This is a genomic window from Burkholderia sp. IO2 (genome assembly GCF_029522185.1).
In the GTDB taxonomy this organism is placed as follows: Bacteria; Pseudomonadota; Gammaproteobacteria; order Burkholderiales; family Burkholderiaceae; genus Burkholderia; species Burkholderia cenocepacia.
On sequence record NZ_JAKWFH010000010.1, the window covers coordinates 56,377 to 160,145 of the forward strand.

A 103,769-nucleotide genomic window follows, 5' to 3' on the forward strand; every position below is an offset into this window, starting at 1 on the left:
CGCGCTCGCGCGAACGGCCGGCGACGACCGGGCGGAACGGGCGACGCCGCTCGCTGCCGTTTATGCGCATAAACTTAAATTTCTTATATTTTTAATCGGTGCGTCACGGGACCGCGCGCGTTAACGACATTTTTATGCGGCCGGCCGATCTCTTTAGATCGCTTCGTGCGGCCGCACGCTACGCTGGAAGCACTTCGTTTCCGGGTTCATCGTCCATGCTCAAGCTGCTGGTTCCGGTCGGTCATTCACCGCGCTCGCTTCAGGCCGTCCGGCACGCGACGTTTCTGTATCGCGAGCGCTGCGCATCGGAGGTCGTGCTGATCAACGTGCAGGCGCCGCTGGAATCGACGCGGCTCGAGGCCTATCACCCGCTGTCGCGGTTGCGCGCGATCGAGACGCAATTCGCGACCGACGATCTCGCGATGGCCGAGCGGATCCTGCGCGATGCGGACGTGAAGTTCAGCGTCGTGATGAAGGTCGGGCCGGTGGCCGACACGATCGCGGCCACGGCGGCCGAGACCGGGTGCGACGAGATCGTCGTGGCCGGGCCGCGACGCGATCCGCTGCACGCGTTGATGTCGGTGTTTCGGCGCAGCGTGATGGCGCGGCTGGTGCGGATTTCGAATGTGCCGGTGACGGCGGTGCAATGACGGAAACGGCGCGTCATGCGTGCGCATCGTGCGCACGCTGTCGCGCGGCGCTCAATCGATGACCTTGCGCCAGAACACGAAATAGGCGGCCGCCGAAGACGCCAGCAGCAGGATGGCCCACATCGGGGCAAGACTGATCAGGACGGAAGAGACGTTCAACATTTTGGTTTCCTCACTATTTAGACAGCGATATTCGACACCTGCGTGCTTGCCGGACCCGATGCGTCGACCCCGCATCGCATGCCGTCAAATCATGCATTCATGCTATCGCTTCGAACGGCCGTGCGACCGCCGCCGCCCGCCCGCACCCTGACATTCGTCAAACTCCCGCGCATTGGCCGCTCGTCGGACGGCGACCGAAAAACGGGACAGGATCGTCCGCTCCGCCAGCGCTTTCAGCAGACGTTTACCGGGGGAAGCCCCAAGTGCTTCGTCGAACGTGTCCGCGTTACGCTTGAGCGACGAGGAGACGAACCATGAGACGAGCCGTACATATCGCCGTTTTTGCACTGCTGGCCTATCTCATCGGCGATCGCGCGATCCTGCACGCGCAGGGCCGCGACGCCAGCCCGCTCGCGTGCGAGCAAGGCGCCGCGCAGGTCAAGGCCGACGCGCTCGGTCGCGGCTTCGGCGAAGCCGCCGCCGGTAGCCAGAGTGAGGCGTTCATGTCGGGCTGCCTGGTGACGGGACGCAGCGATCAGGACGTCGCGATGGCGGCCCGCTGACGCGCCGCATCCGGCGACGAGCCGGCCGCGCCCGAAGTCGCGGGCGCCGGTTCGCGCTGCCTGCCCCACTGTCCCGATACGGACGTTGCCGTCCGCCATCCCTGCCCCGTTACGCCCCGACATGACCGATCCGAACACCGCGTTGATCCAGCGCTTCTACACGGCCTTCCAGCAGCGCGACATCGACACGATGCTCGCGTGCTATGCCGACGACATCGTGTTCAGCGATCCCGCGTTCGGCGAGCTGCGTGGCGAGCTCGCACGCGACATGTGGCGGATGCTGGTCGCGCGGGCGCAGGAATTCTCGCTGACGTTCGGCGAAGTCGCCGCGGACGACCAGGCCGGGCGCGCGAAATGGCGCGCGGACTACCGGTTCGCCGCGACCGGACGGAGGGTGGTCAACCGGATCGACGCGCGTTTCCGGTTTCGCGACGGACGCATCGTCGAGCATCGCGACCATTTCGACCTGTGGCGCTGGGCGCGTCAGGCGCTCGGGATGAAGGGCGCGCTGCTCGGCTGGACGCCTTTCATGCAGCGCGCGATCCGCGCGCAGGCACGGAAAAATCTCGACGCGTATCGCGCCAAGCGGAAATAGGCCACGCCCCGCGGCCGCTTCGCTACGGCTTCATCGTCGCGTTGATCAGGTCGTAGGCCATGTCCGGCACCACGCCGTCCGGGTTCGACAGGCCGTTCTGGCGATACCAGCTTTCATCGGCCTCCGGATGCGGGCCGGCAAGGCCGACGCGTCCTTTGCCGTAGCGGTACGTGGCGGCGGCGATGTCCTTGTTCGGGTAGATCGCCAGCACGATCCCGCCGGAGCCGATCGGCGCGACCGGGAGCCTCGCGCCGTCCTGATAATAGATCCAGCGCTTTTTCCCGCGCCAGACGACCGGCGTCACCGTGTCCGCGATGCCGTGAAGCGTCGAGCCCGGCCGGTCGACCTCGGAGTCGATATCGCCGGCAACCAGCCCGAACCCCTGCGCGCCGGCCAGGTAGGCGCCCATGCAGAGCCCCAGGTATCGGCCGCCGTTCGCCACGTAATGCCGCACGGCCCTGATCGCAGGCCGACCGATGCTGGCGGCCGCGCCGGGAATGTCCTGCCCGCCGCCGGGCTGCACATAGAGCGCCGCACCGGCCAGCGCCGCGGGCGTGATCTTGAGCCGTTCCGCCGGCCCCACGTAGATCACCCGGAACCGGTAGTCCGATTCCCGCAGGCGTCTGGCGATGGTTTCGGGGCACCCGTCGCAGGCGGCAGGCCCGCGATAGACCAGCGCGACCGGCCGGCTCGCCGCGTCGCGCGCTTCGTCGCCGGGCGCGGCCGCGTGAACGGCCGGCGACGCGACGAGCGTCGCCATCAGGAAAATCGCGTCTCTGGAGCGCATGTCGTGGATCGCCGGAGTCAAGGAAATCGCCGCCGCCCGGGTCGAATCGACAGGGGCGCGACGACTTCCGCCTCCAGTTCCGAAACCCGATTGCAAGCTGCGTGACGGCAAGCGTAGCGGCCCGAACGCGCCCGGTGTGTACCGTTTCCTGCGGGCTTGTGCAGATATGTGCGGCACCGGCGGCCTGAGCCGACACCCTGCACTCGCCCGCCCGACCGCGCCCGACAAGGCCGCCTCCCGCCATGCAACCCCGCCTTCCGTGTTTCGCATTGCCAACTCTTATATAAGACATAAGACATTTGACGTTGCACACCATTGAGATTAGAATCCCGCTCAAAGCAGTGCCTGGAATAGCCCCGGAGTGCCGGCAAGGCCTTCCCCTCAAACGCAATATCAGCAGGTCTCCCCATGCTTGAAAACTTTCGTGCTCACGTGGCCGCCCGCGCCGCGCTCGGTATTCCTCCCCTGCCGCTGACGGCTCAGCAGACCGCCGAACTGGTCGAATTGCTGACGAACCCGCCCGCCGGCGAAGAGCAGACGCTGCTCGAGCTGATCACCCATCGCGTGCCCGCCGGCGTCGACGAAGCCGCCCGCGTGAAGGCCGGCTTCCTGGCCGCCGTGGCCAAGGGCGAGACCGCCTGCCCGCTGATCTCGCGTGCGCACGCGACCGAGCTGCTCGGCACGATGCTCGGCGGCTACAACATCCAGCCGCTGATCGAGCTGCTGTCCGACGAGGCCGTCGCCGCGGTCGCCGCCGACGCGCTGAAGAAAACCCTGCTGATGTTCGACCAGTTCCACGACGTGAAGGAACTCGCCGACAAGGGCAACGCGCACGCGAAAGCGGTGCTGCAGAGCTGGGCCGATGCCGAATGGTTCACGAGCCGTCCGGAAGTGCCGGAAAGCCTGACCATCACCGTATTCAAGGTCACGGGCGAAACCAACACCGACGACCTGTCGCCGGCGCCGGACGCCACCACCCGCCCGGACATCCCGATGCACGCGCTCGCGATGCTGAAGAACGCGCGCCCGGGCATCACGCCGGAAGAAGACGGCAAGCGCGGCCCGGTCAAGTTCATCGAATCGCTGAAGGAAAAGGGCCACCTGGTCGCCTACGTCGGCGACGTGGTCGGCACCGGCTCCTCGCGCAAGTCGGCCACCAACTCGGTGCTGTGGTTCACCGGCGAAGACATTCCGTTCGTCCCGAACAAGCGCTTCGGCGGCGTGTGCCTCGGCGGCAAGATCGCCCCGATCTTCTACAACACGATGGAAGACGCCGGCGCGCTGCCGATCGAGCTCGACGTGTCGCAGATGGAAATGGGCGACGTGGTCGAACTGCGCCCGTACGAAGGCAAGGCGCTGAAGGACGGCAAGGTCATCGCCGAATTCCAGGTCAAGTCCGACGTGCTGTTCGACGAAGTGCGCGCCGGCGGCCGCATTCCGCTGATCATCGGCCGCGGCCTGACCGCGAAGGCGCGCGAAGCGCTCGGTCTCGCGCCGTCGACGCTGTTCCGCCTGCCGCACCAGCCGGCCGACAGCGGCAAGGGCTTCTCGCTCGCGCAGAAGATGGTCGGCCGCGCGTGCGGTCTGCCGGAAGGCCAGGGCGTGCGCCCGGGCACGTACTGCGAACCGAAGATGACCTCGGTCGGCTCGCAGGACACCACGGGCCCGATGACCCGCGACGAACTGAAGGACCTCGCGTGCCTCGGCTTCTCGGCCGATCTCGTGATGCAGTCGTTCTGCCACACCGCCGCGTATCCGAAGCCGGTCGACGTGAAGACGCACCAGACGCTGCCGAACTTCATCAGCACGCGCGGCGGCATCGCGCTGCGCCCGGGCGACGGCGTGATCCACTCGTGGCTGAACCGCATGCTGCTGCCCGACACCGTCGGCACCGGCGGCGATTCGCACACGCGCTTCCCGATCGGCATCAGCTTCCCCGCAGGTTCGGGCCTGGTCGCGTTCGCGGCCGCTACCGGCACGATGCCGCTGGACATGCCGGAATCGGTGCTGGTCCGCTTCAAGGGCAAGATGCAGCCGGGCGTCACGCTGCGCGACCTCGTCAACGCGATTCCGCTGTACGCGATCAAGCAAGGCATGCTGACGGTCGCCAAGCAGGGCAAGAAGAACATCTTCTCGGGCCGCATTCTCGAAATCGAAGGCCTGCCCGACCTGAAGGTCGAGCAAGCGTTCGAGCTGTCGGATGCGTCCGCCGAGCGTTCGGCTGCCGGTTGCACGGTGCGCCTGAACAAGGAACCGATCATCGAGTACCTGAACAGCAACATCACGCTGCTCAAGTGGATGATCGCGCAGGGCTACCAGGATCCGCGCAGCCTGCAGCGCCGCATCGCGGCGATGGAACAGTGGCTGGCCGATCCGCAACTGCTGTCGCCGGATGCCGACGCCGAATACGCGGCCGTCATCGAGATCGACCTCGCCGACATCCATGAGCCGATCGTCGCCTGCCCGAACGACCCGGACGACGTGAAGACGCTGTCCGACGTCGCCGGTGCGAAGATCGACGAAGTGTTCATCGGCTCGTGCATGACCAACATCGGTCACTTCCGCGCCGCGTCGAAGCTGCTCGAAGGCAAGCGCGACATTCCGGTCAAGCTGTGGGTCGCGCCGCCGACCAAGATGGACCAGAAGCAACTGACCGAAGAAGGCCACTACGGTGTGTTCGGCACGGCCGGCGCCCGCACCGAAATGCCGGGCTGCTCGCTGTGCATGGGCAACCAGGCACAGGTGCGCGAAGGCGCGACGGTCATGTCGACGTCGACCCGCAACTTCCCGAACCGCCTCGGCAAGAACACGAACGTGTACCTCGGCTCGGCGGAACTGGCGGCGATCTGCTCGCGTCTGGGCAAGATCCCGACCAAGGAAGAGTACATGGCCGACATGGGCGTGCTCACCGCCAACGGCGACAAGATCTACCAGTACATGAACTTCGACCAGATCGAAGACTTCAAGGAAGTGGCCGACACCGTGCAGATGTAAGCACGCAGTCGGGCTGCGACGGGAAGTCGACGTCGCAGCGCACCGAAAGGCGCCGCGGGCCGAATGGCCGCGGCGCTTTTTTTATGCGTCGGCGAACGGACGCGCCCGCGCGGTCAGTCGAGCAGCGCGTGCAGCCGCTCGACCACGTCGAACGGCAGGCCTTCGTCATAGCCGTCCGCTTCGTCGAGATCGACGTACTCGCGGCCGTCGGTCGGCTGCAGCATCAGTGCCGGCACGGGCCGCACGACCGGTACGTCCGGATAATCGTTCGGCCCCGCGCCATCGAAGTCGTGCGGATCGAACCAGATTCCGTGATCGGCGTAATAGCCTTCCGCGTAACGTTGCTCGATCTCGCGCAGCAACCGGAACGTATCCCGTTGATACGACGCGGCGTTTTCGTCCGCATACTGCACGAACCACGCGGCGCCGAGATTCCAGTAGATCAGCAACGCGGTCGCGCGATCGACGTTGCGGTTGTCCAGCAGCCAGCGCAACGCGCGGCCGTTGCCGTCGTAATTGGAGCGTGCGGCGAACCGGTGCCACTGCTCGGGCGTCGCGCCTTCGAGCCAGGTCCGGACGATGTCCCACATTTTCTGTTCGATTTCGGTGTCGTCCATGGAGTGCGTCTTGCGGAATGAGCGGTAACGGGAAGTGCTTCGATGACCGGCGATTCTAGCGCCGCTTCGCGATACTCATGCGGCGTCGCCGCCCGGCTCGCGACGGATCACCAGTTCGTTGAAGCCGGTGCCCGCATCGGGCTCGCCCGAGAAGCGATGCGCGGGCAGCAGCGCGAGCAGGATCTCGGCCGTCGTGCGCACCACGCAACCACTCGCGACATGGCCGCCGGTCACGCGGCCGTCCGCATCCGAGACCGACATGTGCAGATGCGCGCCGTCCGGCGACACCGAGCCGGCCAGCGTCAGGATTTCGAGGTCGCCGCGCAGCGCGGTCGGCTGGTCGACGCCGGCGAAGCGCAACTGCGCGACGCTCAGGCTGCCGATGCCCTGGATCACGAAGGCCGCGTGCGAGTCGTGGCGATGCAACGCGGCTTCGATGGCGCCGCGCAGATCGTCGCCGGGGGAAAGACGCAATGGACGGGCTTGCATGGTCGAGAACCTGTGGGTCGATCGTGGTATCGATCAAGCGTACGTTCGCCGCGTGAATCCGGCAAGTCATCCGCTCGCGATACTCCCCGCGCGTCGGCGTCTTCCCGGCGTCGTTTCATCCGCTATCGTTCGGCTCTGCGCCTCCTGCGCATACGGACCCCTGCCGCCTGGTTTCGCACCAGCCGCAGCGCATCGGTTCGTTTCCGTACGAACGCACATGCGTCCGTATGAAAACCGACCCTAACGTATGCAAGAATCGGTTCCTCGAGGCAATCCCTGCTTTATCGCCCTCTTTCACCGAACGCCCCGTCGAATGCCCAAATGCCAGAATACGTATGAGCGGTTCCACACCCCAAGCGACGACATCGCCGCGCGGGAAGTCGCGGCGATGAGCGATGAGGAGCGTGCGCGCGCCAAGTCGGTGGGGAGCGTGCATGTCCGAAGCTGGCTCGCCATTCTGATGATGCCGGTCGCAGTCGGGCCTGCGATCCCGATGCTCGCGTATTTGCTGGGTATGCTTGCATACCGCGGAACGGTCGATCCGGCCTTCGATATGGATCGTGCGGTTGGCGAAACAGCCGTCACCGTCATATGGGTCACGGCGCTCTTCATCGCAGCGTGGATCGGCGTGAACTGGTGCGTCGCGACGTACGGCACCCGACAGCGGTACTGGCGTGAAATGCCGTCCAACGGGCATGTCGAATTGGAGCGCCAGACGCTATGCTCGGCAATCGTCGTGTGGTCGGACGACTACGATCCGGAACCCCTCTACGTCGAGGAATGGATCGACGGCAAGCTCAAATCCAGCATGACCCGAGTCAGGCAGTGGATCCTGGCCCGAACGTCCGCCGGTCATTGGCTGGTGCTGGATCATCGAATTGCGGCAGACGGTCGGGGCGCGCCGCCAACGTTCCCCTCGGAGACGAAACGATTGATCCCGCGGCGAGAATTGGCAATAGCATTTGCGCCACGCACCCATATCCGCATCGGATTGAGATGGAGTGGACCAGCGGCGCCATTGACCGTGACGTCCTACCTGCTGTCTCACGCCGAATGTGAGCGCCTGGCTGCGGCGGCTCATCACTATGCTTTTTTTCCGCCGGATCAATATGGCGTCGTCGGTCCCGCCGATGCAGACTGGGTCGGGGAACTCGCCGCCAAGGCACTGGAGCGCGAAGTGCCTGTCGACGTGGCGGCCGGGCGAGCGTTGACGTGATCGTCGCGGGTCGTTTCTACGACGACTGCGGCCGCCACCACGCGAAGGCGGCCGGCGAACAGTCTGGAAAGTACGCCAATTGGCGGCGACTGCATAATGACGGGGTTCAGCTCAAGGTCTTGTGCATGGTTTTCCGCCGCCCCAACCCGAATTCCTTTCGATGACACCGATTCCGAACCGACGATCCCGCCTGCGCGGCGGCCTGCTTGGCCTGCTGATCGGCGACGCGCTCGGCGTGCCGTACGAATTCCACGACGCCGCGTCGATTCCGCCTCCCGCCGCGATCGACATGACACCGCCGCCGGGCTTCGCGCGCGCGCACGACGGCGTGCCGCCCGGCACCTGGAGCGACGACGGTGCGCAGGCGCTCGCGCTGCTCGACGCGCTGCTGCGCGAGCACGCCCTGAATCTCGACACGTTCGCCGGCAACCTGCTGGACTGGTTTCATCGCGGCGCGTTCACGCCGGACGGCCGCGTATTCGACGTCGGCCTGCAGACGCAGCGTGCGTTCCACGCGCTGGCGGCCGGCGCCGCGCCCGCGGCAGCCGGGCCCGGCGACGAGCGCGACAACGGCAACGGCTCGCTGATGCGCTGCTTTCCCGTCGTGATGGTCGCGGCGTCGCGCGACGACGCGATCCGGCTCGCGCGCAAGCAGAGCGTCGTCACGCACGGCCACGTGCGTTCGCAGCTTTGCTGCGCGCTCTATTGCCTGACGGCGCTGGGCATCGTCGACGGCCAGTCGGCTCCCGACGCGGTGCGCACGGCCGAGGACGAACTGCTCGCGCGCCACGAAGGCACGGCCGATGAAATCGAACTGAAGATCGTGCTCGACGGCCGCTTCGACGCACCGCAAGGATCGGGCTATGTGGTCGACAGCTTCTGGTCGGCGATCCATTGCCTGCTGTCGACGGACAGCTACGAGGATTGCGTGAAGCGCGCGATCGCGCTCGGCAACGACACGGATACGACCGCGGCAATCGCCGGCAGCCTCGCCGGCGTGGTGTACGGCGAACGGGCGTTGCCCGCTCGATGGGTTGCGACGCTGCGCGGAAAAGACAAGGTCGAGGGCTGGCTCGCGAAGCCTGTGAATACCGCTGCCGATCGCCCCTGAATCGAAGATGGCGGGCCGATCCGGGCCGCCCCGAACAACCGCATCAACCTGAGAGGATGCTCCGATGCTACGTGCCATCAATCCCCCCGGCGCCACGATTCCCGGCATTTCGCAAGCGATACTCGTCGAAGGTGGTCAACCGCTGTATTTGTCCGGCCATGTTCCGTTCGATGCCGAGGGCGCGGTTGTCGGCGCCGATCATGCAACGCAGCTCGATCAGGTGTTCAGGAACATCGCCGATACGCTTCGCACCGCGGGTGTCGGCTTCGAATCCGTCGCGCGTCTGACGATCTATGTCCGCGATTTCGATTCGAGCCTGTTGCCGCAGATTCGCGAGGTGCGCGACCGCTGGGTCAACACCGCGTGCCCGCCCGCAAGCGCGCTCGTCGGCGTGGCATCGTTGTTCCGCCCGGAGGTACTGGTCGAAGTGGACGCGTTCGCGATCGTTCCTGCCGCGAAATAACCGGCCGCCGCATCAGCCTCGGCCGCGATCGCTCGCCAGCAACCCGTACAGCGCACTGTCCGACACTTCGTCGCCGACGATCCAGCGTTCGCGCAGCAGCCCTTCCCGCACGAAACCGAGCCGTTCAAGCAACCCGGCCGACGCGACGTTGCGCGGATCGATATCGGCCTCGATCCGGTTCAGCCGCAGCGCGCCGAAGGCATGATCGATCATCGCCGACGCCGCTTCGCACATGTATCCGCCGCGCCAGAACGCGCGCCGCAGGCTGAAGCCGATCTCGGCTCGCCGGCACTGCTCGTTCACATGGAACAGCACGCATTCGCCGAGCGCTTCGCCGGTTTCCCGCAGTTCGAGCACGCAGACCAGGCTCTCCCCGCTCGCGGACGTCTGCACGTTGCGCGCGACGCGCGCCTCGGCCTGCTCGATCTGCGTCATCGGCGAGAACGAGAAGTAGCGCATCGCTTCCGGATCGGACCAGATCTCGAAGAAAGTCGGCGCGTCGGCGTCGCGAAGCGGGCGCAGCACGAGTCGAGCGGTATGCAGCGTGACGGGTTCGAACAGGGGCATGGCAATCGTCTGACGAAATCGGGACCGTGAATTAGAACACGCGCGCCACGCGCCAACAATCGCGCGTACGCTCGGCACCCTGCACGCCCCCGCGAGGCGCCCCCGAAACAAAGAGGCCCGGGAGCATCGCCCCGGCCTCTCGGTTCACCTCATCCACCGCTGCGCAATGCGCTTACGCCTCGAGCGCCTCCAGCACCTTCCCCTTCGTCTCGATCCCGACGAAGTGCACGGTCAGCGCCGCGATCAGCGGCACGACGCCGATCAGGTAGAACGCCGGTGCGAGATTCCCGCCGATGATCGCGTGCGGCACGACCATCGGCGCGACGAACGACGCGATCTTCAGCCACGCGCTGCCGAGCCCGCAGCCCGACGCGCGGATGCTCGTCGGATACTGCTCCGGCGTGTAGACGTACGCGGTAATGAAGCCCGACGCCATCAGCCCGAGCGACAGCGAGCAGAAGATCGCGACCACGTACACCGACGACGCGTGATAGATGCCGGCGAGCGCCAGCGACAGCGCGCACAGCACGAACGACCACACGATCACCGGCTTGCGGCCGAGCTTGTCGACCAGCAGCGCGGACGCGAGCGACCCGAGCACGCCCATCACCGAGCCGATCACCGCCAGATTCAGCGCGAGCTGCAGCGGTGCGTGATAGAAGTTCTTGTAGATCGTCGGCAGCCACGTCGACAGCCCGTACTGGATGAATCCGCAGGTCGCCCACAACGTCGCCACCGCGAGCGTGCGCTTGCGATACGCGGCGCTGAACAGGTCGCTCATCCTGCGTTTCGGATGCTGGCGCACCAGCTCGTCGAACGCGGCCACCTGCGTGACCGGCGGCAGCTCGCCGCGCACCGATCCTTCGAACACGCCGACCGCACGCCCGGCTTCCGCGAGCCGCCCGCGCGACGCGAGCCAGCGCGGCGATTCCGGCACGAGGTGCGTGAGCACGAGCGACAGGATCAGCGGCAGCCCGCCGACGAAGTACATGATCTCCCAGCCGAAGCGCGGCACGAGCCACGCGCCGAGCGCCATCGACACGAGCAGGCCGATCGGGAACACGATCTCGTACAGCAGCACGAAGCGGCCGCGGCCATGTGCGCGCGTGATCTCGTTGATGTACGTCGCGGCGACCGGCAACTCGCCGCCGAGCCCGAGCCCCTGCAGGATCCGCAGCAGCACGAACACCTCGAAGGTCGGCGCGAAGCCGCACGCGATACTCGTGATGCCGATCACGGCCGAGCTCCACGCGATCGCCTTCACGCGGCCGTGCTTTTCCGCGAGCGCGGGAAACAGGAACGCGCCGATCAGCTGGCCGATCGCGCCGGACGCGATCAGCATGCCGATCTGCGTCGGCGACAGCCCCCATTTGTGAATCAGCAACGGCAGCGTCGCCGCGATCGTGATCACGTCGAAGCCGTCGAAGAACGTCGCGGTGCCGATCAGCACGCGTGCGCGGATCTGCATCGAGTTGGCCGGAAGCCGCTCGAGCCGCGCGATGATCGCGCCGGGCGTGGAGGCGGCAGCTTCCATCGTGGCCCTGCCGGCCACGACGTTGTCGAAAGTGCTCATGCGGGGTGTCTCCTGGATCTCTTTCCGGTGGGCCGGTCAGGCAAGCGCTTGGGTCGTGTCTGCCAGGGCTTCCGTATCCACTGCCCGGCCCTGGTTCATCCACTTGCGCGCGAGTTTCAGCTCACGCGCGTTGTTCACGGCGATGACACCTCTCACATGTCCGTCGCCGACAAAAAACAGCGTCGCACGACGCGCGGCGAGATCGCCGCGCACGACGAGCTGCGCATCGGCCGGCAGATCGCCCAGGATCTGCAGGTTCACGTCGTACTGATCGGACCAGAACCACGGAATCTCCGCGTACGGTGCGCGCACGCCGAGCACGGCCTTCGCCGCCGCGATCGCCTGGTTCTGCGCGTTGGCCCACGATTCGAGCCGCACGCGCCGCTTCAGCCAGCCGTTGTGATGGTTCGCGACGTCGCCGCACGCGAAGATCGCCGGGTCGCTCGTCGCGCCGTATTCGTCGACGACGATGCCGTCGTCGACCGCGAGCCCCGCGTCGCTCGCGAGCGATGCGTTGAGCGCGAGGCCGATGCCGGCCACCGCGAAATCGGCGTCGATCGTCGTGCCGTCGGCGAGCGTCGCGCGCACCTTCGACGCGTCGTCCGGCCGCGGGTCGAGCGACGCGAGCGCGGCACCCGTCCGCACGTCGACGCCGTTCGAACGATGCAGGTCGAGCAGGAAGTCGGACACGATCTGCGGCACCGAGCGGCCACACAGGCGCGGCGCGCCTTCGACGACCACGGCTTCGACGCCGAGCTTGCGCGCGGTCGCCGCGACTTCGAGGCCGATCCAGCCACCGCCGATCACGAGCACGCGCCGGCTCGCGCGCAGCTTTTCGCCGAGTGCGGCGGCTTCGTCGAGCGTGCGCAGGTAATGCAGGTTCGGCGTGTTGACAAGCGCATCGGGCAAGCGACGCGACGTACCGCCGGTCGCGATCACGAGCCGGTCGTATTCGATCTCGCGGCCGCTTTCGGTTTTCACCACGCGGCGTGCACGGTCGATGGAGGCCGCACGTTCCGGCTGCCATGCTTCGACGTTCAGCGCGTCGAATTCGTCGGGACGCACGACGCGCACGGTTTCGATATCCGCGTCGCCGGCCAGCACGGCCTTCGACAGCGGCGGGCGCTCGTACGGCAGATGCGGCTCGTCGGCGATCATCACGAGACGGCCTGCGTATCCTTCGGCGCGCAACGTCTTCAACACCCAGCCGGCGGCCTGGCCGCCGCCGATCACGACGACCGTGGCCGGCGCGGCCGCTTCCCGCGCGTTCGTTTCGCTCATGATTTGCGCTCCGTCATGAACTTGCCTTCCGGCGCCTTCGCGTTCTTCTGCCGGCGCGTATTGCCGTCGAGGCCGCCGTCGACGGCCCATTCGGCGAACACGGTCGGGCCCGGCTCGAATTCGCGCGGCTGCCATTCGGGCGTGAGCACGTCTTCGTCCGCGCAATACTCGATCAGGCCGCCGGCCGGGTTCTGGAAGTACCAGAAGTACGCGGACGACACCGGATGACGCCCCGGGCCGAGCTGCGTTTCCCAGCCGCAGCGGTCGATGTGCATGCCGCCGCCGAACACTTCGTGGATGTCGCGCACGGTGAACGCGACGTGGTTCAGGCCGCGTTTTCCGTTCGGCAGCGCGAGCAGGAACAGGTCGTGATGGCCGCCGTGCGGCGCGCAGCGCATGAATGCGCCGCGGCCCGGATAACGATCCGACGTCTCGAAGCCGAGCAGTTCGTGATAGAACTTTTCCTGCGCGTCGAGGCAGTTCGTGAAGAACACGACGTGCCCGACCTCGACCGGCTCCGCGCGCGCATAGACCGGGCTCGGCTGGTCGACGCGCAGCGTCTGGCCCCACACGTTCGACGGCGAGCCCGCGATGTCGAGTGCGCGCTTGCGCGTGACTTCGACGCGAATCGCCATCCCGTTCGGATCGATGCAGCCGACCGCATCGTCCTGTGCGTAATAGCCGGGTTGGCCGGCGAGCTTCGTGCGCAGCGCGTCGAGTTCGGCCTGCGTCGCGACGCCCCACGTGACTTCGCGCAGCGTCGGACCGGCCTCGAACGCCGGCGGCAGCGCCGGATCGTCGGCCTTGACGGCCAGCACGGTGCAGCCGTTCAGCGTTTCGAAGCGGGCGCGCGTGTCGTCGTGCGCGACTTCCTTCATCCCCCAGTCGGCGAAAAAGCGCCGGCAGGTGGCGAGATCGTCGACACCGTACGTGATCTGCTCGATTCCCAAGATGCTCATTGCGTCATTCCCCTTCGCTCAGTTCGCCCACGGCAGCGGCGCGTCGTTCAAGCCCCAGTAGAGGCTCTTCTGCTGCATGTATTCGCGGATGCCGAGACGCCCCTTCTCGCGCCCCATCCCGCTCTCCTTCCAGCCCGAGAACGGCGTGGAGATCGAGAACAGCTTGTACGTGTTGATCCAGACGGTGCCCGTCTCGAGTGCCCGCGCGATGCGCCATGCGCGCTTGTAGTCGCGCGTCCAGATGCCGGCCGCGAGGCCGAACACGCTGTCGTTCGCCTGCGCGATCAGCGATGCTTCGTCGTCGAACGGCATCGCGACCAGCACCGGCCCGAAGATTTCCTCCTGGCAGATGCGCGCGCTGTTCGGCAAGCCTTCGAGAATCGTCGGCTGATAGAAGAAGCCGTTCTCGCGCCCGTCGCCCGCCGGCCGCTCGCCGCCGCACAGCAGGCGGCCGCCTTCTTCCAGCCCGAGCGCGACGTAGCGTTCGACCGACTCGCGATGCTTCGCGGTGATCAGCGGGCCCATCTGCGTGTCGGGCCGCGTCGGGTCGCCCACGCGCAGCTTGCGGGCGCCCGCCACCAGGCGCTGCATGAATGCGTCGTACACCGCGCGCTGCACGAACAGCCGCGAACCGGCGATGCAGGCTTCGCCCGACGAGCTGAAGATGCCGTACAGCACGCCGTTGACCGCGTGATCGAGATCGGCGTCGTCGCACACGATCGTCGGCGACTTGCCGCCGAGTTCGAGCGACACCGGCATCAGCTTCTCGGCCGCGATGCGCGCGATACCGCGGCCAACCTCGGTGCCGCCGGTAAACGACACCTTCTTCACCAGCGGATGACGCACGAGCACGTCGCCGATCACCGAGCCCTTGCCCGGCAGCACGCTCAGCACGCCCTTCGGCACGCCGGCTTCCTCGCAGATGCGCGCCAGCGCAAGCGATACGAGCGGCGTGACCTCGGCCGGCTTGAGCACCACCGCGTTGCCGCCGGCCAGTGCGGGGGCGAGTTTCTGCGCGTCGGACGCGATCGGCGAATTCCACGGCGTGATCGCGGCGATCACGCCGATCGGCTCGTACACGCTCATCGTCAGGTAGTCGCCGCGCGACGGCGTCAGTTCTTCGTCGAGCGTCTCGAGGCAGGCCGCGAAATAGCGGAACGTGTTCGCGGCGCTGGCCACCAGCACGCGCGTCTCGCCGATCGGCTTGCCGTTGTCGCGGCGCTGCAGGTTCGCGAGCGCTTCGTGGCGCTGCATGATCAGGTCGGCGATGCGGTACAGCACCTGCGCGCGCAGGTGCGGCTTCAGCCCGGCCCAGTCGGCGCGGCGCCATGCGGCGTCGGCCGCCACGACGGCGTCGGCCGCGTCTTCCGCGTTCGCCGTCGACACTTCCATGTTCACCGACTGGTCGGCCGGATAGATGCTCGTGTAAGGCGCGCCACGGCCGCGCCGCCACTCGCCGCCGATCAGGATGTTGCCGTCGGGTACGAGGCGCGTATCGAAAGGAGTCATGTCACAAGTCCCACAAATCTGTCTCTGCACGTCCGCCCTCGCCGTGGCGCGGGCGGACGCTCGATGGTCCGGTCAGATCACGCAGCGGGCCGCGCGGTTGCGCAGCGCGCGAATCGCGCTGTACGCGGTCAGCGCGGACGTCTTCGGGTTGTCGGGCAGCGGCTTGCCGCTCATTTCCAGCGACATCTCGCCGAACGCGCCGCGTGCGGTGATGCGATGCACGTTGCGCGCCACCGCCGGATCGGCGATCAGGCGCACGTGCGTCGCGTCGAGACCGAGGCCCGCGAGCGCGACCGTCGCCGCGACGTTCGCGTTCTTCGGATACAGCCGGGCGGCGTCGCGCGCGGTGCCTTCGAAGATCACCTTTTCCCCGGTCATCGCGCGCAGGTCGCACAATTCCTCGGCCGGCGTGCCGAGCCAGCCGAGCGGCGGCTTGCGGCCGACGTACAGCACTTCGTCGAGGCCGCCCTGCTTCGCGGACGCCAGCGCGTCGATGCCGCCGATCGCACCCGACAGCAGCGTCACCGTCGTGCCGCCTTCGTCGGCGGCCTGCGACAGCACGTCGAGCAGCGCGAGATCGGACAGCGCGCCGATCGATGCGACCGCGCAGTCGGTGCCGGCCTTCAGCAACGGCACGACGTGATCGACGAGCGCGCTGTGGCCCGCGCATTCGAGCGCGAACTCGGGGCGGCGGGCCAGCGCGTCGACCGACGACACGACCTCCACCGCGTCGCCGAGCTCGCCCTGCACAGCCGCGCGCTGGTGTGCCGGCACGATCACGTGCGCGACGCGCAGCGACGCATCGTGCTCGACCGCGTGGTACACGGCCGCGCCGATCGCGCCGAAGCCGATCATCGCGACGTCGACGGGCGCGTGCGCGCGCTTCTGGCCGTTATGCATACTGGCGCTCCGTCGGCGCTTCCTTCTTCACCGGCGGCCCCGCGAAGTTCGACGCGAACGAACCGACCGACAGCATGTCGACCTCGACCATCACCGGCCCTTCCTTCGCCATCCCTTCGCGCACGATCGCTTCGGCCTGGTCGAGCGACGTGATCCGGTAGTGCGTGAGGCCGAAGCTCGCGCAGAACTGCGCGAAATCCGGCTGGTGCAGCTGCACGAAGCAACGGCGGCCGCCGTAGTGCGCGTCCTGGATGTTGCGGATCACGCCGTAGCACTGGTCGTTCATCAGCACGATCATCACGTTCGCGTTTTCCTGCACGGCCGTCACGAGCTCGCCGACGTTGACCATCAGGCCGCCGTCGCCGACGAGGCAGACCGTCTTCGCCGCCGTGCCCGCGAGCGCCGCGCCGATGCCCATCTGGATACCCTGGCCGATGCCGCCGCCGAGCGCATGCACGCCCGAGCGCGGCTCGAAGATCTTCAGCAGGCGGTTGCCCCACGTGCTGTTCGAGATCGTCACGTCGCGCACCCAGTTGTAGTCGCGGCCCACCACGCCCTGCAGCGTGTCGACGAGCTTCTTGTACGGCCCGAGGCCCTTCGACACGTCGGCCACCGCTTCCTCGCGGGCCGCCGCGAGATCGGACGCGAACCGCGGATCGACCGACAGGCGGCCTTCGAGGCGGTCGGCCAGTTCGGCCAGCACGCGCTTCGAATCGCCGTGCACGAACAGCGCGTTGCGATAGCCGCGGTTGTCGGCGAGCGCATCGGCATCGACGCGGAACAGCGGCTGCGGCAGCGCGAGCTTGTACTTCAGCGTTTCGTTGCCGCGCAGGCGCGAGCCGACCACGACGAGCGCGTCGCAGGTCTTGTAGAACGCCTCGACGGACGCATGCACGTTGAACGCGCCGAGCGTCGCCAGATGATCTTCCGGCAGCACGCCGCGGCCCTGCACGCTCGTCACGACGCCGAAGCCGAGCTTCACGAGGCGTTCGACTTCCTCGCGTGCATGGCGTGCCCCGCCGCCGAGCCACAGCAGCGGGCGGCGCTTGGCCGCGAGCGCGTCGGCGAGCTTCGCGACGCGGGCGGTGTCGTGCTCGCGCACCGCGACGTGGGCGGGCGCGAGGTCTTCCGGCCATTCGATTTCGGCCGCCTGGATGTCGATCGGAATCTCGACCGACACTGGGCCCGTCGGCGCGGTCTGCGCGATGCGCACGGCTTCGCGGATCGTCGGCAGCACGGTTTCGACGGTGCGCACGCGGAACGCGGCCTTCGAGATCGAGTCGAGCATCGACAACTGGTCGGGCGCTTCGTGGATGTACGCGAGATCCTGGTCGAGATACGGTGTCTCGATCTGCCCGGTCACGTGCAGCAGCGCGGTGCCGGCCGTCAGCGCCTCGACCATCGCGCCGGCCGCGTTGCCGGCCGCCGTGCCCGTGCTCGTGAATGCGACGCCGAGGCCGCCCGACACGCGGGCCAGCCCGTCGGCCATGTTCAGCGCACCCGCTTCGCCGCGCGCACCGACATACCGGATGTTGCCGCGCGAATTGATCGCGTCGAGGATCGGCATGTTGTGGATCGAGATGACACCGAATGCGGTTTTCACGCCGCACTGCTCGAGAAAGGCGGCAATCAGCTCGCCAACCGTGGTTTTTTTAGACATGGCGTGCAAAGCCTCCAGAAACGTCGATATGGCTGCCCGTCGTGTAGGACGACAGATGCGTTGCGAGATAAAAAAGTGCCCAGGCCGCCTCGTCAGGCTTGCCGAAGCGATTCAGCGGAATGTTCTTCTTGCGGGCGAGCGCGCCCGTCCAGTCCTCCCAGCTTTCGCCGGGCTGCGCCTGCGTGTCGTAGCGGCGGCGCCACTGCCCCGACTCGACGATGCCGATCAGGATCGAGTTCACGCGGATGCGCTGCGGCGCCAGTTCGGTCGCGAGCGACTTCACGAGACTCAGCACGCCGGCACGCGCCGACGACGTCGCGACCATGTGCGGCTCCGGCTGCAGCGCGAGCAGCGAGTTCACGCAGGTGATCGTCGGCGCAGCCGCATCGCGCAGCAGCGGCAGGAATGCGCGCGTCGGGCGGATGATGCTGAAGTACTTCAGTTCGAGTTCTTCGCGCCAGGCGTCGTCGGTCGTGTCGGCAAAGGTCGAGACGCGGCCCTGGCCGGCGTTGTTGACCAGCATGTCGGCGCGGCCGAAACGCGCGGATACCGCTTGCGCGAACGCGGTCACGTCGGCTTCGTCGAGCACGTTGCAGCGCGTGGCCAGCAGTCGTGCATCCGCATACTTGCCGCGCAGCATCGTCTCGGCGCGTGCAAGGCGTTCGTCGTCGCGGCCGCAGATCGCGACCGACGCGCCTGCCTGTAGAAACCGTTCGGCTGTCGCGAGTCCGATGCCTGACGAACCGCCCGTCACCACCGCCACTTGCCCGCTCAGATCGATCTGGATCATCGGAGTCCTAAAGCTTTGAGAAACGTGTGCTCGTCATCCGAGCGGTAATTCAGCCGCCGCGACAGTTCCGCCGCCGCGCGCTGCACCTTGTCGATCAGCCCGTCCGCGATCAGCGCAGCGTCGATCTCCGGACGCGGCACCGTCACCGTGATGCAAGCGACGATCTTCTGCGTCTCGTTGCGCACCGGCGCCGTGACGACCGAGATCCCGCGCTCGAACGACGAATTGCTGACGCCGTAGCCGCGCAGCGCATCCTCGCGGATCACTTCGTACAGCGCGTCGACCGTTTCCGGCGTCGCGCTCGTCATCCGGTTCAGCACGCCTTCCGGATACAGCGCATGCAGTTCCTTCAGCGACAGGTCACCCATCAGCACGTGGCCGTGTGTCGTTGCATGCGCGGGCAGCCGGGTGCCGACGTTCACGCGGATCGAACTGAACACCGGCGACTGGCTCTGCGCCTTCGCGACGAACACCACGTCGCGGCCGTCGCGGATCACGATGTGCGTCGTGAAGCCGGTCGCATCGCGCAGGCTTTCGATCACCGGCAGGCCGAGATCGGTCAGCTCCAGCGAGCTCAGGTATTCGAAGCCGAGCCGCAGCACCGCGATGCCGAGCTTGTAGTTGCGATCCTTGTCCGCGCGTTCGAGAAAGCCGAGCGATTCGAGCGTCTGCAGCAGACGGAACACCGTCGTGCGCGGAATGCCGAGCCGCTTCGACAGTTCAGGCGCGCCGAGCACGGGCTCGCGCGGCGAGAATTCGGCGAGAATCCGCAACCCGCGTTCGAGGCCCGGCACCACGTAGCTGGCTTCGGTCTTCGCGTTTTCGGATTCGTTTTGTTGCAGCGGTTCGCTCATTTATGCCTCCCGCGAACCAAGGTGAGCGTGGGGGGACTTCATGCCAGCCCCCACTGCGTATCGCACTGCCGGCAGAACGAGTCGATCAGCGCGGAATACGCGGCCGGCGCTTCCACATAGCCGGCGTGCCCTGCCTGCGGAATCACCTGCAGCCCGACGTGCGCGGCCGCGGCGATCCGCTCGCACGCGGCGGGCGGCGTGATCGCGTCGTTCGCGCCGACGGCCACGGCCGTGCGGCCCCGGAAGCCGGCGAGATCGGCCGCGAGATCGGCGTTCGCGAGCAGATGCGTGGCCTGCGCATAGCCGGCCGGCACGATGCGCGCCATGTTCCAGCGCACCCATGCCTTCGCCTCCTCGTTCGCGAAACCGGACAGCATGTTGCCGCTGCGCTGCTCGGCGAGCCCGGCCGGGCCGAGTTCCGCGAGCATCGCGAGCCGCGCGTCGCGGCGCGCTTCGCGGGTCTCGGCCGGTGCGCTGCCGTAGCCGCCCGCGGGCGACACCAGCAGCAGGCCGGCGATCCGCGCGGGCGTCACGCGGGCGAGGCCGCCCGCGATGATCGCGCCGAGCGAATGGCCGACCAGGACGCAGCGTTCGATGCCGAGTGCCTCGAGCCACGCGTTCAGCGCTGCCGCGTAATCGGCGGCGGCCGGCGACGCGCCGTGCACGGGCGTCGACACGCCGTATCCGGGCGCATCCCACGCGAGCACGCGCCGCGACGCGCCCAGCGTGTCGAGCTGACGGACCCACGACGCGGCGCCCGAGCCGATCCCGTGCAGCAGCACGACGGGCAGCGCGCGGCCCGCATGCTGCGCGCCGGCCTCGCGATAACCGATCGTGCCCGCCGCGCCGGCCGCGCAACGCTGCTCGGGAAACTGCCCGAGCAGCGCGGCGAACGCCGCGGTGCGGTCGCGTTCACGTTTGTCGATGACACTCATTGCTTCACCCGCTCCGTCTCAACGCTTGATCTTCGCGAGCGGCGAATCGGGCGGATACGTCGGCGTGATCGGCTTCGACGAACCGAGCATCACGCACATCAGCGCATCTTCCTCGCCGATGTTGATTTCCGTGCGATACACGCCCGGCGGCACCGAGATCAGGTCGCGCTCGCCGAGGATCGCTTCCCACGTCTCGCCGTCGCGCTCGCAGATCACCTTCATCTTGCCGCGCAGCACGAAGAAGATTTCCTCGACGTCGATATGGATGTGGCTCGGCCCGATGTTGCCGGCCGGGATGACCATCGTCGAGAACGTGAAGTTGCCGGCCGGCACCGTGTTGACGTCTTTCGCGACGCCCGTGCCGCCCGTGCCGACATAGCGCATCTGCGCACGGCGGTACTTCGGGTCGTAATCGGCCTGGAACTTCAGCGCGTCCCAGTCGTAGCGCCGCGTCGCATAGCGCGCGACGCGCCCTTCCATCCAGTCGTTGAAGCTTGCGCCTTCCGGCTGGTCCCACGACTTGCGTTCGAGATCGGCGTCCGCCATCGTCCTCTCCTTCATTCCGAGTGAAAACTGCAATTCAGTTCATTACGAAGCCGCCGTTGACCGGCAGCAGTTGGCCCGTCACGAAGCGCGCGCCGTCCGACAGCAGGAACAGCACCGGGCCCGTCACGTCGTCGGGCACCTGCGCGCGTGTCAGCGCACGGCCCTGCAGGTAGAACGCATGGCGTTCCGCCGGCACGTACGCGGTCGCCTCGACTTCGGTCAGCCCCGGCGCGATCGCGTTGACCGTCACGCCGTGCGCGCCGAACTCGCGCGCCTGCGCATGCGTCATCGCGATCACCGCGCCCTTGCTCGCGACGTACGCGAGCAGCTTCGGCGCGCCCCACAGCGCGGTGTCCGACGCAAGATTCACGATCGCGCCGCGCCCCGACCGCGCGAGGTGCGGCAGCGCCGCGTTGCTGACGAGCCATACGCCGCGCACGTTCACGTTCATCACGGCGTCCCACGTCGACACGTCGAGCTCCGTCGACAGCTTGCCGCCCGAGTTCGTGATCGCCGCGTTGTTGATCAGCGCGTCGAGGCCGCCGAGCGCCGCCGCGCCCTGCGCGACGAATGCGTCGATGCTGGCCGGATCGGCGAGGTCGAGTGCGAAGAAATGCGCGGTGTGGCCGGCTTGCGCGAGCTGCGCGGCCAGCGCGCGGCCCTCTTGCGCGAGCACGTCGCCGAACGCGACCTGCGCGCCCGCTTCGACCAGCGCCTTCACGAAGGCGGCGCCGAGACCGCGCGCGCCGCCCGTGACGAGCACGCGGCGACCGGGCAGCGCGACGATCGGAGCGAGCTCAGCCATTCGCGGGCTCCGCGGCGGCATGCGCCGCACGATGCGCGTCGAGCGCGGACAGGTGTTCCTGCGCACGCTGGCGCAGCATCCGGCGCACACGCGTGATGCCGACGTCGTGCTGGTACAGGTATTCGTGATCGCGCGCATGCGGCGCGAGGCTTTCGAGGACGTAGCGATCCTGCTCGAGCACGTCCCAGTGCAGACCCTCGAGGCGGTTGCGGTACATGAAGCGCCACACGTCGCGCTGCCAGCCGCTGACCTTGCGGGTACGCCAGAAATAGACCTGGCAGTGGTCGCCGTCGACCGGCGTCGCGAAGCCGATGATCCCGAAGTTGCCGCCGGGGCCGAACTTCTGCTTGTACGGAATCGCGAGACGCATCCACAGGCAGCCCGTTTCGCCGAGCTCGACCCAGTCGAAGTTCACGTCGCGCTGGCCGATCTTCTCGAACATCAGCCCCGTTTCGGTCTTGCGCACGCGCATGTCGGCCTGCTTGTCGCCTTCGGCCATCGAGTGCGACGTGGCGTGCAGATACGCGCCGTGCATCGGGTCCATCACGTTGTCGATCGCGTACTGGTAATTGCACTTCCAGTTCGATACGCACAGGAAGTGGCCATACTCTTCGGCGACCAGTTCTTCCGGCAGGTTCAGCGGCGCCGGCTCGCCGTGCGCTTCGTCGCCGAACCACAGGAAGATCGCGCCGGCCTTCTCTTCGACCGGATACGACTTCACGCACTTCGTGCCTTCGAGCGGACAGTTCGACACCGCCGGCACGCGATTGACCGTGCCGCCGCCGTCGACTTCGATGCCGTGATACCAGCACGCGATGTTGCCGCCGAGGTTCCAGCCGAGCGACAGGCGCGCGCCGCGGTGCGGGCAACGGTCTTCCAGTGCGTGGACCTTGCCGTCGTGATCGCGCCACAGCACGATCTGCTCGGACAGGCGCGTGAGGCCGACCGGTGCATTCGACACCTGCCAGCTCGGTGCGACGGGATACCAGTAGTTCTTGATGCCGCGGTCGAGATAGTCACGGACCGGGTCGTGTTGGGCTTCGTGTTGGTCGGGGGACGTCATCAGTGTGCTCCGGATTCGGTTGTCGTCGGGTCGGCGGTCACGCGGCGCGCGCGCTCATTCCGCCAGCGCGGCCATTTCGGCGCGAAAGCGCGCCGCGGTCCACGCGGTGCCGTCCGGCGCGCGGAAGCCGATGCGGTTCAGGCCCGCGACGACATCGTCCAGCTCGGTCGCGCCGCTCTCGAACACGCGTTCGAGCGCATCGCCGAGGTCGTTCTCGTACTGCGTGGGTGCGGCCTTGCGGTTCTGCCAGACCTGGTTCTCGACCTGGCCGGGGATTTCGATCTGCCCCTTGCCCGCGATGTTGTTCGGCTGCGGCGCCACCCACGGCTTCAGGAAGGGATTGAAGTTGACGGTCGCTTCTTTCATGTCATTCCACCTTGATCTGGATTTCCTCGCCGGCGAGGCGCACCGCGTACTGCTTCAGCGCGCGCCCGCCCGGACCCTTCAGGCATTCGCCCGTCTTGATGTCGAACACGGCCTCGTGCAGCGGGCATTCGACCGTGCCTTCGTCGACGAACCCCTGCGTCAGCAGCGCGTACGCATGCGGGCACACGTTCTCGAGCGCATACACGTCGTCGCCGACGCGGTAGATCCCGATTTCCACGCCGTCGGTCCGCTTGAACTCGATCGGCGTGTCTTCCGACAGCGCGCCGGCGTGACCGGCGCAAATCCATTGTTCAGACATCTCACACCCTTCCTTCTGATCGACTCTCGGTTTGTTCCGATTTGTTCCATATCCGGAACAGCAGTTTATGGATGGTGATTATAGGAGCGACTTTCCACGAGTAAAACAAAAAGCTGCATGTCCTAGGGAAAACACCGACCGTCAGGTCGACGCACCCTTTCGCCTACCTGATCGAATGTAATTTTTTGTTATTCGACGGGGATTTATCGGCTTTTTCGAGACATCGCGCCGGGTTGCCGGGCGTCGGCACCGCGCCCATCCGTCCCGAAAAATTTATTTTTGATCCGGCGCTCGGCGCCTCTATACTCCATTCCATCAGAGGCACATTGTTCCTTATATGGAACACGCGAATGCCCATGCGGCGATGAACATGCGCGACGGCCGGCCGTCCCCGCGCAGGCCGTCACGACACGTATTCATCAGGTTGGAGAGTCAGGAGACAAAATGGTCAAGCATGCGGTAGCAGCGGCAGTCATCGGAATGGGCGCCGCGTCGGGCGCGTGGGCGCAGAGCAGCGTGGTGCTGTACGGCAGCATGGACGCGGGGATCGCGTACGTGAACAACGTCGGCGGCCACGCGAAGTGGGCGATGATCCAGGGCAATACGCAGCCCGACCGGTGGGGCCTGAAGGGCAAGGAAGATCTCGGCGGCGGGCTGTCCGCGATCTTCCAGCTGGAAAACGGCTTCTATACGAACAACGGCCAGTTCGCGACCGCGAACACGATCTGGAACCGCGCGGCGTTCGTCGGCCTGAGTTCGGAGCGCTACGGCACGCTGACGCTCGGCCGCCAGACGCCGCTGACGTTCGACTATCTCGATCCGCTCAGCACGGCGTACCTCGCGATGAGCTGGTTTGCGTTCCACCCGGGCAACATCGACGGGCTCGCCGCGACCGGCAACGTGCCGTACAACAATTCGGTCAAGTACCGTTCACCGACCTTCGCGGGCTTCTCGGCCGCGGCGACGCTCGCGCTCGGCAACACGACGAACTTCTCGACCGGCAAATCGGTCGGCGTCGCGCTGAACTACGTGAACGGGCCGTTCAAGGCGTCGGCCGTCTACTCGAACGAGCACGACCGCGCGATCCTGATCAGCCAGACGGGCATCACATCGTTCCAGGGGCAGAACACCGCGAACGGTTACCTTGCGAACAAGGTCGAGAACATCGGCGCGGGCGCGTCGTACCAGATCGGCGACTTCCTCGTGCACGGCCTCTACACGCGCGTGAAGATGCAGTCGAACGGGTTTTCCGACACGTTCCAGAGCTACGACGCGGGTGTGAACTACCGCAGCAGCGCGTTCAACACGATCGCGGGCGGCGCAGCGACCACGACGCTGGCCGGCCGCCGCTGGACGCAGGTCGAACTCGGCGACATCTACGCGTTGTCGAAGCGCACGCAGCTGTATGCGAACGTGCTTTATGAACACGGTTCGGGCGGTGCGAAGGCCGCGTTCTTCACGGCCGGCGTGTCGAGCACCGCGAACCAGGTGATCGTGCTGACCGGCGTCCATCACTCGTTCTGAGCTGGTTTGCGCACCGCACGTGCGGTGCCGGAAAACGACGAGAGCGGCCCGCGGGCCGCTCTCGTCGTATGCGATGCCGCGCACCGCGGCCGGATCGATGCACGAGCGTCAGAACATCGCGACCTTGTGGCGCGCATGCGCGAACGTCGGGTCGCTTTCGAGCGGACGATAGTTCAGCCGTTGCGACAGGTCGACCGCCGCACCGCACACGGCTTCGACGAGCCGCTCCTTCTCGCCGGCCTCGCCGATCTCCGAGCGCGGCACCGTCGCGGTGATCGCCGCGACGATCGAGCCCGAATGATCGCGCACCGGCGCGGTCACGGCCGAAATGCCGCTCTCGAACGCTGCCTCGCTGACCGCATAGCCGAGCCGCGCGTAATGACGCACGCGTTCGTACAGCTCGTCGACGGTGCCCGGCGTGCGCTCGGTGAATTGTTCAAGCTTCTTTTCCGGATAGAGCTGCCGCAGCGCGTCGCGCGTCAGGTCGCCCATCAGCACGTGGCCGTGCACGGTCGCATGAGCGGGCAGGCGCGTGCCGACGTGCACCTTCACCGAACCGAACATCGACGCATTGCTCTGCGCCTTCGCGACGAACACCACGTCACGCTGGTCGCGGATCAGCAGGTGCGTCGACAGGCCGGTCGAATCGCGCAGCCGCTCGAGCACGGGCGTGCCGAGATCGGTCAGTTCGAGCGAATTCAGGTATTCGAAGCCGAGCCGCAGCACGCCGACGCCGAGCCGGAAATAGCGGTCGCCGTTCACGCGTTCGAGGAAACCGAGCGCTTCGAGCGTCTGCAGCAGGCGGAACGTGGTCGTACGCGGAATGCCGATGCGCTTCGACAGTTCGGGCGCACCGAGCACCGGCTCGCGCGCGGAGAATTCGGCGAGGATCCGCAGCCCGCGTTCGAGCCCCGGCACCAGATAGGACGAAGCGCCGCCCGACGACTCGTCGTCGCCAGGCACCGCCGGATCGGGTGCATCGCTCATCGTTGTCTTGACCATGTGGACATGGACGGAAGGAAGTCGGTCACGAAACGGGTCATCGATCGTCGTGGATATTCGGTCATGCTACCTCAGTGCGCGCCCGGGCTCGCACCGGCGCGCGGCGCCGCGCTGCAGCATGCGCGGCCACGCCGCCATGACGCGTCATTCAAGGTCGAGAGGATAGCAGCGTTGGACGGCGCGACGCCATGCGGAAATCGCCGAACGGCGGGAAGGCGGCCGCGCGGCGCGCCCGGGCCACGGTGGCCGGAGCGGGAGACGGGATGCCGCCCCGCCTACAGGCGCGACAGATGGACGCGAATGGTCGTGCGATCGTACGTAAAGCCGCCGGCCGGATCCGGCTGCAGCGCCCGTGCAAGGTCGACCGGATTCATCCATCCGGCGCCCAGCAGCCCGCCGTTGATCGCGCGAATCCGGGTGCCGCCGACCGCAATCGCCGCATGAAAGACATTGCCGCCGCGCGCGAAGCCGACCGCGGTGCCCGCCGGAATGCTCGCGCGCCCGTCCCACTGATCGCCGGTTTCGAAGTTGAACCGCGTCCTCCACGATTGACCGGCCGTATCGAGCAGCGCATCGGGCGCGATCAGCGCGTCGGCACGCAGCAGATAGCGGACATAGGCCGCGGCGTCGTAGCAGACGCCGCGGGATACGTATTCGTCGATGTTCGCCATCCCGAACATCAGCGCCTGCGCGTGTTTTTGCCGTTCGGCGATGCCGGATTGGGCGACATGCCCGCCTAACTGGGTCAGCTGCACGGATAGCTCCTTTCAGGGAAGCGGGACGTCGTCGTCCCGCCGGTGCGATAACTTCATATCTTATTACGATATGACTCGGCATTTTCCAGACGCGCTCGCACCATGCGTGGTTCGCGTTGACTCGGATGCCGCGAGTCCGCGTGCGGGCTTGCGCCACGCATGTCGCATCGTCGGCGCGATGCCCGAGCATCGAACGGCACGGATCATTTGGCGCGACGAACGCCGGCAGACGATCGCCTCGCGCAGCGAAAAACGAAAACGGAAAACGGTCGGGAAAGCACCGTCCGGAAACGGACGGCACAGAGGAAGACGATCCCCGCGCGGGATCGCCGCGACGGCGTCAGGCCGTCACGGCGTCGTCATATTCGGCGCGGGCAAGCTGGCCGGCGGCGTATGCCTCGGCTTCGCCGCGAAAGCCTTCGCGGCTGAACGCCACGACTTTCACGCCGACGCCGGTCGCCCGCTTCACCGTCAGCGCCCATTGCCATCCGCCGTCTTGCTCGAAGACGTGCAGCGAGGGTTCGAAGGAAGGGTCGAGTACGGTCACGCGTTTTGCTCCTGCCCCGTTGCGCGCTGCATCGGCAGCGCACGGAGACATGTCGAAAGGGGCGCGCCGGTCTGCCGACGCGTTTCTACCATTCCACAGTCTAGTCAATAATTGTTGCGACGCACCATCAGAGGTTTCACTCACCTATCGGAACCGGGCGGTCGATCGAATCCATCTGTAAGCCTTGCGGAACGGGCCTGAGCGCCACGTCGGGCCGCCACGCCTTGCGTTCGTGCGGCAACGTGCCGCACGCGCGGCCAATTGCTTGCATCGGCCTTTCGTGGATCACCGAAACGGGGCGCGATCTATTCGGCCGCCATCGACACGCGCCGGAACGTCAGGTTGATGCGTTCGCCCTGCACGCCCGGCGCCTTCGGCACGCGATGCTGCCATTCGGCCTGCGTGCGGCCGCGCATCACGAGCAGGCTGCCATGCACGAGGCGGTACGTGTGCGTGGCGCCAGTCGTGCGATGGCGAAGATCGAACATCCGCATCGCGCCGAGGCTCACGGACGCGATCACCGGCGCGTCGCCGAGTTCGGGTTCGTTGTCCGCGTGCCAGCCGAGGCTGTCCAGCCCGTTGCGATAGCGATTGAGCAGCACGCTGTTGAAACGCACGCCGCACGTCGCCTCGACTGCATGCTTGAGCGCAAGCACGCCCGGCATCCATGGCTGCGGCACGTTGCGGATGCCCGAATAGACGTACACGGCATCCGGTTCGCCCTGCCACGCGGTGAGCCGCGGCAACGGAATGCGTCCGCGCGGCGTGCGGATCGTGTCCTGCCACCACGCGACCTCGTCGATCAGCGTGGCCAACGCGCGGTCGGCTTCGGGCGGCGCAAGCCAGTCCGGGTACCAGTCCACGTCTGGCGCGGGCGTATCAGCGAAAAGATCGGGCGTCGACATGTCGGCAGGAACGGGCGAGGAACGAACGAGGCATGTCTGCATACTAGCCAACGGCGCCGCGCGCCGCCATGCGCCGTCATTCGACGTGGAAAGAAAAGAACGCGGCCGCGCCGCGCGGTGCACGCGTCTCGCCTCGCGGCCCTCCGCTAGTCGCGCGTCAGCCGGATCAGCGTGATCTCGGACGGCACGCCGAAGCGGTTCGGCGGCCCCCAGTAGCCCGTGCCGCGGCTCGTATACAGCCACATGTCGCCGAAGCGGTTCAGCCCGCCGATCACCGGCTGCTGCAACCGTACGAACGGCGGCCACGGCAGGAACTGGCCGCCATGCGTATGCCCCGACAACTGCACGGTAAAGCCCGCGCGGTTCGCCGCCTCCGCGCTGCGCGGCTGGTGCGCGAGCAGGATCTTCGTGCCGACGTCGCGCGGCGCACCCGCCAGCGCCTGCGCGGGGTCGCTGCGATGCGCGGGATCGAAGCCGCCCGCCGTGAAGTCGGTCACGCCCGCCAGCACCGCGCGCGCGCCGCCGCGCTCGATCAGCACGTGCTCGTTCAGCAGCACCGTCAGCCCGATACGGCGAAATTCGTCGATCCACGCATGCGCGCCTGCGTAGTACTCGTGGTTGCCCGTCACGAGGAAGGTGCCGTGCCGCGAGCGCATCTGGCCGAGCGGCGCCGTGTGTTCGCGCAGGCGCTTGACGGAGCCGTCCACCACATCGCCCGTCACGGCCACCAGGTCGGCGTCGAGCGCATTGACCGCGTGCACGATCCGTTCGATATAAGGCCGCTTGATCGTCGGCCCGACGTGAATGTCGGACAGTTGCACGATCGTCAGCCCGTCCAGCGCGGCCGGCAGCCCGGCAATCGGAATCGACACGCGCTTGACCGCCGCCGTGCGGCGCGCGCCGACGAACCCGATCGCGGTCACGAGCACCGCGGCCGCCAGCACGCCGAGCGCCGTGTCGGGCGCGGCGCCGCTCCATACGCCGTCATGTCCGAGATGGCGCCACGCGAGCACGCCGAGCAGCACGATGTCGCGCACGAACGTCAGCACCAGCAGCGACGAGAAGAAGCCCATCGCGAGCGCGCCGGCCCAGCCGACCAGCGTCGCGGCCCAGCCTTCGTCGAAGCGGCGCGAGAACATGCCGACCGGGATCAACACGACGAAACTCGCCAGCACGAGCGCCGCGATCGTCCGTGCGAGCGGCGACGCGAACGCATCGGGAATGATGCGCATCCCGACATACAGATGGAACAGCACGCCGATTGCAATGAACCGGACAAAGAAACTTCGCATGAAACGTTCACCTTCGTTGCACGACCGCTTCCACGACCTGCGTCGCACGGGCCGCGATGCCCGGTGCGGCGCGTCGCGCCCTACGCACGATGGTACACAGATCCCGGTCGCGACGACGGGTCGCGCCTCACGGTGCCGCGCCGTGCGGCTTCGCGCGATAATCGGCCATCCTCCCGCTGCCAGATCCATGCGCTTCGATCTCGTCGACCTCAAACTTTTCACGCACATCGCGGAAGCGAACAGCCTGACGCGCGGCGCCGAACGCGCGCACCTGTCGGTGCCGGCCGCCAGCACGCGCATCAAGCACCTCGAGGAACAGGTCGGCGTGAAGCTGCTGAGCCGCACGAGCCAGGGCGTCACGCTGACCGCGCCGGGCGAGACGCTGCTCGCGCATGCGCGCCGCGTGCTGCGCCAGCTCGAGCAACTGACCGGCGACCTGCAGGAATATGCATCGGGCGTGAAAGGCCACGTGCGCGTGTTCGCGAACACCACGGCGATGAGCGAGTTCCTGCCGGGCGTGCTGCGACACTATCTCGTCGACCATCCGGACGTGACGATCGACATGCAGGAGCGGCTGAGTCCCGACATCGTGCGCGCGGTGCAGGAAGGCATGATCGACATCGGCATCGTCGCCGGCGACGTGCGCACCGACGGGCTGCAGGCGATGCCGTACCGGCGCGACCGCCTCGTGCTCGCGACCGCGCTCGGGCATCCGCTCGCCGGCCTGGCATCGACGCCGTTCGTCGCGACGCTCGACCACGACTTCATCGGCCTGCCCGAAGCGAGCGCGATCCACGCGTTCCTGAAACGCGCGGCCGCCGACGTGCAGCGCACGCTGCGCTGGCGCATCCAGGTCAGCAACTTCGAGACCGCGTGCCGGATGATCGAGGCGAACGTCGGCGTCGGCGTGCTGCCCGAAGGCACCGCGCGCCGTCATGCGAAGACGATGGCGCTGCGCCTCGTCGCGCTCGAAGACGACTGGGCCGAGCGCCAGTTGCAGATCTGCGTCGCCGATCTCGATGCGCTGCCGCGCTTCGCGCGCGATCTCGTCGACCTGCTCGTCGAGGACGCGCGCGGTCAGCCCGACTGAGCGGATTCGCATGCGTTCGACGGGCAATCGGCGTGTTACGCGCCGATTCCGCTGCGTCGGCATCGCAAATTCCGCTGCGTGATGTCGTCTGACGATCCTTTACAGTCCGTTAGCAACCCTACGCGAGCTTGGGCTGGCAAAATCGCGGCGTTCCGGCCGTCGCTGCCGACACGCGCGGCCGGACCGTCCGGCATGACCGACGGCGCGGCCACCGCCGGCCTCGGCCGATGCCGCAAACGCGTGCCGGATCGCTGGCGGTCCGCATCGCGCTGATTTATGATCGGCTCCGTATCCTGGAATCGTCGTCGCGGCCCGGCCGGTCGCGACGATCCGCATTGCGCCGCGCCCGGCATCCACCCCCAACGTCGAGCTCGTCACCCCATGAGAAAAACAACGCCGCGCGCGCCCCTGCGCGTCGCCGCCGTCCTGGCGCCCACCCTGCCACTCGCGGGCTGCGCATCGCGCGGCGCACCGTCCTACGTGCTGTTCGGCGCGTACTTCCCGCTGTGGCTCGTCAGCGCGATCGTCGGCATCGTCGGCGCGATCGTCGCGCACCGCGTGTTCGTCACGACCGGCTGGGCCGCGACGGTGCCTTACCAGCTCGCCGTCTGCACCGCGATCGGGCTCGTGATCGCCGTGATCGTCTGGCTCACCGGCACGGGGCCGTTTGCATGAAGGCCGCCGGCATCGCCCGCCCCTCCGTCAAAGGCCGCGTGATCGCGCTCGCGATCGTCGCGCTCGGCATCGCGGCGCTCGCGTACGCGTACCACCGCACGACGGCCTACCCGTCCACCGACGACGCGTCGATCGACGCCGACGTCGTGCACGTCGCGTCGCCGGTCGGCGGCCGCATCGTGCAGCTCGCCGTGCATGAAAACCAGCGCGTCGCGAAAGGCGACCTGCTGTACGTGATCGATCCCGTGCCGTACCGGCTGACCGTCGCGCAGGCGCAGGCCGATCTCGAACTCGCGCGCGCGTCGCTCGACACGCGCCGCCGTTCGCTGATCGGCGAGCGCTCGAATGCGTCCGTCGCCGCCGAGCAGGTCAAGCGCGCGACGCAGAACCACGATCTCGCGACGCGCGACGTGAACCGGCTCGCGCCGCTCGCCGCGCAGGGCTACGTCAGCGCGCAGCAGTTCGATCAGGCGAAGGTGCGCCAGCGCGACGCGGCCGTGTCGCTCGCGCAGGCGCAGGAGCAGCAGCGCGCGTCCGCGCAGACGATCGGCGACGACGCCGACGCGATCGCGACGCTGCATGCGCGCGAAGCCGCGCTGGCCCGCGCGCAGCATGCGCTCGACGATACGGTCGTACGCGCGCCGCACGACGGGCTCGTGACGGGCCTGAGCGTGCTTCCCGGCGAAACCCTCGCGCCGAACCAGTCGATCTTCACGCTGATCGACGCGAGCGAATGGTTCGCGGTCGGCAATTTCCGCGAGACGTCGCTGAACCGCATCGCCGTCGGCGACTGCGCGACCGTCTATTCGATGATCGACCGCGACCGCCCGATGACCGGCAAGGTCGTCGGCATCGGCGCCGGCATCGCGGACAGCGACCGCATCAACCTGCCGCGCTCGCTGCCGATCGTGCAGCGCTCGGTGAACTGGGTGCACGTCGCGCAGCGCTTCCCGGTGCGCGTGAAGCTCGACGAACCCGACGGCAAGCTCGTGCGTGTCGGCGCGAGCGCGATCGTCGAGGTCCGGCATGGCTCGGCCTGCCGCTGACGTCCGCTCGCCGGGCCCGCGCGAAGTCCTGCGGCTGCTCGCGCCGTTTCCGGGACGCGCGGCCATGGCCGTGCGCGTCGCGCTGATCTGCGCGCTCGTCGTGCTCGTGACAAGCGGGTACGGCACGCCCGAAGCCGCGATTTCCGCGTACGTCGTGTTCTTCCTGAACCGCGCCGATCGCGTGACGAGCGCCTTGCTCGCGGTCGCGATGCTGTTGCTCGTCACGATCGTGATCGCGCTCGTGATCGGCGTCGCGATCTTCAGCATCGAGTATTCGGTGCTGCGCGTCGCGTGCATGGCCGTGCTGTCGGTCGGGCTGCTCTACCTGACGTCCGCCAGCAAGCTGCGCCCCGTCGGCGCGATCCTCGCGATGATCGTCGGTTTCGGGCTCGACCAGCTGGGCCTCGCGCCGGTCGGCGAAGCCGCGACGCGCGCGCTGCTCTATGCCTGGCTGATGGTCGCGATCCCGGTCGGCGTCGCGATCGTCGTCAACCTGCTGATCGCGCCGTCGCCGCGCAAGCTCGCGCACGCGCAGCTCGCGAAGCGGCTGCGGCTCGCCGCGCGGCGGCTGCGCGGCGACGACGACGCGCGCGCCGGGTTCGACGCCAGCCTGCGCGAAGGCGACAAGCCATTGCTCACGTGGCTCAAGCTGTCGAAGCTCGAAGGCTCGTCGTCGGGCGCGGATGTCGTCGCGTTGCGGCAGGCCGTCGCGTCGAGCACCGCACTGCTCGTGGCGGTGGCGCTCGCGGATCGCGAACCGCAGGCGCGGCTGCCCGACGCGTTCGCCACGCCGATCGCGACGACGCTCGACGAGATGGCCGCGATCCTCGAACGGGGCGGCTATCCGGTCGACGTGACGCTCGCGCTGCCAGCCGCCGATGCGCTGCCGCCGCTCGCACGCGTCGTCGCGACGGACCTGCACGCCGCGATCACGCGGTTCGCGGAACCGCCCGCGATCGACACGGCGGCCGCGCCGGCCGATACCGCCGACGCGCGCGCCGCCGGCCAACCGGCCGCACCCGCGGCACCGCCCGCGCCGCGCGGCGGCTTCTTCCTGCCGGATGCACGCACCAATCCCGACCATATCCGCTATGCGCTGAAGACGACGGTCGCGGCGATGTTCTGCTACCTGCTGTACTCGCAACTCGACTGGTCAGGCATCCATACCTGCTTCATCACCTGCTACATGGTGTCGCTCGGCTCGACGGCCGAAACGGTCGAGAAGCTCACGCTGCGCATCGCCGGCTGCATCGTCGGCGCGCTGATCGGCACCGCCGCGCTCGTGTTCGTCGTCCCGTCGCTGTCGTCGATCGGCGAACTGATGGCGCTCGTCTTCGTCGGCGCGTGGCTGTCCGCGTGGGTCGCGTTCGGATCGCCGCGCATCGCGTACGCGGGCTTCCAGGTCGCGTTCGCGTTCTTCCTGTGCGTGATCCAGGGCGCGGGCCCCGGCTTCGACCTGACGCTCGCGCGCGATCGCACGATCGGCATCCTGCTCGGCAACGTGGTCGTGTATCTCGTGTTCACGCGCATCTGGCCGGTCAGCATCGGCAAGCAGATCGACACGGCGCTCACGGCGCTGCTCGACCAGTGGCGGCGCGTGACGCAGATCGCGCAGCCGGCCGAACGGCGCGCGCTGGCCGCCGACGCGTTCGCCCGTCACGGCGCGATCTCGCAGGAGCTCGGCCTGATCCACTACGAACCGTCGTGGGTGCGGCCGGCCGCGACGTGGCTGGCCACGCGGCGACGCGCGCTCGCGGAACTCGGCGCGCTCGAAGACCCGCTGTTCCTGCTCGCCGAACGCAAGCCGGGCGACGCGGCGATCGGCGCGCAACTCTCGCGCGTCACTGCCCCGGGCGACGACGAAACGACGCCCCGCACGCCTGCCCCGGCGCCACCGTCGAGCGCCGCCACCCCCACCGACCCCGCGCGCGACGCGCTGCTGAACCTGATCGACACGCGGCTCGCGCGGATCGCCGACGCCGCCCGTCAAGCCACACCGAAGGAGCCTGCCCCTCATGCGCGTACCTGAACCACCGGCCGCCTCGATCGCCGCCGCCGCGCTCGCGACCGCCGTCGCGCTGGCCGGCTGCGCGACGTCGTCGATCGATCTGGCGCCGGCGGCGCCCGACCGCCCGTGGCAGCCGCAAACGTCGGCCGCGGGCGACATCGTGGCGGCGCCACCGCGCGCATCCACGCAAGGTGCGCACGACTACACGCTGCCTGCGTCGCCGGCGCTCGCGTCGGTGTCGGCGCCGGCCGCGCTCGATGCCGCGCACGCGTACACGCTGCCCGAGCTGATCGATCTCGCCGAATCGGCGAACCCGCTGACCCGCATCGCCTGGAACGACGCGCGCAACGCGGCGCTCGCGGTCGGCCTCGCCAAGTCCGCCTATCTGCCGCGCCTGTCCGCGACGGCAATGGGCGCGTACCAGGCGAACCACGGCTCGACGTCGACGATCCTCGGCGATTCGTCGAGCAACACCACCGTGCACGGCACGATTTCGGCGCTGTCGCTGCAATGGCTGCTGTTCGATTTCGGCGGCCGCGCGGCGCGCGTCGAAGCGGCCGAACAGGCATCGATCGCGTCGAACGTCGCGTTCACGGCCGTGCACCAGCAGGTGATCCACGACGTGACCGTCTCGTACTACCGCTACGAAGCCGCCCGCGCGCGCGCGCTGAGCGCGCAACAGGGCCTCGCGAACGCGGACGCGATCCTCGCGGCGTCCCGCGCGCGGCTCAAGCACGGCGTCGGCACGATCGTCGAGCTCGCGCAGGCGACGCAGAACCGCGCGCAGGCGAACCTCGCGCTCGTGCAAGCGAACGGCGCCGAAAGCGACGGCTACCTCGCGCTCGTCTCCGCGCTCGGCATCTCGCCGCTGTCGAAGCCGACGATCGCCGCGCTGCCGAAGCGGCCGCTGCCGCCCGCGCTCGGCTCGTCGGTCGACGCGATCGTGTCGGACGCGATCGCACGCCGGCCCGACCTGCAGGGCGCGTTCGCGGTCGAAAAGGCCAATCGCGCGAAGATCAAGGCAGCGGAAGCCGCGTTCATGCCGAAGATCTTCCTGTCCGCGTCGACGTCGTATGCGAGCGGCGGCACGGCCATCTCCGCGCTGCCCGCGATCGGCGACCAGGCGCCGACCGTCAACCTGAACGGCAGCCGCTACGGCGGCGGCGTGTTCCTCGGCGTGACGATTCCGCTGTACGACGGCGGCCTGCGCTCGGCCGTGCTGATGCAGGCGCGCAACGACGCGCAAAGCGCGTCCGCGCGCCTCACGCGGACCAAGGAGGAAGCGGTGCGCCAGGTCGTCGCCGCGCAGAACGCGGTGCAGACGAGCCTGGCGTCGCACGACGCCGCGAAGGCGCTCGTCGATGCCGCGCAAACCAGCTACGACGCGGCGCTGACCGCGTACCGGAACGGCGTCGGCTCGGTCACCGACGCGACGATCGCGCAAAGCCAGTTGCTCGCCGCGCGCAACGCGGAAGTCGACAGCTATGCCGGCGCATTGTCGGCCGCCGCCGCGCTCGCGCTCGCGACGGGCACGATCGGCGCGGCGCAGTAGCGCCGCCGCCAGGCGGTTGACGCAGGCGCGCGCCGCCCACTAGAATGCCGCCCATTCTTCCTTCAGGAACCATCGTGGACAGTTGCAGCACTCCGTTGCGTGCGCCGCTTGCCGCCTGAACGCCTGTCCGCCGCAGTTCTCCTGCCACGGCTCGCGTTCCGCGAGCCGCACGCTCACCCCGTTCACACTGAATGACGCATTCGCGCGGTACAGTACCGCGCGATGACGGCTATCGCCGCGTCGCGTTCGGCCTTGCGCCGCGGCGACGCGCGCCGGCATGCGCTTCTTGCACGGCAGGACAACCATGACTTTCGATTTCGCACTCCGTCTTTTCACCGCGTTCGCCTGCGGCGTCGCCATCGGCCTCGAGCGCCAGATGCGCCAGCGCACGGCCGGCCTGCGCACCATCACGCTCGTCGCGAGCGGCGCATGCCTGTTCGTCACGCTCGGCGTGCTGACCGGCAACGGCGTCGCGGGCGTCACGCAGATCGCCGCGTACGTCGTGTCGGGCGTCGGCTTTCTCGGCGGCGGCGTGATCATGCGCGACAAGGGTTCGATCCAGGGCATCAACACGGCCGCGACGCTGTGGTGCTCGGCCGCCGTCGGCGTGCTGGCCGGCTCCGGTCACTACGTGCCCGCGCTCGCCGGCACGGGTGTCGTGCTGCTCACCAATACCGTGCTGCGCGGCGTCAGCCAGGCCATCAACGCGACGCCCGTCTCGAACGCCGACCTCGTGCGCGAATACCAGATCACCGTGATTTGCCTCGCCGCCGACGAAGTGCACATCCGCACGCTGCTGTCGAACGCGATGTATGCGAAGCCGCTGTCGTTCCAGAGCCTCACGAGCGAGGACGTGCCCGACCAGCCGGACCGGCTGAAGGTGACCGCGACGCTGAAGCTGCATCCGAAGGATCAGCAGAAGCTCGAGCAGATCGCGAGCCGGATGAGCATGGAGAAAAGCATTTCCAGCGTGAGCTGGACCGCGAAGGAAGCGGAGCCGATGATGGAGTGAGCCGCGTGGCGGCCGCCGCATCCGGCGCCGCCGTCGCGTCGCGTCGCGTCGCGCTGCGTCAGGGTGCTTCGATGAGCCCGGCCGAGATCGCCTTGACGACCGCCTGGACCTTGTTGGTCGCGCCGAGCTTCTCGAGGATGTTGTTCACGTGGAAGTTGACCGTCCGCTCCGAGATGCTGAGGATCTGGCCGATTTCGCACGCGGTCTTGCCCTCGGCCGTCCAGCACAGCACCTCGCGCTCGCGCGCGGTCAGCGTGACGCCCGCCGCCGGCGACAGCTTCGGCACCATGAAGCGGCTCATCAGCGAATGCGACAGGTTTGCGAGCCAGTTGGTCTGCAGCGTCAGCATGTTGATCTCGGCCGGCGTCAGCCGGTCGGCATGGCGGGCGATGCTCAGCAGCCCGAACGCGCCGCGCGCCGCCCAGCTCGACTGCGCGACGCCCACCGACAATCCGAAATCGCGCGCGTCCTGCCACAGCGGGCACGGATCGATCCGGTCGACGTCCGGCCACACGATCATGTTGGTGCTGAGCGCGCCGTCACGAACCGTCGAATCGATCTCGATGTAGTTCTGCGCCTGGTAGTGCGCCATCCAGCCGTCCGGATAGGTATCGAAGATGGCGACGGCCGGCTTCGAAACGGGCAGCGGTACGCGAATGCCGTAACAGCAGTATTCGAATCCGAGCCGCTTGGAATAGGCGGCGATCCGCTGGAAGAGCTGCTGCTCGTCCTCCGCGGCGCTGAATTGTTGGTAGGCATCCTGCCAGCGCAGTTCCATTCTTTCTCCGACAACGTCACGCTGTCATACTTGTCAGGTTTCAGTACCCGTTCGAGGCTGATACATTCCGCGCATGACTTCACCCTTGCTGCACCCTGTCCCCGGCCCGTCCCCGGACGGCTACGTACGCCTGTCAGAAGGCGCACTGGCCGCACTCGTGCTCGACCATGTCGCGAGCGGCCTCGATCCGTCGCTGCTGGCCGAACTGCGCGACAACGCGATCGACGCCCGCCTCGCCGGCTATACCGAATGGCATCGCACGGCCGGTGCCGGCGTCGCCTACGTGACGGTCGGCTGGGACTGGTACCTCGAACGCGCGACGGGCACGTTCGTGATCGCGGGCGGCGACGTTCGCAGCAACGTGATGGCCATCGACGCCAAGGGCGCCGACATCGGCATGTTGCGCACGGCCGCCGCGCTCGCCGCACGACTCGCCGCCCTCGACTGGCCCGCCGCGGTCGCGTCGGCCCTGCTCGGGCACAACGACGCCTATCATGCCGGTCCGACGCTCCAGTGACAACCGGCCGCGCATTCCTCTGACGATTTTGCAAGACTGGCGCTCTTTATAAGCAAAAGCGGCGCGGTTTTCAATCCCGTTGATCAAGAAACCGTTACCACGTCCCGAATGGCGTCTTTACGCCGTCACCCTGTAAGAGTTACCAGTTACAGGCTCCTCGTGCCGCGCGCTGTAATGCACGCATACAAAAGCACAGATCCGAGGACATCCATGCAGACCTTCGTTCACGAGGAAGGGCGGTTGCCACACGAACTCGCGGCGGATCTCGGGCGCTATCGGCGCCGCGTGTTCGTCGAGCAGCTCGGTTGGGCGCTCCCGTCGGCGAACGAAAGTTTCGAGCGTGACCAGTTCGATCGCGACGATACCGTCTACGTGTTCGCGCGAAACGCCGACGGCGACATGTGCGGATGTGCGCGCCTGCTGCCGACGACGCGCCCGTATCTGCTGAAGTCGCTGTTCGCCGACCTGGTCGCCGAGGACATGCCGCTGCCGCAATCGGCCGCCGTCTGGGAATTGTCGCGATTCGCGGCGACCGACGACGAAGGCGGCCCGGGCAACGCCGAATGGGCCGTGCGGCCGATGCTCGCGGCCGTCGTCGAATGCGCGGCGCAGCTCGGGGCGCGGCAGTTGATCGGCGTGACGTTCGCGAGCATGGAGCGGCTGTTCCGCCGGATCGGCATACACGCGCACCGCGCAGGCCCGCCGAAGCAGGTAGATGGGCGTCTGGTGGTCGCGTGCTGGATCGACATCGATCCGCAAACGTTTGCTGCACTAGGAATCGAGCCGGGGCAGGCCGCCCGGCAAGCTATCGCCGCCTGAGCCGGAACGCGCGTTTCCGTCCGGGGCGGCATCGTAACGAAGGAGAACCAACGTGGACCAGTCTCAGGTCTTTCGCGCGATGATGCCCGGGTTGACGAGCGCCAGCGGCGCCCGCGTCACGGTCGCCTATCCGTCGTTTCCCAGGCCGTTGCCGCTCGTGCGGCTCGACCGCCGCGGGCTCGTGTTTCGTGCCGCCGGCGCCGCACCGCTCGTGTGCGGGCTGCCGCGCCCGGCAACCCTGCTGGTCGCGGACGAGCCGCTGTGCTCGCTGCGCCTCGTGATCCGCGACATCGCCGCGACCGGCGACGGCCGCCACGACTTGACGATGCAGCCGTCCGGCGCCGCCGGCGACGAATTGCTGTGGCACGCGTTGCGCGATCGCGAGCCGTACCGGCGAATTCGGCACCCGCTCGCGCCGGTCGATCTGCCCGTTCCCATCGACGGCGAACCGCATGCGGCGGCCGGCGAAACCGCGGCGCGCCCGTCGCGCAGCGCGGCTTTCCGCCTGCCCTGCCACAGCGACGCGCTGTTCTTCGCGGACTGGCTCGAATATCACTTCGATGAACTGCGCGCGTTGTCGCAACAGCACGGGCCGCAACTGCAGCTCAATCAGCTCGAACGACAGGTTGACGATGACGAGGTCGGCGTGCGTTTCGTCTACGACATCGACGGGCATGCGACGCGACACGCATTGACCGACTGCGCGCGCGAGGCATGTGCATGGATCGAGACGGAGATGCGCAGCAAATACGCGCTGCCCGTCGCGCAAGAGCGGTTCGGCGCGTTTGCCGCGCATGCGCGGGCCGGCGGCATGTGAATGCGGCCGTGCCGCGGGCCGCCACCAGGCGGGTTGCGCGGCGGCAAGTTGTGCAGATACAACGAGCGCTTGCAAACGTCCGGGTTTTCCCTTAAATTTACGTCTGTCTCCTCCATGTCTCCAAACATGGATTCAGCCCGCTCCAGCAGCGGGCTTTTTTATTGCCTAAATGGTTTACGGGGCCACATCACCCTCCCCGTCTGGCTAGCCTGCTGGACGCATACCCGTCGGTCGCAGCCAGTAGTGGTGTATCGCAAATATCAGCGCGACCGCGACGACAAGCGCCAGCAGCAGGTACAACCAGCCCTTTCTGGTCGTCGGCAGGTCCGTCAGGGCACCGACTTCGCCCGTCAGCGCCGCCAACGCGACCATCGCCAGGCCGGCCAGCACCAACGTCCCCTTTGCCACCCATCCGAACGCGGCCTCCAGCCCGGCTGCCCATCGCGACTGGCGGTAAGGTCCGGCAACCGGCCGGCGCAGATCGGGCTTACCCATTCGTCAGTTCCCTACCGGCATGCGCGTGCCCGCACGTCGTGCGGCAAGCGCCGCCGATCGCATGAATGCGAAGGTCTTGTTGATGGGTAGCCGCTGCGATGCGGAGTGCGCACACTCGATCGAAATGCGTCATGTTTTCTTTCGCGAGACGAGGCTCAGCACAATTCGATTCGTTTGGCCGGGCCGAATCGATATCGTTCGATACAGCCAGTATCGCCCGAAACACGATCCGCTCGCCTCGCCCAATCGCGATCGACCGGCTTATCATTGACCGGCCAGCCACTTCCCGTCGAGGTCATCTTGCACGCCCATCTGCGCATTGCCCGCCCGGTCAACAACCTCGCCCGCACCGAACGCATGTATCGCGACGGCCTCGATCTGTCGGTACTGGCGCGCTTCGACGATCACGACGGCTTTTCCGGCGTAATGCTCGGCCGCGAAGGCCTCGACTATCACTTCGAGTTCACACACTGCCCCGACCATCCGATCGCGCCGTCGCCGACGCCCGAGGATTTGATCGTGTTCTACCTGCCCGATCGGCCGAAATGGGAAGCCGCCTGCGAGCGCGCGACCGCACACGGCTTCATGCCCGTGACGTCGTTCAATCCGTACTGGGAAATTTCCGGCCAGACCTTCGAGGATGCAGACGGTTACCGGATCGTGTTGCAGAACGGTACGTGGCGCTGATGGGCTGACGTGCGTGAGCCGTTACACGGCGGGGTGGCTGCCGCCGGTGGTAGCACATCCGCACTCGCCGGTCGCCAACGATGCAGCGTCAGACGTTCGATATCGATTCGATGGCGTGATCGTTACGGGAGTACGGAAGGACGACTGTGGACTCAATGCAGATGACGCCACAAGCGCGGCACTGGAACGCATGAGGGGAAGGAAGTCGCGATCGTCGCTTGTACCAGCGACGATCGGAAGAATTGCTGACGAGAAACGAGCGCTAGCGCCGCCCGCTCAGGTTACTCGTTTTCCTCGAAGTAGTGCCCGAACTTCGTCTGCTTCGTGCGGATATATCGCTCGTTTTCCTCGCGCACGGGCACCGCAAGCGCCACGCGCTCGCAGACGGGAATGCCATGCTTCACGAGCGTGTCGAATTTCTTCGGATTGTTGCTCATCAGCCGCACCGACGTCACCCCAAGGATGCGCAGGATCGCAGCGGCCGAGTCGTACTCGCGGGCGTCGTCGGGCAGGCCGAGATCGAGGTTCGCCTCGACGGTGTCGCGCCCCTGCTCCTGCAACGCGTACGCGCGGATCTTGTTGCTCAGGCCGATGCCGCGGCCTTCATGGCCGCGCAGATACAGCAGCACGCCGCGGTCTTCGGCCGCGATGTAACGCAATGCGAGATCGAGTTGCTCGCCGCAGTCGCAGCGGTACGAGCCGAACACGTCACCGGTCAGGCATTCGGAATGCAGCCGGGTCAGCACGGACTGCTCGCCCGTCACGTCGCCCATCACGAGCGCGAGATGTTCGGCATCGCTGCCCGATACGCGAAACGCGTATGACGTGAACGTACCGTAGCGCGTAGGCAGCGACGCCGTGGCGACGAGCGTCACGCACTCGTCGGCCTGGCCATTGCCCGGCGTGGGCGATTGGGGACGCGAAGACATCATGAATTCAATCGAAACGTTCAGGAATGTAGGAGTTGTGTGGATGGTGCGTGACGGGAGTTTACCGCTAATCTGGAAACGTCACGCGACTGCCGCCGCCCGCCCGGCTATACTGGGCTCACCGGGTGACGCGCATCACGCCCCGCCTGCCCTGCATCGACCTGCACACGGAGAAAGCGAATGAGCACGACTGTCGCGCAAATTCTCAAGGCCAAGCCGGATTCGGGCCGCACCATCTACACCGTCACGAAGAGCGACTTCGTCTACGACGCCATCAAGCTGATGGCCGAAAAGGGCATTGGCGCGCTGCTGGTCGTCGACGGCGACGACATCGCGGGCATCGTCACCGAGCGCGACTACGCGCGCAAGGTCGTCCTGCAGGACCGCTCGTCGAAAGCCACCCGCGTCGAGGAAATCATGACGGCAAAGGTGCGCTACGTCGAACCGTCACAATCCACCGACGAGTGCATGGCGCTGATGACCGAGCACCGGATGCGCCACCTGCCCGTGCTCGACGGCGGCAAGCTGGTCGGTCTCATCTCGATCGGCGACCTCGTGAAGAGCGTGATCGCCGATCAGCAGTTCACGATCAGCCAGCTCGAACACTATATCCACGGCACGCCCACCGTCACGTCCGCCTGATCCGGCCCAGCAAAAAAGGCCCAAACGCGTCAGCGTCTGGGCGGAAAGCCGCCGGCATGCGGCGACGGAGGTTCTGCTCCTGCGGGCGAACGACGCGCGCAACGGGCGCGCGTCTCGTCAATTCAGCGGTGCGCTCGGGCAGGACCGGGGACGTTCAATCAGTTACCGAAGTAGACCGAGTTCACCGGATTCGGCGCTTCCCGCGTCACGCGACGGCCGGCTTGCGCGGCCCCCGTGGCCACGGCACCGTAACCGCTCGTGTCGGCTTGCGCGAGCATCGGCTGGTTCGGCTGGATACGCTGCTCGGCGGCCTGAATGTTGCTCGGATATTGCGAATCGCTCGCCAGCGGCTTGTAGCCGTTCTGCTCGAGTTGCACGAGTTCGGCCTTGACCTGAGCGCGGGTCAACCCCTGCTCGGACTGCGCGAACGATGCAATCGGAGCGGCAAGGACGGATGCGGCGATGGCTGCGTAGATGATCGACTTCATGATTTACCTCCGGAATATGTTCTCTTTTGACGTCGCCTCGGCAGGACTGTCTGAAGCGATTGAATTCAGTGTAGTGCGCGCCATTCCAAGGGGAAACCCTTAGTTTGAATATACAGCGTTGCATTTTTGGAAAAAATCGCACACTGTTTCCAGACACGGTCGTTGCAACTTGCTTCATCTACACAACAATCGCTGACGAAAGGCCAACAGCCGGATCACCTGTCCGGAAGGTTGTGTTGTAGAATCGTAAGGTTCTATTCGCCAGTCGATATTCCATCCACCATGTACGCGCTCACGCCCATTTCGGTTTCGCCGTCCGGCCCGGCCGGCGTGCGCGCGCGTGCCGGCCAGCCGGCACACCCCCTCGCTCGACGCACGGCCCAGGCGCCGCTCGCCCCTGCCCGGCGCCTGATCTGACCGCTCGGTCTCCACCCGGAGCCAGGTTAGACAGGCTCCGGGCGATCCTCATAGGCACGCCACGCCTGCCCCTGCCGATCATTTGGAGAACTGCCATGAAACAACGCCTTTACCAGCTGACCGAACTCGACGTCGCTCGCCTCGAAAAGCACGCCGAGCACAATCCGCGCTTCCAGACGATGCTCGACACGCTGCTCGAACGCGCCGACATCGTTCAGCCCGACGCCATCAAGGCAAACGTCGTCACGATGAACTCGCAGATCACGCTGCTCGACGAAGCGACCCAGGAACAGGCCACCTGGACGATCGTTTATCCGGACGCCGCCAACCTCGAACTCGGCCGCCTGAACGTCTTCTCGCCCGTCGGCATGGCGCTGCTGGGCACGCAACGCGGCCAGATGGTCAAGGTGATGCAGCCGAGCGGCGCCGAAAAGCTGATGAAGGTCGCCGCGATCGTGTTCCAGCCGGAAGCCAACGGCGAATACACGCGCTGAGCCGCCGGTCGACCAGCGCCGCGCGATACGGGCGCAAAACGGAAAAAGCGAGGCACCGGCCTCGCTTTTTTGCATCCGGACGATCCGGATTGCCGCCATCGCGTTCAACAGACGAAAAAAAGGCGCCCGAAGGCGCCTTTTTTGATGCTGCGAAGCGGGTTACCCCGCCCGTCACGCTTAGAAGCGGTGACGCAGACCAACCGTTGCTGCGGTTTGGTTGATCGACGAGCTCGGAGCCGTCGACAGGTCGCCGTTGTAGATCGACGCGCCGCCAGCGTTCTTCGAAGCACGTTGGTACACAGCTTGTGCGTAGACGTCCGTGCGCTTCGACAGTGCGTAGTCAGCTTGCAGACCGAACTGGTTCCAGTGTGCGCTCGAACCATCAACCTTCGCGTTCGTGTACGTGTAAGCAGCACCCAGGCCGAGAGCCGGCGTCAGGTTGTACTTTGCGTTGACTTCGTAGTTGTCAGCGCGCAGCGACGGAACGCCTGCAGCGCGGTTGTCGATACGCGATTGCGTCCATGCAGCACCGACTTGTGCCGGGCCGAATGCGTAGCCAGCAGCAGCACCGTACGTACGGACACGGCCTTGTGCAGCGATGTTCGTCGCGCCGTTGGCGTTGGTACCGTCACCCAGGTTTGCTTGCGAGTATGCTGCACCCAGCTTCAGGCCTTGGAACTGGTACGACAGGCCGCCGCTGTATGCACGGTTGTTGCCGAAGTTCTGGTTGTTCGAGAACGAGTACGTGCCGCCGAATTGCAGGCCAGCGTAGTTAGCGCTCGTGTACTTGATCGAGTTGTTCAGCGCGACATCACCGTTCGTGCTCAGGCGGTCGTTGTTCAGCGGGTGAGCGAAGTACGTGCCGCCCCACGAACCCGTTGCCGTCAGCGGCGCCAGGTAGTCTTGCGTTGCGTCGTATTGCTTACCCAGCGTGACCGTGCCGTACTGGCTCGACAGGCCGACGAATGCTTGACGGTTGAACATGCCACCGTTGTTGCCCAGACGGCCGTTACCGATGTTGAAGCCGCTTTCCAACGTGAAGATTGCCTTCAGGCCGCCACCGAGGTCTTCCGAACCACGCAGGCCGAAACGGCTCTGGTCGATACCCGAGCCCATCGACCACAGCGACTTGCTGGCGACGTTGCTTTGGTAGGTGATGCCTGCGTCCAGCACGCCGTACAGCGTGACGCTGCTTTGCGCGTGAGCGACGGTAGCGAACGATGCTGCAGCTGCTGCAACGATCAGAGTCTTGTTCATTCGTGGAGCTCCCTTCTAAAAAGAGGCAGGTCTCGCGACCTTGTTCATAAACGGTCTGCAACCGCCCGGGAGCGCCATCGGTCCTGCTGGCGGCGCCCGGATAGTTGCCCGTTTGGGAACCGTGAGTTTAGGGGTGTACCCTAGGGGAGCGATCCGCAAATAAAGAAATAAGCTTTTCCAGAACTAGAAATAATGAAAGTGGGGCCGCGTCATAAGTATTTGTTTTAACGTCTATTTTTGACTTCTTGACGACGGCTTTTTGGAGGCTTTCATCGCATCATTCTTTCATGTCATCGTCTTGACGGTTGCATAGAAACAACAAGCGGATTCGGTTCGGCACCCCGAAAACGGTAATTTTTACCCAATTCAATCTCAAATATTGGCCACCCCGCATCTAAAACGTCCGCGTCGCCCCCTAAACAGGGAGCGGCGCCTGCGCCACGGCGAGATCCGTCAGCCATCGGAAAGCAAAACAGGCGGCTCGCCCCCGCCGTGACACGCGGTAACAGCCTTAACCGCCCGCGTAACCCGGCGCGTGGGCCGGCAGGCTAATGTAAGGCGGCCTCGAATACCGAACAGGAACCGCCATGAATCGACGCTCGTTGCTGCGCGCCATCGGATTGACTGCCGCCTTCGTCGGCACCGGCTGGCTGCGCGCCGCCTCGGCCCAGCCCGCCCCGCCCGTGTATCGCCCCTCCGGTCCGAACCGCGTACCGGGCGGGCCGCCCTATGCGGATCGGCCGAGCTTCGCACCGCCGGCGGCACGCCACGATCGTCGCCCGCCGCCGCCGCGGCCGCACGGCTATATATGGACGGACGGCTACTGGCGCTGGCAGCGCGGTCGCTATATATGGGTGTCCGGTCGCTGGGTCGCACGGCGCCCCGGGCGCCGCTGGGTGCCCGGCTACTGGCGCCGCCAAGGGCCGGTCTGGGTCTACGTCGACGGTTCGTGGCGGTAAGCAGCGGCTCGATACCGGCCGATGAAGCGCCCGGGCCGGACGGCGCGCGAGAACCGCCGCCGTTCGCGCCACGGAATCAGTCGCCACGGCAAGGGTGCCAAATCAACCTATCGTCGGGCTATCCATTCCGACGCCATCCTTCGGACAACGAAGTCACGCGATGGCGATGCGAATGCATCCGCACATGCTTCAACCCGTCGAGCTCGTCCGCCGCGCACCGCCGGTCAACGAACCGATGCACGCAGCGCACTCAACGCCCGCCGCCTTCCTGCTCGCGCGCCCGACGGCGCGCCGCGCAGATCGCGCGATGATGTTCGTCGGCCCACCGGATCATCGCCTGCATCGGCGTCAGGAACGAACGCCCGAGGTCGGTCAACGCATATTCGACACGCGGCGGCACTTCGGCGAACAGCGTGCGGCTGACGAAACCGTCGTGTTCGAGCCGCTTCAGCGTGCGCGACAGCATCTGGTTCGACACATCGCCGATCGTACGGCCGAGTTCGTTGAAGCGCATCGTTCCGCCCGCCAGCGCCTCGAGTACGAGCAGGCTCCACTGGTCGCCGATGCGGTCGAGCACATCGCGGATCGGGCATGGCTGATCGAGTTCGACGGATTCGTCGGCGGACGGAAGCGGCATGACGGCATTCTCTTTCAAGGGCGATGCGCGGTCACCGCGGCGTGACCTGTTCACACCGCGGTGACTTCTTGTGACGGGTTCGCGGCAACTGTACCATTCGATCGGCCCGACAGCCGCCCGGATTCGCCAGTTCAACGAAGCATGACGATGCCCCGCGGCGTCGCAATACCGGCAGCGGCAACGTGGCCTCGTCGGCGCGCCGTTGATGCCGATACGGCGTGCATGTCGCGCCCCGCGTGCACCGACCGCCGATCGTCGCGCGCCGCGCAAAGCCGCCGTCTCGCTCGCGCATCCCTCCACGAACCGTCAGACAAGGAAAACGCTACATGTCATCGTTCCGCTCCCCCGCTCGCGCCGTTGCCGCATTCGTTCTGCTGGCCGCATCATCGGCGGCCGCGCTGGCTGCCGGCCCGGCCACGCGCGACCTGGCCGCGGAGGAAGCCAACCGCCAGTTGGTGCTGACGTTCTACGACCGCTTCTTCAACCGGCACGAAGCAGTCGAAGCCGCCGCCGTCGTCGCGGACGACTACAAACAGCACAACCCGCACGTGCCGGACGGCAAGCAGCCGTTCGTGTCGTACTTCGTCGGCGCGTTCCAGAAGAACCCGGCTTCGCGCGCGCGCATCGTCCGCAGCGCGGCCGACGGCGATCTCGTCTACCTGCACGTGCATGCGACCGAGCGGCCCGGCGATCGCGGCGAAGCGGTGGTCGACATCTTCCGCGTGAAGGACGGCAAGATCGTCGAACACTGGGACGTGATCCAGCCGGTACCCGAAACGTCCGCGAACCGGAACACGATGTTCTGATTGTCCTGATGCACGAGGCCGGCGCGCGGCACGCCGCGACCGGCACCGCATCGCGCTCACCGGAGCGTCGGCCGGCCGCCGGGCAAGCGCGGATGCCCCGCGGCGGCGAACTCCCCTACAATCGTGCTTCGCCGCCGCGCCGGCCTCCGTCTCGCATGATCGCAATGCCGGCCACCGCGCCGCCGCACGCGACGCACGGCCTGCACGCGCGGCCGTTCGCGAAGACGGTGTCAACGATGAGCCCCGCCCATATTTCCCTGAGCAACGCCGGCGACCTGGTCGCCAGCCTCGGCAGTCCGCAGTTTCCCGCCCGGCTCTGGGCGTGGCTGCGCGAAACCGTCGACCCGCAGTCCCATTACAGCGTCGCGACGCGTTACCGTCGCGACGCGCCGTCGCACTCGGTCGACAGCGTCGACGTGCTGTTCTTCGCCGGCGGCGACGATCCGGACGGCACGCGCCACGCGCTCGATCTGTATATACAGGGCGACTGGCGCTCCGACACGCTGCTTCCGCACATCGAGCGCGCGACCGATTCGCAGCTCGTGTTCTCGTGCAACGAGGAAATCGACACGGCGACCGAGTACGGCCGCCAGTTCGCGCTCGGCGAGCTCGGCGAAGACTGCACGCTGCTCGGCAGCGAACGCGACTACGTCTATGCGTTCTCGCTGTTCCGCCGACGCGGCCAGCCGTCCTATACGCTGGCCGAACTGGCACTGCTGCGTCAGCTCGGCGATTTCGTGCTGCCGCTGCTGATCCAGCATGCGCGGCTCGCCCGCCTGACACCGCGCTCGGACGACGGCGCGCTGCTGCAGCGCTTCGAACAGCGCCTGGCGCGCAGCGGCGCGACGCTGTCGCAGCGCGAACGGCTCGTGTGCCGCGCGGTGCTGCAGGGCCAGCCTGTTCCGCGGATCGCCGACACGCTCGCGCTCAAGCCGAGCAGCGTACGCACCTATCTCGGCCGTGCGCTCGCGAAACTCGGCGTCGCGAACCGGGCCGGGCTCTTCGCGTGGTGCGTCGAGGAAGAAGCAACGCCGGAAGACCGCGGCAACTAGCCGCCACCGCTACGTCGTGACTTCTACCGTCCGTCCTCCTTTGTCGCGCGTTGTCCTCAAAACGATGACAGACAGCCGCCGCTCCCGCTCCTAGTATCTGTCTCCACCGACGACAGGAACGCGTCGGATGCCACGGAGACACGCAATGCCGAATACCGGAGGGACGCCGGCCCGCGCGGCCGCGTGCACGTCGATCGCCGCTGTACCGATACGCGCTCGTCGACGAACCCGGCATGACGCTCCGGTAGCCGTGGTCGGCCTTCATCCCCGCGCAGCCCCACCTTTGCCGCGCGGCGCCGGGACATAACGCCCCGCATCCCATTCCAACCCGACCGGGTTCATGCGACCGGACGAGCCACACGGCCCGCCCGTCGGACGCGTGCGCCCGTCGACACGCCCCCATCCGGAGGAGACACATGCAACACGCCGATACCGTCTATCTGAACGGCCTGCTTTACACGGGCGACGCGCAGCGCCGCTTCGCGCAGGCCCTTGCGACGAAGGACGGCAAGATCGTCGCGGTCGGCCGCGACGACGACATCCGCCTGCTGGCCGGCCCCGCGACGCGCACGGCCGACCTCGCCGGCCGCCTGATGCTGCCCGGCTTCATCGACGGTCACGTCCATCCGCTCGAAGGCCATCAGATCCTCGGCGACTTCGACCTGTCCGGCATCAACGATCCGGACACGATCGTGCAACGCATCCGCGCATGCGCCGATGCGACGCCGAACGAGCCGTGGGTCTATCTCGGCGGCGCGAACCTCGCCGCGTTCGGCGCGTATCCGACCCGCGAACGGCTCGACCGGGTCGTGCCCGACCGGCCGCTGCTCGTGGTCGGCTTCGACGTGCACAGCGGCTGCCTCAACACGAAAGGGCTCGAAGCGGCCGGCATCCGCACCGATACGCCCGATCCGTCCGGCGGCGTGATCGAGCGCGATGCGTCGGGCGCGCCGACCGGCGTCGTGCATGAAGCGGCGTTCTACCGCGTCTGCCCGATCATTCCGCAACTGAGCCCGGCCGGCTACCCGAAGTCGCTCGCGAAAGCCCATGCGATGGCGCACGGCTACGGCATCACCGGCTGGTTCGACGCACGCGTCGAGGAGGCGGAACTCAAGGCTTACGCCGACGCGCAGCGCGCCGGCACGCTGAAGGCCTACATGAGCGCGGGCCTCTATGCGAACCCGCGCCGCGATCCGCGCGAGCAGGTCGAACGCTTCGTCGCGTGGCGCCGTGAGTACGAGCGCGACAACCTGCGCCTGCATACGGTGAAGATCTTCGTCGACGGCGTGCCCGAATCGAAAACCGCCGCGCTGCTCGAGCCGTACGCCGGCACCGACGACTGCGGCCTCGCGCTGTGGAGTCAGGACGCGCTGAACGAAATCTGCCTGCTCGCCGATACGGCCGGCTTCGACCTGCACTTCCACACGCTCGCCGACCGCGCGGTGCGCATGACGCTCGACGCGCTCGAAACCGTCCAGCGCCGCAACGGGATGCGCGACCGGCGCGCGCAGCTCGCGCACCTGCAACTCGTCGATCCGGCCGACATGAGCCGCTTCAACCGGCTCGGCGCGATCGCGAGCGTGCAGACGCTGTGGACCGCCGCCCGCGAGGAGCAGCAACAGCTCTACCGCGACCTGCTCGGCGCCGAGCGCACTGCGCGCAACTATCCGTTCCGCAGCCTGCGCAACGCGGGGGCGATGCTCGCGGCCGGTTCGGACTGGTCGGTCAGCACAATGGACCCGATGCAGATCATCCAGACGGGCGTCACGCACCGGCTGATCGACCAGCCAGACAGCCCGCCGTGGAATCCGCACGAACGGCTCGACCTGCTCACGATGCTCGAGGCCTACACGGTCAACACCGCGTATGCGCTGCGCTTCGACGACTGCACGGGCTCGCTCGAAGCGGGCAAGGACGCGAGCTTCGCGATCCTCGACCGCAATCCGTTCGCGCACCCGGTCGAGACGTTCGCGCAGACCCGCGTAATCGAAACGTGCTTCCGCGGCGAAGTCGTGTACGCCGCGCCGGGCTGGGCCGGCTGACGCGCGAACCGGCCGCCGTCACGCGACGCCGAGCCCCAGCACCTGGTCGGTCGTCAGCACGTCGCCGAACGTGTCCGACAGCGCGGCCAGCGTCGCACGATGGAGCTCGCGGTGCGGCACCGTGCCGCCGTCCGCGACGTCGAGGTCGCGCGTCGCACAGGCATCGTCGACGACGATCACCGCATAGCCCAGCGGCACCGCATCGCGTGCCGCGCCGGCCACGCACGCATGCGTCATCAGGCCGGTGACGATCAGCGTGTCGATGCCGGCCGCCTTGAGCCGCGCATCGAGATCGGTCGTCGGGAAGACGCTCACCGACGTTTTCTTCACGACGGCGTGATGCGGCGCCGGTTGCAGGTCCGCATGAAAACGGAAGCCGTCGCTGCCGTCGGCGAAGATCGGGCTGTCGGCCCTATCGACGTGCTGGACGTGGAACACCGGAATGCCCGCGCGATCGGCGAACGCGATCACGCGCTGCGTATTGCCCAGCGCGCGCGGCCCGTCCGGAATCGGCAGGCGGCCGCTGAAGTATTCGTTCTGGAAATCGATCACCAGCAGCGCGGTGCGGGCGGCGGCGATCGACGTCGGCGCGCTCGCGCCGGCCAGGGTACGGATGGTCGGATGTTGCATGACATGCTCTCTCGGTGGGTACATTGACGAAACGGCGCGCCGGCCCGGCCGGCGCCGCCGCACGCGGCCCGGAACCTCTCCGGCCGCGACGCGCCAGTGTCGGGCCGCGCGGCGCGATGCGACAGCGGCGCGCGGGACAACCTCCGACAGGATCGGGCCAACGTACGTGTGAGCAACTTACGAGAGCGCGGCCGTTCGCGCGCCCGGCCGCGTGCGGCCGTACGCGACCATCATCGCGAAGCTGAGCAGGAAACCCGCGCCGCCGATCAGCAGCAGTCCGATTTCGCCGAATACGGGCAGCAGGTTCGTCAGCGCACCCGTCACGACCCACGCGACCGCCATCACCGAGCCCGCGACGCCGAGCGCCCAGCCCTGCCGATCGTCGCTGACGGCATCGGAAAACGCCGTATACATCGTCGTGTACGCAACCATGTCGAAGCAGCCGAAGACCATCGCGAGCGCCCACAGCACCGGTTCGTGCGGAAACAGCGCGGACAGGATCTGGCCAAGGCCGGCCACGAGCAGGCCCGTCTTCGCGATATCGACCACGCGCCACACGCGCAACATCAACCGCACGACACACAGCAGCCCGAACACGAAACAGATGCCGATCACGCCGCTGAACAGCCCGAGCCGCGCGCTCGTATAGCCGAATTTCGCCTGCAACAGCAGCATGATGGTCTGCAGGTAGAGTCCGTAGCCGACCTGCATCAGGAAGAACACCACCGACAGGAACGCGACGTTGCGCTGTCGCGCGGCCTCCCAGATGATCCGCAGCGGCAGCAATGGATCGATGCGCGTATCGCCGCGCGGCGCGGCGGAATCGCGATACGACGCCCAGGTCCAGCCCGCGCAGATCAGCGACAGCGCGGCGACCAGCACGAACGGCGTGCCGTAGTCGAACAGCGGCGAGATCGTCCGGTCGGACGTGACGCCGCCGAGCACCGGGCCGACGATCACGCCCGCGCTGAACGCGAGCGACATGATGCTCATGTTGTACGCCTTCGTGTCGGGTGTGCTGAGATCGGTGATGGCCGCCTGCGCGATGCCCTGGCAGCCGGCCATCAGGCCCGTGAGCCCACGGCCGGCCAGCAGCAGCGCGATGCTGGCCCGCCACGCGCCGCCCGCCATCAGCGCGTAGCCGGCCGCGAGGCCGAGCACGCACAGCAGCAGGATCCGGCGGCGGCCGTAGCGATCGGACAGCTCGCCCATCAGCGACGAGCCGAAGAACATGCACAGCGGGTAGATCCCGTAGCCGAGGCCGAGATAGAAATTGCGCGCATGCGCGCCGGCGTCGGCCGGCAGGATGCCCGCGTGCGGATCGCTGAAGATCGCGGACATCATCGGATAGACGAGCCCGAACCCCATCGCGTCGAGCGCGATGGCGAGCAGGCAGGGGCCGAGCAGGGTGTAGTCGAGCCGGGACATGGCGACCTTCCGGACAGAGTGGACGATCGCCCAAGCGTAATGACGCGGCGGCCGCCGCGGTAGATGGCCGGCCGCGATGCTCATCATCGGCTCGCCCGATACCACGCCTGTGGCCCGCGCCGATGGATCGTGGCCCTATCTCGCGTCGCTGATGGCGCTGCCCGACCCGGACGCCGAGATCGAGTCGATCGCGCTGTTCGAGGACGAGATGTCCTTCGCCGCGTCGGTCGATTCGCCGTATGCGCAACGCGATGCGATCGATCTCCACGCATGCGGCGACGAACCGTTCGTGTCGCTCGGCGAAGGCTTCGCGACGCGCCACGGCTTCACGGAGGCGTTCCGCGCGGCCGGTGTCACGCCGAACGTCGTGATGCGCGTGGGCGACATCTTCTCGCTGATCAACCTCGTGTCGGGCGGCGTCGGCTGCTCGCTGCTGCCGGGCCGCGTGCGCGATCTGGTCGCGCACCGGATCGCGCTCGCGACCGCTCGCCGGACCGACGATCCGCCAGACGATCGGCCTGAGCTTCCTGCATCGTCGCGAGCGCGACCCGAACCTGCTCGCGCTCGCGACCGTGTGCCGGCTGACGGTCAACGGGCCGAACGCGCGGTAACGCGTCGAGCGCATTGCCCGCCTTTCAGTTCGCGCACGCGTTGCGTCGGGGCGCCGCATCGCACGACGCTGCGTGCGCCTACTCGTCCGTTTGGATGGCACGAAACACGCGCTTTGTTGCGATCATGGCCGTCATGCATCGCACGGCACGCACCGGTGCGTCCGCCACGGAGACGACATGCACGACCCCGCCCTCGGCCCCATCGACCAGATCGGCTACGTAGTCGCCGACCTCGACCGCAGCATCGCGCGCTGGCGCGCCCGCCATGAGGTCGGCCCGTGGACCGTGTTCCGCAACGTGCGGCTCGACGGCCGCCATCTCGGCGAACCGGTGACGGTCACGATGGACGTCGGGCTCGCGTATCGCGGCGATCTGCAGATCGAACTGATACACGTGACGAACGACACGCCGTCGCCGTATCGCGACGCGCACGGGCAGCCGCTCGTCGGCCTGCATCACGTCGCGTGGGTCGTCGACGATCTCGATGCGGCGGTCGCACGGCTCGCCGCCCGCGGCCTGCGCGTCGTGTTCGATGCGCACAACGCGGCCACACGCGTCGCGTATCTCGACGACGCCGACGATCCCGGCGTGCGCATCGAAGTGATCGAAGGCGCCGGCATGCGCGACCTGATCGCGCACGGCATCGCCGAAGCCCGCGCGTGGCGCGGTGGCGATCCGGTCCGCAGCGTGGACGCGGCGGCCGCGTCCACGCGAGCCGCGCACGCCCCCTTTCACTCACAGGAGCAAGCACGATGAAACGACTCGAAGGCAAGGTGGCGCTGATCACGGGCGGCGCCCGCGGCCAGGGCGAAGCGGAAGCGCGCCGGTTCGTCGCCGAAGGCGCACGCGTGGTGATCGCCGACGTGCTGGACGACGCCGGCCGGCGCGTCGCGGCCGAACTCGGCGATGCCGCACGCTTCCAGCATCTCGACGTGACGAACGAAGCCGACTGGCACGCCGCCGTTCAGGCCACGCTCGCGCAGTTCGGCCGGCTGGACATTCTCGTGAACAACGCGGCGATCCTGAAGCTCGTGCCGATCGAAGCGTGCTCGCTCGACGACTACCGCAAGGTGATCGACGTGAACCAGGTCGGCTGCTGGCTCGGGATGAAGTCGGCACTGGCCGCGCTGAAGGACGCGGGCGGCGGGTCGATCGTCAACGTGTCGTCGACGGCCGGGATGGAAGGCGTCGCGGGCGGCAGCGCTTACGTGTCGAGCAAGTTCGCGGTGCGCGGGATGACGAAGGCCGCCGCGCTCGAATTCGGCCGCCACGGCATTCGCGTGAACTCGGTGCATCCGGGCGGCATCGATACGGTGATGGCGCGCCCGCCCGAGTTCGCGGATTTCGATCCGTCGTCGATCTACAGCGGCCTGCCGATCGCGCGCATCGGCAAGCCCGACGAAGTGGCCAGCCTCGTGCTGTTCCTCGCGTCCGACGAATCCACGTATTGCACGGGCTCGGAATTCATCGTCGACGGCGGGCTGCTCGCGGGCAGCACGTTCCACTGACACAACGCGGCGCTTCGCCACAAACGTCAACCCAAACGACAACGCCGCCGGCGGCTGAGCCCGCACGGCGGCGTTGTCGTTTCCGGATCAGGTGCAATCCGTCGACCAGCAATCAGTATCCCTTCGGCTGGATCGCCGGTGCGCCGACCTCGCGCGCCTTCCGCTTGCCGCCCCGCACGAAACGGCGCCCGTGCGGGCCGTACACGCCGTCCGGTTCCGGATACAGCGTCAGCAGCGCGAAGTACAGCATCCCGCCGACCGCCAGCGACAGCGGCACGCTCAGGTCGAGCCCGCCCGCGAGGTTACCGAGCGGCCCGACGAACTGGCCCGGCAGGTTCACGAACGCGAGCCCGACGAACGCGGCCGGCAGCCACGCGCCCATCGCGCGCACGTTCCAGCCGTGCGTGAACCAGTAGTGGCCACCGCGCAGCCCGCGATTGAACACCTGCAGATCGTCGGCGAGATAGTAACCGCGGCGGGTCACGTAGCCGATCACCATGATCGCCATCCACGGGCAGCTGAACGTGTCGATCAGCGTCGAGAACGTCGCGACGCTTTCGACGAGGTTGAACCAGAAACGCCCGACGAAGATGAACGCGATCGCGATCGTGCCGATCAGCAGCGTCGCGCGCACACGGTTCAGGACCCGCGGGAACATGCTCGATACGTCGAGGCCCGTGCCGTACAGCGCGGTCGTGCCGGTCGACATCCCGCCGATGATCGCGATCAGGCACATCGGCAGCAGGAACCAGCGCGGCGAAATCGCGAGCAATCCGCCGACGTAGTCGTTCGACGCGATGAACGCGGGCGCCTTCGACGCGATGATCGTCGCGGTCGCGAGGCCGAAGAAGAACGGCACGAAGGTCGCGATCTGCGCGGCGAACACCGCCCCCATCACGCGACGCTTCGGCGTGTGCTGCGGAATGTAGCGCGCCCAGTCGCCCAGCGTCGACGCGAACGACACCGGGTTGCTCAGCGCGACCAGCACCGCGCCGACGAACGCGGCCCAGAAGCCCGCGCTGCCCTGTTGCAGCGTACCCGCGTAGCGCATGTCGAACAGGCCGGCGAACGCGAACAGGCCCGCGACGAACAGCACGCTCGCGGCCCACACGGCGATCTTGTTGACCCACAGCATGAAGCGGAAGCCGTAGATGCAGACGATCAGCACGAGCACCGCGAACACCAGGTACGCGGCGCCGAGCGTGAAGCCGTTGACCGGCACGCCGGCCAGGTTGTGCGCACCGCCGACGAGCGCGTCGCCCGAGCTCCACACCGCGAGCGAGAAGAACGCGATCGACGTGAGCAGCGCGAGGAACGAGCCGACGATCCGGCCGTGGATGCCGAAATGCGCGCCGGACGACACCGGGTCGCTGGTGCCGTTGCGCGGGCCGAACAGGCTCATCGGCGCGAGGATGCAGGTGCCGGCGAGCACGCCGAGCACGATCGCGCAGACGCCCGCCTTGAACGACAGCCCGACCAGCACGGGAAAGCTGCCGAGCACCGATGTGGAAAACGTATTGCAACCGCCGAACAGCAACCGGAACAGATCGATCGGCCGCGCATAGCGCGATGCATCGGGAATGCGCTCGAAACCGAACGACTCGACCTGCGTAATCCTGCCTTCACTCATTTTGTCTCCAGCTCCTCGTGCGTCGGTACGGCCCGGGGCTGCGGCCATACGACACATCGTCATCGATTCGCGGCCACTCTAAACCGGATCGGGCCGCGCAAATATCACGCATTCGAGACGTTTACGACGAAGGAGAACAATGTTTTCCCGGCGGCCAAGCGGCCGGCGCCCGCGCCGTCCATCCGGCGCGGGCGATGCGACGTCAGTGCGCCGCCTCGGCGGCCGGCGCGCGGCATGCGATCAGGCCCCGTTGCACGGCCGGCCGCGCGGCGATCTCGGCGAGCCAGCGCTCGACGTGCGGGAAGCCGGTCACGTCGAGATCGAGCTCGGCCGCCGTGCGCAGCCACGGGAACGCGGCGATATCGGCGATCGAATACCGCGACGACGCGAGATACGCCGATTCCGACAGGCGGCCGTTCACGACCCCGTAGAGCCGCAGCGCCTCCTTCCGGTAGCGGTCGATCGCTTCCGCATTGACCGTCTTCGATGCATGCAGGAACCACCACAGCTGGCCGAGCATCGGCCCGATCCCGCCGATCTGGAAATGCAGCCATTGCTGGACCGCCGTGCGCTCGGCCAGCGTGTCAGGCTGCAGGCAGCCGGTCTTGGCGGCGAGATAGCCGAGGATCGCGCCGGATTCGAATACGGCGAGCCCCGTGTCGTGGTCGACGATGGCCGGGATCTTGCCGTTCGGATTGATCGCGAGATACGCCGGGCTGCGCTGCTCGCCGGCGGACAGGTCCACCAGCACGCGATCGTGCGCGAGCCCGGCCTCTTCCAGGTAGATCGCGATCTTGTGCCCGTTCGGCGTGTCGGCCGTATAGAACGTGAGGGAGTGCGTCGAGGTCATGTCGGTCCTTGTCATCGGGTTATCGTTGCAACTACAATCGTTGCAATTGCAATCCTATGCCGGAATCGATGACGCCGGCGCCATGCCAGTACTCGAAGGAGGGACATGCAGACTGCGCGATCCGGTCCGCCCGTGCGGACGCCCGATACCCGTCGCGCCGCGGCGGCCTGCCTCGAACGGCTGACCACGCGGCGGCTCGTGCCGCCGGGCGCGGCGGTCTCGCCGCTCGGCGCGATGCGGGCAGCCGCCGAGTGTCTCGAACGCGATGCGGCGACGTCGAAGCGCGTGTGGATCGTCCGCGCCGATGCGCGCGAGCCGGTTTCCGGCACGCATGCGCATCGCCACATCAGTGCGTGGCCGCTGCGGCTTCTCGATCCGGGCAAGCGCTTCGAGCGGCCGCTGTTGTACCTGCTGCATGCGCGCGCGATCGACCGGTTGCGGCTCGCGTCGATCGAAACCGTTGATCGCGGGATCTTCGTGAACGACGCGGAAACGGCCGCATCGTCATGGCCGAAGGGCGTGACGCCCGACGTCCCGCACTGGCTCGCCGCGAACGCCGCGTGCACGCCGTACGATCCGGCGTCGGGACACGAAGCGATCGCGATCCTGCGCCACGCGCTGCGCACGCTGTACGTCGCCGGCCAGCCTGGCTTCGTCTATCTCGCGAGCCATGACGACTGCGAGCCCGATGCGAAGCCGCTGTCGGCGTCGGCCGCCCGCGACGCGTTCAACGGCATGGTGCGGGCCGGCCGGCGTGCCGCCGCCGGCGCCGCAGCGCATATCCGGCTGTGCGGCGCGGGCAGCACGCTCGCGCAGGTCAGGGAAGCGGCCGACCTGCTGCACGACGAATGGCGAATCGACTCGACGATCTGGAGCTGCCCGAGCTATACGCAGCTCGCGCGCGACGGTCGCGCGGCCGAACGCTGGAACCTGCTGCATCCGCATGACGCCCCGCGCGTTCCGCACGTGCGGGCCTGCCTCGGCGAAGGCGGCACGCCGGTGCTCGCGGTGACCGGCTATGCACGGCACATTGCCGCGCAGATCGGTGCATTCGTGCCGGCCCGCTTCACGGCGCTCGGCGCGGATTCGGCCGGGCCCGGCGCACGCGCGCCGACCGCGCGCTGGATCGTCGCGGTCGCGCTGCGCCTGCTGGCCGACGATGGCCGCGTGCCGGCCGACTGGGCCGCGCAGGCGATGCGCGGCCATACGCGCGGCTGATGCGCGCCGGACGCCGTTACTTCGCGTCGGCCGCCGCGTCGCGCGCGGCGGCGGTCGCGCGATCGAGCGCGGCGGCCATCGTCGCCTGCTCCTTGCCCGTGAACTGGTCGAGAAACAGCTCCGCGACCGTCGACTGGTACACCTTCCACATCTTCTTGCGCAGCGTCCGCCCCTTGTCGGTGATGCTCGCAAACGCCGCGCGGCCATCGTCGGCCGACCGCGCGCGCGTGACGAGCCCGTCCTGTTCCAGCCGATCGACGAGCCGCGTGAGGTTGTAGCGCTCGATCGCGAGCACGTCGGCGAGTTCGTGCATGCGGCGCGTGCCGTCGGGCCCGCTTTCGAGCCCCCACAGCGCGTCGTACCACGCGTACGCGGGCAGGCCGGCCGCCGCAAGGCGTCGCTCGATCTCGCGAATCATCGTCCGGTGCGCGCGGACGAACGAGAACCACAGATCGGGTTCGGGTGCGCTCATGTCAGGTCGTTCCTTTCGTTGAATTGCAGTTGCAATTAAATTTTACCTCGATAACAATGCCCGCCATACGATTGCAATTGCAACTACTTGCCCGCCAACCAGCGGGCGTTTCGTCGCGCGACGCGGCGCCACGACCGTCGCTGCGCGCTGCCTGATGCTTCTGGAGACATTGCATGACCGCACCTCTCGCGTTACCCGACATCGATCCGCAGGAAACCCGCGAATGGCTCGATGCGCTCGAATCCGTGATCGCGCTCGAAGGCCGTCCGCGCGCGCACTATCTGCTCGACCAGCTCGCCGATCTCGACGCGGCCCGGCATGGCGACCTGCACGGCCGCGTGACGACCGCGTACGTGAACACCGTGCCGCGCGAGCGGCAGCCGGCCTACCCGGGCGATCTCGCGCTCGAGCGGCGGCTGAACGCGATGATTCGCTGGAACGCGATGGTGATGGTGCTGCGCGCCGGCCGGCATTCGAACGTCGGCGGCCACATCGCGACCTACCAGTCGGCGGCCGTGCTGTACGACGTCGGCTTCGACCACTTCTTCCGCGGCCGCACCGATACGTTCGACGGAGACATGGTCTACATCCAGGGCCACTCGGCGCCCGGCATCTATGGCCGCGCGTACCTGGAAGGCCGCATCACCGACGCGCAGCTCGACCATTTCCGCCGCGAGACCGGCCGCGAAGCCGGCCGCGACGGACTGTCGTCGTATCCGCATCCGCGCCTGATGCCCGATTTCTGGCAGTTCCCGACCGTGTCGATGGGGCTCGGGCCGCTCACGGCCGCGTATCAGGCGCGTTTCATGCGCTACCTCGAATATCGCGGGCTGAAGGCGCATCAGGGCCGCAAGGTGTGGGCGTTTCTCGGCGACGGCGAAATGGACCAGCCCGAATCGCTCGCGGCGATCTCGCTGGCCGGGCGCGAGCGGCTCGACAACCTGATCTTCGTCGTCAACTGCAATCTGCAGCGCCTCGACGGCCCGGTGCGCGGCAACGGCAAGGTCATTCAGGAACTCGAGGGCACGTTCCGCGCGGCCGGCTGGAACGTCGTCAAGGTGATCTGGGGCGGCGGCTGGGATCGCCTGCTCGAACGCGACACGACGGGCCTGCTGCGCCAGCGCATGATGGAATGCGTGGACGGCGACTACCAGACCTTCAAGTCGCAAAGCGGCGCCTACGTGCGCGAGCATTTCTTCGGCAAGTACCCCGAACTGCTCGATCTGGTCGCCGACCTGTCCGACGACGACATCTGGAAACTGGCGCGCGGCGGCCACGATCCGGAGAAGGTGCATGCGGCCTATGCGCAGGCGATGCGCGCCGACGGCCGGCCGACCGTCGTGCTCGCGAAGACGGTCAAGGGCTTCGGGATGGGCGAAGCCGGCGAAGGCCAGAACGTGAACCATCAGTTGAAAAAGATGAGCGCGGATGCGGTACGTGCATTCCGCGACCGCTTCGCGCTGCCGATCAGCGACGCGCAGCTCGACGCGCTGCCTTACCTGAAGCCGGAACCGGGCAGTGCCGAGGCACGCTATTTCGCGGAACGCCGCGCCGCGCTCGGCGGCCACGTGCCGGCCCGCTTCCACGCGGTCGCGCCGCTGCCGACGCCGCCGCTCGCCGCATTCGACGCGCAACTGAAAGACACCGGCGAGCGCGGCTTGTCGACGACGATGGCGTTCGTGCGCATCCTCGGCACGCTGCTGAAGGACCCGCAGCTCGGCAAGCTGGTCGTGCCGATCGTGCCGGACGAGTCGCGCACGTTCGGGATGGAGGGCCTGTTCCGCCAGATCGGCATCCATTCGCATCTCGGCCAGCTCTATACGCCGCAGGACGCGGGCCAGCTCAGCTACTACAAGGAAGCGAAGGACGGGCAGATCCTGCAGGAAGGGATCAACGAATCGGGCGCGATCGCGTCGTGGATCGCGGCCGGCACCGCGTACAGCAACCACGGGTTGCCGGCGATCCCGTTCTACATCTTCTATTCGATGTTCGGGCTGCAGCGGGTCGGCGATCTCGCGTGGGCCGCTGGCGACGCGCGCACGCGCGGCTTCCTGCTCGGCGCGACGTCGGGCCGCACGACGCTGATGGGCGAAGGGCTGCAGCACAACGACGGGCACAGCCACGTGCTGTCGTCGGTGATTCCGAACTGCGTGTCGTACGACCCGACCTATGCGTACGAACTCGCGGTGATCGTGCGCGACGGGTTGCGGCGGATGTTCGCGGAGCAGGAGGACGTCTACTACTACATCACGCTGCTCAACGAGAACTATCCGCATCCGGCGCTGCCCGACGGTGCGGAAACCGGCATCCTGAAGGGGCTCTACCTGCTGCGCGACGGCCCGCCGCACGCGGCCGACGCGCCGCGCGTGCAGTTGATGGGCAGCGGCGCGATCCTGCGCGAAACGCTTGCCGCGAGCGACCTGCTCGCGCAGGACTTCGGCGTGTCGAGCGACGTCTGGAGCGCGACGAGCCTGACCGAGCTGCGCCGCGACGGGCTCGCCGCGGAACGCTGGAACCTGCTGCATCCGGACGCGGCGCCGCGCGTGCCGTACGTGCAGCAATGCCTCGACGGCCGCGCGGGGCCGGTGGTCGTCGCGACCGACTACATGAAGATCGTCGGCGACCAGATCCGGGCGTTCGTCGACGGTCGCCGCTTCGTGTCGCTCGGCACCGACGGCTTCGGCCGCTCGGATACGCGCGAGGCGCTGCGCACGTTCTTCGAGGTCGACCGGCACTTCATCGTGATCGCCGCACTGAAGGCGCTCGCCGACGACGGCATGATCGAACGGGCTCGCGTCGGCGAAGCGATCCGGCGTTACGGCATCGATATCGACAAGGTCGATCCGGCCACCGTGTAGTCATGCGGCGCGCGGCAGGCTGCATCGCATCGGCCTGCCGCGCCGCCGGCGCTACTGCCCCGACCGCGCGAGCGGACCGGGCGCGCCCTGCCCCGTGCCCGACGGCCAGCCGCCCGCGAGCGCCTTGTACAGCGCGACCGTCGATGCCGCGCTGCGCATCCGCCCGTCGGCCGCGGCGTCCTGCGCCTGCAGCAGCGTCCGCTGCGCGTCCAGCACTTCGTAGTAGTCGATCGCGCCGGCCGAGAACCGGGCCTGCGCGAGCTGCGCGGCGCGCGCGCTGTCGTCGGCCGCGCGCACGAGGTGCGCGGTCTCGTCGCGCGTGCGGGCGACACGCAGCAGCGCGTTCTCGGTTTCCTCCAGCGCGCCGAGCACGGTCTGCCGGTACTGCGCAAGCTGGCCGGCCGCTTCCGCGTCGCTCGCGGCGATCCGTGCGCGCACGCGGCCGACGTCGAGAAACGACCAGTCGATGCCGAGCGCGATCAGGTTCGTGTCGCTGCCCGCGCGAAAGAACCCGTAGCTGCTCGTCGCGCTGCCGAGCAGCCCCGACAGCGTGAAGCGCGGGAACAGGTCGGCGGTCGCGACGCCGACGCGCGCGGTCGCCGCATGCAGCCGCGCCTCGGCGGCCGCGACATCGGGCCGGCGGCGCAGCAGGTCGCCCGGCGTGCCGGGATCGATGTCGGCCGCGAGCGCCGGCAGCAGCACCGGCGTGCCGGTCGACGCGGCCGTCCCCGGCAGGTCGAACCGGCCGATCAGCGCGTCCGGCGTCTGCCCGGTCAGCACCGCGAGCCGATGCTCGTCGACGCCGATCGCGGCTTCGTACACGGCGATCCGCGAGGTCGTCGATTCGTACTGCGCACGCGCGCGCGCCGCATCCAGTTCGGAGCCGCGTCCCGCGCCGACGCGCGCATTGATCAGCGCGAGCGTCTGCTTCTGGTTGTCGGCATTCTCGCGGGCGATCCGCAAGCGCTCCTGCGAGCCGCGCAGATCGACGTACGTGCTCGCGACCTCACCCGCGATCGCGACGCGCACCGCGCGCACGTCGGCCGCGCTGGCCGCCGTTTCCGCGCGCTGCGACTCGACCGAGCGGCGCACCCGGCCGAACAGGTCGAGTTCCCATGCGGCATTGATGCCGACGCTCGACGTCGGCGCATCGCGCTGGCTGCGCGGCGCGCCGAACGCCTGGTCCTTGCTCATCAGCCGATGGCCGATCTGGCCGCTCGCGGTAATCGTCGGATAGCGGTCGAACGTGGCCTGCGACAGCAGCGCATTCGATGCGTCGTAGCGCGATACGGCGACCTGCAGGTCCTGGTTCGCGGCGAGCGCGGCATCGATCAACTGCGTCAGCGTCGGATCGCCGAACCCGCGCCAGAACGTGGCATCGGCGGCAGCCGACGCGTCGGGCGGCGTCTCGGGCGCCGTATCGGCCGGCGCCGCATCGTGCTGCGTCGCCGGGTGGGCGTCGCGCGCGAACCGCGCGGCGGTGGCGGTGTCGGGCCGTTTGAAATCGGGGCCCACCGCGCATGCGGCGAGCGTCACCGATATCGCGAGCGCGGAAAGACGGAAAGCGGCGCTCATCGGTTTTCTCCTTCGAGGGTGCCGTGCTGTTCGCTCCAGACGGCCGGCGTGCCGCCCGCGAGCTTGCGGATCGCCACATAGAACACGGGCGTCAGGAACAGCCCGAACAGCGTGACGCCCAGCATCCCGGCGAACACGGTGATGCCGGTGGCCGCCCGCACCTCGCTGCCCGCGCCGCTGCCGATCAGCAGCGGCACCGAGCCCGCGATGAACGCGACCGACGTCATCACGATCGGACGCAGCCGCAGCTTGCACGCCTCGAGCGCGGCTTCGACCACGCCCTTGCCCTGGATCTCGAGTTCGCGCGCGAATTCGACGATCAGGATCGCGTTCTTGCACGCAAGCCCCATCAGCACGACCAGGCCGACCTGCACGAACACGTTGTTGTCGCCGCCGGACAGCCACACGCCGAACAGCGCCGCGCACATGCACACGGGCACGATCAGGATCACCGCGAGCGGCAGCGTCCAGCTCTCGTACAACGACGCAAGCACCAGGAACACCAGCATCACCGCGAGCGGGAACACGACGATCGCCGCGTTGCTCTGCGTGACCTGCTGATAGCTGAGGTCGGTCCATTCGAGCGTGATGCCCGGCGGCAGCACCTCCTTCGCGATCTGCTGCAGCTTCGCGATCGCCTGCGACGACGACATCATCTTCGGATCGGCGTCGCCGATCAGGTCGGCGGCCGGATAGCCGTTGTAGCGGACCACCGGGTCGGGGCCGTACGCGGGCCCGACCGTCACCATCGAGCCGATCGGCACCATCTCGCCCTTCGCGTTGCGCGTGCGCAGGTTCGCGATGTCGGCGGCCGTCTGCCGGTGGCCGGCGTCCGCCTGCGCCATCACGCGATACACGCGGCCGAACACGTTGAAGTCGTTCACGTACATCGAGCCGAGATACACCTGCAACGTATTGAACAGATCGGTCAGCGCGACGCCCTGCGCCTTCGCCTTCAGCCGGTCGACCTTCACCTCGAGCTGCGGAATGTTCGCCTGGTACGAGCTGACGGGATAGCTCATCCCCGGCGTCTTCGCGACCGCGGCCTGGAACGCGCCGAGCGCCTTCTGCAATTCGCCGTAGCCGAGCCCGCCGCGATCCTCCAGGTACAGCGAGTAGCCGGAGCCGTTGCCGAGGCCCTGGATCGGCGGCGGCATCAGCGCATAGGTGATGCCGCCGTCGATCGCCGCGAAGCGCGCGTTCAGGTCCGCGTTGATCTGCGCGGCGCTGCGGTGACGCTGGTCGAACGGCTTGAGGATCACGTACGAGTTCGTGATGTTCGGCGTGTTCACGCCCTGCAGCGCGTTCAGCCCCGCGAACGCCGGCACCATCTCGACGCCGTCGGTGCCGAGCGCGATCTTCGTCATCTGCTCGGTCACCGCGCTGGTGCGCGCGAGCGATGCGCCTTCCGGCAGCTTCGCGCCCGCGAACAGGTAAAGCTTGTCCTGCACCGGGATGAAACCGCCCGGCACCGCGTTGAACAGCAGCGCGGTGGCCGCGAGCAGCGCTGCATAGACGGCGAACACCACGCCGCGCCGCTTCAGCGTGCGCCCGACGACGCCGTGGTAGCGGTCGGAACTGCGCTCGAAGAAGCGGTTGAACGGATGAAACAGCCAGCCGAATGCACGATCGAGCCCGCGCGTCAACGCATCCTTCGGCGCGCCGTGCGGACGCAGCAGCTTCGCCGCGAGCGCGGGCGACAGCGTCAGCGAGTTGATCGCGGAGATCACCGTCGAGATCGCGATCGTCACCGCGAACTGCTTGTAGAACTGGCCGGTGACGCCCGACATGAATGCCATCGGCACGAACACCGCGCACAGCACGAGCGCGATCGCGACGATCGGCCCCGACACCTCGCGCATCGCCTGGTGCGCGGCATCGCGCGGGCTCAACCCCTGCGCGATGTTGCGCTCGACGTTCTCGACGACCACGATCGCATCGTCGACGACGATGCCGATCGCGAGCACGAACCCGAACAGCGTGAGCGTATTGATCGAATAGCCGAGCAGGTAGAGCCACGCGAACGTGCCGACCACCGACACCGGCACCGCGACGAGCGGAATGATCGACGCGCGCCAGGTCTGCAGGAACAGGATCACGACGAGCACGACCAGCACCACGGCCTCGACCAGCGTGTGCTGCACCGCGCGGATCGATTCGCGCACGAACACCGTCGGGTCCCACACGGGGCGGTACGCGACGCCGGGCGGGAAGCGCTTCGACAGCTCGTCGAGCTTCGCGTACACGGCCTTCGCGACGTCCAGCGCATTCGCGCCCGGCGACAGGAAGATGCCGACCACGGCCGAATGCTTGTCGTTGAAATACGAGCGCAGCGTGTAGTCGCCCGCGCCGAGCTCGATGCGCGCGACGTCGGACAGCTTCACCACCTGGCCGTCGTCGCCGTTGCGCAGCACGATGTCGCCGAATTCCTGCACCGTGCGCAGGCGGCCGCGCACGTTGATCGACACGAGGAAGTCGTTTTTCTTCGGCGACGGCTCCGCGCCGAGCTGGCCGGCCGACACCTGCACGTTCTGCTCGCGCACGGCCGCGATCACGTCGCTCGCGGTCAACCCGCGCGACGCGAGCCGGTTCGGGTCGAGCCACAGCCGCATCGCGTAGTCACCGGAGCCGTACACGCCGACGTCGCCGATGCCGGTGAGCCGCGACAGCTCGTCCTTCACGTGCAGCGTCAGGTAATTGCGCAGGTACAGCGAATCGCGGCTGTTGTCCGGCGAATAGAGGCTCACGTACATCAGCGGCGTGGGCGACTGCTTCTGCGTGGTCACGCCGTACTGCCGCACTTCGTCGGGCAGGCGCGACAGCGCCTGGCTCACGCGGTTCTGCACGCGCACGGCGGCCGTGTCGGGATCGACGCCCTGCAGGAACGTGACGACGACCTGCAGGCTGCCGTCCGACCCGGCGACCGACTTCATGTACATGATGCCTTCGACGCCGTTGATCGCCTCTTCCAGCGGTTCGGCGACCGACTCGGCGATTTCCTTCGGGTTCGCGCCGGGGTACGTGGCACGCACGACGACGCTCGGCGGCACGACCTCCGGATATTCGCCGGCCGGCAGCATCGGAATCGAGATCAGGCCGAGCGCGAAGATGACGATCGACAGCACGACCGCGAAGATCGGCCGGTCGATGAAGAAACGGGAGAAATCCATCGTCTCGCTCCCGTCAGTGCGCGGCAGGCGCGCCGGCATCGGCGAGCGCCTGCGTGGCGCTGCCCGCGTCGGCGCGCGCGGGCAGCGCCTTCGGCTTGACCTGCGCGCCCGGATAGTAGATGCGCTGCACGCCGTCGACCACCACGCGGTCGCCCGACTGCAGCCCCTTCTCGACGATCCGCTCGCCGTCGAGCTCGCGGCCGATCGTCACGTCGCGGCGCAACGCCTTGTCGCCGGGGCCGATCACGTAGACGTACTTGCGGTCCTGGTCGGTCAGCACGGCCTTGTCGTCGACCAGCAATGCATCCTGGTCGCGGCCGCTGACGAGCTGCACGCGCGCATACAGGCCCGGCGTAAACGTATGGTCCGCATTCGGCAGCCGCACGCGGGCGCGGATCGTGCCGGTTTGCGGATCGAGCCGGTTGTCGAGGAAATCGACGGTGCCCGCATGCGGAAAGCCCGTTTCGTTCGCGAGGCCGACGCGCACCGGATCGGCGCCGATCGCGCGATGCTTCGGATCGGCGCGCCGCGTGTTGTAGCGCAGGTAGCTCTGCTCGTCGCAATCGAAATACACGTAGACGGGGTCCTGCGACACGACGGTCGTCAGCAGCGTGTCGTCCGCGCGTGCGAGGTTGCCGACGGTCGCGACCGCGCGGCCGACACGGCCCGCGATCGGCGCGCGCACTTCGGTGAAGCCGAGATTGAGCTTCGCGTCGGCCACGGCCGCATCGGCCGCCTGCAGATCGGCGCGCGCCTGCTCGGCGGCGGCGCGCGCGTTGTCGAGTTCTTCCTGCGACGTCGCATGCGCATCGATCAGCGTCTGCACGCGCTTGAGCTGCACGTTCGCGAGGCTCGCGGCCGCACGCGCGCGCTGCTGCTGCGCATTCGCACGATCGAGCGCGATCCGGTACGGCCGCGGATCGATCTCGAACAGCAGCGCGCCCTGCGCGACCACATCGCCCTCCTTGTACGCGACGCGCTGCAGATAGCCGCTGACGCGCGGCCGCAGTTCGACCGCGTCGACCGCTTCGACGCGCCCGTTGAATTCGTCCGCGAGGCGGATGGTGCGTGGCGCAACGGTGGCGACGCCGACTTCGGGAAGGGGATGAGCCGACGATGTGCCTTTGCCGTCGTGACAGCCCGACAACGCCAGCAACAGGGCGCAAGCCGCGCCCAAAGGCGACGTCCTGCGTAGGGAAAAGGAGAGCATGATGCCTCGCGACGGGTTAAACTGCCGCGTAGCATAAAAGTTGAAGTTAACTTCAAGTCAAGCTTTCCCGGAGGGCGTCATGGGTATCCAGGAAACCCCGCAATGGCCGCTGATGTCGATCCGCGAAGTGGCCGCGCGCAGCGGCGTGCCGGCGTCGACGCTGCGTTTCTACGAGACGCGCGGGTTGATCAAGTCGCACCGCAACGGCTCGAGCCATCGCCACTATTCGCGCGCGGTGCTGCGGCTGATCGCGTTCATCGTGTTCGCGCAGAAGATCGGCTATTCGCTCGACGAAATCGCCGAGCAGCTCGTCAGCCTGCCCGAGGACACCGCGCCGAGCAACAAGGACTGGCAGCGGCTGTCGCGCGGCTGGAAGCAGCGCGTCGCGAGCCGGATCGAGGAGCTGCAGCGACTCTACATCAACCTCGACGAATGCATCGGCTGCGGCTGCCTGTCGCTGAAACGCTGCAAGCTGACCAACCCGGAAGACCGCGCGGGCCGCAACGGGCCCGGCGCGCGGCGCTGGCTCGGCGACAAGCCGCCGACCGATTGCGAATGACGCGCCGGCCGGGCACGCGCTGCATCACCCGACGCGCCAGCCGCCGTTCACCGCGATCGTCGCGCCCGTGACGAACGACGCGCGCGGCCCGGCGAGCCACGCGACCGCGTCCGCGATGTCGTCCGGCTGCCCCGCGCGGCCGACCGGCGTCTGCTCGCGGATCGTCGCCGCGATGGCCGGCGCGACCCCGCCGTCGCCGAAGAAACGCGTATCCGCGATATAGCCGGGCGCGACCGTATTGACCGTCGCGCCGCGCGGCCCGAGTTCGCGTGCCAGCGCGACGGTGAAGCCTTCGACGCCGGCCTTCGCGGCCGCATACGCAAGGCCGCCCGGCAACAGGCTGCCGGCGCGCGCCGCGATCGAGCCGATGTTGACGATGCGCGCCGCGTGCTCGGCCAGGTGCGGCAGCACGGCCATCGTCGTCAGGAACAGGCTTTTCAGGTTCGCGTCGAGCACCGCGTCCCAGACGGACTCGGCCTCGGCCGCTTCGGTATCCGCGCCGACGCGCCCGGTCAGCCCCGCGTTGTTGACCAGTACGTCGATGCGCGGCCAGCGCGCGACGATCGCAGCGACCGCCGCTTCCGCTTCGCGCCGCACGCCGAGGTCGCCGGCCTGCCCGATCGCCGCGCCGCCGAGACGCGCGACGGCCGCCGCCAGCCGCGCCCCGTCGCGCCCGACGATCGCGACGCGATACCCGTCCTGCACCAGCCGGTGCGCGATCGCGAAGCCGATCCCGCTCGACCCGCCCGTGACGATCGCCGTTCGCTGCTGTTCATTGCCCGTCATGACCTGCCCTCCCGAATCTCGATGGTGAATGACAACCCCATTCTCGGTAACGCAGGGTGATAGGTAAAATACGAATTCGATGATCTACTGATACATGGAAGGTATCGCATGATCGATCTGCGCCAATTCCGGCAATTCATCGCGGTCGCCGAAACGCTCAGTTTCCGGCGCGCGGCCGAGCGGCTGCACATGGCCCAGCCGCCGCTCAGCGCGGCGATCCGCAAGCTCGAGGACGAAGTGGGCGTCGCGTTGCTCGAACGCGACAACCGCGGCTCGCGGCTCACGCCGGCCGGCGAAGCTTTCCTGCTCGAAGCGCGGCGCACGCTCGAACAGGCCGAGCGCGCGGTGGCCGTGGCGCGCCGCGCGGGCGCCGGCCTCGGCGGCACGCTACGGCTGCGCTTCGTCGACAGCACCGTCAACGCGCTGTTGCCGCTGATCCTGCGGGCATTCCAGGAACGGCATCCGAACGTCGATTTCCAGCTCGAGGAAGGCACGACCGCCGAGCAGGTGCTCGCGCTGCGTCAGGACCGCACCGACGCCGGCCTCGTCGTGCTGCCGGTGGCCGATGCCGGCGACGTGCACGTCGAGCCGCTGCTGCGCGACCGGATGGTCGCCGCGCTGCCCGACGGCCACCGGCTCGCGCGCCGCCGCCGCGTCGCGCTGGCCGAGCTGGCGGACGAACCGTGGGTCATGTTCGCCGCGCACCACGGGCCCGGCATGCATGCGCTGATCGTGACGGCGTGCGCGCAGGCGGGCTTCGCGCCGCGCGTGGTCCAGCAGCCGCGCCAGATGCAGACGACGGCCGGGCTCGTCGCGGGCGGCATCGGCGTCGCGCTGATGCCGCGCCTGTTCGTGCCGATGCAGCCGCAAGGCATTACGTTCTGCGAACTGAAGGATGCGGGCAGCCCGCTCGCATACGAACTGGCGCTCGCGTACCGCACGCCGTCGCCGCTCGTCGACGCGCTGCGCGAGAGCGCGCGCAACGCGGTGCGCGAACTCGGGCTGGTCGCCGCGACGTGACCGCGCGCGTCGCGCGCGGCGCTCAGTCGCCGATGAGGTTGAACGCGACGCCGAGCACGGCCTGCCGGAACGCCTCCGGCCGCGTCGGCAACGACGTGAACTCCAGCATCATGTGGCTGTACGACACCGTCGTGCCGATCGCGCTCGCGATCATGAAGAACAGCACGTTCGGATCGACCGGCCGGATCGTGCCGGCCTCGACCGCATCCGCCAGCAGCGGAAACATCGCATCGTGATACGGGCGCACGATCCGCTCCTGCAGTCGATCGAGCCGCCCGCCTTCCTCCGTCGCCGCGGTCGAGAAGAACATGCCGATATCCGGCTCCGCGAATTCGTGATCGACGCACAGCTCGAGCGCGCGCCGCACGCGGTCGCGATGCGGCAGCGGCGACGTGCGCAACGCACGCAGCGCGTCGAACATCGGTTCAGCCAGTTCGACGATCTGCTCGACGACGGCCAGCCACAACGTTTCCTTCGTACCGAAGTGATGGGCGATCAACGCCGCATCGATGCCCAGCTCGCGCGCGACTTCGCGCACGCTCGTCGCGTCGTAGCCGCGCTTCGCGAACGTGCGGCGCGCGGCCCGCAATATCACGTCCGGGCCGACGGACGCATCCGCCAGCGGCCGTCCGCGCGTACGCCGCTTCGACGGTGCGCGCTCAGTGACTTCTGCCACGTTTTTCCTGCTCCTTGAACGATTCGAATGCCCGTGCTCGGTCCCCGGTTTCACGTACCGGAAGCGGGCGGCCTGCCCCGCTCCGTTGACACGCGGAGCCGGGAAGCGCTAGGATCATACCTTATTCATCACGTGATGATTTATCCATGACAACCCCTACACGCATCGTCATCGTCGGCGGCGGGATCGCCGGGCTGCAGCTCGCGACCCGCCTGGGCGAGCGTCTCGGCCGCTCCGGGCGGGCGCAGATCACGGTCGTCGATCGCAGTCCGACGCACATCTGGAAGCCGATGCTGCACACGATCGCGGCCGGCACGCGCGACGTCCAGCAGCAGCAGGTGATCTTCCTCGCCCATGCCCGCGACCACGGCTACACGTACCAGCCCGGCGAACTGAAGGGGCTCGATCGCGCACGCCGCCGCGTGCAGCTCGGCGAGATCCGCTCGCAGGACGGCGGCGTCGTGATCGACGCACGCGAACTCGAATACGACGTGCTGATCCTCGCGCTCGGCAGCCAGGCCAACGATTTCGGCGTGCCCGGCGTGCGCGAGCACTGCTACTTCATCGACAGCCAGCAGCAGGCCGAGACCTTCAACGAAGCGTTGCGGATGCGCGTGTTCCGCAGCATCGCGCGCGACGAGCCGTTTCGCGTCGCGATCGTCGGCGCGGGGGCGACGGGCGTGGAACTCGCGGCGGAGTTGAGCCGCTTGCTGGAAGTCGCGCAGGCCTATGGCGACGACACGGTGCGCGAGCGACTGCAACTCACGCTGCTCGAAAGCGGCCCGCGCATCCTCAACGCGTTTCCGCCGAGGATTTCCGCGTCGGCCCAGCGGCGGCTCGAACAGATCGGTTTTCGCGTACTCACGTCGACGCGCGTCACGTCGGCCGACGCGAACGGTTTCCACTACGGCGACGGTTCGTTCGCCGAAGCGGACCTGATGGTGTGGGCGGCCGGCGTGAAGGCGCCCGATTTCATGCAGGCGCTGGGCGGACTCGACACGAACCGCGCAAACCAGATCGTCGTCGGCCCCACGCTGCAGGCGACCGGCGACGAGCGCGTGTTCGCGATCGGCGATTGCGGCAGCCTGCTGCCCGACGGCCACGAACGGCCGCTGCCGCCGACCGCGCAGGTCGCGACGCAGCAGGCCGAGCATCTCGCGAAGCATCTGCCCGCGTGGCTCGACGGCACGCCGATTCCGCCGTTCGCGTTCCACGATTTCGGCGCGCTGGTGTCGATCAGCGACTACGACGCGCTCGGCACGCTCGGGCAGTTCGGATTCTTCCGCGGCGGCTTCATCCAGGGCCGCTTCGCGCAGTTCAGCCACCTGATGCTCTACCGGCGGCACCAGCAGGCGCTGCACGGTTTCTCCAAGGCGACCCTGCTGTGGATCGCCGAACGGATCAACGGCTGGGTGCAGCCGCGCATCCGCCTGTCGTGATGCCGCGTGTCGCGGCACCGCGCAACGTTTCGAGGAACAGAGACATGAACAATCGTGTAGCGCCCTGGCTCATGACCGTCGCCGCAATCGGCAGCTTCGACATGCCGTCCGTTTCGTGGAGCGGGCCGCGACGGCGCAGCGTCACGCGTGACCGGCTGCCGTCGTGGGACGCGACGAGCAAGCCGACCATCAGCGTGCTCGAACGGCCCACGCCCGACACCGTGATGATTTCGTGGTGCGATGCATGCACCGGGCATTACGGCTACCAGAAGTGGCGCCTGTTCACGACGCGCAAGCGCGGCGTGTGCGCGCTGTCGGGGCGCGCGATCGAGATCGGCGACAGCGTCTATGCGCCGCAACTGCTCGGCTCGACGCCGGGCAACGCCGCCGCGATGGTGCTCGCGGCGTGCATCGACGAAGCGCTCGCGGCCTGACCGTCAGGTCGACGTGGCCTGACCGGCGCCATAGGCCGGGTCGCCGTTCTGCCGTTCGAGTTCGGCATCGAGATGCGCGGCATGCGCGTGCGCTTCGGACTCCGACATCAGCTCGCCTTCCCACTTCGCGACCACCGCGCTGGCGATCGAGTTGCCCACCGCATTGGTGGCCGAGCGGCCCATGTCGAGGAACGTGTCGACACCGAGAATCAGCAGCAGCCCGGCTTCCGGGATGTTGAACTGGTGCAGCGTCGCCGCGATCACGACGAGCGACGCGCGCGGCACGCCGGCCATCCCCTTCGACGTCAGCATCAGGATCAGCAGCATCGTGACCTGCGTGCCGAGCGACAGGTGAATGTCGTACGCCTGCGCGATGAACAGCGTCGCGAACGTGCAGTACATCATCGAGCCGTCGAGGTTGAACGAATAGCCCATCGGCATCACGAAGCTCGAGATCTTGCGGCGCACGCCGAACCGGTCGAGCGCGTCGAGGATCTTCGGATACGCGGCTTCCGAGCTCGCGGTCGCGAACGACAGCATGAACGCTTCCTTGATCAGCACGAGCAGCTTGAACACGCGGCGACCGAGGAACAGCAGCCCGGCCGCGACGAGCGTGGCCCACAGCAGCACGAGGCTCGCGTAGAAGTCGCCCATGAACACCGCGAACTTCAGCAGGATCGACAACCCGTTGATCGCGACGGTCGACGCCATCGCGGCCATCACCGCGAGCGGCGCGAGCTTCATCACGTAGCCGGTGATCTTCAGCATCACGTGCGCGAGCTGGTCGATCGCGGCGACCAGGATCTTGCCGCGCTCGCCGAGTGCGGCGAGCGCGACGCCGAAGAACATCGAGAACACGACGATCTGCAGGATCTCGTTGTTCGCCATCGCCTCGGCGATCGACTTCGGCACCATGTGGCCGACGAAATCCTTCAGCGTGAACTTGGACGTCGCGAGATGCGCGGACGCGCCGATGTCCGGCAGCGGCAGCCCGAGGTTCTCGCCGGGCCGCAGCAGGTTCGCCATCAGCAGCCCCAGCAGCAACGAGATCAGCGACGCGGTGACGAACCAGCCGAGCGCCTTCACGAACACGCGCCCGACCGACGACGCATCGCCCATGTGCGCGATGCCGACGACGAGCGTCGAGAACACCAGCGGGCCGATCACCATCTTGATCAGCCGCAGGAACACGTCGGACACGAGCGAGATGTAGCCGGCGATTTCCGCGGCCGATTGCTTGTCGGGAAGCTGCGTGTAGATCAGGTAGCCGACCAGGATGCCGGCTGCCATCGCGAGCAGGATCCACCCTGCTGCAGACATTCGTTTGTTCATGACGGGATTCGCCGCATGGCGATGGAGTTGACGGAAGAAAGCTGCGCGCGCCGTGCCTCGGTGCGCACCGGGCGCGCCGCTGCGGCTGCCGGATGCCCGCTGACGGACACGCTTGCCGCCGCACCGGCATTCGCGGCAACGCGAACGCCGGCGGCAGCGATTCAACTTGAAACGATCGCGTCAGTAGCCGATCGCCGAGCCGGCCGGACGGCGCGGGTCGTTGTAGCCGTAGATGAAGCCGACGCGCACGTTGCCGGACACCGACGAATCGTTCCCGGAACTCTGGCGGCTCGCCGCTTCGGTGCCCGGCAGGCCGACCATGATCAGCTCGGCGGCGCCCCACGGCGTCTGCTCGACCATCTTGTAGCCCATGTTGCGCAGGATCGCGAGCGTGTCCGGCGACAGACCGTAGGTTTCGTAATAGACCGCGTCGGGCAGCCACTGGTGATGGATGCGCGGCGCGGCGACCGCGTCCTGCGGCGTCATCCCGTAGTCGATCACGTTCAGCACGGTCTGCAGCGTGATCGTGATGATGCGCGAGCCGCCGGGCGAACCGACCACCATGAACACCTTGCCGTCCTTCTTCACGATGGTCGGCGCCATCGACGACAGCGGACGCTTGCCCGGCGCGATCGAGTTGCGCGTGCCCTGCACGAGGCCGAACAGGTTCTGCGCGCCGACCTTCACGGTGAAGTCGTCCATCTCGTCGTTCAGGAAGAAGCCCGTGCCCGGCGCGATGACCACGGCGCCGAAGCGGCCGTTGACCGTGTAGGTCGTCGACACCGCATTGCCGTCGTGGTCGACGATCGAGTAATGCGTCGTTTCCGGCTTCTCGTGCACGCCGACACCGGGCTGCACGTCGACCGACGGCGTCGCCGTATCGGCATGGATGCTCTTGCGGATCTGCGCCGCGTACTCCTTGCTCGTCAGCTTCGCGATCGGGTTGTCGATGAAGTCCGGATCGCCGAGCAGCGTGTTGCGATCTTCGTACGCATGGCGCATCGCCTCGGTCATGTAGTGCACCGCCGCGGCCGAGTGGTAGCCGAGCTTGCGCAGGTCATATCCTTCGAGGATGTTCAGCGTCTCGCACATCGTCACGCCGCCCGAGCTCGGCGGCGGCGCCGACACGAACTCGTAGCCGCGATACGTGCATGTCAGCGGCGCCATGTCCTGCGCGCGATAGGACGCGAAATCGGCCGCCGTGATCACGCCGCCGCCGCGCTTGGCCGCCGCTTCCACGATCTTCGGGATCTCGCCGTGATAGAACGCGTCGGGCCCCTGCTCCGCGATGCGCTCGAGCGTGCGCGCCAGATCCTTCTGCACCAGGCGATCGCCCGGCTGCAGCGCCGTGCCGTCCGGGCGCAGGAAGATGCGCGCGGCTTCCGGATCCTTCCTGAAGCGCTCGACCGTCGTGTCGAGGATATCGGTATCGCCGCGCGTCAGCACGAAGCCGTCGCGCGCGAGCCGGATCGCCGGCGCCATCACCTGCCGGCGCGTCAGCTTCCCGTATTTGCGCTGCGCGAGATCGAGGCCGGCCACCGTGCCCGGCACGCCGACCGCACGGTAGCCGTACAGGCTCTGGTCCGGAATCACGTTGCCCGCCGCATCGAGATACATGTTCGCGGACGCCGCGGCCGGCGCGGTCTCGCGGAAATTGATGAAGCGGTCGCGACCGTCGGCCAGGTGGATCGTCATGAAGCCGCCGCCGCCGATGTTGCCGCAGCACGAGTTGGTCACGGCCTGCGCATAGCCGACGGCCACTGCCGCGTCCACCGCATTGCCGCCTGCCTTCAGGATGTCGACGCCGATCTGCGACGCGAAGTGCTGCGACGACACGACCATGCCGTTCTTCGCTTCGACCGCCGGGTCCGACGCGGCGAACGCGCACACGCTCATCGCCGACAACAGGGTGAGTACTACGAGCCGCCTCATGACGGAATCCTCCAGACGAATAAACCGGGCCATGCCGGGATGCGTCGACCGCGCAATTGGTTGGTCGACGCTGCCGATTCGACATGTAATAAACAATACATTTCAATGAGGCCGCGATCATATCATTCGCTTTTTTGTACCAAAACCTAGGGTAACCACTGAATTTAAAGCGAAACATCCGAGATACATCGGGTGAAGTATGTTTGATTTATTACATATATGAACATATCGTCTGGGCAGGTGATGCGTCCCTCTAATTTGAAACCGCACGCGGCCTGCCGCCCCTCGATCGGCTAACATGCGTGCAGTTGCCGGCAGACGCCCGTCTGCCGTTTCATTGGGTCATTCAATTCAGATAGAGAGCCGGAGTGCCGATGGGGACGAGCATCAGGGCGTTGCTGTTATCCCAAATGGATAGCTTCACGCCGTCGGAACAGAAGGTCGCGCAGGCGTTGCTGGATCGCTATCCCAGTCTGGGGCTGGGCCCCATCGCGCAGGTTGCGAAGCAGGCGGAAGTCAGCGACCCGACCGTGTTCCGCTTCGTCGTCCGGATCGGTTTTCCGAACTACTCGTCGTTCCAGCAGGCGCTGCACGACGAGATCGACACCGCGATGAATTCGCCGCTCGCGCGGATGGATGCGTTCCACTCGGAAACGGGCATGCGCGACAGTCACGCGGCGATTTTCCAGCGGCTGTCCGAATCGCTCGCGACGACGATCGACGGGCTCGACGCGGCCGCGTTCGACGCAGCCGTGGCGGTGCTGGCCGATCCGGACGTGCGCGTCTTCTGCGGCGGCGGGCGCTATACGGCGCCGCTTGCGTCGCTGTTCTCGTTCACGCTGGCCTATGCGCGGCCGCACGTGCAGTACGTCGAGCCGAACGTGAATCTCGCGTCCGTCGCGCTGGCCGACATGGGGCGCAACGACGTACTCGTGATCTTCGATTTTCGCCGTTACCAGAAGGACAGCATCCGCTTCGCGCAGGCCGCGCACCAACTCGGCGCGCGAATCCTGCTGATCACCGACGAATGGCGCTCGCCGATCGGCGAGTTCGCGGAGATCGTGCTGCGCATCCAGGGCCGCCCTTTCGCGATGCTGCAGACCAACGTGCCGGCGCTGGCGCTCGCCGAAGCGCTGGTGATCGGTGTGACGAACCGGCTGCCGGAACTGGCGCGGCAGCGGATGGAGAAGATCGAGCAGCTCAATGCGGGCGGGATCGAGTGGGATGTGAGCCGGCGGGATTTGCCGGAGTGACGACGCGTCACCCTCCGCCGGCAGGGATCAGCTCTCGACATCCTCCAGACTGAACACTTCCGTCTTGTCGTTATACGAAAAGACCTCCCCATACCGCCCCCAGTCGATCACCGCATCGAGCGTTTCCTCCGCCGCCTCGTCGGACAGAAAATCCTCCAGCTCCTGCTCGAAGCGCACGCGCGGCGCGCGATGACCCGGACGCTCGTTCAGCACCTTCCTGATCCGGGCAGCAAGCGGCACGTGCTTCAACAGGTGATCCGCGAACATCAGCTTGCGCTCCTGCGTGCCGAATTCCGCGAACACGCGGGCGGGCGGCGTCAGGAACACGTCGCCTTCGCGCACGTCCGCGAAGCCGAGGTGCTGCAGCACTTCCGCGATCGGGAACAGTTCATCGACCTCCAGATGCAGCGAGCGTGCGATTTCCGGCATGTCGGCGCGGCCATGGTACGGCGCCATCGCGAGCGTCTCGATCAGGCCGGCCATCAGGTTGGTCGACACGCGCGGCATCCAGCTACCCAGCTCGAGCCCCTTCTTCGTCGCCTCGCCGGTCTGGCGCGCGGTCATCTTCGCGTAGATGTCGTCGACGAGCTTGCGGAAATCGGCATCGAGCCGGTTACGCGGATGCTTGAACGGCACCTTGATCTCGGCGATCACGCGCCCCGGATTCGACGACAGCACGAGAATCCGGTCGCACATGAACACCGCTTCCTCGATGTTGTGCGTGACGATCAGCACCGACTTGATCGGCATGCGTCCTTGCGTCCACAGGTCCAGCAAATCGGTACGCAGCGTTTCAGCCGTCAGCACGTCGAGCGCGGAAAACGGCTCGTCCATCAGCAGAATGGTCGGGTCGACGACGAGCGCGCGCGCAAAACCGACGCGCTGGCGCATCCCGCCCGACAGCTCGCGCGGATACGCGTTCTCGAAACCGTCGAGACCGATCAGGTCGATCGCGGCGAGCGCACGTTCGCGCCGCTCGCGCGCGCCGACGCCGAGCGCCTCCAGCCCGGCTTCCACGTTCTGCAACACGGTCAGCCACGGGAACAGCGCGAAGGTCTGGAACACCATCGCGACGCCTTCGGCCGGGCCGCGCAGCGGCTTGCCGAGGTAGGTCACTTCGCCGCCGGTCGGCTCGATCAGGCCGGCGATGATGCGCAACAGCGTCGATTTGCCCGAGCCCGAGCGGCCGAGCAGGCCGACGATCTCGCCTTCGCGCAGCGACAGGTTCGCGTCGTCGAGCACGAGCAGTTCGCCCTGCGTCTTGTTGAAGCCGCGGTTCACGTGCTCGACACGCAGGATTTCTTCACCGAGCCGCGGCGGCTGCAGCGGCTGAGACGTCTTGACGGGGGCGTTGATAACGGTCGAATTTTGCATCGCGCTTACTCTCAATCGAGACGGAGCCGGGATTCCGCATAGGCGTACATCGGACGCCACAGCAGGCGGTTGAACAAGGTAACGAACAGGGACATCACGGCGATGCCGAGGATGATCTTCGGGAAATCGCCGGCGGCGGTCGTTTGCGCGATATACGAGCCCAGGCCGTGCGCGACGACCTTCGTATCGCCCCATTGCACGAACTCGGACACGATGCTCGCGTTCCAAGCGCCGCCCGACGCGGTGATCGCGCCGGTCACGTAGTACGGGAAGATGCCGGGCAGCATCGCCTGGCGCCACCACTGCCAGCCTCGGATGCGGAAATTCTTCGTCGCTTCCTTGTAGTCGTTCGGATAGGACATCGCGCCCGCAATCACGTTGAACAGGATGTACCACTGCGTGCCGAGCACGATCAGCGGCGACAGCCAGATGTCCGCGTTCAGGTGGAAGTGGACGATGACGATCACGAACACCGGGAACAGCAGGTTCGCCGGAAACGCGGCGAGGAATTGCGCGAGCGGCTGGATCTTCTCGGCGAGCTTCGGGCGCAGCCCGATCAGCACGCCGAGCGGCACCCAGATCACCGACGCGATCGCGATCAGCACCAGCACGCGCAGCAGCGTGATCAGCCCGAGCACGAGCACGTGGCCCACCTCGCCCATCGTCACGCCGGTCGCGACGAAACTGACGACGCGCCACACGAGGTACAGCGTCAGCGCGATCACGAACGCGCCCCACACGATGTCGCCGATGCGCGACGAACGGCGCGACGATGCGCCGCGCACGCGCGTACCCGCCAGCGACGGCACGCGCAGCGGAATCCGCGCGGCCTGCGACAGCAGCCAGCCGGCCGGCACGAGCAACTGATGGATCAGGTGCGTGCGACGCATCATGTCGAGCAGCCACGATTGCGGCGCATCGCCCGACGCGGTGTTCTCCATCCGGAACTTGTCGGCCCACGCGACGAGCGGACGGAACAGGAACTGGTCGTACGCGAGGATCACGACCGACATCGCGACGATCACCCAGCCGACCGCGCCGAGATTCTTGTCCGCGATCGCCTGCGCGAGATACGCACCGATGCCCGGCAGCGTGATCGTCTGGTTGCCGACGGTGATCGCCTCGGATGCGACGACGAAGAACCAGCCGCCCGACATCGACATCATCATGTTCCAGATCAGGCCGGGCATCGAGAACGGCACCTCGAGCTTCCAGAAGCGCTGCCACGGCGTCAGGTGAAAGCCGCGCGACACTTCGCTCAGGTCGCGCGGCACCGTGCGCAGCGACTGGTAGAAGCTGAACGTCATGTTCCACGCCTGGCTCGTGAAGATCGCGAAGATCGCGGCCAGTTCGGCGCCGAGCACGCGGCCCGGAAACAGCGCGAGGAAGAACGTGACGGTAAACGAGATGTAGCCGAGCACCGGCACCGACTGCAGGATGTCGAGGATCGGGATCAGCACCATGCCCGCGCGGCGGCTCTTGGCCGCGAGCGTGCCATAGACGAGCGTGAACACGAGCGACGCGATCATCGCGGCGAGCATCCGCAGCGTGGTGCGCAGCGCGTATTCGGGCAGGTTCGACGGATCGAGCGAGATCTTCTGCGTCTGCAGTACGCCGATCGGCGCCATCGTCTCGTGAAAACCGACGATCGCCATCGCCAGCACGCAAATGATCAGCGGAAACGCGACCGCATCCCAGCGGTTGGGCAGCACGCGCCACGCCGACGCGTTGGCAGTGCGATTCGGATCGAAGAAACGGATATCCATCGGTAGCGTCTTGTGTGGAATTGAAAATCGATGGGGTCGGCCGCCTGTCGCGCAGCCGGGCGTCGCACTCGCGGTGCGAATCAGAACAGCCCGTGCAGTGCCCGGTATGAGGTGGCCGGCAGCGCGAACGGCCGCACCGCACCGCCCTTGACGAAACGAAGACCGGCACCGGGATGAATGCCGACACCGACGATGCCGCAGGCAACGATCAGAAAAAGCGGCGCGAGGCCGAGGGCGCGTGTGCGGTGAGCGACCGCACCGCCCGTTTCCGTTGCCGCGAGGTTCGGCATGAAGGGCTCCGGAGAGGGGTTCGGAGTGGGAGGCTATCGGGCGGCCGTGACGCAAATGTGACGTGTCACTTACAGGACATTGACGGCTCATCCGGGCGGAATCGTGCATCGCCCCGTCGGCTGTCAATGCGAGTGTTCAACCTCGTAACGGGCGGGAATAAATCCGCCGCTTCGCCGGTATCGCATGCGAATGCGCCGGCTTATTCCAGGACGATCCGGCCGTCCGGTTTCGTCACACGAATACGAGGCTCACATGTCTTCATCGACCCCCACCCGCCCGTCGCGCCGCAAGGCCCTGCAATGCATGGCCTTCGGCGGCCTCGGTACGCTGTTCACGTTGTCGGGCGGCATCCTCACGCCGTTCGACCTCGCGCTCGCGCAAGCCGGCGATGCGCGCCCGGCCGACGCGGGCCGGCCGCTGTTCGTGCAGATCAGCGATACGCACATCGGCTTCAACAAGGACGCGAATCCGGACGTGTCGGCCACGCTGAAGCAGACGATCGACCTCGTCAACGGGATGCCCGCGCTGCCGGCGCTGACGATCCACACCGGCGACATCACGCACCTGTCCAAGCCCGAGGAATTCGATCACGCGTCGCAGTTGCTGTCCGCGCTGCGCGTGACGGAACTGCATACGGTGCCCGGCGAACACGACGTCACCGACGGATCGGGCGCCGAATATTTCGGCCGGTTCGGCAAGGCGTCGGACAACCGCGGCTATTACAGCTTCGACCACGCGGGCGTGCACTTCATCGGCCTCGTCAACGTGATGCACTTCAAGCCGAACGGGCTTGGCAGCTTCGGCGACGAGCAGCTCGCGTGGCTCGCGCAAGACCTGAAAGGCCGCTCGTCGAGCACGCCGATCGTCGTGTTCTCGCACATGCCGATGTGGACCATCTACGAACCGTGGGGCTGGGGCACCGGCGACGCGCCGCAGACGATGGCATTGCTGCGCCGCTTCGGCTCGGTCACCGTCCTGAACGGGCACATCCATCAGATCGTGTCGAAGGTCGAGGGCAACGTGACGTTCCACACCGCCCGCTCGACCGCGTTCCCGCAGCCGACGGCCGGCAACGGCCCGGGCCCCGTGCCACTCACGGTGCCGCACGACCGGCTGCCGTCGATGCTCGGCGTGACGACCGTCGAGTTTGCCGGCCATCCGGTCGCGTCGTCGCTGCACGATGCGACGCTCGCGTGACCGATATAAGGAGAACGACATGATCCGCTTCCAACGCCACCGAATCGTCGCCGTGCTGATCCTGTGCGGCGCCGCTGCCGGCACGCCGCCCGCCGCGTTCGCGCAGGGCCCGAACGGCCCGCTCGTGACGATCCGCAATTTCATGTTTTCGCCGATGTCGACCACGATCAAGGCCGGCACGACCATCACGTGGAAGAACCTCGACGCGGAGCCGCATACCGTCGTCAACGACGCCGGCATCTTTCATTCGAAGGCGCTCGACCAGGACGAGACGTATTCGTTCCGCTTCGACAAGCCGGGCGTCTACAAGGTGTTCTGCGGTATTCATCCGTACATGAAGGAAACGATCACCGTCGAATGACGCGGCCTGCCACGCACCGCGGGCGAACGACGGGCGGCCGCCTACAATGACTGTCGTCCCCTTCGCCCGCGAGGCAGACGGAGCCGTCCATGCCAAGGATCGATCTCGGTACCGTGCCCGAACGCCGCGGCAGCGGCTATCCGCGGCCGTTCGATGCGCCGTGCGCGCAGCGCATCCGCCAGCGTCTCGGCGACGCCGGCGGCCTGCGCGATTTCGGCGTCAACCTGATGCGCGTGCCGCCAGGCGGCTGGTCGTCGCAGCGCCACTGGCATTCCGACGAGGACGAATTCGTCTACGTGCTCGCAGGCGAGCTCGTGATGATCGAGGACGGTGGTGAAACCGTGCTGCGCGCGGGCGACTGCGCGGCGTTTCCGAAAAATTCGGGTAACGGCCATCATCTGATCAACCGGTCGGATGCGGTCGCCGTCTATCTCGAGGTCGGCTCGCGCTCGCCGGACGACGTGATCACGTGCCCGGACATCGACATGATGAGCCCGAGCCGCGACGGCCGGTTTCTGCACAAGGACGGCACGCCGTACCCGGACGCGTGACACCTGCGCGTCGGTCACGCCCGCCGGGCCCGCAGGCGCGCGCGGCCGGCCGGGGTCACCGCCACTTCCGCCACGCCGCCAGGTGTATGACGCCGGACCACGTAGCCGCGCGCGCAGGCTTCCTCCCACACCGGCAGGCGCGGGCACGACGTGCGCCACGCATCGATCACCTCATCGTACGGCCGCGCGGCGGGCCCGATCCATTCGAGCAGGTCATCGATCAACGGCTCGAGCGACGCCGCTTCGCGCTCGGACGCCTTCGGGTGGACTACGTGGATCGGCTGCGCATCCGGCTTGCGAAAGCTCGGCAGTGCACACAGCGTGTCGAAATGATCGTCGAGGATCGTGATGTCCATGGGGCGCTCCTGTGAACACCGTCATCCTGAACCGCGAGCGCCGAACCGGGAAATGAATTTAACGTGCGGATTCGTGCATTTTTCTGATCGATCTGTTTCCGTCGCTCACGCGCGTCGCATGCAGGCTCACTGCCCCGCCGCGCGCAGCGCCGGCGCGGTGCCGGCGACGACCGGACACGATCGAGGCAGCGCATGCCCGAACAACACGGCCAGCCCGCAAGCGGACGTGAACATGCCGACGCCGTCGTGCCCGACACCCGGCACTTCGACCACCTGCTGCGCGAGATCGTCCGGATGCCGCTTCTTCAGGTAATCGAAATACGCGAGCCCGCGCGCCAGCCGGTATGGCCCCTGCGCCATCGCCGCGCACGAGCGGTCGATGAAATGCGTGGTTGGATTCGTGTCCGCCTGCCCGAGCAGGTACACGACATGGCGTGCGACGTAGCGCGTTTCGAGATCGCGCACGTCCTGCGACGCGACATAAGGCGGCGCCGATCTCAACCCGTACTTCCATTCGGTCGCGCGCGGACAGGCGCCGCCGGCAAGCGCGTCGGCATTCGGCCGTTCATCGTCGAAATACAGGTAGCTCGACGGATTCGCGACCACGTAACGCACGGCAATGCCGGCACGCGCCAGTGCGTCGCCTTCGCGCCCGGCCACCGCATAACGCTGCAGCAACTGTGCACCGGCGGAATGACCGATCACGACGACCGTCGACAACGACGGGTACAGGCCGCGATCGGCGAAATGCGCGAGCAACGCGTCGAGCGCCGCGAACGAGCTGACCGGGCCCGGCTCGCGCGCCGGTTCGCCGCCTTTCCATCCTTCCTGCGTCCACGCGAGCGTCGATGCGGACAACGAAAAGGCGCGCGCGTCGGCACGGGTCAGGAACTGCGGTGCGACCACCATCGTGCCCGCGCCGGCCGCCCCGGCCTTTTCGACGACCTTGCGCCCCGATGCGTAATAAGCGTCGGCGTTACGGAGCGTGCCGTGAATCACGATGAACACGCGCGTGACGTCGGGTGCGGCCTGGTCGAGCGGATGGTCCGCGTAGACGGGCAGCTCCGCGCGGCCCTGCGGCGTGTCGACGGCCAAGCGCTGATCGGCGACGGCCTTGACCGGCGCTTCGAGACGTTCGCGCTGCGTGGGCGTGGCGGCTTCGGCCTGCGCGCCGCCCGGCATGCCGACGGCGGCGACCGCGAGCGGAACGGCGAACGACAGGGCTCGGGCGAGCGGCAACGCACGCAAGCGTCGGAGGCGGGCAAAGGCGACGGAAATGGCGGACATGGCGGCGGCTCGGGTGGCGAATATGACTTGAACAGCGATGGTCGCAGAATCCGTCGCGCGCTGCCGGCCCGTTGCCGAAAACGGGTCAGCCGGCCGGCTGCGCACCCGGTTCGGCGTCGGCGCACGCTTCGCCCGCTCGACGCTGCAGCTGCTGCACGATGCCGAGCAGTTCGCCGATATGCGTCGCTACCGCCTGCTTGCCGGCGCGCGCCCACGCGTCGAACGACGTCATCCCGCTCACCGCGCCGACGAACGGCACGCCGGCCCGCTCGGCCGCCTGCGCGTCCACTGCATGGTCGCCGACGTAGATCGCGGCGGCGGCGGGCAAACCGAGCCGCGCCAGTGCCTGCACGAGCCCTTCCGGGTCCGGCTTGTGGCGTTGCACGTCCTCCCCGCCGATCAACACGTCGACCATCGATTGCAAGCCGTTGCGTTCGAGAATCGCGTCGATCCGGTAGCGAAACTTCGACGACACGATCGCGACGGCAAGCCCTTGCTCGCGCAACGCCGCGAGCAGCGGCGGCACTTCGGGATAGATGCGGGTGCCGGGCACCATGATCTCGTCGGCGCGCGCGACGAAGTGCCGCGCGAACGCATCGGCCCGCGCCGCCACGGTCTCGCCCGTCAACGAACGGAACATGTCCGGCAGCGGCAGTCCGATCACGGCGCCGATCTGCGCGGGTGTCGGGCCGGCGGCGTCGAGTTGATCCAGCGCGTACCGGGTGCATTCGATGATCGCGGCGGACGAATCCGCCAGCGTCAGGTCGAAATCGAATATGACGGCCCGAACCGACATGAAAGAACTCCGTAAGCAAAGCGCGATGCCACATATGTTACGCGCGCGGCGAGATGAGATCGCCGACGAGATGACCTGAAACCGGGCGGCCGCGTTGAAGGCGCGTCGCCCGGCGTTGATCCGCCCCCAAGATCGTCGCACGCTATCAACCCCATTGCCGGTAGTGCTTACAAACATATCGTCAAAACACGATATATGATTCGCCCATCGACGATACCCGTCTGCCTGACCGAAACACCCAGCCTTTCCATGCCGACCGAACTCGACATCGACGCGATCCTGAAAGCGCTCTCGAACCCCGTGCGCCGGGAGATCCTCGTCTGGCTGAAAACGCCCGGCGAGCATTTCCCGCAGCAGACGCTGCCGTACGAACACGGCGTCTGCGCGGGCCAGATCGACGCGCGCTGCGGGCTGTCGCAGTCGACCGTCTCCGCGCACCTCGCGACGTTGCAGCGCGCGGGGCTCGTGACGTCGACGCGGATCGGCCAATGGGCGTTCTTCCAGCGCAACGAGGCCGTCATCGACGCATTTCACGACGCCCTGCGCCGCGAACTCTAGCCAACGGCCGAACCGGCCATGCGGGGCGCCATCGCACACGACGCGACGGCTTCCCGCCTTTCGTGAAGAGGTTATCTGTCATGCCCACGCTGTTCGATCCCGTTACCCTCGGCGACCTGACCCTGCCGAACCGCATCGTGATGGCGCCGCTCACCCGCTCCCGTGCGGGCGCGACGCGTGTGCCGAACGCGCTGATGGCGCGCTACTACGCCGAGCGCGCATCGGCCGGCCTGATCATTACCGAAGCGACGTCGGTCACGCCGCAAGGCGTCGGCTATGCCGACACGCCGGGCATCTGGTCCGACGAACAGGTCGAAGGCTGGAAGCAGATCACGCAGGCCGTGCATGCGGCCGGCGGGCGCATCGTGCTGCAACTCTGGCACGTCGGCCGGATCTCCGATCCGATGTTCCTGAACGGCGACCTGCCGGTCGCGCCGAGCGCAATCGCCGCGGGCGGCCACGTGAGCCTCGTGCGTCCGCCGCGCCCGTTCGTGACGCCGCGCGCTCTCGAACTCGACGAAATTCCGGGCATCGTCGCCGCGTACCGCAAGGGCGCCGAGAATGCGAAGGCAGCGGGCTTCGACGGCGTGGAAATTCACGGCGCGAACGGCTACCTGCTCGATCAGTTCCTGCAGGACAGCACCAATCGCCGCACCGATGCGTACGGCGGCCCGGTCGAGAATCGCGCGCGCCTGCTGCTCGAAGTGGTCGACGCGGCGATCGACGTGTGGGGCGCCGGCCGGGTCGGCGTGCATCTCGCACCGCGCGGCGACGCGCATACGATGGGCGATTCCGATCCGGCGGCCACGTTCGGTTACGTCGCGCGCGAACTCGGTCGCCGCAAGATCGCGTTCATCTTCACGCGCGAATCGTATTCGGGCGACCAGTTGAGCCCGCGCCTGAAGGAAGCATTCGGCGGCCCGCTGATCGCGAACGAGCAGTTCACGCTCGACACCGCGCAGGCCGCGCTCGCGAACGGCAGCGCCGACGCGATCGCCTGGGGCAAGCTGTTCATCGCGAACCCGGACCTGCCGCGCCGCCTCGAAATCGGCGCGCCGCTCAACAAGCCGGTGCCGGAGACGTTCTACGCGGAAGGCGAAACGGGCTACACCGACTACCCTGCGCTGAGCGACGCGGCCTGACGGTAGGACGGCGCGGGTTCAGGCGCGCACGTCGGCACGCATGAACACGCGCTGCGTTTCGTCGAGACCGAGCGCGACGTGGTGCGCGCGGATCGCGCGCAGCGCGTCGTCGAGAGATGCGTCGTCGATGATGTGGAAACCGAGGCGCGCGTAATAAGGGGCGTTCCACGGCGCGTCGCGGAACGTCGACAGCACGACCTCGACGATGCCGTCTTGCGCGGCGCGCGCCATGATCCGCTCGATCAGGCGCGCGCCGATCCGCTGCCCCGCATGCGACGGCGCGACATCCAGTTCCTCCAGATACAGCCGCTGCGCATCGAGCAGCCGGTAGAACGCGAACCCGACGCACGTGCCTTGCGAATCGACCGCGACGTACGCGCGACCGTCGTCGATCCGCATGAGCACGGCAGCCGCATCGGTCGGCTCGCCGTCGGCGATGTCGGCCATGCCGACCTCGCGAAACCGCTGCGCGGCGGCCACTTCCACGGCGGCCATCGCGGCCGCGTCTTCCCGCGTGGCGGGGCGAATCAGGATCGATGCAGGCATGACGGCAATTCGGGCAGGCAGTCCGGGACGGCCGTCACTATAATCGAAACCTCATACGTATCGTTTGTTTCGAACGCCCGATCCACGGGGTTCGCCGGCCGCGGCAGCCCCAGCGACCCGCCGCCCGCTAACAGCGAAACGCCTTGCGCCAGACGCCCTGCTCCGGCGTGTGAGCGTTGCATTCGATCAGCGCGCGCACCAGCGCCCAGTCGTCGTCATCGCAGAAATCGAGCAGCATCGCGCCGTACGGGCCGCGCTGTTCGCGCAAGCGCACCGCCAGTCGCGCATGAATGCCCGGCACGCGGCCATCTCCATGTGCGACCACCGACGGATTCGCGCCCATCCCCGTTCCGCTGCAGAAATTGAGCGCCCAGCGGCCGCTGTCCGGCAGCGGCAGATGCGTCAGCAACGCGTCGATCGCACGCCACTTCCATGCGATCGATGCGGCCACCGGCACGCGATACTCGTCCTGGATCACGAACGCACCGTCCGGATGGTCGATCGTGAACGTCGCGTTGTCGGGCCACGCGGTCAGGTCGATGCCGAGCGGCCGGCCGCTGCGAAAGCGCCGCAACAGCACGACCGCGCCGCGCACGTCGCCGAGCGTCGGCAGCGTGCCGCCGGCATGCCAGCGCAGCCGCGGATGCCGCGCGCGATGCGCGTCGAACGTCGCATCGAAACCGCGCGTGCACGCATGCGCAGGCCATTCGTCCTTCACCGACATCACGATGCATTCGCGCGGATGCGCATCGAGAAAGCGCGTACAGGTTGCCAGCACGTCGTCGAACGTCATGCCGAGCGCGATGCCGCCGTGATGGATGTCGAACGCATCGCGCACGTGCCGGCAGCGGATGTCGAGCAGCCGCACGCCATGCGCGAGCTGCGCCTCGAGCGGCGCGCGCTGCGTGCGCACGAGCAAATCGTCGACCGTATACGCACAGGTGTCATGGCTGCCCGGTAGGGTCAGCGTATGCAGCGGCCGCGCGTCGTCGAGCGCCGACATCCAGTCGGCAGGCGGCACGCACGTATCGTGGCTCGAAGGGATCATGAATCGATGAATGACAAGGAAAGAAAACCGTGGGTCACGGCGTCGGATGTCGCGGCGCGGGCCGGCGTCTCACGCTCCGCAGTGTCGCGCGCGTTCTCGCCGACGGCAAGCATCGCGCCGCAAACACGCGAACGCGTGATGGTCGCCGCGCGGGCGCTGGGCTACCAGGTCAACCTGATCGCGCGCGACATGATCACGCAGCGCAGCAGCATGATCGGCGTCGTGACGGCCGGATTCGAGAACCCGTTTCGCGCGCGGCTGCTGTCGGACCTGATGGCCGCGCTCGGGCAGCGCGCGCTCACGCCGCTCGTGACCAATGCGGAAGACCCGCGCCAGATCCGGCAATCGCTCGAACAACTGCTCAGCTATCGGATCGCGGGCCTCGTGATGACGTCCGCGTCGCCGCCGCTGTCGGTCGCGCAGCAGTATCTCGAACACCGGATTCCGGTCGTGATGATCAACCGCGAAGCGAACCTGCCGGGCGCGGACGTGGTCGTCAGCGACAACGCGGCGGGCGCGGTCCACGCCGCGCAGCGGCTCGTGCGGGCCGGCGCGCGCCGGCTCGCGTTCGTCGGGCCGCGCGGCACGAGCTACAGCGCGCGGTCGCGCGCCGCGGCGTTCGAACAGGCGCTCGCGCAACGCGACGCGTTCGACGCGACGCTCGTCCGCGTGCTCGACACGCCGTCCGACACCCACGCCGGCGGGATCGACGCCGCGCGACAACTGTTCGCGACGGGCGAGCGGCCCGACGGCGTGTTCTGCTCGTCCGACCTGCTCGCGCTCGGCGTGATCGACGTCGCACGCCGAGAATTCGGCTTGCGCGTACCGGACGACCTGCGCGTGATCGGCTTCGACGACATCCCCGCCGCCGAGTACGACGCCTATCGGCTGACGACGCTGCGGCAGGACACGCGCGGCCTCGCGCTCGCGGCGATCGACCTGCTCGCGGACCGGCTGCAGACGTTCGACGGCCCGTCGCGCACGCGCGTCGTGCCGGTCATGCAGGTGGTGCGAAACAGCTGCGCGTGACGACGCAGGACCGGGCGCGGTCACCTCGCGCATCACTTCAATCCGCCCGCGAACCCGCGCAACAGGTAGCGCTGCACGTAACCGGCCACGGCGAGCGTGGGCAGCGACGCCATCAGCCCCGCGCTCATCAGGTCGCCCCAGTCGATCCCGTTCTCCGTCACGTAGCCGGCGATCGCGAGCGGCAGCGTGAAGCGGCTCGGCGTCGACACGAACAGCAGCGCGATCAGGAATTCGTTCCAGGCCGCGATGAACACGAAGATCGCGGTCGCGATCAGCCCCGGCGCGCACAGCGGCAGCACGATCTGCACGAGCCGCCGCGCGAGCCCCGCGCCGTCGATGCACGCCGCCTCTTCGTACTCGATCGGGACGTCGCGCACGAACGCGAGCAGCATCCAGATCGCCATCGGCAATGCATAGATCTGGTACGCGAGCATCAGGCCGAGCGTCGAATCGAGCAGGTGCAGCCGCTTCGCGAGCGCGAACAGCGGCACCGCGATCGTGATCGGCGGCATCAGCTTCAACGCCAGCACGAGCACCAGGAACAGCAGGTCGAGCCGCGCCGGAAACCGCAGCCGCACGAGCGCATACGCGGCCGGAAACGCGAGCGCCAGTGCGAGCAGCGTCGTGCCGAAGCCGACCAGCAGCGAATTGAACAGCGGCGCGCCGATACCGTTCGACCACACCGACGCAAAATGCTCGACGGTCGGCGCGGCCGGCCAGATCCGCAACGGATGATCGAGGCGTTCGAGCGTCGGCATGAAGGCCGCGCCGGCCATCCACAGGCACGGCAGCAGCAACAGTGCGAGCGCGACGATGCGCAGCGCCCACGGCACCGTTTGACCGAATGCGGCGCCCGTTCGGGCGCGCGGGATACCCGTCGATCGCGTCGTCATGCGCGCCGCTTGCGAACCGTCTGCCATACGTACCCCGAGACCAGCAGCGCGGACGCCGCGAGCATCAGCACCGACGCGGCACTCGCCGGCCCGACGTTGAAGAAGCGGAAGCCCGTGTCGTAGATATAGGTCGACAGCGTCTGCGTCGCGTTGCCGGGGCCGCCGCCCGTCAGCGCATAGACCTTGTCGAACAGCTTGAACGTGTCGATCGAGCGCAGCAGCAGCGCGAGGCCGATCTGCGGCGCGGCGAGCGGCAGCGTGATGTCGCGCAGACACTGCCACTCGCTCGCGCCGTCGGTGCGCGCGGCTTCGTACAGTTCCTGCGGAATCGACTGCAGCCCGGCCAGCACGATCAGGAACGCCATCGGCGTCCACTGCCAGACGTCGACGAGCGCGAGCGACCACAGCGCGAGATGCGGATCGGACAGCCAGCGCACGCCTTCGATGCCGAACGCCGCGAGCAGCGCATTGAGGAAGCCGTCGAAGTTCAGCCAGTTGCGCCAGATCGCCGAGCACACGAGCGTGGACAGCATCATCGGCAGGATCGCGAGCGGCAATGCGATGCGCCGGCCCGGAAACGCGCGCACGAACAACAGCGCGAGACCGAAGCCGAGCGCGACTTCGGCGAGCGACGCGACGATCGTGAAGCGCAACGTGTTGCCGAAGCCGGCCGCGAACGCGTCGTCGCCGAGCACCGCGCGATAGTTCGCGAGCCCCGCGAACGCGCGGCGGCCGGCCGAGTAGTCGACCCGGCAGAACGAGTCGATCAGCACCTGCGCGACCGGATACAGCGCGAGCGCGGCGAGCACCAGCAGCGCGGGCCCGAGCAGCGCGACGAACGGCAGGCTGCGGCCGAACGCTTTCATGCGCGAGCTCCGGCCAGCGGATCGACGTGAGCCGTCACTTGCCAGCCGCGGCCGTCGCCTGCGCGATCTTCTGCTGCGCCTGGCGCAGCGCGGCGTCGGGCGCGGCCTGCCCCGTCAGCGCGAGCTGCAACTGATCGCCGAGAATGCTCTCGACCTGCTGCCAGTCCTTCACACGCGGCCGCGCGCGGCCGGCCTCGAGCGCCTTCAGTTGATCCGGATACCAGCGGTACTGGCGCACCAGCGCCGGATCGTTGAACACGCTGCGGCGGGTCGGCGGAATGCCGATGCCGGCGAGGCGCGTCTGCGTGTCGCGCGCGGTGAGGTACGCGAGAAAATCCTGCGCGAGCTTCGCGTGCGGCGCGTCCTTCGGAATGCCCATCTGCCAGATGCCGAGCATCGGCGCCGGGCCCGCGGTCTGCCCCGGCGGCGGCTGCAGCGCGATCTGCCCGACCACGCGCGACTGCTTCGCGTCGTCGAGCGCCGGCACCCACGCCGGCCACACCTCGATCGACTGCGCGGCCGTGCCGCGTTGCAGCGCGTCGCGCACTTCCGCCGCGCCGTACACGTCGACGTCCTTCGGCGCGAACGCCTTCAGCGCGAGGAACGTCTTCAGCGCGGCCTGCGCTTCGCGCGAATCGATCGTCACGTTGCCGGCGTGGTCGAACACGTCGCCGCCGTACGCCCACAGGATCGGCAGGAAGCCCGTGACGACCGGGTTGCCCTTCGTGCCGCGGAACACGACACCCGACACGCTCTTGTCCGCGCCGCCGACGGTCTGGGCGATCTTCAGCACGTCGTCCCAGTTGCGCGGCGGTTGCAGCTTGTACTTCGCGAGCAGGTCCTTGCGGTACGCGAACATCTCGACGTTGCCGACGATCGGCAGCGCGTACAGCGCACCGGCCGCATTGCGGCCGAGCGCGACGGCGGACGGCACGAGATCGGCGTCCGCGAGCGCCGCGGGCAGCGGCTTCAGCCAGCCGTTGCCGATGAATTCCGGCGCCCACGTGTCGTCCATCATCACGAGGTCGTACGCGCCGGTGCCTTCGCGCATCGACAGCTTGAGCTTCTGGTACAGGTTCGCGTTCGGCAGCTTGAGCAGCTCGATCTCGGCGCCCGGATGCAGCTTGTTGAAGCCGGCGACGGCGTCGGCCAGCCCCTTGCCGTAGATGTCGTCGCGGCCCGCGATGACGAGATCCGCCGCGAAGGCGTGCGTGGCGGCAACGGATAGCGCAACGGCGGCGGACAGCGCGCGCAGGCGGCTCAGCAGGGTCATGTGGTCTCTCTCGATCGGCGTATGGAGCGGAACAATCATGCGTTGCACACGTGTGCAACGCCGGCGACGGGTCAAGTCGCCTGAAGCGTCGCCATTGTTCACGCAGACCGTGAAGGTATTGTGGCAAGCCGCAAGCCGGGCAACCTGACGCGCGGATGCCGTCGATCCGGGTCCATTCAGTCAAGCATACGGACGATTTTTTTCAAGCAAGGCTTTCCATCGATCGCCCGATGCCGCCCCATGCCCGTGAAGACCGCACGGCAGCACGCGACCGGCGTGCCACCGCCCGCCGTTCGAGGTCAAAAGTTCACACGAATCCCTGCCATCACCGCCAGCTGCCGGCTCGAATTGCTGTTCGCGAGCACCGGAATCTGCGCATAGTTGACCGCGTTGCCGCCCGCGTCGGTGCCGAGCCCCGTGCCGCTCGCGACCTGGCCGATCGCGACCGCATAGAGTGCGGTGCGCTTCGACAGGCTGTAGTTCGCGCCGACGTTCACCTGGTGGAACCGCGTCGTGCCGCGCCCGTCCGTATGCGCGGCGTTGAAGATGTACGCGACGCCGCCTTGCAGCGCCGGCGTGAACATGTATGTGACGTTCAGCTCGCCGATGTCGAACGTGAACGCCTGCGTGCGCGGCTGCGCGTCGGTCGAGAAATAGCGGCTGTCGCCGAGCCGCGTGTGCGTGTAGGTCAGCGCGACCGTCGCCGCGCCGAGCGTGACCGACCCGCCTGCGCCGAACGCGCGCATCGAGCCGGCATCCTGCAGCAGGCAGTACATCGCGCCCGGGTTGCTGCACGCGAAATCGCCGATATAGCCGCTCGCGCCGCCGAGCGCCGCGTCGAGCGGCTGGTGCAGGTCGAGGTAGCCGACCGAGAACGCCACCGGCGCCCGCGTGTACGTCGCGGCCACCGCATAGCCGCGCTTCGCGGAAAAATCGCCGGCCTGCCCGCCGAAGCTGAACGTGCCGCCGAACGTGAGGCCGTTGAAATCCGCGCTGGTGAACTTCACCGCGTTGTTGAAGTTGAACGCGGCATTCAGGTTGTCGACGTCGCCGAGATGCGAGCCGTACGGCGTCGCCCAGTTGTTGCTCGATACGTACGCGCCGAGCATGTCGGTGTACGAGTCGTACTGGCGGCCGAGGCCGAGCGTGCCGATTCCGTCCTGGCGCAGCCCGACCCATGCCTGCCGGCTGAATGCGGTGCCGCCCTGCAGCGCCTGCCCGTTCGCGGACAGGAACTGCTGCTCGAGTGTAAACACCGCGTTGAGGCCGCCGCCGAGCGGCTCGGCGCCCTGGAAGCCGAAGCGGGACGGCACGAGGTTGCCGCCGCCCATCTGCCAGGCATGGCCGCCGCCCGTGCTGCCGTCGGCGCGTGTGAACTGCTGGTTCGTCGAATAGATGATGCCGGTGTCCACGGTGCCGTACAGCGTCACGCCCCCCGAAGTCTGCGCGTGTGCGTGCAGGCAGCCCAGCATGGCCGCGGCTGCGGTCAGTCGTCGTCCGTTCTTCATGTCCCGCCCCTCTGTGATCATCGATTCGTAGTGCGAACCGACGGTGTTTTCGATATGGGTGACAGGACTTTATCCAGCGAAAATTCCGGACCTCTATCGCAAATCGGCAAACGGTGGGGGGTGCGACCCGCGACGACGCCGGGCGGCGCCGTCGCGATGCGCGTGCGTCATTCGGGACGCGTGGTCTGGGAAGGCAGCTCGCCGAACAGGCCGCGATACTCGCGCGCGAAATAGCCGAGGTGCGTAAAACCCCAGCTCGCGGCGGCTTCGCCGACGCCGAGTTGCTGCGCCGACGTCGTGCGCAGCAGGCGACGCACCGCGTTCAGCCGGATCGTGCGCAGGTAGCCGACCGGCGTGACGTCGGCCACGCGCTGGAAGCTCGTTTGCAGCGTGCGGCGGCTGCAGCGCAGCGCGCGACACAGTTCGAGCACGGTGACGGGTTCCTCGGGCCGGTCGCGCAGATGCTTCTCGCAGCGGCTGACGATATCGCTGTAGGTGGCGTGCGTGATGTCGCGGCGCTCGACGCCGATACCCTGTTCGAGCGCATCGAGGAACATGCCGAGCATCGCGTCGCGAAACATCTTGCGGGTCGCCGCGTATTCGAGGCAGCCCGGGTTGCGCTGGGCCTCGTCGATCAGCGCCGACAGCCGCACGCCGAGCGCGACGCCCTGCGCGTCGGACAGCCGCGTCACGTGCCGCAGCCGGCGCGCGCCGGCCGCGCCGAATTCGGCTTCGCACAGCTCGTCGACCATGTCGGACGCCGCGCTGATCCCGACGAGCCCCATCCCTTCCGGCGTGTGGAATTCGAAATCCTCGCCGGCGCGCAGCGCGAGCAGCGCATAGCCGTCGACCGGCTGGCCCTGGAACGTGCCCGCGAGCGGCACGGACAGCGGCACCGCGAGCGACGTGCGCGCGACCGGTGCGAGCCCGGTTTGCGCGACGCGCCGGTTGGTCGTTTCGCGGAAGAAGTGGAAATCGTCGTACAGCACCTGCGTGACGGTGCCCTTGAAGCGGCCCGGCGTCATCTGACGGTAAACCTGATGCCAGCCCGCGATCGCGAGCCCGTGATCGTGCACGTCTTCGTGTGAGCGTGACTGGAACAGCATCGGCATCTCCGGTAAAACCCTGATTCCTGGATGCGGCCGCCGGGTTTGCGCGGCACGCATCGCCACAGCTTACCCTCGCAAAATCCCGTGTAGTGCGGTTTCGAACGCAAGACAGGCCGCCGACAGCGCGGCGGCCTGCTCGTCGATCAGCCTGACGTAGCGGCGAAACGACGGCATCCGGTTCACGATCTCGCTGCCGCCGAACGGCACGATCGCGAGCGTCCAGCGGCCGTCGCGGGCAACGCCGCCGTGTGCGTCGATGACGCAGTCGGTCAGGTGCAGCGGCCGCAGCGCGTCGGCCAGCGACGGCTCGGCGAGCAGCGCGGCCAGCGTGTCGATGAAGACCCGGTCGCATCCGGGCCCGGGCACCGCATCGACGCCCGTGCGGCGCAGCCAGCCGGTCTGCCGCACGCGCGCGCGGCCCCGCGCGGCCGGACCGTTCGCGGCCACCGTCACCTTCACGCTGACCGTATGCATCAGGAACTGGCGCTCGACGCGCTCGTCGACGCTCACATGCACGCCGTTCGGCAGCCGCGCCGTGGCGCCGCCCACATCCGTATCGCGCACGGCCCGCAGGTCGGCGAGCACGCGCGCGGCGATCGCGCCGGGCCGATGGCCGGGCGGCGGCGCATCGGGCGCCGCGCGCCGCGGGGCAAGCGCGGCCTTCACGACGCGACGTGCTCGTTGCGCAGCACGTCCTCGACCGGCACCGGCCTGAACGGATGCCGGCGCTGCACGACGAGCGTCCAGAACAGCGCGTACAGCGCGGTGAGCCCGAGCATCGCGCCGAACGGCACGTAGATGTCGCGCGGGTTCATGCCGGGCGGCGTGATGTACCAGATCGCGAGCACGATGCCGACGCTCGACACGATCTGCGGCAGCGGGAACAGCGGCGAACGGTACGGCCGCGGCAGGTCCGGGCGGCGGATGCGCAGCATCACGACCGACGCGGTGACGAGCAGGTACGCGGTGCCCCACGCGCAGGTCGCGGCGAGCACGAGATGCAGGATGCTGTCGAGATTGCCGTTGATCAGCCACGCATGGAAGATCGGCACGATCGCCGCCGCGACGATGCCGACCACCGGCGTCTTGAAACGCGGATGCAGGTACGCGAAGCAGCGCGGCAACGCGCCGTCGATCGCCATCCCGTACAGGATGCGCGGCAGCCCGGCCATCAGCGTGTTGATCGTCGCGGCGCCCGCGCACAGGAACGCGATGCCGAACCACACGCGGCCGAACGGCCCGAGCACCTGCAGCGCGAACGCGGGAATCGCGCCCGGCGTGTCGAGCAGGTGCGTGAGGCCGTCGGGGCTCACCGGCACGTTCGCGACCTGGCGGCGGATCGCCGCGCCGTACAGGAACATGCAGATCGCGACGCCGACGAGGCCGAGTGCCATCGCGCGCGGAATCGTGCGGCCCGGCGCCTTCATTTCCGGCGCGAGCGGCGTGACGAACTCGCAGCCGACGAACATGAACATCGCCATCCCGACCAGCGACAGCACGGCCGGAATCGACGTGCCGACTTCCGAGCCGCCGAACCAGCCGTCGAGATGCACGGCCGGGGCGGCCGCGAGCCCGAGGATCCCGAAGATCATCAGCGACAGCCACATGCCGGCCGTCAGCACGATCTCGAGCTTGCTGAACACCTTGATGCCGATGATGTTGGTGATCGCGAACGTGACCACGAGGCCGACGCCGACGAGCCACGAGCTGTTGTGCTGCTCGAACGCGGCGTTCAGCGATTCGAAATTCACGAGCGCCATGATGCCGCTCAGGATCGTCTCCGCCGTGCCGGCGAACACGTGCACGAGGAAATACGCGGAAATCGTGCCGGTGATCGCCCAGAAGCGGCCGAGCCCGCACGACAGGTAATCGTAAACCGAGCCGGCCGTCGGCAGCATCGCGGCGGCTTCCGAGAACGTGGTGGCCTGCGCCTGCATCATCACGAACGCGATGATCATCGCGACCGCGAACGCCCAGCCGCCCATCCCGAAGCCCGACGTCGCGGTGAGGATCACCGGGCTCGCCATGATGAGCCCGACGGCGCTCGCCAGCGCGGTCGGAAAACCGACCGCCCCCGCCTTCAACGCGGTGCCGCCGCCCGCTTCAGCCGGCGAGCCGCCAGGCGTATCGCCCGCGGCGCCGGTCACTCCTGACCATCCCGACATCGTTGTCTCCTTCGTAGGTTGGCCCGAACCGGCGCTTCGTCAGCGGCCGGGGGCCAGATGCTCTGCGGTCGGCCCCGGTCGGCGCTTCAGCGCTTCGATCCCGGGCCCCTGTCGATCACGGCGTGATCCGATGTCGAAAAAATACGCAGGCAAAATAATCCGGTCATAGCGCAAATCGGCAAACCCGCGACGGCGTTCCCCCCTTCCGCCGCGGATTGGCCGTCATGCGATCACGCCGTTACGCGAACGGCACGGCCTCGAAGCCGGCCGCGAGCGCGTCGACGATCCGGTCGAGCTGTTCGCGCTGGATCACGAGCGGCGGCGACAGGATGATCTTCGTGCCGACCGGGCGCACCAGCACGCCGTTCTCGCGCGCGACTTCCGCGACCGCGTTCGCATAGCCCGACAGCGGATCGATCGGCTCGCGCGTGTCCTTGTTCGCGACGAGGTCGAGCGCGAGCATCAGCCCCTTGCCGCGCACCTCGCCGACCGCCGCGAAGCGCTCCGCGAACGGCTGCAGCGCTTCGAGCAGATACGCACCCTGCTTCGCCGCATTCGCCGGCAGGTCCTCCTTCACGACGATGTCGAGGCTCGCGATCGCGGCCGCGCATGCGACCGGGTGGCCGGCGTACGTGTAGCCGTGCATGATCGCCCCGCCGAAATCGGCATTCGCGGCGAACGCATCCTCGATCCGCGCGTTCACGACCGTCGCGCCGAGCGGCACGTAGCCCGACGAAATGCCCTTCGCCAGACACATGATGTCCGGGCGCACGCCCCAGCCGCGACTGCCGAACAGGCAGCCGCTGCGGCCGAAGCCGGTCACGACTTCGTCGGCGATCAGCAGCACGCCGTAGCGGTCGCACACCTCGCGCACCAGCGGCCAGTAATTGGCCGGCGGCACGATCACGCCGCCCGCGCCCTGAATCGGCTCCGCGATGAACGCGGCGACCGTGTCGGGGCTCTGGAACTGAATCTCGCGCTCCAGCATTTCCGCGCAGATCCGGCCGAGTTCCTCCGGGTCCTGCGTGAACGGGTTGCGGTACAGCCATGGCGTCTCGACGTGGAAGCAGCCGGGCAGGTTCGGTTCGTAGTTGCGGCGGAACACCGTGTTGCCGTTCACCGACGCGCCGCCGAAGTGCGTGCCGTGATAACCCTGTTTCAGCGAGATGAACTTCGTGCGATCGGCCTGGCCGCGCACCTTCCAGTACTGGCGCGCGATCTTCAGCGCGGTCTCGATCGCATCGGAGCCGCCCGAGCTGTACAGCACGCGGCGCATCCCTTCCGGTTCGAGCAGGTCGATCACCTTCTTCGACAACTCCTCGGCGCGCGGATGCGAAATGCCGTCGAACAGCTGGAAGTATTCGAGTTCGTCGAGCTGGCGCACGATCGCGTCCTTCACTTCCTGGCGGTTGTGACCGACGTTCACGTTCCACAGGCCCGCGACGCCGTCGACGAGCTTGCGCCCCGCCTCGTCGAACACGTAGCAGCCGTCGCCGCGCACGATGCGGATCGGCTTGCGCTGTTTCATCTCGTTCGGGTGCAGCATCGGGTGCCAGAATTTCGCTTCGTTGTAGCTCATTGCAGTCTCCACTGTCGGATCGTTGAATCGGGTTCGTTCGGGTTCGAGCGTCGCGCGTCAGTGCGCGATGCAGACGGATTTGGTTTCGGTGAAGCCTTCGATCGCGTACTGGCCGAATTCGCGACCGATGCCCGATTGCTTGTAGCCGCCGAACGGCATCGACGGATCGAGCGGAATATGGCAGTTCACCCACACCGTGCCGGCCTCGATCTGCGGCACGAGGTTCATCACACGTTTCAGGTCGTTGCTCCAGACGCTCGCGGCGAGGCCGTACGGCGACGCGTTCGCGAGGCGCACCGCGTCGGCCGCGTCGTCGAACGGCACGACCACGATCACCGGGCCGAACACCTCGTCGCGCACGATCGCGCTGTCCGGATGCGGATCGGCGATCACGGCCGGCTTCACGTAATAGCCGGGCAGATCGTCGGCCGGCGTGCCGCCCGCGAGGAACGTGAGGCCCGCACGGCGCGCGCCTTCGATGTGCTGGACGACCTTGTCGCGATGGTGCGCGGACACGAGCGGGTTGATCTGCGCGGTGGTGTCGAGGCCCGCGCCGAGCTTCATCGACCGCGCGACGCCCGCGAGGCCGTCCGCGAGTTGCGCGAACTTGCTGCGATGCACATAGATGCGCGACGCGGCCGCGCACACCTGCCCCTGGTTGAAGAACGCGCCGGCGGCGACGCCGTCGAGCGCCTGCGCGACGTCGACGTCGTCGAGCATCACGATCGGGTTCTTGCCGCCGAGCTCCAGCGAGAAGCGCGTCATGTTCTGCACGGCCGCCGCGCCGACCAGCTTGCCGGTCGCGGTCGAGCCCGTGAACGAGATCTTCGCGATCGACGGGTGGCTGGCGAGCGCCGCGCCGCAGACGCGGCCGCCCGTGACGACGTTGAACACGCCGGGCGGCACGCCGGCCTCGCGCGCGAGCTCGGCGAGGCGCAACGCGGTGAGCGGCGTTTCCGGCGACGGCTTCAGCACGATCGTGCAGCCGGCCGCGAGGGCGGGAACCAGCTTCCACACCGCGATCATCAGCGGGAAATTCCACGGCACGATCGCGGCGACCACGCCGACCGGCTCCTTGCGCGTATAGGCCGTATAGCGCGCGCCGGGCGGAAACGGGATCGACACGTCGAGCGTCTGGCCGGTGATCTTGGTCGCCCAGCCGGCCATGTAGCGCACGTATTCGACGCTCGCGCCGACTTCGATCGCACGCGACACGTGAATCGACTTGCCCTGGTTCAGCGTTTCGAGCTGCGCGAGCGTTTCGGCGTCGGCTTCGATCAGGTCCGCGAGTTTCAGCAGGATGCGTTCGCGGTCGGCCGGCCGCAGCCCGCTCCACACGCGCGCGTCGAACGCGTGTCTGGCGCTGGCGACCGCGCGGTCGACGTCGTGTGCGTCGGCGTCCGCGACGGTGGCGAGCCGCTCACCCGTCGCGGGGTCGTACACGTCGAGCCGCGCGGCCGCGTGCGCGGGCTGCATGGCGCCGTCGATGAAGAGGCCGAAATCGCGCGCAACGAAGGTGCGCACGGTGTCGCTGACGGCGACGAAGTTCGTGTTGCTCATGGGCGTCTCGTTGATTGTCGTGGCTGGACCGCGTGCGGGCGAGGCACGCGGGCGTCGGACCACTGTATCGACGAGGGATCACGCCCGGTGAGCGCAAATTGGCAGCGCGTGGCGCGCGGTAGCGGTTCGAGCCCGCGACGCGGCCCGCGGGCGACGTGCGCGATCCGCCGGGGCTGCCGTGGTTTGGATGCCGGACCGGGGTCCGGTCATTGAATCGTCAATTTCTGAAACCGTGCGCCATCGACGCGAGGAAGTCGTAGGCCTGGTAGTCCAGCCAATACACGCCGAGCGCAAGCGGGATCAGGAAGTACAGCGAGTCGTAGGTTCCGCTTCTGACCGTCCTGACGATGAAGATCGGCAGCGCGACGCTCAACGCGATGACCAAAATCGAAGCGGCAATGATCGCGACGTCCATGTTCCCGGCCCTTTTTCTTGAATTGTTATCGATACGACGAGCGCGCATGGTACTGCACGATCTCGCGGGCCAGCTTGCAAAACGATTACAGGAACAGCGCGCCGACCAGCTCCGTGCGATTCGACACGCCGAGCTTGCGGTACATGCGCATCAGGTGGGTCTTGATCGTCGGTTGCCCGAGCGCGAGATCGCGCGCGATTTCCTTGTTCGAGCAACCGTCGCGCACGAGCCGCGCGATCTGCTCCTCGCGGTAGGTCAGCCGTTCCTCGCAACCGATCCGGTGGATCCCGCGCCGGGCGCGCAGCAGCGGGCTCAGCGCGGCTTCGGCGACAGGCTGCAGCCGCGCGAGTGCGTCGATCTCGCCGGGTGCGAAGCGTCCTGCCGTACCGTTGCCGTTGCGATTCGCGTCGCCCATGCCGAAGCGCAGCAGCGAAAACGCGCCGACCGTGCGGCCCGCGTCGCGCAGCCAGATCTCGACGACGTCGGCCACGTCGTGCCGCCGCAGAAAACGGGTCCAGTACGCGGATGCATCACGTCGCTCGTCCGGCAATTGGGACGCGAGCGTGACGACCGCGCGGTCGCCCGCCGCGCAGCGCGACGGGTGCAGCGGATCGAGCATCCGGTAGCGGGCGACATAGGTGCGGTGCATCGATTCCGGCATCCCGAACAGCTCGAAATCGGCCGGTTCGCCGCTCTGGTCGAGCCGGTAGAACACGATCGCCGACGGGCTCGCGAACGCATCGAACGCGTCCACGCACGCGCGCAGCGCACGTGGCCAGTCGGCGGGAGCGTGGTCGGCGGGAACGGATGAGGTCGGCATCGGAAATCGGCTGGGTGGCGAACGCGTCGAATTTCAACGTCCGGGCCAGCCTACCGGCGCCGAAAAGCGCCGGTGAGCACAAATCGGCAAATCGTCCCGGGCCGGCCAGGTGGCCTGTTCAGCCGGTTCAGCCGGGACGATGCCGGCGCGCGACGGTGCGCGCGCCTGGCTTCAGCGTGCGTTCGCGGCGAACGTGTCGCAGGCGCTCACCTCGCCCGACTCCATCCCGCGCCGCAGCCAGTACACGCGCTGCTCGCTGGTGCCGTGCGTGAAGCTTTCGGGCACGACGTAGCCCTGCCCTTGCTGCTGCAGCCGGTCGTCGCCGATCGCCGCGGCGGCCTTCAGCCCCTGCTCGAAATCGCCGGGTTCCATCAGCCGCTGGTTCGCGCGCTGCGCGTTGTTCGCCCACACGCCGGCAAAGCAGTCGGCCTGCAGCTCCATCCGCACCGACAGCGCATTCGCGCGCGCCTGGCTCGAGCGCCGGCGCGCGGCGTCGACCTTGTCGGCAATACCGAGCAGGTTCTGCACGTGATGGCCGACTTCGTGCGCGATCACGTAGGCCTGCGCAAAGTCGCCGCCGGCGCCGAAACGCTTGCGCAGTTCGTCGTAGAAGCCGAGATCGATGTACACGTTGCGGTCGCCCGGGCAGTAGAACGGCCCCATCGCGGTCTGGCCGGTGCCGCACGCGGTCGGCGTCGAGTTCGTGAACATCACGAGCTTCGGCGGTTCGTACTGCGCATGCAGCTGCGTGTTGAACACGCCCGTCCACGTGCGTTCGATGTTGCCGAGCACCTTGCGCGTGAACACCGCGCCGGCGTCGTTCGCCGGTGCGCCCTGGTGCTGGGTCGGCGCGGGCTGCGCCTGCTGCTGGCGGCCCTGCAGCGCCGACGCACCTTCGAGCACGACGCGCGGGTCGATTCCGAAGAAATACGAGGCAGCCAGCGCGATCACGATCGTGCCGATGCCGATCGTCGCGCGCCCGCCGCCGAACCCGCCGGCGCCGCGTCGATCCTCGACGTTCGTGCTTTCCCTTTCGTCGTCCAGCCTCATTGCCGGCCCCTCCCTGTTCTTTTGTCGATGGTCCGATCGCGCCAGCGCGCAACCGGGCGATACGCCGTGGCGACACGCTCCGTCGGCAGACGCGATACCTGCGCATCGGACGCCCGCTCGCGCCGATCCGGCCGGCCGCGCCATTGCCGGCCGCGCCCCTGCCGGCCGCGCCATTCGTACGACGGAATCGGCGGCCGACGCGCCGCCCGTCGCTGCCCGCCCGCGCTATTTTGCCGGGCTTTCGTGGCTTATCGCAAAAATGTGGAGGATAGAGCGATTCGGCGTCGGACATCGTCAGCCTTTGCAAAATGGGCCAAGGCCACCGTGCCCGCCACGCCGGCCGTTCGGACGACCCGCGTTCATCCTTTCGGTGGATACCGGCGCGCGCCGGCGCCGCCTAAAGTGGCCGGAACGCCCCCTTTCCGGAGAACGACATGACGCACTCGCCCCCCCGCACGATCGCCATTACCGGCGCCGGCACCGGCATCGGCGCCGCCTGCGCGCGCCGCTTCGCCCGCCGCGGCGACCGCGTCGTGCTGATCGGGCGCCGCCAGGCGCCGCTCGACGCGCTGGCTGCCGAAACGGGGGGCCTCGCGCTGGCCGGCGACGCCGCGAGCGCC

101 protein-coding genes and 1 pseudogene are annotated in these 103,769 nt (G+C 67.7%); 41 read left to right on the top strand and 61 right to left on the bottom strand.

Annotation, left to right across the window (positions count from 1 at the left end; genetic code table 11):
* The first annotated feature begins 215 nt into the window (after window positions 1–215).
* From MMB92_RS08525 to MMB92_RS08535, 3 genes are all read left to right on the top strand, one after another.
* Window positions 216–650, top strand: a complete 435-nt coding sequence (locus tag MMB92_RS08525; RefSeq protein WP_012493398.1) for a universal stress protein — start codon at window positions 216–218, stop codon at window positions 648–650.
* 476 nt (window positions 651–1,126) lie between these two features.
* A complete protein-coding gene (locus tag MMB92_RS08530; protein ID WP_006487226.1) occupies window positions 1,127–1,375 on the top strand; it encodes a hypothetical protein in 249 nt (82 codons plus the stop codon).
* 121 nt (window positions 1,376–1,496) lie between these two features.
* Complete coding sequence (locus MMB92_RS08535) at window positions 1,497–1,970, top strand: nuclear transport factor 2 family protein (protein WP_006487189.1); 474 nt, start codon at window positions 1,497–1,499, stop codon at window positions 1,968–1,970.
* 22 nt (window positions 1,971–1,992) lie between these two features.
* On the opposite strand, the gene MMB92_RS08540 is transcribed toward MMB92_RS08535, so the two are convergent.
* Window positions 1,993–2,778 (bottom strand): BPL-N domain-containing protein, encoded by a 786-nt coding sequence (locus MMB92_RS08540; RefSeq protein ID WP_226244748.1) that lies wholly within the window; start codon window positions 2,776–2,778, stop codon window positions 1,993–1,995.
* 387 nt (window positions 2,779–3,165) lie between these two features.
* Between MMB92_RS08540 and acnB the strand changes: the two genes are divergently transcribed.
* A complete protein-coding gene (gene acnB / locus MMB92_RS08545) occupies window positions 3,166–5,751 on the top strand; it encodes a bifunctional aconitate hydratase 2/2-methylisocitrate dehydratase (RefSeq protein WP_034202186.1) in 2,586 nt (861 codons plus the stop codon).
* Window positions 5,752–5,864: 113 nt separating this feature from the next.
* Here acnB and MMB92_RS08550 read toward each other — a convergent pair whose 3' ends face one another.
* A complete protein-coding gene (locus tag MMB92_RS08550) occupies window positions 5,865–6,368 on the bottom strand; it encodes a DUF4274 domain-containing protein (RefSeq protein ID WP_006496938.1) in 504 nt (167 codons plus the stop codon).
* 75 nt (window positions 6,369–6,443) lie between these two features.
* Window positions 6,444–6,857: a PPC domain-containing DNA-binding protein gene (locus MMB92_RS08555; protein ID WP_277562647.1), complete on the bottom strand. Its 414-nt coding sequence runs from the start codon at window positions 6,855–6,857 to the stop codon at window positions 6,444–6,446.
* 313 nt (window positions 6,858–7,170) lie between these two features.
* On the opposite strand from MMB92_RS08555, the gene MMB92_RS08560 reads away from it, so the two are divergent.
* The 3 genes from MMB92_RS08560 to MMB92_RS08570 all read left to right on the top strand — a co-directional run bounded on the left by MMB92_RS08560 (window position 7,171) and on the right by MMB92_RS08570 (window position 9,647).
* Window positions 7,171–8,073, top strand: a complete 903-nt coding sequence (locus MMB92_RS08560; RefSeq protein ID WP_062884808.1) for a hypothetical protein — start codon at window positions 7,171–7,173, stop codon at window positions 8,071–8,073.
* A gap of 160 nt (window positions 8,074–8,233) precedes the next feature.
* Window positions 8,234–9,184, top strand: coding sequence for an ADP-ribosylglycohydrolase family protein (locus MMB92_RS08565; RefSeq protein ID WP_277562648.1), 951 nt, complete (start codon window positions 8,234–8,236; stop codon window positions 9,182–9,184).
* 64 nt (window positions 9,185–9,248) lie between these two features.
* On the top strand, window positions 9,249–9,647 hold the full coding sequence (locus tag MMB92_RS08570; RefSeq protein WP_034202185.1) for a RidA family protein: 399 nt from the start codon (window positions 9,249–9,251) through the stop codon (window positions 9,645–9,647).
* A 12-nt stretch (window positions 9,648–9,659) separates the two neighbouring features.
* On the opposite strand, the gene MMB92_RS08575 is transcribed toward MMB92_RS08570, so the two are convergent.
* From MMB92_RS08575 to MMB92_RS08645, 15 genes are all read right to left on the bottom strand, one after another.
* The gene (locus MMB92_RS08575; protein ID WP_277562649.1) at window positions 9,660–10,214 is read right to left on the bottom strand and encodes a GNAT family N-acetyltransferase; all 555 of its coding nucleotides are present in this window, start codon (window positions 10,212–10,214) and stop codon (window positions 9,660–9,662) included.
* Window positions 10,215–10,386: 172 nt separating this feature from the next.
* The gene (locus MMB92_RS08580) at window positions 10,387–11,787 is read right to left on the bottom strand and encodes an MFS transporter (protein ID WP_006487206.1); all 1,401 of its coding nucleotides are present in this window, start codon (window positions 11,785–11,787) and stop codon (window positions 10,387–10,389) included.
* Window positions 11,788–11,823: 36 nt separating this feature from the next.
* A complete protein-coding gene (locus MMB92_RS08585) occupies window positions 11,824–13,068 on the bottom strand; it encodes an FAD-dependent oxidoreductase (RefSeq protein ID WP_006487198.1) in 1,245 nt (414 codons plus the stop codon).
* The gene (locus tag MMB92_RS08590) at window positions 13,065–14,027 is read right to left on the bottom strand and encodes a VOC family protein (RefSeq protein WP_277562650.1); all 963 of its coding nucleotides are present in this window, start codon (window positions 14,025–14,027) and stop codon (window positions 13,065–13,067) included. The genes MMB92_RS08585 and MMB92_RS08590 overlap by 4 nt, the downstream gene beginning before the upstream one ends.
* An 18-nt stretch (window positions 14,028–14,045) precedes the next feature.
* Window positions 14,046–15,536 carry an aldehyde dehydrogenase gene (locus tag MMB92_RS08595; RefSeq protein WP_006487205.1) on the bottom strand — a complete coding sequence of 497 codons (1,491 nt, stop codon included), beginning with the start codon at window positions 15,534–15,536 and terminating at the stop codon, window positions 14,046–14,048.
* A gap of 72 nt (window positions 15,537–15,608) precedes the next feature.
* The gene (locus MMB92_RS08600; protein ID WP_034202181.1) at window positions 15,609–16,436 is read right to left on the bottom strand and encodes an aspartate dehydrogenase; all 828 of its coding nucleotides are present in this window, start codon (window positions 16,434–16,436) and stop codon (window positions 15,609–15,611) included.
* Window positions 16,429–18,096, bottom strand: a complete 1,668-nt coding sequence (locus tag MMB92_RS08605) for a thiamine pyrophosphate-binding protein (RefSeq protein ID WP_277562651.1) — start codon at window positions 18,094–18,096, stop codon at window positions 16,429–16,431. Before MMB92_RS08605 ends, MMB92_RS08600 begins: the two co-directional genes overlap by 8 nt.
* Complete coding sequence (locus tag MMB92_RS08610) at window positions 18,089–18,886, bottom strand: SDR family oxidoreductase (protein ID WP_034202180.1); 798 nt, start codon at window positions 18,884–18,886, stop codon at window positions 18,089–18,091. Before MMB92_RS08610 ends, MMB92_RS08605 begins: the two co-directional genes overlap by 8 nt.
* Window positions 18,883–19,740 (bottom strand): IclR family transcriptional regulator, encoded by an 858-nt coding sequence (locus tag MMB92_RS08615; RefSeq protein ID WP_277562652.1) that lies wholly within the window; start codon window positions 19,738–19,740, stop codon window positions 18,883–18,885. The genes MMB92_RS08610 and MMB92_RS08615 overlap by 4 nt, the downstream gene beginning before the upstream one ends.
* 38 nt (window positions 19,741–19,778) lie before the next feature.
* On the bottom strand, window positions 19,779–20,675 hold the full coding sequence (locus MMB92_RS08620; RefSeq protein WP_006496927.1) for an alpha/beta fold hydrolase: 897 nt from the start codon (window positions 20,673–20,675) through the stop codon (window positions 19,779–19,781).
* An 18-nt stretch (window positions 20,676–20,693) separates the two neighbouring features.
* Window positions 20,694–21,221: a cupin domain-containing protein gene (locus MMB92_RS08625; protein ID WP_006489904.1), complete on the bottom strand. Its 528-nt coding sequence runs from the start codon at window positions 21,219–21,221 to the stop codon at window positions 20,694–20,696.
* Between the two features lie 34 nt (window positions 21,222–21,255).
* Window positions 21,256–22,026, bottom strand: a complete 771-nt coding sequence (locus MMB92_RS08630) for an SDR family oxidoreductase (RefSeq protein WP_006489881.1) — start codon at window positions 22,024–22,026, stop codon at window positions 21,256–21,258.
* Window positions 22,019–23,089 (bottom strand): aromatic ring-hydroxylating dioxygenase subunit alpha, encoded by a 1,071-nt coding sequence (locus MMB92_RS08635; RefSeq protein WP_006489909.1) that lies wholly within the window; start codon window positions 23,087–23,089, stop codon window positions 22,019–22,021. The genes MMB92_RS08630 and MMB92_RS08635 overlap by 8 nt, the downstream gene beginning before the upstream one ends.
* 54 nt (window positions 23,090–23,143) lie before the next feature.
* The gene (locus MMB92_RS08640; protein ID WP_006489911.1) at window positions 23,144–23,455 is read right to left on the bottom strand and encodes a recombinase-like helix-turn-helix domain-containing protein; all 312 of its coding nucleotides are present in this window, start codon (window positions 23,453–23,455) and stop codon (window positions 23,144–23,146) included.
* A gap of 1 nt (window position 23,456) precedes the next feature.
* A complete protein-coding gene (locus tag MMB92_RS08645; protein WP_006489883.1) occupies window positions 23,457–23,774 on the bottom strand; it encodes a non-heme iron oxygenase ferredoxin subunit in 318 nt (105 codons plus the stop codon).
* A 444-nt stretch (window positions 23,775–24,218) separates the two neighbouring features.
* Here MMB92_RS08645 and MMB92_RS08650 point away from each other — a divergent pair, with 444 nt between their 5' ends.
* Window positions 24,219–25,298: a porin gene (locus tag MMB92_RS08650; RefSeq protein ID WP_277562653.1), complete on the top strand. Its 1,080-nt coding sequence runs from the start codon at window positions 24,219–24,221 to the stop codon at window positions 25,296–25,298.
* Window positions 25,299–25,406: 108 nt separating this feature from the next.
* On the opposite strand, the gene MMB92_RS08655 is transcribed toward MMB92_RS08650, so the two are convergent.
* From MMB92_RS08655 to MMB92_RS08675, 5 genes are all read right to left on the bottom strand, one after another.
* Window positions 25,407–26,300 carry an IclR family transcriptional regulator gene (locus MMB92_RS08655; protein WP_006489889.1) on the bottom strand — a complete coding sequence of 298 codons (894 nt, stop codon included), beginning with the start codon at window positions 26,298–26,300 and terminating at the stop codon, window positions 25,407–25,409.
* Window positions 26,301–26,575: 275 nt separating this feature from the next.
* Entirely contained in the window at window positions 26,576–27,055 is a 480-nt protein-coding gene (gene tecA / locus MMB92_RS08660; RefSeq protein WP_006489887.1) for a type 6 secretion system effector deamidase TecA, read from the bottom strand.
* 340 nt (window positions 27,056–27,395) lie between these two features.
* Window positions 27,396–27,602: a hypothetical protein gene (locus MMB92_RS08665; protein WP_006489891.1), complete on the bottom strand. Its 207-nt coding sequence runs from the start codon at window positions 27,600–27,602 to the stop codon at window positions 27,396–27,398.
* A 305-nt stretch (window positions 27,603–27,907) separates the two neighbouring features.
* Window positions 27,908–28,507, bottom strand: coding sequence for an alpha-ketoglutarate-dependent dioxygenase AlkB (locus tag MMB92_RS08670; protein ID WP_277562654.1), 600 nt, complete (start codon window positions 28,505–28,507; stop codon window positions 27,908–27,910).
* A 146-nt stretch (window positions 28,508–28,653) separates the two neighbouring features.
* The gene (locus tag MMB92_RS08675; RefSeq protein WP_277562655.1) at window positions 28,654–29,799 is read right to left on the bottom strand and encodes a metallophosphoesterase; all 1,146 of its coding nucleotides are present in this window, start codon (window positions 29,797–29,799) and stop codon (window positions 28,654–28,656) included.
* Between the two features lie 187 nt (window positions 29,800–29,986).
* Between MMB92_RS08675 and MMB92_RS08680 the strand changes: the two genes are divergently transcribed.
* The 6 genes from MMB92_RS08680 (at window position 29,987) to MMB92_RS08705 (ending at window position 37,182) form a co-directional block, all read left to right on the top strand.
* Window positions 29,987–30,889, top strand: coding sequence for a LysR substrate-binding domain-containing protein (locus MMB92_RS08680; RefSeq protein ID WP_006489897.1), 903 nt, complete (start codon window positions 29,987–29,989; stop codon window positions 30,887–30,889).
* A 381-nt stretch (window positions 30,890–31,270) separates the two neighbouring features.
* The gene (locus MMB92_RS08685; RefSeq protein ID WP_277562656.1) at window positions 31,271–31,564 is read left to right on the top strand and encodes a hypothetical protein; all 294 of its coding nucleotides are present in this window, start codon (window positions 31,271–31,273) and stop codon (window positions 31,562–31,564) included.
* Window positions 31,561–32,610 (top strand): multidrug transporter subunit MdtN, encoded by a 1,050-nt coding sequence (mdtN, locus tag MMB92_RS08690; protein WP_006489885.1) that lies wholly within the window; start codon window positions 31,561–31,563, stop codon window positions 32,608–32,610. Before MMB92_RS08685 ends, mdtN begins: the two co-directional genes overlap by 4 nt.
* On the top strand, window positions 32,591–34,639 hold the full coding sequence (locus MMB92_RS08695) for an FUSC family protein (protein ID WP_277562657.1): 2,049 nt from the start codon (window positions 32,591–32,593) through the stop codon (window positions 34,637–34,639). The genes mdtN and MMB92_RS08695 overlap by 20 nt, the downstream gene beginning before the upstream one ends.
* Window positions 34,626–36,170 (top strand): TolC family protein, encoded by a 1,545-nt coding sequence (locus MMB92_RS08700; RefSeq protein ID WP_277562658.1) that lies wholly within the window; start codon window positions 34,626–34,628, stop codon window positions 36,168–36,170. The genes MMB92_RS08695 and MMB92_RS08700 overlap by 14 nt, the downstream gene beginning before the upstream one ends.
* A gap of 304 nt (window positions 36,171–36,474) precedes the next feature.
* Window positions 36,475–37,182, top strand: coding sequence for an MgtC/SapB family protein (locus tag MMB92_RS08705; protein ID WP_006483946.1), 708 nt, complete (start codon window positions 36,475–36,477; stop codon window positions 37,180–37,182).
* A 58-nt stretch (window positions 37,183–37,240) separates the two neighbouring features.
* Here the strand turns inward: MMB92_RS08705 and MMB92_RS08710 are convergent, their stop codons facing one another.
* On the bottom strand, window positions 37,241–37,960 hold the full coding sequence (locus tag MMB92_RS08710) for an autoinducer binding domain-containing protein (RefSeq protein WP_006496918.1): 720 nt from the start codon (window positions 37,958–37,960) through the stop codon (window positions 37,241–37,243).
* Between the two features lie 73 nt (window positions 37,961–38,033).
* On the opposite strand from MMB92_RS08710, the gene MMB92_RS08715 reads away from it, so the two are divergent.
* The 3 genes from MMB92_RS08715 (at window position 38,034) to MMB92_RS08725 (ending at window position 40,113) form a co-directional block, all read left to right on the top strand.
* The gene (locus MMB92_RS08715) at window positions 38,034–38,477 is read left to right on the top strand and encodes a DUF4902 domain-containing protein (protein WP_012493405.1); all 444 of its coding nucleotides are present in this window, start codon (window positions 38,034–38,036) and stop codon (window positions 38,475–38,477) included.
* A gap of 210 nt (window positions 38,478–38,687) precedes the next feature.
* Window positions 38,688–39,296, top strand: coding sequence for an acyl-homoserine-lactone synthase (locus MMB92_RS08720; RefSeq protein WP_006483943.1), 609 nt, complete (start codon window positions 38,688–38,690; stop codon window positions 39,294–39,296).
* Window positions 39,297–39,348: 52 nt separating this feature from the next.
* Window positions 39,349–40,113, top strand: coding sequence for a hypothetical protein (locus MMB92_RS08725; protein WP_006483939.1), 765 nt, complete (start codon window positions 39,349–39,351; stop codon window positions 40,111–40,113).
* A gap of 204 nt (window positions 40,114–40,317) precedes the next feature.
* Here the strand turns inward: MMB92_RS08725 and MMB92_RS08730 are convergent, their stop codons facing one another.
* On the bottom strand, window positions 40,318–40,608 hold the full coding sequence (locus MMB92_RS08730) for a hypothetical protein (RefSeq protein ID WP_080322521.1): 291 nt from the start codon (window positions 40,606–40,608) through the stop codon (window positions 40,318–40,320).
* Window positions 40,609–40,908: 300 nt separating this feature from the next.
* Here MMB92_RS08730 and MMB92_RS08735 point away from each other — a divergent pair, with 300 nt between their 5' ends.
* The gene (locus MMB92_RS08735; protein ID WP_006483933.1) at window positions 40,909–41,295 is read left to right on the top strand and encodes a VOC family protein; all 387 of its coding nucleotides are present in this window, start codon (window positions 40,909–40,911) and stop codon (window positions 41,293–41,295) included.
* 281 nt (window positions 41,296–41,576) lie between these two features.
* Here MMB92_RS08735 and ribA read toward each other — a convergent pair whose 3' ends face one another.
* Window positions 41,577–42,227, bottom strand: a complete 651-nt coding sequence (ribA, locus tag MMB92_RS08740) for a GTP cyclohydrolase II (RefSeq protein ID WP_006480964.1) — start codon at window positions 42,225–42,227, stop codon at window positions 41,577–41,579.
* Window positions 42,228–42,404: 177 nt separating this feature from the next.
* On the opposite strand from ribA, the gene MMB92_RS08745 reads away from it, so the two are divergent.
* Window positions 42,405–42,866: a CBS domain-containing protein gene (locus MMB92_RS08745; protein WP_006486040.1), complete on the top strand. Its 462-nt coding sequence runs from the start codon at window positions 42,405–42,407 to the stop codon at window positions 42,864–42,866.
* Window positions 42,867–43,024: 158 nt separating this feature from the next.
* Here MMB92_RS08745 and MMB92_RS08750 read toward each other — a convergent pair whose 3' ends face one another.
* Window positions 43,025–43,354 (bottom strand): DUF4148 domain-containing protein, encoded by a 330-nt coding sequence (locus MMB92_RS08750; RefSeq protein WP_006486030.1) that lies wholly within the window; start codon window positions 43,352–43,354, stop codon window positions 43,025–43,027.
* A gap of 512 nt (window positions 43,355–43,866) precedes the next feature.
* Between MMB92_RS08750 and MMB92_RS08755 the strand changes: the two genes are divergently transcribed.
* Entirely contained in the window at window positions 43,867–44,265 is a 399-nt protein-coding gene (locus MMB92_RS08755) for a GreA/GreB family elongation factor (RefSeq protein ID WP_006486027.1), read from the top strand.
* A 177-nt stretch (window positions 44,266–44,442) separates the two neighbouring features.
* Here the strand turns inward: MMB92_RS08755 and MMB92_RS08760 are convergent, their stop codons facing one another.
* Window positions 44,443–45,522, bottom strand: a complete 1,080-nt coding sequence (locus MMB92_RS08760; RefSeq protein ID WP_006486033.1) for a porin — start codon at window positions 45,520–45,522, stop codon at window positions 44,443–44,445.
* A gap of 587 nt (window positions 45,523–46,109) precedes the next feature.
* Between MMB92_RS08760 and MMB92_RS08765 the strand changes: the two genes are divergently transcribed.
* Window positions 46,110–46,481 (top strand): YXWGXW repeat-containing protein, encoded by a 372-nt coding sequence (locus MMB92_RS08765; RefSeq protein WP_020979551.1) that lies wholly within the window; start codon window positions 46,110–46,112, stop codon window positions 46,479–46,481.
* 250 nt (window positions 46,482–46,731) lie between these two features.
* Here MMB92_RS08765 and MMB92_RS08770 read toward each other — a convergent pair whose 3' ends face one another.
* Window positions 46,732–47,118: a helix-turn-helix domain-containing protein gene (locus MMB92_RS08770; protein WP_006486039.1), complete on the bottom strand. Its 387-nt coding sequence runs from the start codon at window positions 47,116–47,118 to the stop codon at window positions 46,732–46,734.
* 326 nt (window positions 47,119–47,444) lie between these two features.
* Between MMB92_RS08770 and MMB92_RS08775 the strand changes: the two genes are divergently transcribed.
* The 3 genes from MMB92_RS08775 to MMB92_RS08785 all read left to right on the top strand — a co-directional run bounded on the left by MMB92_RS08775 (window position 47,445) and on the right by MMB92_RS08785 (window position 51,018).
* The gene (locus MMB92_RS08775) at window positions 47,445–47,924 is read left to right on the top strand and encodes a nuclear transport factor 2 family protein (RefSeq protein ID WP_006496909.1); all 480 of its coding nucleotides are present in this window, start codon (window positions 47,445–47,447) and stop codon (window positions 47,922–47,924) included.
* 236 nt (window positions 47,925–48,160) lie between these two features.
* Complete coding sequence (locus MMB92_RS08780) at window positions 48,161–48,976, top strand: helix-turn-helix transcriptional regulator (protein WP_277562659.1); 816 nt, start codon at window positions 48,161–48,163, stop codon at window positions 48,974–48,976.
* Between the two features lie 416 nt (window positions 48,977–49,392).
* Window positions 49,393–51,018 carry an amidohydrolase gene (locus MMB92_RS08785; protein ID WP_277562660.1) on the top strand — a complete coding sequence of 542 codons (1,626 nt, stop codon included), beginning with the start codon at window positions 49,393–49,395 and terminating at the stop codon, window positions 51,016–51,018.
* Between the two features lie 18 nt (window positions 51,019–51,036).
* Here the strand turns inward: MMB92_RS08785 and MMB92_RS08790 are convergent, their stop codons facing one another.
* Both MMB92_RS08790 and MMB92_RS08795 read right to left on the bottom strand, forming a co-directional pair.
* Window positions 51,037–51,648 (bottom strand): cysteine hydrolase family protein, encoded by a 612-nt coding sequence (locus MMB92_RS08790; RefSeq protein ID WP_062910392.1) that lies wholly within the window; start codon window positions 51,646–51,648, stop codon window positions 51,037–51,039.
* Window positions 51,649–51,825: 177 nt separating this feature from the next.
* Complete coding sequence (locus MMB92_RS08795; RefSeq protein WP_277562661.1) at window positions 51,826–53,076, bottom strand: MFS transporter; 1,251 nt, start codon at window positions 53,074–53,076, stop codon at window positions 51,826–51,828.
* A gap of 142 nt (window positions 53,077–53,218) precedes the next feature.
* Between MMB92_RS08795 and MMB92_RS08800 the strand changes: the two are divergent.
* From MMB92_RS08800 to MMB92_RS08810, 3 genes and pseudogenes are all read left to right on the top strand, one after another.
* Window positions 53,219–53,687 (top strand): annotated as a pseudogene (locus tag MMB92_RS08800) (LysR substrate-binding domain-containing protein); the annotation flags it as partial.
* 177 nt (window positions 53,688–53,864) lie between these two features.
* Window positions 53,865–54,443 (top strand): VOC family protein, encoded by a 579-nt coding sequence (locus MMB92_RS08805; protein ID WP_058903264.1) that lies wholly within the window; start codon window positions 53,865–53,867, stop codon window positions 54,441–54,443.
* The gene (locus MMB92_RS08810) at window positions 54,440–55,195 is read left to right on the top strand and encodes a glucose 1-dehydrogenase (RefSeq protein WP_006496902.1); all 756 of its coding nucleotides are present in this window, start codon (window positions 54,440–54,442) and stop codon (window positions 55,193–55,195) included. The genes MMB92_RS08805 and MMB92_RS08810 overlap by 4 nt, the downstream gene beginning before the upstream one ends.
* Before the next feature lie 112 nt (window positions 55,196–55,307).
* Here MMB92_RS08810 and MMB92_RS08815 read toward each other — a convergent pair whose 3' ends face one another.
* Complete coding sequence (locus tag MMB92_RS08815) at window positions 55,308–56,825, bottom strand: cytosine permease (protein WP_006486042.1); 1,518 nt, start codon at window positions 56,823–56,825, stop codon at window positions 55,308–55,310.
* Window positions 56,826–57,027: 202 nt separating this feature from the next.
* On the bottom strand, window positions 57,028–57,675 hold the full coding sequence (locus MMB92_RS08820) for a glutathione binding-like protein (protein WP_034202167.1): 648 nt from the start codon (window positions 57,673–57,675) through the stop codon (window positions 57,028–57,030).
* Between the two features lie 105 nt (window positions 57,676–57,780).
* Between MMB92_RS08820 and MMB92_RS08825 the strand changes: the two genes are divergently transcribed.
* Window positions 57,781–58,893: a pyruvate dehydrogenase gene (locus MMB92_RS08825; protein ID WP_200061706.1), complete on the top strand. Its 1,113-nt coding sequence runs from the start codon at window positions 57,781–57,783 to the stop codon at window positions 58,891–58,893.
* A 16-nt stretch (window positions 58,894–58,909) separates the two neighbouring features.
* Here the strand turns inward: MMB92_RS08825 and MMB92_RS08830 are convergent, their stop codons facing one another.
* Window positions 58,910–59,365 (bottom strand): MarR family transcriptional regulator, encoded by a 456-nt coding sequence (locus MMB92_RS08830; RefSeq protein WP_006485425.1) that lies wholly within the window; start codon window positions 59,363–59,365, stop codon window positions 58,910–58,912.
* A gap of 173 nt (window positions 59,366–59,538) precedes the next feature.
* On the opposite strand from MMB92_RS08830, the gene aceE reads away from it, so the two are divergent.
* Window positions 59,539–62,223 carry a pyruvate dehydrogenase (acetyl-transferring), homodimeric type gene (aceE, locus tag MMB92_RS08835; RefSeq protein WP_212260871.1) on the top strand — a complete coding sequence of 895 codons (2,685 nt, stop codon included), beginning with the start codon at window positions 59,539–59,541 and terminating at the stop codon, window positions 62,221–62,223.
* Between the two features lie 51 nt (window positions 62,224–62,274).
* On the opposite strand, the gene MMB92_RS08840 is transcribed toward aceE, so the two are convergent.
* The 3 genes from MMB92_RS08840 to MMB92_RS08850 are packed head-to-tail and all read right to left on the bottom strand — an operon-like array spanning window position 62,275 to window position 68,178.
* A complete protein-coding gene (locus tag MMB92_RS08840) occupies window positions 62,275–63,798 on the bottom strand; it encodes an efflux transporter outer membrane subunit (RefSeq protein WP_277562662.1) in 1,524 nt (507 codons plus the stop codon).
* Window positions 63,795–66,968, bottom strand: coding sequence for a multidrug efflux RND transporter permease subunit (locus tag MMB92_RS08845; protein WP_277562663.1), 3,174 nt, complete (start codon window positions 66,966–66,968; stop codon window positions 63,795–63,797). The genes MMB92_RS08840 and MMB92_RS08845 overlap by 4 nt, the downstream gene beginning before the upstream one ends.
* A 13-nt stretch (window positions 66,969–66,981) precedes the next feature.
* Window positions 66,982–68,178, bottom strand: coding sequence for an efflux RND transporter periplasmic adaptor subunit (locus MMB92_RS08850; RefSeq protein WP_277562664.1), 1,197 nt, complete (start codon window positions 68,176–68,178; stop codon window positions 66,982–66,984).
* A gap of 79 nt (window positions 68,179–68,257) precedes the next feature.
* Between MMB92_RS08850 and soxR the strand changes: the two genes are divergently transcribed.
* Window positions 68,258–68,737 carry a redox-sensitive transcriptional activator SoxR gene (gene soxR / locus MMB92_RS08855; protein WP_006485131.1) on the top strand — a complete coding sequence of 160 codons (480 nt, stop codon included), beginning with the start codon at window positions 68,258–68,260 and terminating at the stop codon, window positions 68,735–68,737.
* Window positions 68,738–68,761: 24 nt separating this feature from the next.
* On the opposite strand, the gene MMB92_RS08860 is transcribed toward soxR, so the two are convergent.
* Window positions 68,762–69,523, bottom strand: a complete 762-nt coding sequence (locus tag MMB92_RS08860) for an SDR family oxidoreductase (protein ID WP_048987956.1) — start codon at window positions 69,521–69,523, stop codon at window positions 68,762–68,764.
* 108 nt (window positions 69,524–69,631) lie between these two features.
* Here MMB92_RS08860 and MMB92_RS08865 point away from each other — a divergent pair, with 108 nt between their 5' ends.
* Window positions 69,632–70,543 carry a LysR family transcriptional regulator gene (locus tag MMB92_RS08865; protein WP_077189334.1) on the top strand — a complete coding sequence of 304 codons (912 nt, stop codon included), beginning with the start codon at window positions 69,632–69,634 and terminating at the stop codon, window positions 70,541–70,543.
* Between the two features lie 22 nt (window positions 70,544–70,565).
* Here MMB92_RS08865 and MMB92_RS08870 read toward each other — a convergent pair whose 3' ends face one another.
* Entirely contained in the window at window positions 70,566–71,219 is a 654-nt protein-coding gene (locus MMB92_RS08870) for a TetR/AcrR family transcriptional regulator (protein WP_006496890.1), read from the bottom strand.
* 146 nt (window positions 71,220–71,365) lie between these two features.
* Between MMB92_RS08870 and MMB92_RS08875 the strand changes: the two genes are divergently transcribed.
* Together MMB92_RS08875 and MMB92_RS08880 are read left to right on the top strand one after the other, a co-directional pair.
* On the top strand, window positions 71,366–72,658 hold the full coding sequence (locus MMB92_RS08875; RefSeq protein WP_277562665.1) for an NAD(P)/FAD-dependent oxidoreductase: 1,293 nt from the start codon (window positions 71,366–71,368) through the stop codon (window positions 72,656–72,658).
* 44 nt (window positions 72,659–72,702) lie between these two features.
* A complete protein-coding gene (locus tag MMB92_RS08880) occupies window positions 72,703–73,092 on the top strand; it encodes a DUF3331 domain-containing protein (protein WP_034202159.1) in 390 nt (129 codons plus the stop codon).
* 3 nt (window positions 73,093–73,095) lie between these two features.
* Here MMB92_RS08880 and MMB92_RS08885 read toward each other — a convergent pair whose 3' ends face one another.
* Window positions 73,096–74,424, bottom strand: a complete 1,329-nt coding sequence (locus tag MMB92_RS08885) for a dicarboxylate/amino acid:cation symporter (RefSeq protein ID WP_060268154.1) — start codon at window positions 74,422–74,424, stop codon at window positions 73,096–73,098.
* A gap of 180 nt (window positions 74,425–74,604) precedes the next feature.
* Window positions 74,605–76,356 (bottom strand): gamma-glutamyltransferase, encoded by a 1,752-nt coding sequence (gene ggt, locus MMB92_RS08890; protein WP_006496886.1) that lies wholly within the window; start codon window positions 76,354–76,356, stop codon window positions 74,605–74,607.
* 374 nt (window positions 76,357–76,730) lie between these two features.
* On the opposite strand from ggt, the gene MMB92_RS08895 reads away from it, so the two are divergent.
* On the top strand, window positions 76,731–77,609 hold the full coding sequence (locus tag MMB92_RS08895) for a MurR/RpiR family transcriptional regulator (RefSeq protein WP_006484428.1): 879 nt from the start codon (window positions 76,731–76,733) through the stop codon (window positions 77,607–77,609).
* A 27-nt stretch (window positions 77,610–77,636) separates the two neighbouring features.
* Here MMB92_RS08895 and MMB92_RS08900 read toward each other — a convergent pair whose 3' ends face one another.
* The 3 genes from MMB92_RS08900 to MMB92_RS08910 form a co-directional block, all read right to left on the bottom strand.
* Window positions 77,637–78,983, bottom strand: a complete 1,347-nt coding sequence (locus MMB92_RS08900; protein WP_006496879.1) for a nitrate/sulfonate/bicarbonate ABC transporter ATP-binding protein — start codon at window positions 78,981–78,983, stop codon at window positions 77,637–77,639.
* Window positions 78,984–78,994: 11 nt separating this feature from the next.
* Entirely contained in the window at window positions 78,995–80,749 is a 1,755-nt protein-coding gene (locus MMB92_RS08905; RefSeq protein ID WP_277562666.1) for an ABC transporter permease subunit, read from the bottom strand.
* 80 nt (window positions 80,750–80,829) lie between these two features.
* Window positions 80,830–81,039, bottom strand: a complete 210-nt coding sequence (locus MMB92_RS08910) for a hypothetical protein (RefSeq protein ID WP_060266163.1) — start codon at window positions 81,037–81,039, stop codon at window positions 80,830–80,832.
* A gap of 253 nt (window positions 81,040–81,292) precedes the next feature.
* On the opposite strand from MMB92_RS08910, the gene MMB92_RS08915 reads away from it, so the two are divergent.
* The 3 genes from MMB92_RS08915 (at window position 81,293) to MMB92_RS08925 (ending at window position 83,149) form a co-directional block, all read left to right on the top strand.
* Window positions 81,293–82,237, top strand: coding sequence for a metallophosphoesterase (locus tag MMB92_RS08915; RefSeq protein ID WP_058903272.1), 945 nt, complete (start codon window positions 81,293–81,295; stop codon window positions 82,235–82,237).
* 19 nt (window positions 82,238–82,256) lie between these two features.
* A complete protein-coding gene (locus MMB92_RS08920) occupies window positions 82,257–82,598 on the top strand; it encodes a cupredoxin family copper-binding protein (protein WP_034202153.1) in 342 nt (113 codons plus the stop codon).
* Window positions 82,599–82,687: 89 nt separating this feature from the next.
* Window positions 82,688–83,149 (top strand): cupin domain-containing protein, encoded by a 462-nt coding sequence (locus MMB92_RS08925; RefSeq protein WP_048988653.1) that lies wholly within the window; start codon window positions 82,688–82,690, stop codon window positions 83,147–83,149.
* Window positions 83,150–83,163: 14 nt separating this feature from the next.
* Here MMB92_RS08925 and MMB92_RS08930 read toward each other — a convergent pair whose 3' ends face one another.
* The 3 genes from MMB92_RS08930 to MMB92_RS08940 all read right to left on the bottom strand — a co-directional run bounded on the left by MMB92_RS08930 (window position 83,164) and on the right by MMB92_RS08940 (window position 85,588).
* Window positions 83,164–83,505 (bottom strand): 3-phosphoglycerate dehydrogenase, encoded by a 342-nt coding sequence (locus MMB92_RS08930; protein ID WP_077175858.1) that lies wholly within the window; start codon window positions 83,503–83,505, stop codon window positions 83,164–83,166.
* 126 nt (window positions 83,506–83,631) lie between these two features.
* Window positions 83,632–84,792, bottom strand: a complete 1,161-nt coding sequence (locus MMB92_RS08935) for an alpha/beta hydrolase (RefSeq protein WP_277562667.1) — start codon at window positions 84,790–84,792, stop codon at window positions 83,632–83,634.
* Between the two features lie 85 nt (window positions 84,793–84,877).
* Window positions 84,878–85,588 carry an HAD-IA family hydrolase gene (locus MMB92_RS08940; protein ID WP_006484434.1) on the bottom strand — a complete coding sequence of 237 codons (711 nt, stop codon included), beginning with the start codon at window positions 85,586–85,588 and terminating at the stop codon, window positions 84,878–84,880.
* Between the two features lie 249 nt (window positions 85,589–85,837).
* Here MMB92_RS08940 and MMB92_RS08945 point away from each other — a divergent pair, with 249 nt between their 5' ends.
* Window positions 85,838–86,146 (top strand): helix-turn-helix transcriptional regulator, encoded by a 309-nt coding sequence (locus MMB92_RS08945; protein WP_006496873.1) that lies wholly within the window; start codon window positions 85,838–85,840, stop codon window positions 86,144–86,146.
* An 80-nt stretch (window positions 86,147–86,226) separates the two neighbouring features.
* Complete coding sequence (locus MMB92_RS08950; RefSeq protein WP_124633007.1) at window positions 86,227–87,288, top strand: alkene reductase; 1,062 nt, start codon at window positions 86,227–86,229, stop codon at window positions 87,286–87,288.
* An 18-nt stretch (window positions 87,289–87,306) separates the two neighbouring features.
* On the opposite strand, the gene MMB92_RS08955 is transcribed toward MMB92_RS08950, so the two are convergent.
* Window positions 87,307–87,834 (bottom strand): GNAT family N-acetyltransferase, encoded by a 528-nt coding sequence (locus MMB92_RS08955; RefSeq protein ID WP_006484423.1) that lies wholly within the window; start codon window positions 87,832–87,834, stop codon window positions 87,307–87,309.
* A gap of 127 nt (window positions 87,835–87,961) precedes the next feature.
* On the bottom strand, window positions 87,962–88,882 hold the full coding sequence (locus MMB92_RS08960; protein WP_153188207.1) for a phosphatidylinositol-specific phospholipase C: 921 nt from the start codon (window positions 88,880–88,882) through the stop codon (window positions 87,962–87,964).
* Window positions 88,883–88,888: 6 nt separating this feature from the next.
* On the opposite strand from MMB92_RS08960, the gene MMB92_RS08965 reads away from it, so the two are divergent.
* The gene (locus tag MMB92_RS08965; protein WP_043205521.1) at window positions 88,889–89,911 is read left to right on the top strand and encodes a LacI family DNA-binding transcriptional regulator; all 1,023 of its coding nucleotides are present in this window, start codon (window positions 88,889–88,891) and stop codon (window positions 89,909–89,911) included.
* A gap of 32 nt (window positions 89,912–89,943) precedes the next feature.
* On the opposite strand, the gene MMB92_RS08970 is transcribed toward MMB92_RS08965, so the two are convergent.
* The 12 genes from MMB92_RS08970 to MMB92_RS09025 form a co-directional block, all read right to left on the bottom strand.
* Window positions 89,944–90,804, bottom strand: a complete 861-nt coding sequence (locus MMB92_RS08970; protein ID WP_048988648.1) for a carbohydrate ABC transporter permease — start codon at window positions 90,802–90,804, stop codon at window positions 89,944–89,946.
* The gene (locus MMB92_RS08975; RefSeq protein WP_006480925.1) at window positions 90,801–91,670 is read right to left on the bottom strand and encodes a sugar ABC transporter permease; all 870 of its coding nucleotides are present in this window, start codon (window positions 91,668–91,670) and stop codon (window positions 90,801–90,803) included. The genes MMB92_RS08970 and MMB92_RS08975 overlap by 4 nt, the downstream gene beginning before the upstream one ends.
* Before the next feature lie 34 nt (window positions 91,671–91,704).
* The gene (locus MMB92_RS08980) at window positions 91,705–92,943 is read right to left on the bottom strand and encodes an ABC transporter substrate-binding protein (protein WP_080322506.1); all 1,239 of its coding nucleotides are present in this window, start codon (window positions 92,941–92,943) and stop codon (window positions 91,705–91,707) included.
* 299 nt (window positions 92,944–93,242) lie between these two features.
* Window positions 93,243–94,451: a porin gene (locus tag MMB92_RS08985; RefSeq protein ID WP_277562668.1), complete on the bottom strand. Its 1,209-nt coding sequence runs from the start codon at window positions 94,449–94,451 to the stop codon at window positions 93,243–93,245.
* Window positions 94,452–94,618: 167 nt separating this feature from the next.
* Complete coding sequence (locus tag MMB92_RS08990; protein WP_084752165.1) at window positions 94,619–95,557, bottom strand: helix-turn-helix domain-containing protein; 939 nt, start codon at window positions 95,555–95,557, stop codon at window positions 94,619–94,621.
* A 69-nt stretch (window positions 95,558–95,626) separates the two neighbouring features.
* Window positions 95,627–96,226 carry a DUF3156 family protein gene (locus tag MMB92_RS08995; RefSeq protein ID WP_012493452.1) on the bottom strand — a complete coding sequence of 200 codons (600 nt, stop codon included), beginning with the start codon at window positions 96,224–96,226 and terminating at the stop codon, window positions 95,627–95,629.
* Complete coding sequence (locus MMB92_RS09000) at window positions 96,223–97,725, bottom strand: APC family permease (RefSeq protein WP_006493968.1); 1,503 nt, start codon at window positions 97,723–97,725, stop codon at window positions 96,223–96,225. Before MMB92_RS09000 ends, MMB92_RS08995 begins: the two co-directional genes overlap by 4 nt.
* Window positions 97,726–97,963: 238 nt before the next feature.
* Window positions 97,964–99,304 (bottom strand): aspartate aminotransferase family protein, encoded by a 1,341-nt coding sequence (locus MMB92_RS09005; protein ID WP_006483976.1) that lies wholly within the window; start codon window positions 99,302–99,304, stop codon window positions 97,964–97,966.
* A gap of 57 nt (window positions 99,305–99,361) precedes the next feature.
* Window positions 99,362–100,864 (bottom strand): aldehyde dehydrogenase family protein, encoded by a 1,503-nt coding sequence (locus tag MMB92_RS09010; protein WP_006496861.1) that lies wholly within the window; start codon window positions 100,862–100,864, stop codon window positions 99,362–99,364.
* 217 nt (window positions 100,865–101,081) lie between these two features.
* Entirely contained in the window at window positions 101,082–101,279 is a 198-nt protein-coding gene (locus tag MMB92_RS09015) for a hypothetical protein (protein ID WP_006483979.1), read from the bottom strand.
* Window positions 101,280–101,364: 85 nt separating this feature from the next.
* The gene (locus tag MMB92_RS09020) at window positions 101,365–102,099 is read right to left on the bottom strand and encodes a LuxR C-terminal-related transcriptional regulator (protein ID WP_058903281.1); all 735 of its coding nucleotides are present in this window, start codon (window positions 102,097–102,099) and stop codon (window positions 101,365–101,367) included.
* Window positions 102,100–102,270: 171 nt separating this feature from the next.
* Window positions 102,271–103,149, bottom strand: a complete 879-nt coding sequence (locus MMB92_RS09025; protein ID WP_006483975.1) for a neutral zinc metallopeptidase — start codon at window positions 103,147–103,149, stop codon at window positions 102,271–102,273.
* Between the two features lie 434 nt (window positions 103,150–103,583).
* Here MMB92_RS09025 and MMB92_RS09030 point away from each other — a divergent pair.
* A partial coding sequence (locus MMB92_RS09030) for an SDR family NAD(P)-dependent oxidoreductase (protein ID WP_277562669.1) occupies window positions 103,584–103,769 on the top strand: 186 nt, incomplete at its 3' end.

Coding starts and splice junctions, on each gene's coding strand:
- MMB92_RS08525 (WP_012493398.1), top strand. CDS start 216: ATGCTCAAGCTGCTGGTTCCGGTCGGTCATTCACCGCGCTCGCTTCAG.
- MMB92_RS08530 (WP_006487226.1), top strand. CDS start 1,127: ATGAGACGAGCCGTACATATCGCCGTTTTTGCACTGCTGGCCTATCTC.
- MMB92_RS08535 (WP_006487189.1), top strand. CDS start 1,497: ATGACCGATCCGAACACCGCGTTGATCCAGCGCTTCTACACGGCCTTC.
- acnB (WP_034202186.1), top strand. CDS start 3,166: ATGCTTGAAAACTTTCGTGCTCACGTGGCCGCCCGCGCCGCGCTCGGT.
- MMB92_RS08550 (WP_006496938.1), bottom strand. CDS start 6,368: ATGGACGACACCGAAATCGAACAGAAAATGTGGGACATCGTCCGGACC.
- MMB92_RS08555 (WP_277562647.1), bottom strand. CDS start 6,857: ATGCAAGCCCGTCCATTGCGTCTTTCCCCCGGCGACGATCTGCGCGGC.
- MMB92_RS08560 (WP_062884808.1), top strand. CDS start 7,171: ATGCCCAAATGCCAGAATACGTATGAGCGGTTCCACACCCCAAGCGAC.
- MMB92_RS08565 (WP_277562648.1), top strand. CDS start 8,234: ATGACACCGATTCCGAACCGACGATCCCGCCTGCGCGGCGGCCTGCTT.
- MMB92_RS08570 (WP_034202185.1), top strand. CDS start 9,249: ATGCTACGTGCCATCAATCCCCCCGGCGCCACGATTCCCGGCATTTCG.
- MMB92_RS08575 (WP_277562649.1), bottom strand. CDS start 10,214: ATGCCCCTGTTCGAACCCGTCACGCTGCATACCGCTCGACTCGTGCTG.
- MMB92_RS08580 (WP_006487206.1), bottom strand. CDS start 11,787: ATGAGCACTTTCGACAACGTCGTGGCCGGCAGGGCCACGATGGAAGCT.
- MMB92_RS08585 (WP_006487198.1), bottom strand. CDS start 13,068: ATGAGCGAAACGAACGCGCGGGAAGCGGCCGCGCCGGCCACGGTCGTC.
- MMB92_RS08590 (WP_277562650.1), bottom strand. CDS start 14,027: ATGAGCATCTTGGGAATCGAGCAGATCACGTACGGTGTCGACGATCTC.
- MMB92_RS08595 (WP_006487205.1), bottom strand. CDS start 15,536: ATGACTCCTTTCGATACGCGCCTCGTACCCGACGGCAACATCCTGATC.
- MMB92_RS08600 (WP_034202181.1), bottom strand. CDS start 16,436: ATGCATAACGGCCAGAAGCGCGCGCACGCGCCCGTCGACGTCGCGATG.
- MMB92_RS08605 (WP_277562651.1), bottom strand. CDS start 18,096: ATGTCTAAAAAAACCACGGTTGGCGAGCTGATTGCCGCCTTTCTCGAG.
- MMB92_RS08610 (WP_034202180.1), bottom strand. CDS start 18,886: ATGATCCAGATCGATCTGAGCGGGCAAGTGGCGGTGGTGACGGGCGGT.
- MMB92_RS08615 (WP_277562652.1), bottom strand. CDS start 19,740: ATGAGCGAACCGCTGCAACAAAACGAATCCGAAAACGCGAAGACCGAA.
- MMB92_RS08620 (WP_006496927.1), bottom strand. CDS start 20,675: ATGAGTGTCATCGACAAACGTGAACGCGACCGCACCGCGGCGTTCGCC.
- MMB92_RS08625 (WP_006489904.1), bottom strand. CDS start 21,221: ATGGCGGACGCCGATCTCGAACGCAAGTCGTGGGACCAGCCGGAAGGC.
- MMB92_RS08630 (WP_006489881.1), bottom strand. CDS start 22,026: ATGGCTGAGCTCGCTCCGATCGTCGCGCTGCCCGGTCGCCGCGTGCTC.
- MMB92_RS08635 (WP_006489909.1), bottom strand. CDS start 23,089: ATGACGTCCCCCGACCAACACGAAGCCCAACACGACCCGGTCCGTGAC.
- MMB92_RS08640 (WP_006489911.1), bottom strand. CDS start 23,455: ATGAAAGAAGCGACCGTCAACTTCAATCCCTTCCTGAAGCCGTGGGTG.
- MMB92_RS08645 (WP_006489883.1), bottom strand. CDS start 23,774: ATGTCTGAACAATGGATTTGCGCCGGTCACGCCGGCGCGCTGTCGGAA.
- MMB92_RS08650 (WP_277562653.1), top strand. CDS start 24,219: ATGGTCAAGCATGCGGTAGCAGCGGCAGTCATCGGAATGGGCGCCGCG.
- MMB92_RS08655 (WP_006489889.1), bottom strand. CDS start 26,300: ATGGTCAAGACAACGATGAGCGATGCACCCGATCCGGCGGTGCCTGGC.
- MMB92_RS08670 (WP_277562654.1), bottom strand. CDS start 28,507: ATGTCGACGCCCGATCTTTTCGCTGATACGCCCGCGCCAGACGTGGAC.
- MMB92_RS08675 (WP_277562655.1), bottom strand. CDS start 29,799: ATGCGAAGTTTCTTTGTCCGGTTCATTGCAATCGGCGTGCTGTTCCAT.
- MMB92_RS08680 (WP_006489897.1), top strand. CDS start 29,987: ATGCGCTTCGATCTCGTCGACCTCAAACTTTTCACGCACATCGCGGAA.
- MMB92_RS08685 (WP_277562656.1), top strand. CDS start 31,271: ATGAGAAAAACAACGCCGCGCGCGCCCCTGCGCGTCGCCGCCGTCCTG.
- mdtN (WP_006489885.1), top strand. CDS start 31,561: ATGAAGGCCGCCGGCATCGCCCGCCCCTCCGTCAAAGGCCGCGTGATC.
- MMB92_RS08695 (WP_277562657.1), top strand. CDS start 32,591: ATGGCTCGGCCTGCCGCTGACGTCCGCTCGCCGGGCCCGCGCGAAGTC.
- MMB92_RS08700 (WP_277562658.1), top strand. CDS start 34,626: ATGCGCGTACCTGAACCACCGGCCGCCTCGATCGCCGCCGCCGCGCTC.
- MMB92_RS08705 (WP_006483946.1), top strand. CDS start 36,475: ATGACTTTCGATTTCGCACTCCGTCTTTTCACCGCGTTCGCCTGCGGC.
- MMB92_RS08710 (WP_006496918.1), bottom strand. CDS start 37,960: ATGGAACTGCGCTGGCAGGATGCCTACCAACAATTCAGCGCCGCGGAG.
- MMB92_RS08715 (WP_012493405.1), top strand. CDS start 38,034: ATGACTTCACCCTTGCTGCACCCTGTCCCCGGCCCGTCCCCGGACGGC.
- MMB92_RS08720 (WP_006483943.1), top strand. CDS start 38,688: ATGCAGACCTTCGTTCACGAGGAAGGGCGGTTGCCACACGAACTCGCG.
- MMB92_RS08730 (WP_080322521.1), bottom strand. CDS start 40,608: ATGGGTAAGCCCGATCTGCGCCGGCCGGTTGCCGGACCTTACCGCCAG.
- ribA (WP_006480964.1), bottom strand. CDS start 42,227: ATGATGTCTTCGCGTCCCCAATCGCCCACGCCGGGCAATGGCCAGGCC.
- MMB92_RS08745 (WP_006486040.1), top strand. CDS start 42,405: ATGAGCACGACTGTCGCGCAAATTCTCAAGGCCAAGCCGGATTCGGGC.
- MMB92_RS08750 (WP_006486030.1), bottom strand. CDS start 43,354: ATGAAGTCGATCATCTACGCAGCCATCGCCGCATCCGTCCTTGCCGCT.
- MMB92_RS08755 (WP_006486027.1), top strand. CDS start 43,867: ATGAAACAACGCCTTTACCAGCTGACCGAACTCGACGTCGCTCGCCTC.
- MMB92_RS08760 (WP_006486033.1), bottom strand. CDS start 45,522: ATGAACAAGACTCTGATCGTTGCAGCAGCTGCAGCATCGTTCGCTACC.
- MMB92_RS08765 (WP_020979551.1), top strand. CDS start 46,110: ATGAATCGACGCTCGTTGCTGCGCGCCATCGGATTGACTGCCGCCTTC.
- MMB92_RS08770 (WP_006486039.1), bottom strand. CDS start 47,118: ATGCCGCTTCCGTCCGCCGACGAATCCGTCGAACTCGATCAGCCATGC.
- MMB92_RS08775 (WP_006496909.1), top strand. CDS start 47,445: ATGTCATCGTTCCGCTCCCCCGCTCGCGCCGTTGCCGCATTCGTTCTG.
- MMB92_RS08780 (WP_277562659.1), top strand. CDS start 48,161: ATGAGCCCCGCCCATATTTCCCTGAGCAACGCCGGCGACCTGGTCGCC.
- MMB92_RS08785 (WP_277562660.1), top strand. CDS start 49,393: ATGCAACACGCCGATACCGTCTATCTGAACGGCCTGCTTTACACGGGC.
- MMB92_RS08790 (WP_062910392.1), bottom strand. CDS start 51,648: ATGCAACATCCGACCATCCGTACCCTGGCCGGCGCGAGCGCGCCGACG.
- MMB92_RS08795 (WP_277562661.1), bottom strand. CDS start 53,076: ATGTCCCGGCTCGACTACACCCTGCTCGGCCCCTGCCTGCTCGCCATC.
- MMB92_RS08805 (WP_058903264.1), top strand. CDS start 53,865: ATGCACGACCCCGCCCTCGGCCCCATCGACCAGATCGGCTACGTAGTC.
- MMB92_RS08810 (WP_006496902.1), top strand. CDS start 54,440: ATGAAACGACTCGAAGGCAAGGTGGCGCTGATCACGGGCGGCGCCCGC.
- MMB92_RS08815 (WP_006486042.1), bottom strand. CDS start 56,825: ATGAGTGAAGGCAGGATTACGCAGGTCGAGTCGTTCGGTTTCGAGCGC.
- MMB92_RS08820 (WP_034202167.1), bottom strand. CDS start 57,675: ATGACCTCGACGCACTCCCTCACGTTCTATACGGCCGACACGCCGAAC.
- MMB92_RS08825 (WP_200061706.1), top strand. CDS start 57,781: ATGCAGACTGCGCGATCCGGTCCGCCCGTGCGGACGCCCGATACCCGT.
- MMB92_RS08830 (WP_006485425.1), bottom strand. CDS start 59,365: ATGAGCGCACCCGAACCCGATCTGTGGTTCTCGTTCGTCCGCGCGCAC.
- aceE (WP_212260871.1), top strand. CDS start 59,539: ATGACCGCACCTCTCGCGTTACCCGACATCGATCCGCAGGAAACCCGC.
- MMB92_RS08840 (WP_277562662.1), bottom strand. CDS start 63,798: ATGAGCGCCGCTTTCCGTCTTTCCGCGCTCGCGATATCGGTGACGCTC.
- MMB92_RS08845 (WP_277562663.1), bottom strand. CDS start 66,968: ATGGATTTCTCCCGTTTCTTCATCGACCGGCCGATCTTCGCGGTCGTG.
- MMB92_RS08850 (WP_277562664.1), bottom strand. CDS start 68,178: ATGCTCTCCTTTTCCCTACGCAGGACGTCGCCTTTGGGCGCGGCTTGC.
- soxR (WP_006485131.1), top strand. CDS start 68,258: ATGGGTATCCAGGAAACCCCGCAATGGCCGCTGATGTCGATCCGCGAA.
- MMB92_RS08860 (WP_048987956.1), bottom strand. CDS start 69,523: ATGACGGGCAATGAACAGCAGCGAACGGCGATCGTCACGGGCGGGTCG.
- MMB92_RS08865 (WP_077189334.1), top strand. CDS start 69,632: ATGATCGATCTGCGCCAATTCCGGCAATTCATCGCGGTCGCCGAAACG.
- MMB92_RS08875 (WP_277562665.1), top strand. CDS start 71,366: ATGACAACCCCTACACGCATCGTCATCGTCGGCGGCGGGATCGCCGGG.
- MMB92_RS08880 (WP_034202159.1), top strand. CDS start 72,703: ATGAACAATCGTGTAGCGCCCTGGCTCATGACCGTCGCCGCAATCGGC.
- MMB92_RS08885 (WP_060268154.1), bottom strand. CDS start 74,424: ATGAACAAACGAATGTCTGCAGCAGGGTGGATCCTGCTCGCGATGGCA.
- ggt (WP_006496886.1), bottom strand. CDS start 76,356: ATGAGGCGGCTCGTAGTACTCACCCTGTTGTCGGCGATGAGCGTGTGC.
- MMB92_RS08895 (WP_006484428.1), top strand. CDS start 76,731: ATGGGGACGAGCATCAGGGCGTTGCTGTTATCCCAAATGGATAGCTTC.
- MMB92_RS08900 (WP_006496879.1), bottom strand. CDS start 78,983: ATGCAAAATTCGACCGTTATCAACGCCCCCGTCAAGACGTCTCAGCCG.
- MMB92_RS08905 (WP_277562666.1), bottom strand. CDS start 80,749: ATGGATATCCGTTTCTTCGATCCGAATCGCACTGCCAACGCGTCGGCG.
- MMB92_RS08910 (WP_060266163.1), bottom strand. CDS start 81,039: ATGCCGAACCTCGCGGCAACGGAAACGGGCGGTGCGGTCGCTCACCGC.
- MMB92_RS08915 (WP_058903272.1), top strand. CDS start 81,293: ATGTCTTCATCGACCCCCACCCGCCCGTCGCGCCGCAAGGCCCTGCAA.
- MMB92_RS08920 (WP_034202153.1), top strand. CDS start 82,257: ATGATCCGCTTCCAACGCCACCGAATCGTCGCCGTGCTGATCCTGTGC.
- MMB92_RS08925 (WP_048988653.1), top strand. CDS start 82,688: ATGCCAAGGATCGATCTCGGTACCGTGCCCGAACGCCGCGGCAGCGGC.
- MMB92_RS08930 (WP_077175858.1), bottom strand. CDS start 83,505: ATGGACATCACGATCCTCGACGATCATTTCGACACGCTGTGTGCACTG.
- MMB92_RS08935 (WP_277562667.1), bottom strand. CDS start 84,792: ATGTCCGCCATTTCCGTCGCCTTTGCCCGCCTCCGACGCTTGCGTGCG.
- MMB92_RS08940 (WP_006484434.1), bottom strand. CDS start 85,588: ATGTCGGTTCGGGCCGTCATATTCGATTTCGACCTGACGCTGGCGGAT.
- MMB92_RS08945 (WP_006496873.1), top strand. CDS start 85,838: ATGCCGACCGAACTCGACATCGACGCGATCCTGAAAGCGCTCTCGAAC.
- MMB92_RS08950 (WP_124633007.1), top strand. CDS start 86,227: ATGCCCACGCTGTTCGATCCCGTTACCCTCGGCGACCTGACCCTGCCG.
- MMB92_RS08955 (WP_006484423.1), bottom strand. CDS start 87,834: ATGCCTGCATCGATCCTGATTCGCCCCGCCACGCGGGAAGACGCGGCC.
- MMB92_RS08960 (WP_153188207.1), bottom strand. CDS start 88,882: ATGATCCCTTCGAGCCACGATACGTGCGTGCCGCCTGCCGACTGGATG.
- MMB92_RS08965 (WP_043205521.1), top strand. CDS start 88,889: ATGAATGACAAGGAAAGAAAACCGTGGGTCACGGCGTCGGATGTCGCG.
- MMB92_RS08970 (WP_048988648.1), bottom strand. CDS start 90,804: ATGACGACGCGATCGACGGGTATCCCGCGCGCCCGAACGGGCGCCGCA.
- MMB92_RS08975 (WP_006480925.1), bottom strand. CDS start 91,670: ATGAAAGCGTTCGGCCGCAGCCTGCCGTTCGTCGCGCTGCTCGGGCCC.
- MMB92_RS08980 (WP_080322506.1), bottom strand. CDS start 92,943: ATGACCCTGCTGAGCCGCCTGCGCGCGCTGTCCGCCGCCGTTGCGCTA.
- MMB92_RS08985 (WP_277562668.1), bottom strand. CDS start 94,451: ATGAAGAACGGACGACGACTGACCGCAGCCGCGGCCATGCTGGGCTGC.
- MMB92_RS08990 (WP_084752165.1), bottom strand. CDS start 95,557: ATGCTGTTCCAGTCACGCTCACACGAAGACGTGCACGATCACGGGCTC.
- MMB92_RS09000 (WP_006493968.1), bottom strand. CDS start 97,725: ATGTCGGGATGGTCAGGAGTGACCGGCGCCGCGGGCGATACGCCTGGC.
- MMB92_RS09005 (WP_006483976.1), bottom strand. CDS start 99,304: ATGAGCTACAACGAAGCGAAATTCTGGCACCCGATGCTGCACCCGAAC.
- MMB92_RS09010 (WP_006496861.1), bottom strand. CDS start 100,864: ATGAGCAACACGAACTTCGTCGCCGTCAGCGACACCGTGCGCACCTTC.
- MMB92_RS09015 (WP_006483979.1), bottom strand. CDS start 101,279: ATGGACGTCGCGATCATTGCCGCTTCGATTTTGGTCATCGCGTTGAGC.
- MMB92_RS09020 (WP_058903281.1), bottom strand. CDS start 102,099: ATGCCGACCTCATCCGTTCCCGCCGACCACGCTCCCGCCGACTGGCCA.
- MMB92_RS09025 (WP_006483975.1), bottom strand. CDS start 103,149: ATGAGGCTGGACGACGAAAGGGAAAGCACGAACGTCGAGGATCGACGC.